Here is an 83282-nt window from a genome sequence, read left to right as displayed (position 1 = left end):
CCCATCGAGAATTGCTGGTCAAAAATCAAAGGGATATTGCGGACGATAGGAGCAAGAACTTATCGAGCCTTGGATGAAGCGATTACACTAGCCTACCAACAAGTGTCCTCTCAGGAACTTCTTAATTGGTTTACTCACTGCTGTTACTGTACTTCATCTATTTGAGAAACGCTATAGTTATTTTTCTTCCTACATTTAAGGAACTAAAAATATGAAGTTAAGTAAAAAACTGTATTGGGGCTTGACATTGCCAGCAATTATGTTAGTGGGAATCGGCTGTGTTTCCCTTTACTCGTTCTGGCGGATTGATCGACAAATGGAAACGATCTATGATGATCGCATCGTTCCTCTGCAACAGCTGAAAAAGATTTCAGACAGTTACGGAGTTTCCATCATTGATGCCGTCAATAAAGCTCACGCAGGTCTCTGGACAATGGAGCAGGCACTAAACTCAGTCAATGAAGCCACGATAAAAATCAAGCAGAACTGGGTTGCTTACAAAGCGACCCAGTTGATGCCAGAAGAGACGCAACTTGCCGGCGAAATCGAAATCTTATTTTATCAAGCCGATAGAGAAATTGAGCAACTTAAACAGGTATTGCAGACCGAAGACAACTCATCTTTAGATCAATTTGACGGCCCTCTGTATAACACGATTGATCCGCTGATTACCAAGATCCAGCAATTAAGTGATTTACAGTTACGCGTGGCCAAACAGGAACGAGACAAAGGCGCCATGATCTATCAAAATATTTGGCAGCTTTTTATTATTCTATTAATCTTAGCTGTAATTATCGCCTCTCCCATTGGCTATTTTCTGAGCCAGTCTGTCATTGGCACTCTCAAAGAAACAATTAATACACTTGCCTCAGCTTCAACCCAAATTGCTTCAGCAGCCGAAGAACACGAACGCATTGCAGCGCATCAGGCAGCTTCGCTCAATCAAACCACCTCCACAATGGCTCAACTAAGCGCTTCCTCCCAGGAATCTGCAGAGCGATCTACAACCGTTGCTGCCGGCGCACAGCAGGCATTAGTTCGGGCGCAGGAAGGTTCTAAAGCGGTGGTGCAAACGTTGGAGGGGATGTCAACTCTGCAAGAAAAAGTCGCAGCACTAACGGTTCAAATTCTACTATTGAATGAGCAAATGAACCAGATCGGGAATATTTCAACTTTGGTGAGTGAGCTAGCCGGCCAAACGAATATGTTAGCGCTGAATGCAGCAGTTGAAGCAGTGCGAGCCGGCGAACAGGGAAAAGGCTTTGCCATTGTTGCCGGTGAAATTCGCAAACTTGCAACTCAGAGCAAAGAATCCGCCCAAAAAATTAATGCACTCATCCAAAATATCCAAATTACTATCAATTCTACGATTAAGGTAACAGACAACAGCACTAAGACTGTTGAAGAAAGTGTCAAAACAGTGAACGAGATGGCAGATGCTTTTAGAGATTTGGCAGATACTGCTAACCACAGCGCCTTTACCACCCAACAAATCTCGCTGATGGCGAAACAACAACTCACCGCGATTCAGCAGGTTGTTGAAGCGATGGACGCTCTCAACATTGCTGCCAAAGAAACTGCCGAAGGCATCTCTCAAACAAGAATTGGTACTCAAAAATTAAATCAAGCTGCGCTGGAACTCAAAACGGTAGTCTAGGGAATAGCAATATTTAAGGCAATGAAGTTTTAGAGGAATCAAACCATGTTTATGAAATTAAAGCTAAAAAACCGTAAAGGCTTTGGGTTGGTGGCAAGTGAGATTAGCAAACTCGCAGATCAAAGCAAACGCTCTGCTGAAAAAATTAATACTTTAGTCTCGCCAATTCGCCACGCTACCAACTTTGCTGTGGTGCTGACTGAACATGGAACTAAAAGTGTTGAAAATATTGTTTCTGCCATTAACAACATTGCAATGACCGCTCAACAAATCTCTTTAAGTGTTCAACAAGTGGTAGAGGCAATGAATAACCTCAATTTTTCGACTCAACAAACAGTTGATGGAATTAATCAAACGAAAGTGGGTTTGCGACAGCTGAATGAGGTAGCAGTCAAGCTTAAACACGAGGTTTAACAGGAACTAAGATTAGGTTTGTTAAAAAACCTTTTGTCAACATAACCAGTATCGATAAACTTAGCTTACTGGTCGAATAATTATATTCAGATTTATTAGCGATTCAATGAATTAATCACTGGCTATTTGTGATAGACGTGGCTTCATAATTTGTAACAAGCCAACACCGATGATTAAACCGATTCCATGCGCCCAGTAACCGATTCCTTGCGCGTTCACACCCCCAGCAACGACCAATGAGCCAATGCTATAAAATAGCTGTTGAAGGAACCACCAGATTGGGTATAAAAGAGCAGGAATTTCCATTGGAATAAATACAACAGCTAGCGGCAAAATACTGTCAATTTTTGCCTTGGGAAACTTCAGAAGGTAAGCACCTAAAACTCCGGCAATCGCTCCATTTGCCCCTACTAAAGGCCCGGAGAGGGCCGGCTCTATCAAAATTTGCACAATGCCGGTTAAAACTCCACACATTAGATAAAATCCCAGAAACCGCCCATGTCCTAAAGTCTCTTCTACTCTTTTACCAAATACCCACAAAAACAGTAAATTTCCTAATATTTGACTAAAGCTACCGTGGAGAAAAATTCCACAGATTAGGGAACGGGAAGACATAAATAGCAAGATGAACCAGGCAGCGGGGTTTCTCTCTGCTATCGCTGCTTTTGCTACGGTGTGCAGCTGTGCCGGCACGATTCCCCAACTGGGCAGAAACTCGCTCAAAGTTCCTGCGGCTTCTAGTTTCAGTTCCCAAAAAAATAAAGCAATCGTGAAACCAATCAGCCAGTAAGTAACAAGTGGAAATCGGCGGTTCGGAAGATTATCAGAAATCGGAATCATAACTTCCTCTCAAGGCGGTGCTGATCAGTCGGAATTTCTATTATAAACTCTGTGCCTCGACCAATTTCTGAAATACATTGTAACGAGCCTTGATGCTTGTCAACCACAATTTGATAACTTATTGCTAAGCCCAAACCTGTGCCTTTGCCAATGGGTTTTGTTGTGAAGAAGGGGTCAAAAAGTTTTTGTCGTGCGGACTCACTAATTCCACAACCGTTGTCAGCAATGGAAATGATGAGTTTGTTTTTATTATCAAGAGAAGTATGAATCCGAATTTGCCGACTTTGCTGCAAAGAAGTGCTTCGGCTGTCCCGTTCTTCCAAGGCATCTATTGCATTCGTGAGTAAATTCATAAATACCTGATTGAGTTGGCCGGCATAACACTCGACTAAAGGCAAATTGCCATATTCTTTAATCACCTCAATAGCAGGAGCAGTGGATTTCGCTCTGAGCCGGCTGTTCAAAATCATCAAGGTGCTGTCGAGTCCTTCATGGATATTAACCTCCTTCATCTGCGCTTCATCAAGACGAGAGAAGTTTCTTAAAGAACGCACAATTTCTTGAATTCGCTCAGCTCCCACTTTCATTGAACCCAGCAATTTCGGCAAATCTTCTGCCAGAAATTCTAAATCAATTTTTGTAATTTCATTTTGAATTTTAGCTGGCGGCTGAGGATAAGATTCCTGATAAAGTTGAAGAAGTTTTAACAGGTCAAGTGCGTAATCTTGAGCCGGCATGATGTTTCCATAGATAAAACTTACCGGGTTGTTAATTTCGTGAGCTACACCGGCAACTAACTGCCCTAGAGAAGACATTTTTTCGCTTTGAATTAGTTGGGATTGAGTTTGCTGCAACTCCCGCAAAGCGTGTTCTAATTCCAGACTTTTAGCTTGGGCAACTGCCGCAGCGACGCTCGTTTGCTCGTAAAGTCCAGCTTGGTCAATTGCAATCGCTAATTGGCCGGTAATTGCTCTTAACAATTCTCGTTCACTATCACACCACGGACGAGGGTGGGACGAACGAATGCAAGTAATCGCGCCCACTTCACCCCCCCGCGTGTGAACCGGAAAACTCAGGAGCGAAGCGATTTCATGAGTGCGTAAGAACTGCTGAAAAACCGACTCGTCAAGCGCGTCAACATCATCAATGCAAATTTCCTCCGCAGTGTCTACAATTTTTTGTCCGAACGCACCGACATCGCCTGCGAGATAAACGCCCAAACGGCTGGGTGTTTCTGGAAGTTTGGATTCCTGAACTGTCTCCCAGCAAGGAGAATTAATCGTTAATGCTTCATTCTTAATTCCCTCTGGACAATACCAACTGAAGTGACATTGCTCAGCTTCTAGCAATTCCCGAATTGCATTGACCGTTGTTTGTAAAATTTCAGAAAGATTGAGAGATTGGCGAATTTGACTGGTGAGCCGGTTAATCAGTTCCTCCCGTTGAGCGAGGGTGCGGAATTGTGCCTCACTTAGACGCAACGCCTCTTCTGTCTGTACGCGTTCAGTAATATTTAAACCCAAGGAAATAATTCCCACAACTTGACCTTGCTCATCAGCAAGGGGGGTATTATGCCACTCACAAATAAGCGCCCTCCCATCTTTTGCTATATGTTCGCTAATCGCGTGATATCCGCCTTTGAGCGCTACCAAACTGGAGCGGATTTGCTCGATGTTTTCCCTGGTCGTTTCTGATAGGATTAGTCCGAATAAGCTGTGCCCAATTGCTTCATCGGCACTGTAACCAAAAATTCTCTCAGCTCCTGGGTTCCACGCCATTACTGTTAGCTCTGTCGTACACTCAAGGACAGCAAGCGGAGTTTGCTCAATCATCAATTCAAGTTTTTGGGCAGTCGCTCGACGTTCCGCTTCGGCGCGTTTGCGCTCTGTAATGTCGATGCCGTAACCTATGCTACCAATCGCAATTCCCTCACTGTCTCTTTCCAGTGACACGCATAGAAGCAGATCGAAGACTTCCCCAGACTTGCGGATCGCCTTGAATTCCTTTTCATGACTGCCTTGCTGCTCAAATAAGATAATGCTTAAGTTGTGCAGGCACTCATGCTGATCGGCAGGGAAAAGAAAGCTAATTGGTTGACCAATGACTTCTGCGGCTGTGTAGCCATAGATTCGCTCAGCGCCCTTGTTCCATCTTGTCACGGTGCCGATGAGGTCGGCTGTCACGACTGAATCATAGAGTTGATCGAGCAGTTGTGCTTGCTGTTGCAATTCAATTTCTGCTCGTTTCCGCTCTGTAATATTCTCAACCATGCCTAGCCAATAGCTGGGGTTGCCGTCCCGATCTCGCAGTAGCGTTTCTTTTAAACTGCCTAAGACGATTTCCTGATTTTTGGTGATGAAACGCTTTTCAAATTGAGAAGTTGCCAAAGCGCCGGCTGTCATATCCTCACCTAGTTCTAACTCTCGCACCATGTCTTCTGGATGGCTAATTTGAGCGACTGACATCTCCAAAAGTTCTGACTCGCTATAACCTAACATCTCAGACAAAGCCTGATTGACTTTAACAAGCTGATTCGTGTTTGCGTCAGATAAAGTGATCGCAATGGGAGCGCAATCAAAAATTTTGCGAAGACTTTCTTCGCTCTGGGCAAGTGCAGCTTCTGCTTGTATGCGCTCAGTAATTTCGAGCACTATCAGCCCAATTGCAATGGGAATATTATTCTCTGAGAGCAGGGGAATATAAGAAACCAGCCACGTCCGCGTTACCCCAGGGTCTTTGGGCGTTTCACCACAGATTTCAAGATTGAGTATGGCTTCGCCTGTTGCCAGAATCTGCCGGTACATTGGTTCTACGATGGGTGCGATTTCGGGTAAGACCTCCCTTACCGTTTTGCCGAAATGTTCTGCCACCGGCACGCCATTAATTTCTGCTAGGGTTTCGTTAATTTGCAAATAGCACAAGTCACTGTTTACTATTGCAATGCCAACAGGTGCGTTGGCGATCAAGCTATTTAAAAGCCCTTGCTGTTGCGCCAGTTCCACCTCTAATGCTTGCTGTTTGCTGATGTCACGTCCTTCTGCAATGAGCAAAACAACCGCTCCCGTCTCGTCAAACACCGGCTTGAGGGAGAAATCAACCGTGATCACTTGATCTCCAGCACCGATGGCATTCACTTCATAGCGGATAACTTTGCCACTTGCCGCCTGAGCGATGGAAACTTTTAAGCGTTCTTGCGTTTGGGTGGAAAGCCTCCACCACGGCGTTTCCCAAAACAATTGACCGATCACATTTGCCGGCTTTATTCCAGCAAAATCGAGCGCTGTCTGGTTCGCTTGTGTGAGCGTGCCATCCGGTTTCAGCAACCCCACAAACTGGAATGACTGGTCAAAAATTGCCCGAAACCGTCTTTCACTATTGCGCAGTGCTTGTTCTGATAGCACGCGGTCGGTAATATCTGTAATGGCTCCAACATAACCCAAAACCTCGCCGGCTTCCCCCGTCTCTGCAACTGCCTGCGACATAACCCAAGCAATTTGGCCATCAGGCTTGGCAAGGCGATAATCTGATTGAAAAGGCACATTCTGTTGTATTGCTTGTTGCCATTGGCTAAAAACAGGCGCTTGATCGTCAGGATGAATTGCGTTTACCCATCCATTGCCTAACGATTCTTCTTTCGTGAGTCCAGAGATTTCGCACCATCGATCATTGGTGTAACCACAGTTCCCTTGACTGTCGGTGTGAAAAATCCCCACGGGCAATAATTCTGTCAAAGTTCTATAGCGTCGCTGACTCTGGCGCAGCTGCGCTTCAGCCTGTTGCCGATAGGCAATTTCGCTCTGCAATTGTTCAATCGTTTTTCTTAATTCTGTAGTCCGTTCTTCAACTCGCTGCTCTAATTCCTCATTGGCTTGTTGTAGGGCTATTTGGGCTGTTTTGCGCTCGGTGATGTCCATAACCGTGCCAAACAACCGCACCACTTGCCCTGCAATTAGCGTCGGGTGATGCTGAGCGTAAAGGTAGCGGGTACTTCCATCTGAATGAAGAATCCGATGTTCAAAGTCATACGCTTTCCCCTCACGAATCGCGCCGATTACCAGGGTTTCCCAATATTCCACATCATCAGGATGAATGGCTTGCCGAAGTTCTAAATAAGTGGGGACTCCTAAGTTGGGATCGCGCCCGTAAATTCGGAAAATTTCATCAGACCAATTGATTGTTTGGTTGATGACATCAAATTCCCAGTTGCCGACATGAGCGATTTGCTGAGCAGCTTTTAAGTCGGCTTCGCTTTTGTGGAGTTTGGCGTCGGCTGCTTTACGATCTTGAATGTCCTCAATAACTTTAATGACATACTTTAACTCTCCCTTAAAATCCCACATTAAAGAAACGGTTAAGTTAACCCAGATGGAGAAACCTTGTTTGTGAATATAGCGTTTTTCAATTGAATAAGTAGTAATTTCACCGGCAATCAGTGCTCGCTCGCGCTCACGGTCAATTTTTACATCGTCGGGATGAGTAATATCACTCCAGCAAAGACTCTGCAATTCTTCTGCTGTGTAACCTACAATCTCACAAAATTTCTGGTTAAGCCGAATAAACCGGCCTTGGGGATCGCTATGAGAAATGCCTACTGCTGCTTGCTCAAAGGTGGCGGTAAATAAGGCTTCTTTTTCGCTTAATGATTCGTTCTCTTTTGCCTGGGAAGAGCTATTGGGAATTAAAGAAAAAATCATTCCTCCAATTTCTCCATTGTCTTCGTACCAGGGATGACTCACTCTTTTTAAGTTTTCTGTAGCGTCGGCTACTAATTCTTCACTCGAAACTGTAGCCGGTGCTGAGAGAATGGCGACACTGTGTTCTTGACTTTCCTGCAACTCAGCACGCGAATGAACCGGCATTCTAAAGTCTACGTGAAATTGCCGGTTCATTAAATCAGAGTCTTCGAGTTTATGCACTTGTACCCACTGTCGAGAGACTGCCAGATAGCGCATTTGGCGGTCTACCATTGCTACGGCATAGGGGAGATGTTCCAGAAAATGCCGAAATAACTCATGATCTGGGGCGTACATAAATCACTCAAGAAAGTTCTTTCTTGAGGATAATCAAATTCTGTCTAAATAAGGTTGAAAATTTAGTTGCTTTATATTAAGAACTAAATTGACGAAACAGGCTGGCCAGAATCGTATTAGAAAATAAGAATCCTTCCGGGTCACTCAGACGCAGTTGGCCCAATGTTGGCAGGTTCTGTCCAAGGGAAGCGCTGATCGCCACTCCATCTGGGTTTACGATTTTTACCCATCCTTGCCGTTGATAGGGTTGCAAACACGTCAAAATCTTTTCTAGGGTGCCGGTGCCAAATTTTTCTGCCAGTCCTGACAAGCTCAACCCTTCTGCCAGCCGTAACCCCAACATCAAAGTTTCCAGCAGAATATCCTGGAACGACTCAGTGCCGGCCTCCTCTATTTGGCTTGCCCCATTCTGCTTTGCGCCTTCCGAGTGCAGCCATTCATAATATTCCCACGTCTTGCGAGGTCTCGTAAATCGCCGGCCTTGAACATAACTGGTTGCCCCCATGCCAAAGCCAAAGTAAGGCCGATTTTGCCAGTACACTCGATTATGCCGGCATTGATAACCGGGCTTCGCGTAATTAGAAATTTCGTAATGGTTGTAACCGGCACTGGTTAAGATTTGCTGTGCTAGCCGGTACATTTGAGCAGCCATTTCATCTCCCGGCAAGGGCTGAACACCGGCTTGATAGTAGCGATGAAAGGCCGTATTTTGCTCAACGATCAAATCGTAACTTGAAATATGAGCCGGAGAAATTGCCACCGCCGCTTCTAGCGAAGCTTTCCACAAATCAAGATTTTGGTGCGGCAACCCAGAAATTAAGTCGATACTGAAATTTTGAAAATCTACCTGGCGAAGCATTTCCACCGCTTCTAAAATGTCTGACACTGTATGAGAACGGCCACACACACCTAACAGCTCATCCTGAAACGCTTGCACGCCTAAACTCACCCGATTGACCCCAGCCGTTCGATAGCCTTCGAGTTGTTCCAGGGTAAAGGTTCCTGGGTCCATCTCCATCGAAATTTCAGCGCCGGTAGCTATGCCAAACTGCCGGTCAAGTGCTTCCAAAATACGCGTGATCTGGTCGGCTGAAAGCAGAGAGGGAGTGCCGCCGCCAAAAAAAATTGTCTCTAGTGGCAGAGATTTTGAGCGGAGAAGCGGTTGACAAGTTTCTGAAGTTGTGTATACTTCCTGCAACAGCATCTCAACATATTGCTGAATTGTTCCAGAATTCTCACCATTTTTGCGATCCCCCACGATCGAAACGGGAAAATCGCAGTAATAACAGCGACGCCGACAGAAGGGAATGTGAAGGTAAGCAGCAGTCGGAACACCTGATGTTAAAGAGTCGGGAGGCGTTGGGGTATGAGCTATTGCACTATTCAAGGGAGGTAAAAAACCAGAATTTGCTAAATGTTACGGGAATCTTTACTACTACTGAGGGGGAAATGGGAAACAGAATGCAAAACCTCTAAAGATATAATAAAGCCAATCCTATCTTTGCGATGAGTTTAACAGCTACTCGCTCCTACATTCCCCCCTGGAAATTAACTCCGAAATTTATCGGTTCAAAACGATGCTTGATGCAATCATTATTCTTTCATTCATCCTAGCAGTAGCAGGAATCGGTTTCTACGGTGTAGAACTGCTTCCTAGCAGTACGATGCAACAGGTAACGAGCATAGAGGGGTTGCGTTTGGTAACAACCGGCTTTGGGGCGCTAATTGGCGTTGCCGTCGGCTTATCGGCGCAAACCACCTATCGGCGGATGGAAACGCAAATCCGCAAAATGCCGGTAGAAATGCTGCTGACGCGTGCGGTTGGTTTAGTCATTGGCTTATTAGTCGCCAACTTAATGCTGGCCCCGCTTTTCTTGCTGCCGATTCCCCGTGAGTTTGCTTTTATTAAACCCTTAGTGGCTGTAGTTGGCAGCATCTTGTTTGCCTTCACCGGCGTTACTTTGGCAGACAGTCATGGTCGCGCTTTCTTACGCTTGATCAATCCAAACAGTGTGGAAGCCATACTGATGGCAGAAGGCACCCTCAAGCCGGTGGCAACTAAAGTTTTAGATACTAGCTGCATTATTGATGGTCGCATTGAACCGCTGCTAGAAACTGGATTTCTTGAGGGGCAAATTCTTGTACCGCAGTTTGTGCTACAGGAATTGCAACTTGTCGCTGATGCTTCTAACGATTTAAAGCGCGTGAGAGGACGGCGCGGTTTGGATATCCTCAAGCGGCTAATGGAAACTTATCCAGACCGGATTGTGATCCATTCAGCAGACTACGAAGATATCAACACAGTGGATGCTAAATTAGTGCGTTTGGCACAAGAAATTAACGGCACCTTGCTGACAAATGACTACAACTTAAGTAAAGTTGCCAGCGTACAAAAAGTGCCGGTGTTGAATATCAATGACTTAACCCAAGCTGTGCGTCCGACTTATCTTCCTGGCGATAATATTGACCTAAAAATCGTTAAAGAAGGTAAAGAACCGGCCCAAGGAGTGGGTTATTTAGAAGACGGCACAATGGTAGTTGTTGAAGAAGGCGGCATCCACATTGGCGGCGAACTGCGCGTCGTTGTGACATCCGCACTGCAAACCTCTGCCGGTCGGATGATTTTTGCCCGTCCCCACGCATCAGCTGTTACTGGCTAATTTGGAGGCAATGGCTCACAAATTTCAAATGAAAATCTGTGCCGACTACAATTAAACTGCCCCAGCTTTATATCGCGTTAAACACGGTAAACTGGGGCAGTAATTTTTTTATGTGAAAAAAATGGTAAGGATAAGTTAATTAAAATAACTTCCGATTCGTCTGTGCCGGCCCTGAGCAAATCTTGAAAGCTTGCAGATATTATTTTTACTAAATATTCCTAAATGAATCAGTAAAGGAACGCAAAGAAAAAATTTCCTTTACGTTCCTTGCCTTAAAAAAACCGACCTGAAATTTTCACCGGCATCCCTATTGCAAAACAGTTTTAGAAACAATCCGAGTTTTCTTGCGATCAGCTTCTGAGAGTTCTTCCCCTGATTGCAATTGCGTTGCACTGCTTTGCAACACCGTCGCTGCACCTTTATCTCCCATTTGCAGCGCCGTTTTTGCAGCCGTTTGCAACATTGTAGCGGCACCGGCTCGATCTCCCTGTTGTAATTTCGCTTCTGCCAGTTGAGTTTGCCGGTATTTTGCTAAAGCAAGAATGTGCTTCTGCACTTCTGGATTAATTGCCGGCTGGTAAACACTCTGGAAGTTAGCATCCACCGGCACCACTTCTGAGAGCACACCTTCAACACCGGCAGCAGGGTCATCATAACGGATTTGCAGATTGGCAATCGTTTGCCGGCCTTGTGCCAGTTGAGCAAGGTAAAGGTTCGCCAAAATTACTCTCGGTGCATCCTTCATCAAGTCTCCCAAACGCACCACAATCCGATCAGCCTCTCTCTGCACCGGCAATTCAATCGCATCGGGGATCACCTGAGCAATCGGCTTGAGTTCCGCGAGGCGCACCTTCGGCATTAATGACAGCAGCAGGTAAGCATTTGTTAGTCCCACCGATTGAATGCGGCTGAACAGCCGGCTAAACACATCTACCGCTTGATCAGGACGCTCAATATAAGCCAAATTGCCGCCGGCAGCATCAGAAATCTTTTCCAAAACATCTTGATTCCAGTGATCACCAAACCCCAGCGTATTCAACGTGAGTTTGTACTCAGTCGCTAGTTGAGCCAGCTTCAAACAGCGATTATTATCGCCATGTTCATTCTCACCATCTGTGAGAAGAAACGCTTGGGAAATCCTATCTTTTTTACCTTTAGCTAGTTCATCAATCCCCAGTTTTAAACCCTCATCTATCGCCGTCCCGCCTTCAGGATGAAGTTTATCAATCTGCTTTTTAATCCGTCCCCGATCTTCAATCGCCTGATTTGGGACAATGATTTTAGCCCTGTGGTCAAACGCCACCACTGAGAGGCGATCACCCGGATTCAGCCTATCTACAAGGCGATGCGCTGCCTGTTTCACCGTTTCCAGGGGTCGCCCACTCATCGAACCACTGTGATCCAAAATTAGACACAAGTTGAGGGGCACATTGCGATCCATCTCAGCAGCAATCGCAGAGATCGAAATCGATAGCTGACGCTGGCTGCTTGCCTGAGTGGCATCAACGTTAGAATCATTTAAGGCCGGTTGCAAACTTACTTTCATAATCAAATCGTTCCTGCGAAACTCAACACCGATAGGAATGACATCATAGCCAAATACTAGCGTTACGCAGAGCGCCAGCGCTTTCGAGCCATCTCATTACTACTCAGCATAGGCTAGGGGGCGAGAAAATGACGATGCCATCTGCCGGTAGTGAAATTACTCCTCGACCGTTCCTCCTGCCTTAACACCATCACGCTACTATGTTAGAGATAGTGTCATCATTTCAGGCAACCATCAGCAATGAACTCACCCATCAAGGCTGTTCAATCCACCCAATACGGAGATGCCTACTATAGGACACCCCCGCCAGATTTACCGTCCCTTTTATTAAAGGAACGCATTGTTTATCTGGGACTGCCGCTAGTTTCACCAGATGAGTATAAAGATCAGCTAGGGGTAGACGTAACAGAGCTAATTATTGCCCAATTGCTCTATTTGCAATACGATGACCCAGAGAAGCCTATTTATATCTACATCAACTCTACCGGCACTTCTTGGTATGGTGGAGATTCCATTGGTTTTGAAACAGAAGCCTTTGCTATCTGTGACACCATTAGTTACATAAAGCCTCCCGTTCATACCATTTGTTTGGGTCAGGCAATGGGCACGGCAGCAATGATTTTATCCGCCGGCACGAAAGGATGTAGAGCGAGTTTGCCCCACGCTACGATCATTCTGCACCAAGCTCGCAGCCGCACACGGGGTCAAGCCACAGACATTCAAATTCGGGCAAAAGAAGTCTTGGCAAATAAAGCGACAATCGTAGAGATTTTCGCAAAAAATACGGAACAGCAGGCTGAAAAAATTGCCAAAGATATGGACAGAATGTTCTATATGACCCCCTACCAAGCCAGAGAATATGGCTTGATCGACCGGGTTTTAGAAAGTTCTAAAGACCTGCCTACACCTGTCCCCGCTATAGCCTGAGTTGTATACCCGCTAAAAGCAAGAGACTCCTATGCCCATTGGTATTCCTCAAGTTCCCTACCGCCTCCCTGGGCAACCTTATACCCAGTGGATTGATATCTACACTCGCCTTTCTCTGGAAAGAATTATTTTCCTAAGTCGAGAAGTGAATGATGGAGTGGCAAATTCTATCATCGCTCGGATGCTTTATTTAGATTCCGAGGATCAAGGCAAAGATATTCTTTTGTACATCAATTCTCCGGGCGGTTCGGTAACAGCCGGCTTGGCGATTTATGACACAATGCAGCACATTAAATCAGATGTGGTGACAATTTGTGTGGGAATGGCAGCCTCAATGGGTGCGTTCCTCCTCACTGCCGGCACCAAAGGGAAGCGACTCGCACTTCCCCACGCACGGATCATGATCCACCAACCCCTTGGCGGTGCTCAAGGACAAGCTTCAGACATCGAAATTGAAGCCAGAGAGATCATCCGGACTCGCCAGCAGCTCAATGACATGATGGTACAGCGAACCGGCCAACCCCTCTCTAAAATTGAGAAGGATACCGACCGCGACTATTTCATGTCTGCTCAAGAGGCGAAAGAATACGGTTTAATTGACCGAGTCATTGAAGAGCGTCCCGCCTAAAACACCGGCTGGCGGGGGGGTCAGAGCGGTTGTATTTTTCCCTCTCTCCCCCTGTTTCTCAAAAGCACAAGTCCTGTAAGGGTTGCCCTTGTTAGATTTGTTCTCAGATATAAATAAGCGTGGCAGAATCTTTATAAAGAGAGATTCTGCCTTTTTCGTGGAAGTGAATGAACATTGCAGACTGCTACCGACTGTTGGGGTTGACTTCAAAAGCGAGTCAAGCGGATGTGAAGGCGTCTTTCCGGCGTCTGGCGCGGCTTTATCACCCGGATGTAAATACCAGCGACCGATTTGCCCATGAGAAATTTATTCGGCTGCATGAGGCGTATAAGGTGCTGTTAGAAGTTGCGAAGCCAGAACCCGAAGTGGTGAGGCAGCCGCAAACAACACCGGCAGCTAAAAAAGAGCCGGTGGTCACTGTACGCCGGCAGCCGGCGGCACCCCCAGTAACTCCCAAAGAACCTCCCAAAGAACCAAAGTTTCAAGAAAACTACCAACTGTCAGACTTTGAGCGGCAGATGAAGGAGAATTCGTACATACAGTTGCAGTATTTACTGAAATCGCAACGCTTTCCCCGTGCGATCGCACTGGTTGAAGGGTTAGCGCAACGTCTTCCCTACGATTCAGAAGTGCGGCAATGGCAGGCGATCGCCTATCAGCGCTGGGGTCGTCACTTGATTGGGGAGAAACAGCTCGATAAGGCAAGAGTTTATCTGAAAAAAGCCCTCCGTACCGACCCTCACAATCGTTCTTTGTGGTCTGAAGTGGAACGAGATTTTCGCCGGCTAGAGAAGATTTTTTGAAGTTCACTGCCATTTCAATGGTCTTCTGTACTTTGAAGATTTTTGACGACTTTAAAACGCTTAACAGCTGCACAGATTCAACTTTGCTTATTTTTATAAGTTTCAAGGTTTTTCTGCCAGTTTCAAAATCTAGGCTGGGCTGAGCAATCCAACATCTGAACGACTTATCTATGTTGAGTTTCGCGTTACTTTACCCGGCAAGCTCATCTGTTAGTTTCTTTTCTTAAATTGAGAGCATTCAGGGCAAAAAATGCTGTGCAGAAGGCATCGGCACTGAATTTAACGCGTGATGCCGGCTTCAATAATTATTGAGTGATGACACTAGGTAAAAACTTCTATTATCGTTATTTATTCTTTAACAATACTCAACATTAGCAAAGTCGGCTCACTCACCCCTCTTCCTGCCGAGTGAAGGCACTTCTATCTAAAGAATGAGCCTGATATTAAGTTTGTATGTGCTTTTTAATCAAAAATGCTTTACAGCAAATCGCGCCGAATGAAGTTAGGCTGGAACATTTTGCCCCCACAGGTTTGAAAGATATTTGCCTTTTAACCCTTATTATTTTGCTTTTTTTAGAAACTCATTCTTTTGAAAGAGCCATTTTCCTGTGAGATTACCTAGACTTAGTTCAGTAAGTAAAAAGTTTTGAAACTCTTAAAACAGCCATGAAACAACAAAGTAAACAGCCAATAAATCAACCAGTCAGCGAAGATTGGCACTCCCGCACAGAGCCGACAGCTAAGGAAAAAAACTTAACTGCAAATCCGGGAGATGTAATTTCTCCAGAGCCTCAAACTGTTGAAGAAAAGGCTAAACAAGTCGCTGTAGATTCACCTGATATTACAGGTGATCAGATTACAGTCCCGACTTACTTTATTGTGGAATACCCCGATGGTGAGAAAAAGGCACTCCATCACGTACACGACGCTGAAGCAATTTCTGATGTAATCCGACAAGCTCGCGTTGATGAAGATGGCAATAGAGTTTGGTGGTAATTTTCTGAAAGCCCTTGCTTAACGCTTAACAAGCAAGGGCTTTCCAATTTTTCCCTCTTCTGTTGGGTTTGCCGTTCAATGTTTTTAATTTGTGACAAAGTAAATCCTCTAATTTTAAATAAAAAAAATAGAGTCATTTTTTTATTGTTTGTTGCCGGCACAACAAATCCTTATCTATAAATTATGCAGCGCCACAATAATTACAGCCAATTTATATAGAAAATTTAAGGAAAACCAAATCTTTTTAAGTTTGAGGCGACAGCGATTGTATTTTAATCGCTTATAGTTTCAAATCGTTTGCGGTTGAAAAAACCGGCACCTGTTCCGATTAACTTTTTCGCCTTTGTTGGTTCACACCCTCAAAGCTAGGCAGTTTTTGCTGAAATCACCAGATCCAGCAGGGTGTCGGCAATCGCACTTAAGGGAAGAATTAAATCTACTTTTTCCGTAGCAATGGCAGCCTTTGGCATACTGAAACACTCGCAACTAGCCTCATCCTGAGCGATCACGAAGCCACCATACTTTTTAATGGCGACTATCCCCAAAGCGCCATCGCATTGATTGCCAGTCAGTACAACTGCAATCGCCCGTGTTTTAAAACTGGCTGCTACCGAGGTAAACATTTTATTGGCAGCGGGGCGCACAAAATTCACCTTTGGTTGATTTGACAAACGTAGTGTCTTGTCTGCCTTAACGATCAGGTGCTTGTTGGGAACAGCAGTGTAAACCGTTCCTGGGCGTAGCCGTTCCCCGTCTTCTGCCGGCTTAACGCGCAAAGCCGTTCGCCTCGTGAGGATTTCAGCCATATAGTTAGGGTAATCGGCACTGAGATGCTGCACTATAGTAATCGCAGCGGGAAAGTCTGCCGGTAAGACAGATAAAATCTCGCTAACTGCTTTTAGCCCCCCCTGAGAAGCGCCGATTGCGATTAGAAAGAAATCGGCAGCGGGGAAATCAGATAAGATTGCCGATTGTGCCTGCTTGATCACGTTTTTTTCCTTGATAGATAGCTCACCAATGCAAGCTATGGGCTAGTGAACTACCTATCATGACAATTTCCATTAAATTACTCATTCTTAGAAATCAGCTTGATTCCTACTAATCATGGGTAATTCTGTGGGATTTATCTAACTCTTTGAATTGGCACATAGACTAGCAAACTATTACTATTATACCTTATGCACGCTAGCGAACATAAGGAAATTGCAAAAGCATAGAGTCTTTACCGGCAGCCGGCGACCAAGGCAAATCCTGGGCGTGCGTTCTGTCAGGTGGTAGCAGGATGAAGATTACAGAAGAAAACTAGGAGACGATTAAACTGTTTAGCTTAGTCCCTGCAACCCTTTCTCTTTTAAATTCTTCTCAATGTGCTGCACTTCCTCCAGCGTTTCTCCAGCAACAATCCCGTAAATATCGGTGTGAATTTTTCCGTATTTAACCTTATCTAAAGCGGACAAAATGATAAAGTCTTTGCGCTCTAGTTCTGGCTTCAGGGTGGCTAGAATCGAGTCTAATGTGCCATCCATTCGGTAGTCACTGGAATATTTTGCCACCTCCTTTCCTAGCCCTAGCAGAGTATGGCGTTGCAAGCAAAGGGGAGTTGAACCATTGACTCGGAAATTGGCATCGATCACATACATCTGTCCGTCTTTATCTTCAAGGACATCGAAGCCAATAACACCAAAATATCCCTGTTTATTTGCAGATTGGCCAATGGCGGCAATCATGTCATAGAATTTGGTCATGTCGGTTTGCCGGTAGTCAATTACTCCCCCTAAATAGCTACCTTCTGGGGTAACAAGTTGGCCGGTTGTGCCGATGAGCGTAATATCTCCCGCCTTACTGACGTAGAACTGCACGCAGTAGTTTTCCACGACATTCTTGACGAATTCCGAGACAATAATCGTATCGAGCAACTTAATATCGAGATATTTCTTCACTTCCCGCAAACAGTAGTCTAGCTCGCTGTCGCTTTTAATAATATAAGTGCCTTCTCCTGATAGTCCGTGAGAGGTTTTAATTAAGAAGGGAAATTCCTCTGGTAATACAATGTCTTCGATACTGATTTCGTGCAGGTTGTAGCTTGAAAATTTCGGGCATTGCACCCCCAATTTGGCTAGGGTTGCTTTGCTGAGCAAGTGGTAATGATTGTCTGGATGGACGGCGTGTTTTTCAGGTTTGAGATGATCGAAGGGAAATAAACTGATGAGTTTGTCAAACTCATCACTCTCACTAAGCTCATCAAGATACGTCGCGCAGTCTATTCTCTTCATAATATTGGAATAGCTAAAGCCAAAATGCTCGCGCCAGTAGTCAAGCAGCGAATTTGGCGGATCGGTGATAATAATCCCTGGAATGGCATCACCTAGCACCGCCAGATTTTTCCAAGGTTCCTTCTGGCAAATCTTGTCGAAGGTGGTTTTAGTGGCTTCACTACTGCCGTCTTGAATAAAATATTTCTGCCGGTTGGGGTAAGCCGCCCAGCTTGCAGTTGCAGGGTAATTTAGTAGGAACGCATAACGCGCATCCGTGATGTCTTGAGCAAACAAATCGGAAAAAGAATTACCCTGAAAATATTTAAAGTCGGATGTTGAGTTCATAAAAAGAAGGCTGCAAACGAAATAATAGGTATTGTCTCAACAAGTGATTTTTCTATCATCTCCCTGTGGGCTATTTAGGTAAAACCAGACAAGGGAATAAGTATTCCTGTAGGGGCGGGTTTCGACAAAAAATCCTCTTTCAGAGTGAAAGAGGATTTGTTAAGCCTGCGCCTACCGGCATAAATAAATAGCCCTGAGCTTTACCCAAATGCTTCTACTTATTCGTGTTTGGTCGCTTTAGGCATCTACACCGTAAGCGAGCAAGCTCGATTATTCCGAGGGTGAGTGAACCGTCATCATCTCTTTTGTACCGGAGGGAACGCCTTGTGCTTTTGAGCTATATTCTTCTTCTTTGCTAATAAACGCAGCCGGTTTGTCCATGTCTTGCGTCATATAAGCAACTGCCATGTGATCTGAGTTGTACGCCCAGCCAATGCGTCCCTGCCGGTCTACGAGGATGCAGCCGGCCTCTCCTTCAACCTTAGAGATCAAAGTGTCAATTGCCTTCCGCGATGCTTCTTCTGGATGGGTATCTCCCGCCATAAAATCAATCGCCGTTTTGGCAAGAACCACTGGGATAATTGACTCGCCATCACCTGTGGTTGAGCAAGCGCCCAGGTGGTTATCAGCGTACAAGCCACAGCCAACCAAGGCAGTGTCACCAACACGACCCTGTGGTTGACCTGTTGTGCCCCCAGTTGAGGTGCCGGCAACGACAGTGCCGGTGGCATCTATCGCCACACAGCCGACGGTGTTGGGGCGATCAAGAACTTTCTGCTCCTCTTCCCACTCCTGCCGCTGCTCCTCACTAATCAAATCTTCTTTTGGACACATCTCCAACCCATGTTCAGCAGCAAAGCGTTCGCCACTGCGCGCGACTAATAACCGGGCTTTTTCATCCATAATCTTGTGTGCAACTGAGATGGGATGGCGCACCCCTTGAACGGCTGCCACTGCCCCCCAACCTAACTTGGCACCTTCCATCATCGCCGCGTCTAGCTCAACTTCTCCCTCACTGTTGAGGGTTGCGCCAAAGCCGGCGTTAAATGTCTGGTCAGTTTCCAGAACACGGATCGCCACCTCAACGGCTTCTCCGGCACTGCCTCCACTGCGAAGCACTGCCCAGCCCGCTTCTACTGCTGCGATGCAGCCGGCGTGGTTGGCATCAATCTTTTCGTCTGTGATGGTTTTTGCTCCACCATGAACAATAATACTGAGAGTCATTTGTAGCTCCTTATTTTGAACCTGAGTAAACTTTTGTAGATCGTCGCAATTGACGTAAACCTTATTCTCTGGTGAACCACCAAGCCCAAGCGGCTAAAAGCGCCTGAAACGGAAGTCGCAACCAAATCAGTGGCGGATCGTGCGGCAGCGCTGGAACTTCAATGTTATTGATCGCCTGATAAAGATTGGCTGGAAAAACAGCAATAAAAAGTACAGCGAGAAGCCAAGCAGCGCTACGACTAACTTGAGGAATTAATAATCCGACTCCACCCAAAATTTCCAGAAATCCGCTGATGTAAACCTGTGCCAGATGATAGGGAAGAAAGGCGGGCACAATTTTCTCAAATGGTTCTGGGCTGGTAAAATGCCACGCACCGATGACTACCATTCCTAGGGCAAGTATGATTTGGAAAACTCTTTTGTACCGCTTCATAGCTGAAGGCTGTTTCAGAGAATATCTTTAAATAGGATCGGGTCAGCTTTTATTTTTGAATTTTCACATCTAAATTTTCACCTCTGAGATACAGTCAACTTGGTTTTGTGCCAAATTTCTAAGCCTCAAGAACTGCTGGCGCATCATGAGTAAATCTCCCCACGGCAGCACCCAGGGCATCCATGATAAAAAGCGATTTCTCGGATAGAAAATATGCCCTTTGAGAACAAGGCGGCAAGTGTCTTGCGTCACCGGAAAAACGACATAACTTGCAACGATGTTGCCAAACATTGCGATGGCTAGTTTGTCATCCATCACTAGGGTTAAATGCCGATTTTCTTCAAACTCAACAAGTTTAAAGATGCCCATCACTCTTTGACCAAGCGCTAGATTTTCTACTCCGGGGAGCAGTTGTTCTGGACTCGGACGATCTGAGAGCGACGCTTGAACGTTGAAAAATATCTTTTCGAGCCGGTCAATCCAGTCGTAACTGTAAGATGCAACTTTTAGTTGGCATAACCACCGGAATAAAATAGGAGCCGGTGCTTTTACATCTATCGCTCGGAAATACGCCTCGTCAGAACTATCAACGTAGCGGTCGCAAGGGAACGACATTAATCTTTCTTCAGGAGTAGAACCCCAAGTTTTTGCAACGCCTTGTTCCATATTGATATTGGCTATCGGTTCATTAAAATGCTTCCTAATCTTTAGGCAATTAGGCGTTTTCAAATGAGCCGATAATTATTAATGTTAGCGATTCTTGATAAATTTTGATATTACTCTGAAGAGAGAGTATTCTCAATCACAGATAGATTTCATACTAGGGACATTTAATCGCCAGACGAGAGCGTAGTGCTGCCAGCTTTGAGAATCAGCACACAGCTATGCGCGTGTGTGATCGCGTTATCCATCACCTTTTGCAGGGCTGCGTTCAAAGGAATCTGGAGTTTCTCTATGGTTTCCGTTCCCTCTTGATGGGCTTGTCTAAACGTTAACTGCTTTGCCAAAAATAGATAAACCGGACAATGCACAATCGAGGTATCTAAATCAAAGAATCCCAACTCGATCCATTCATCTGCTTTAATTCCCAATTCTTCTTCAACTTCTCGCTTTGCTGCATCCAATGCCGGTTCATTTTCCTCAAGTGCACCGCATACCACTTCGATACTCTCTTTTCCAAGTGCGTAGCGAAATTGCCGGGTAAGATATACAGTGCCGTCGCTATCTATTGGTAGAATAGCAACAACGGCTTTCATCTTGACGGTCGCGTACATACCCGGTTTCCCGTCAGGTTGAAGAACTTGATCTTCACGAACATTTATAAACGAATTTTCGTATTTTTGAGAAGTTTCTTCTATCGTCCAAGGGCCGTGTTTTTGACTCATGATAAATTCCCTAATTATTCATGTGCGTTAGGCTGCCGGCAGCCTAACGCTATCATCTGTATTTATCTGCATATATCTGTCGGCACGCTAACGCTATCATCTGCGTTCATCTGCGTGCATCTGTGGTTAAAAAATCCGAAACCCCTATCCAGATGCCCTGTGTAAGACTGTTGAAAAATCACTCCAAAGCCTGCTTAATTCGACCGTAAGAAGATAGAAACACAACAAAGAGAATGGCAAACGTCAGATCAATGACGCCCGGAATTAAATAAAATGGGTGAACATTGCCGGCCAACGTCTGATAAGCCAGCACCCCAAATACAGAAAATTGTGCGTAAATTCCAAGCTTTACGATGTTGTGATTGCGGGAAATGTCGTTGCCAACCCACCAATAGCCGATCCCAATCACAATTACCAACACAAGAAATAGTTGTAAATATTCAGGGTTAGTCAGAGGTTTTTCACCAAGTAACTCACGAATCCAGCGATCTGCAAACAGCAAAGCCAGAGATTCGACCCAATTGATCACAGCCTTGAGGTAAAATATGTACTTCCACGTCGTTGGATTGTTCATAATTTGCACAAATTGGGATAGTTTTACTTAGCTACAAACTTTTGTTTTAATGAGTTGCAGCAGCCATTTCATCTTGCAGCCGGCTTTTAGCATTTTTAAATTCGCTAGCCATTTGCTTCTGCTGTTCATCGCTGAAGTTGTTGCGGAGTCTGGGGAATATATCGCTCTCTTCTTGATCGATATGAGTTCGCACCGCAGTTCTTAACCGTTCAATCGCTGCTTTAAATTCAGATGAAGCCGGATCGAGAGGTGTGATCTCGTCTAACATCTCCATCACTTCATCCGTCTGTTCGTAAATTTCTTGCGTGTGTTCATAATCAGAACGAATTGCCGGATAGACAACTTGTTCTTCGGCTGTACCGTGAGCTTTGATGTCTTTATAAAGTTGCCCAAAATACTCTTGGATTTTTTCAGGATCGTCAGAACCTAAAATTTCTGCAAATAGAGTATCAGCCTTAGTATGATCCATGAGGAGAAGATCACGAATGCTCATCTCATCATCGGTGCGCGTTATTACACTGCCGGCAACTCCAGTAAATGCTGCAACAGCATCTTGAACCCGCGCCCAAATTCCCTGATGTGGCTCAAGTCCGGTTAACTCACGAACACCCAAAATCTCTAGGATTCCTTTGAGTTGCTCTTGATGGGCGCGGTTCTCGAAATTAACAGTATTTAAAGGTGTGATCGCAGTTTCAACATCAGCACCAATAATTTGAGCAGCTTTGTGAATTAACAGTCCCGCCATTGTCTGCCGGTGTTTGAGTAATTCCTGCTGAGATACTTTCTCAAACAAAGTTAGCTCAGAACCTTTCATGAGTTTCTGAACTTCCTCAATCATCTGCTGGGTTGTTTCTTTTTGCTCTGCCTGGACACCGTACTGAACAATCACCGTATCAAGAACGCCTAAATTTTTTTCATCGTCCTCGACCATCTTTTGCAAGCGCTTACGAATCTCATCATCTGTACAATCCTGAATGAATTGCTGCTCATTGCTAATCAGTAGATTTTGCAATGCTTTCATCTCTGACAATTTTGTGGCAATTGCAAGGCGCTTAGTGTCATCAAGAGTTTCTACCATTTTTGGTTATCCTCTAACAATTATGAAGTCATTAAAATGAATGCCGGCACAACCGGCTCCTTCCTACATTTCGGCAAGTACCGGCGCTGAAGCAGCTTCATCAATCAGCTGGATCATTCGCTGCCGCAGAGTCTCTAAACCTAAGCGTTGAGTGGCTGAAATAAACACGGCTTCGGGATAGGTTTGTTGAGCTTGCGCTAAAGTTTCACTATCGACTTGATCGATCTTGTTAAACGCAATCAAAGCTTTGCCGGGAAGCGCCGGCATTTCTCCTAACACTTCGTCTACTGAATGGATATGACTTGTCCAAGCTGGATGGGAAAGATCGACGACATGAAGCAACGCATCAGCCTCCGTCACTTCCTCTAAAGTAGCTCGGAAAGCATCCATAAGTGGTGGCGGAAGTTCGTGAATAAACCCTACGGTATCTGTTAGCAGAACTGACTGCCGTTCCTGGGTTTCTGGATCTGTAATCACCAGCTTTCGCGTAGTCGGATCTAAGGTAGCAAAGAGCTGATCCGCTGTGTAAACCTCAGCATGAGTTAACACATTCAGCAGCGTTGATTTACCGGCATTGGTATAGCCAACGACTGCAATCGTGGGAATTTCTTGCTGCTGTCGCTGCTGCCGCAAACGCGCACGATGCGCTTGTAATTGATTAACTTCCTGCTGAAGTTGGGCAATGCGTCGCTGAATGACTCGCCGTTCCGTCTCTAGTTTCGTTTCACCCGGCCCTCGCGTCCCGATGCCGGCACCTAACCGAGACATCTGCTGACCCCGTCCTCTCAGCCGAGGCAGCATATATTCTAGTTGCGCCAGTTCGACTTGCAATTTGCCGGCCTGGGATTGAGCACGTTGAGCGAAAATATCTAAAATGACTTCTGTGCGATCTACGACTGGGATGTGAATCTGGGCTTCCAGGTTGCGGACTTGAGAGGCAGAGATATCTCGGTCAAAGACAATCAAATTCGCTTTCAACTTATGCGCTTGCAGAGCAATTTCTTCTATTTTTCCCTCCCCCACAACGGTTTGAGGATGGGGGCGCGATCGCTTCTGCTGTATCGTGTCGAGTACGGTTCCCTTCGCACTTTCAACTAAGCGGGTTAGTTCTTCCAACCCATCTTGAAAGCGTTGCACAGAAATATCATCCGTCATTAATCCAACCAGCAGAACTTTATCTTCGTCAGTGCCGGCTTCCTCAAACTGAAATGCGCCGTAGCCTGATTGAGAAAAATCACTTTCCCATTCATCTATTAAGTCGCCAAAGTCTTGTTCGCTGAGGTCATCTAAACTCAGAGGTGGAGAAACGCTCCAGGATGTTTCAGTATCGGGGATTAAATGAGCCAAGAAAGCTTCTTTGACATAGCCGGTTGCTCCTTTTCCCGGTCGTTCAACACCTTCTTTTGTTAAATTTAAGACCACTAAAGCGTCTAAGCGCTGCCGTGCCATTGCTGTTAGTGCGGCTGTGTCTGGTGGATCTGATTTGATTTGAGTGGCAATACAGCGAATTCCACTCAAGCGTTCAGCGCTATGCCGGGGCAATTGTTGGGGGGCAATTTGAGTTTGGCTGGGTGTCCCTACTGCGACTCGAAACACCTGTCCACGCCGGTTAACATAAGCACACACCGGGTGATGAATTTCTGTACTAACTGCTGCGAGGCGCTGGGCAAACTCAGCCGTAATTGCGCGATCACTGGGTTCCCGATGTTCGTATAATCGCTCTAGTTGCTTGATATGGCTGGATTTTAATCCTTGAATATGTCCGTAAATAGTTTCCATAAGCCGAAATAGAAAATTGGCTGTTAAATCCATAAATTCTATATTGCCTGAATTTCTTTTTAAACTTATCTTTCTTTGGGTATAAGTGCAGTGCAAAAACGGTTGTATCCGCTGTAACTCTGCCTTGAAAATCTTGGGGTGAAAGCGGACTGAACCAAACTCATCTATTCCAGGACTGTATGGAATCTCACCCTCGCTCTCCTGCTTTTTTGGTAAAAATTAAACCTTTTAGCTGATTCATTGTTTTTAATAATCAGAATGAATTTTGATTAATCATCCAAATATTTTCCAAGAAGGGTTTTATAGTATCTTTAAATTTTTCTCTCAGTAAATTAATAAGATAAATTAACACTTATTAATATTTATATATTTTAAAAGTGCGGCTTGAGAGGATATATTTTCCCAGTTTTCTTGAAACTGATTGGAGTAATAATAAGAAGCATGAAGGGCACCTCAAGTAATCCGTGAAACAATAAAGGTGACGGATGTATCCCTCTCCTAGGGAGGATGGCCAGAGCCGCGACCTCTAGGCTATTGTCGGTGAGGATTCACCAGAGTGAATTGTTAAAGTCGCCGGTAACAACTAAGTCCTTTAATAGAGCGGATATGGTGTTAGGCAAAGCGTCTTGGCAAAAAATAGGAGAATTGTAGCAGTGCATCAGTGAGCCAATATGGACTTCCCCCTAGCGCGGCAATTTTTTTATAAAGAAATTTATCAGCCAGATCCACAAATTGATTTGGCGAAAGCTTCTCTGTACATAGCTCAAGAAGAATATCCAGAACTCGATCCGGCAGAATATCTTGATGCGCTCGACACGATGGCATCTGAGGTGGGAGATCGCCTGCCGGCTGAACGGTATCCGATGCGGATTATCCAAGCCATCAATCAATATCTCTACGATGATTTGGGATTCACCGGCAATGGTGAGAATTATTACGATCCGCGTAATAGCTTTTTCAATGATGTAATTGATCGGCGCACCGGCATCCCCCTCACCCTATCGCTGGTGTACCTGGAACTGGCGCGGCGTCTTGACTTTCCGATGGTCGGCGTCGGAATGCCCGGACACTTCCTGATCCGTCCAGACTTTGAAGGTGCCGGCATCTATGTGGACCCCTTCAATCGGGGCGAGGTGCTATTTCCAGAAGATTGCCAGCAACGACTCGCCCAAATTTACGGTCAGCCGGTGCAGCTACTGCCGGCATTTCTAGAACCCGTGGGCCGGCGACGCTTCTTAGGGCGAATGCTTTCCAACCTCAAATTAATTTATCTCAACCAAGGAGATGTCTTAAAATCTCTGGCTGCGGTTGAGCGAATTCTGCTGCTGTTTCCAGGTGCGCCCATCGAATTGCGAGATCGGGGCATCCTCTATTATCAACTGGGTCAGTGGCCAAAAGCTGTTCAGGATCTACAGATATATCTGACTCAAGTTCCGGGTGCAGAAGATGGCAGTGTGATTCGCAAGTTACTAGAGCGAATGCAGGATAACAGTTAAGCGAATCATCAAGTTCGCAAGCCTTGGGAGGCTTCCTCCGCCACGCGTTTAAGCCGGCGCAGTTGGGCTTGCATATCCTCACGCGTCCAAGTAGCAGCAAAACGATTGAAACCAAACCGAATCAAAGGATTGGGAATTTCAAACTCAAATCGGTTGAGCAGTTGCGTTCCTTTCGCTGCCGGTAGACATTCCCAGCGATCACAGCCTGAGAAAAATCCTTCAAACCCCCAGACAATCAGCCCCGGCTCCCGCTCCAGCACTACACTCTTTAATGCCGGCTGTATTAAGGGAATTTGAATGACAAATCGGCTCTGGGCACCCACATCGGTACTCCACTCGCCGATCGGCTCACACCGCAAAGCCGGATTTAGCCAACGGTGCATGAAAACGTTATCCGTGATACAGCGCTCAACCACGGTTGCACTAGCGTTAATCTGGATTGATTGCTCGAAAACTTGACGAGATGACATCCTAACCCTCAAGCTAGAGGCGTATATCACGATTTTCGTATTTTTTCTGCTGAAACTAACCTTAACGCGAGAAAACCATGAATGGAACATCGCCAAGTATTACACAAATAATAGGCATGAGGATGCCTATCTCATTGACTGAGTTTTTGGCACAAGCCAGACCGGCCACCAACCGAGCTGGGGAAATTCTCCCCGGCGTAAACACTAACAACCTTGCACCCTACCTCATCAATCTCGGCATCGCAATCGCCATCTTGGTGATTGGCTGGCTCATCGCCACCATTGCTGCTGCCGTGGTAGGGGGACTGCTCAAGCGCACCAACATCGATAATCGGCTAGCCGGCTGGGTAACAGGTCGCCCGGATGACCCAGATGGGCTACAGGTAGAGAAGTGGATTTCCACTGCGGTTTTTTGGGTGATCATGATATTTGTCTTGGTGGCCTTCTTCAACCGGCTCGATCTGCCGGCTGTTTCGCAACCACTAAACACATTTCTCACTCAAGTCACCGGCTTCTTACCCAAGTTAGTCGGAGCTTTGATTTTACTGGCCATCGCATGGGTGATTGCCACTATCTCAAAACTCGTGGTAACGCGAGGATTGCGAGCATTTGGTTTGGATGAGCGCTTGAATCGGCAGGCCGGCACCACACCCGGAACGAACCAACTGATGCTGAGCGACACCCTCGGCAATGCCCTGTATTGGTTCATCTTTTTACTGTTTCTCACCCCAATCCTAGATACCTTGGGATTGCAGCAGGCACTCGCACCCGTGCAAAACCTGCTCAATCAAATCCTCTCAGCACTTCCCAAGATTCTAGAGGCGATCATCATTGCCGCAGCCGGCTGGTTACTGGCTCAGGTGGTACGTCGAATTGTCACAAATCTGTTAGCCGCCACCGGCACAGACCGATTGGGAGCACGCTTTGGCGTCAGTCAGACCACTGGCGGCCAGTCGCTTTCCTGGATTATTGGCACCATCGTCTATGTCTTAATCCTGATCCCAACCGCGATCGCAGCCCTCAATGCTTTGGGGATTGAGGCCATCTCCAGGCCGGCGATCTCGATGCTAACCCAGATTCTCAACGCCATCCCCCAAATTTTCACAGCGGCGCTGGTTCTGATTGGTGCTTACCTCTTGGGCCGTTTCGTGGCAGATATAGTCACCAACATTCTCACAGGTTTAGGCTTCAACAACATCTTCCGCTGGCTGGGTTTGGATACCCGACCCGTTAATACTCCTCGTCGGCCCGTCACGCCGCCACTTGATCCAAATATTCCGCCAGACTACCAACAACAAACCGTCATTCAGGACACCACCCCCGCCTCTACCACGCGGACACCTTCTGAATTTGTCGGCATTGTCGTACTCGTTGGCATCCTACTTTTGGCAACAGTTGCCGCCACCAATATCTTAAATATTGGGGCACTCACAGCCATTGTCACCGGCCTTGTCATCGTTGCTGGCCGCATTCTGGCTGGGTTAGTGGTGTTTGCCATCGGCTTGTACTTTGCCAACCTCGCCTTCTCCCTGATTACCAGTTCAGGTTCTCATCAAGCGCGGATACTTGGTCAAATCGCTCGCATTGCGATCATCGCCTTGGTGTCTGCAATGGCACTGCAACAAATGGGCATCGCCAGCAACATTGTCAATTTGGCATTTGGATTGCTGCTGGGTGCAATTGCCATTGCTCTCGCCCTCGCCTTTGGCTTAGGTGGTCGCGAGATCGCTACTCAGCAAATCCGGGAATGGCTGACCGAGTTTAAGCAGAGGAAGTAAGAAGATAGGGGCATGGGGCATGGCGCATGGGACTAGGAGGAGAAGGAAAGAATGCCCCATTCCCACCAATCCCCATAGCTTTAGGTTAGTGAAGCCTTGCCCATACCTTTAGGTTGGCGAAGCCTTGCCCAATGCCGAATGTCCCCATGCCCTCAATTTTCTTGCTTCCCTGCCTGCCCAGTTGCTGCTTTTCTGACGCCTGAGAGTTTTTCTCGCAGTTCATCCTTGATGCGACTGAGAATGGAGGTTTCATCGAGGGTTGAGAGAATCCGACTGACGACGGCTTTTGGGCCATCAGGACCCCAGGAAGCCCCATTGGCCAGGTACGCTTTGGTGACCTGGCCAATTCCATAGGAGGAAACACCGGCAACCCCGGCTTGGGTGACAGCGACGGAAAGATAGGGTGCTAAAGCTGCCCCACCTGTTGCCGGTGTGGCGATTCCCAGCAATCCTTTGAGGGACGACAGACCCAAGGTTGCCACCAGTTCGCTGGCACTAATACTCCCCATACTGATAGCAATTTTTTGTAACAAACCTACGGCACCGGCTTGGGTCATTGATATTCCATAAATCTTAGACAATGTTAATATCAGCGCCACATCGATTACGGCGGCACTAAGAATATCGACCACAGTAAAAGGGTTGAGGGCGATGGCGAGGGCTTTGGCCATCACAGCATTCCAGATCATTCGGTTGGCGCTGCGTTCGCGAATCTCCATTTTCCGCTGCACCAGCTGCTCGTTCACATCGCCGGCAAAGAGCATAGTGTTGAGCGCAACCAGAGATTTGCCTTCTCGGTCTAAAATTTCTAAGATTTTCAGCTTCAACTCTTCAACTTGAGGCAGTCCCCGGTTGAGCTGGACGCCTCTTGTGCCATCTGAGCGACGCACTGCCTGGGCGATGATGGGCGAGGCAGCAGCCATGACAATTTCATCCGGTGATAGCAACTCGCGTACGCGCTCATCTCGGATTTTTTGATAAATGGCAAGCCGATCTGCATCGGGATATTGATCGATCTTGTTAAATACAAGCAACATGGGTTTACCGGCATCGCGCAGTTGCGAAAGCGCTTCATATTCAACTTTGGTGATGTCGCCGGCAACCACAAACAAAATCAGATCTGCTTGCGATGCCACTTGACGGGCCAAGGCTTCGCGGGTTTGCCCATCGACTTCGTCAATGCCTGGGGTGTCAATTAGCTCAACTTGAGAGAGGCGGTAGGTAATGGTCGGTTGGGCAGTGGGAAGTGAGGATGGGGAGTCTTTTACTTCCCACGTCCCAACTTTTGTGCTGCGGGTGACGCCATGAAGTGGGCCGGTTTCAAACACCGGCTGGCCTAGCAGGGCGTTGAGAACTGAAGATTTACCCCGTCCTACCATGCCAAAGACGGCAATCTGGACACAAGTGCGTTCTAATTTGTCCAGCATCACCTCTAAACCCCCGATTTCGCCCTCTAAGCCGGCTCGTTCTTCCACGGTGAGATCCAGGTTTGCCACCAAGTCTTGCAGGGCGTCTTTTGCTTGTTTGTAGTTCAGTTCCGCCTGAATATCTGAAAAGCTAAAAATGGCCCGATCCAGTTCCTCGGCTAGGTTGGTTGCCGGTGTATCACTTTGCTTTGGATCGGGAGCGAATTCAAAGTCAGGCGAAGAAGATGTCAAAGCTGAACCTCCCATGAGAGCAGGGTTTGAAGATGCTTCCAGGTTGCCGAAAGCCGACACACGACCTAGGGCATCCTTCTTTGATCCTATCGAATTGGGAAAGCAGATTTGGCGATTTACGGAAAATCACGCATTTTGCCGGCACACAGGTTCGTTTTTTCCGGTTTGGTTTTGAACGGTGACTGGGCACAGAAAAGGACAGAACCCATAAACATCAACGGTTGTAGGGTTGCTTCTTTATAAAAAAGTGGGCTTCTCATCACAGACAAGCCCACCTTGCTAACAAATTTAAAAATAGTTGCTGTTGTTCACGAGCTTGCTTCTATCAATCAGTGCAAGCTGTAACCATCTTAAGTGAACCGTTTTTTCCGTCTAGCTGCAACAGCTTTGCGCTTGCGCTTTTCCACCGGCGTTTCAAAATGCCGCCGATTTTTTGCATCTGCCAAAATGCCGGCTCTCGATACTTGGCGTTTAAACCGGCGTAGAGCTGAATCAATTCCTTCGTTTTCGCCGAGAACAACTTGGGTCATTCTTTATTTCTTGATAACTAACTGTGATTGAATGGTCAGCTATTCAGATCCCCACCGTCAGCTTGTTCATTGAGAAGCATATAGCTGTGAGCCATCAATTTCTCAATTGCTGAAGGCCGACTGCTGAGCGCTGAGTGCTGACCCCCAAAGCTATTTTAATACCTTCCTCGAGAAGATTTTCCTCCGTAGCCGCCGCCGCCTCCTCCTCCTCGGTTTCCTCCACCGCTGCGACCGCCACCACCGCCTCCTCGATCTTCACGAGGCTTGGCTTTATTCACTTTGAGGTCGCGACCCATCCACTCAGCGCCATCTAACGCTTCAATGGCTGCGTTTTCTTCGGCCTCGGTTTCCATTTCCACAAAACCAAACCCGCGCGGACGGCCTGTTTCACGGTCTGTAGGCAGATTAACCCGCTTGACGCTGCCGTATTCGGCGAAGACAGCGGTGATGTCTTCTTGCGAAACGTCGTAAGACAAATTACCGACATAAATTGACATGGGATAACTCCAAAGTCAGAGAGATTTGAGATTCAGCTTCGGAGATATGCCTGCCGGTACAGAACGGGGCTACTGGCGATTCTGCAACCAAGAAAAAAATCCTACTACCGAATCTGATTTACAACAGGGACTTTAACACAGAATTGTCTGCTGTGGGATGCAAAAACTGCGCTTGGCACCAAAAATATTTAGCGGATGAAGGAGAGATCCACCGCTCCAAAATTCGTACTTAGGGCGATGTTAACATTTTCCAGTCCTTTGACTAACCAATGCACCGAGTCTCTCGTGGAGGACTCGTAGTGGTTAAACAAAATTGCAAATCGTTTTTCCAAATAGGGTTTGACTTTGCGGCACAGCAGCACGATCTTTAATAGCAAGCCGGTGGTGAGGGTGGGACCGATGTTTGAAATCAGGTCAATTAAGACAAAATGGTTAGGGCGTTGCGGGGTTTCTACCACCAAAAAGTTTAATAATTGGCTGCAAGTTCTCACTAACAGGAAATCACTGAACTTTTGGGAATCGCTTTGGGGCAAAATATTGGTTAGCTGCTTATACAAGCGTTCATTAAATTGACGCTTGCCGTAAGCGGAATCAATTGATGGGATCAGGTAGTCGTATAATTCTTTTTTAAATGTTCCGTAGGTGCGGGTTTGGCTGCTATGGGTAAGAAAGCTTTGAGATAAGTCGCGATAGGTATGACAGCCTTCAACTTTGCCGACAAAGTGTTTGAGGGCAACATACAATTCACGATCACTTAATAAGGTGGGATTGCTAACTGTTTGAATAATCCGTCCCGCCGGCGCAGGGGAAGCTTGACGGGCTTGCTGCGAGCGTCGCACCTGATAAGTTACATATTGCGACAGATTGATCTCAAATTGCTTCTGCCGGCTCGATTGTAGTTGCCGAACCGTTTGCTGATGCTCGTAAGTGCTACCTTCACTGAGCAGGCAGTGTTCATAGAGGTAAGGATATTGGCTGATTAAGCTGCCCAAGGGTTTGGTTTCTGGACTGCTATTGCTTTCTGAGGGTTGGTTCATGACTCGCACCAAGCGGTGCAGCGTCAAAAACTGTTCGCTTTGGGTGAACAAACGCACCAACTCATGCAAGCGTCTCACTCCACGCATGGGTAATGAGTAAAGCCCGTTTCTGGTGCGATTTCCTTCAAACAGGGCGATTAACTCAGAAATTGCTCCATGCTGCTGGGTTTGCATTTGCCAACGATTAATCAGAATGTGGCAGCAGCGATTTAAAATAAATTTAAATTCATGCTCAGCTTGCTTCGAGGCTGTTATCCTCTCAACAGCAGCGGCCACTTCACGATCAGGGTAGCCCACCCCTGCAATAAATAAGCTTCGGAAGCGCTCAATCAGCTCAGAGGGCGTTTCCACTTTTACGCATTCGAGCAGATGGTTGTACAAAATCTGCTCGTCTGAATTACTATGCCGCTGGGAATTGTCTATTGAGTTATACATAGTGATAGTAACTCCGCCCTGGTGTCCGGTTCAAGCGACGCTACTTTTGTTCATCTCACATCTGAGGAATTTAGCTGCAAACGCTCACAAACCGATGTGCTTAATCTCAAACATAAATATAAAGCTTTGTGCTGCTTCACTCGCAGACGCACCCCTGTAATCTTTAGTTCCAAGTAGGCGGCACCGGCTGATCAAAGTAGGCTTTCCGCGCTACGAAACTTTTAATAAAGTAGAGGCTCAATTACTGCCGGTATTTTCTCTGTATTAAGAAATTTTAGGTAGTTCTTGCACAAATTAAAGATGCCTCCCCCACTAGCTATCATACTCTGACCTTAGAAAGAATAAATGTGCCTTTTATCAGTTCATTGCGGTGATCCAGATCACTGAGTAATTGCTGAATAGACTGCTTAGTTTCGGGATTGAGCTGCATCTGCGAACCCGATTTGTCTTCGCTCTAATTCAGTTTTGATGAATCAAGGAACTTGATTTAGAGTTAATTTGGGCATGAACAGAAGGGTTTACCTAAGCTAGATGGGGTTACAATTCCAATGTACCCGACTCGGTCTCAAAAGTTGGTAAAGAAACAGTAAAGATTGGGCTTTAAATTGTAGGGTTATTATGAAAATTTCTTTGAGTGAATTACGCATATTTTCGGCCACAAAAAAGTGGAGTTTAAAAATTGATACAAAGCGAGAGGGTTGTGCGATGTTAGCGCCCCGGCGGGAACCGGATAAAATGGCCCCTTGAAGCGTTTATATTTGTTAACATTAGGGCTGCCGGTGGCATTTTAGTTGTTCATCGATTTTGGATTCAATTTACAATCTAAAATCTGAAAGCTAAAAATCCCAAATGCCTTATGACCTTTCGTGCCACCCTCACTCAACTCATTGATATTCTGCACGCCACGCCGGCAAATATACCGGATAAGCTCCTAAAAACCCCAGTAACCGGCATTACTACAGACACCCGCAGCATCAAAACCGACGAGGTGTTTGTGGCATTGCGAGGCGAAAATTTTGATGGCCATGATTTTGTTTCCCAGGCAATTGAAAAAGGCGCAATTGCTGCAATTGTCGAACGTCCTCTGCCGGTGCCGGTGCCGCAGCTACAGGTAAAAGACACACTACAGGCATATCAAGCGATCGCGCGTTGGTGGCGCGAGCAATTTAAAATTCCAGTGATTGCTGTAACTGGCTCATTTGGCAAAACCACCACGAAAGAACTGATTGCAGCAATTTTAGGCACTCAGGGAAAAGTCCTGAAAACCCAGCTAAACTACAACAACGAAATTGGGGTGCCTAAAACGCTGCTAGAACTTTCTTCCGAACACGATTATGCTGTGATTGAAATGGCAATGCGTGGCAGTGGTCAGATTGCCCTCTTGACGCAAATAGCCCGCCCAACGATCGGCGTGATTACGAATGCCGGCACCGCACATATCGGTTTGTTGGGATCTGAAGAAGCAATCGCCAAAGCCAAGTGCGAGTTACTAGCGGAAATGCCTCTCACTGGCACCGCAATTCTCAATCACGATAACAAGCGGTTAATGACAACGGCTGCCACGGTTTGGAAAGGGAAAACCCTAACTTATGGGTTGGAAGGGGGCGATGTGCGCGGGATGCTAATTAATGCCGAACGCTTGATAGTTGAGGACGTTCAATTGCCAATCCCGCTTCCCGGTCGTCATAATGCGAGTAATTATTTAGCAGCGCTAGCCGTTGCGAAAGTCCTCAATATTAGCTGGGAGCCTCTGAGTGCCGGTGTATCTGTGGAATTGCCAGAGGGACGGGCGCGGCGCTATGAGTTGGCGGATGATGTGATGATTCTGGATGAGAGTTATAATGCCGGTCTGGAATCGATGGAAGCCGCGCTGCAACTACTGGCGCAAACACCGGGAAGGCGGCATATTGCCGTGTTAGGGACGATGCGGGAATTGGGCGATCGCTCTCTAGAATTTCACCGGCAAGTAGGTGTTACCGCCAGCCATCTCAATCTTGACGCTTTGTTTATTTTGGCAGACGCTGCGGAAGCAGAAGCCTTGGCTGCCGGTGCGGTTGGGGTGCCTTTAATCGAGACGCGATTGAGTACCTACATCCATGCCAAAGAGGCATTAGTAGAGTGTTTGAAGGACTTTGTGCAACCCGGTGATCGTGTTTTGTTTAAAGCTTCCCATGCAGTCGCTTTAGATAAAATTGTTGATCAGTTTCGGACTGAGTTTGTGTCTGAAAACTAGGTAGTTTTCATTGTCGAATTTTGGATTGTCTTTTGTCACTAACTTTCTTGACAAAGGACTGAAGACAATCTAAAATTTATTATCTAAAAATCAGATAAAAATTCTGGTATTTAGATAATAAATGGAGCTAGCAAGTTATGCTTTTATCAAGAAAAAATTTTAATAAACGAGCGATCCAACTACTGCTAGCAAGCTCCATCTCTCCGTTAATTTTCAAAGAATTTAAAGCGCAGAAATCTGTGGGAACTCCAGTCAGTGCGAATACGGTCAATGCCGACCCACTTTCAGAGGCAGTTAACCGTCAAGTGAATAATATTCTCACTGACATGAACCCAGAAATAGAACTTTTAATTCCCACCTATTTAGGGAATGAAAAGCGAAGATTTTATGGGAGGGGAACTCCGGAAGGACTGAATCTGCTTGATCGATTTGAACTGGGAAGTGGGATAACAGCTTTTAGAGGGTATGGAACCTGGAGTGGTGCCGGCTGGACAGGACAGCCAACTATTACCAAAGATCGCGGGAAAACCTATTTGGTTATTGGGGCATACGATCACAGCTTAAGAAAAATAGATATTGAAACAAATGAAGTGGTGTGGAGATATAAATATGATGATATTTTAAAAGGGTCTTCAACGATTTATATTGACCCAACAGCGAGCGAAGAAAATCGAATTGTGGTTCTACAGGGAAGCCGACTGGGAGTCAGAAATTCTTTATTTACATCGGCACCTGTACCTAGTTTTCGAGCAATTTCCTTTAGAACCGGCAAGGAACTTTGGAAACTAAATATTAGAAAAACGGCGAGTTATAGTAGAGATAACGATAGCAGCCCAATTGATTTGGGCAGTGGCGTGATATTTAATGCCGGTGAAAATGCGATTGGCTATTTTCTGAACAGCTCAACACGTACCGCTGCTAAAAAAGATGGCATCATTCAGCCACAAATTTTGGATGAAGTTCAACTTTATCAGCCGGCAGACATTGGCAGACATTCGGGAAACTTAGTTGCGGAATCCTCACCGGCAGTTCTCAAAGATAGAATTTATATGGCTGCCGGTTCTGGACACATTTATGGAATTAGTATTAAAGACCGTAAAATAGTTTGGGACTTTTATACAGGTTCTGACATGGATGGAACTGTTGCCATCTCCAAAGATGAAAAACTTTTTTGCGCCATAGAAAAACAATACATTCCCGGTAACGGCGGTGTTTTAAAACTCAATCCAGCCAAGAAAGAAAGTGAATCTGTTGAATGGTTCTTTCCTACCAATAACGCTCGCTTAGACGATTGGAAAGGAGGAATCATTGGTTCCGTTGCATTAAATGATGAATACCGCACAGAAGAAATGCCGGCACTCTTTGCCACCTGTGCCATTGATGGAAACGTCTATATCGGTTCTCAAACCACCACAACCGGCCAAAAAGTTAAAGGGCCATTGCTAGATAAAGAATATAATACGCCATTAATCGTATTTAAACAAAGAATAGGCGGCTCAATTTCAACCCCCATCTTTACTGATGGGAATAAACTGATTGCTGCCTGTTACAGTGGCGTGTATTTATTTAATCTTTATTTTGAGCCGGCAAACCCAAATGATAAAAACGCCCTCAAAAACTCCAAAGGAGAATTTTATCGCGTTATCGTCGAAGAAGCTGCCAGATTTAAGCCAGAAGCCTCTTTTGAATCGACCCCAATTGTTTGGGATGGTCTCATTAGAATTTGCGCCAGAGATGGTTGGATGTATACATTAGGCTAAAAATTTCATCGTAGGATTCTCTTATTTTTTTCCTGGTTCTTTACATTTTATGACTCATAATTAAAGAAGATTTTTCTGACTTTAGCGCTCACTTAAACTTGTGCCGGTGACGTTGGCGTTGGTTAAATTGGCTTTATCTAAATTGGCATCTTTTAAATTAGCACTGGCTAAGTTGGCACGTTCTAAATTTGCACTCGTGAGGTTTGCACGTTCTAAGTTTGCTTGATATAAATAAGTATTGCTAAGGTTCGCACCTGTTAGATCCGCACCTGTCAGGTTGGCTTTAGTGATTACTGCTTTCGTTAAGTTGGCATTGATTAATTTTGCACCGCTTAAGTCGGTATAACTTAAGTTTGCGCGGCTTAAATTTGTTAAACTAAGGTCAGCATTATTGAGTTTTGCCCTAACTAAGCCGGCAGACATTAATTTAGCGCCGGCTAGATTTGCATTACTTAAGTTAGCACCCCTAAGATCGGCATCAGGAAGGTAGGCGGCGCTTAAATCAGCATTCGTTAAATTAGCACTATCTAAATTCGCAGTATCCAAGTCTGCCTGATTGAGTTTAGCACCCGTTAAATCTGCACCCTCTAACTTCGCTAACTTGAGTTTCGCATCTATTAAAACAACATTATTCAAGAAAGTTGCGAACAACTTAGCTTCTGTAAGATCAGCACCTCGGAGTCTGGCATCACGAAGCCTAGCGTAACTGAGGTTAGCACGCCTAAGCTTGGCATCCCTCATTTTGGCATCTCTCATCTTGGCATTTTCCAGGTTTGCTTCCTCCAAAATGGCACCCCGCAGTAAAGCAGACTGAAGTTGAACACCCCGCAAATTCGCACCCCTTAAGTTAGCGGCTTCCAAGTTACTCTCACTTAAATTCGCCTCACTTAAATTAGCGCCGGCTAGTTGAGCACCTTTAAGATCCGCACCCTTTAAGTCACACTTAGGACACTGATTGGTTTTAAGTAACTGTTCAACGTGTTTGGGATTTGCTGCTTGCGCCGGCATCCCTAACCAAAAAGCACTCAAAAGCAGTAGACTCGCAAAAAATCTCAGTTGCATAATGTTTTGTTTCTTCTCTCCTTATCTCTTATAGCATTTTGAATTTTAAATTAAATAATAGGGAAGCAAGTGTTTGACAAATTGCTATAATTTTAGCGCCTAGAAATGAATTTATGAATCAGCGCCTTGCTTGAGGAAGCATCTCATGCAAATAATTGATCTGTCTCCGGATGACGATAAAATCATTCAGCAGCTAGCCGGTTGGCTGGTTGAGCAGTGGCCCAATAGCTGGCCAGATATAAAAAGTGGTCTGCAAGAGGTGCGTGAATCTTTGGGAGAGGACAGAATTAGCCGCGTCGCGGTTGATGAAACCGGCAGCGTTTTAGGATGGATTGGGGGAATTTCGCAATACAACGGTAATGTATGGGAATTACACCCTTTAATTGTAAGCAAAACTTGTCGAGGTCGGGGAATTGGCAGTGCGTTGATTGCTGATTTAGAAACGCTGGTAAGAGAACGTGCCGGCCTGACAATTTGGGTGGGTACTGATGATGAGGAGAATCAAACAACGCTTTCAGGTGTTGATTTATACTCTAATCCTTGGGAAAAAATTACGAATATAAAAAACTTAGTCGGTCATCCCTATGAGTTTTATCAAAAATGCGGGTTTACGATTGTAGGGGTAATGCCAGATGCTAATGGGCTGGGAAAACCAGATATTTACATGGCAAAGCCGGTGAAACAAAAGTAATTGAGCGATGGAAGGATTTTAATGATAATAATACGCCCTGAAACCTCCGATGATTTTGCAGGAATTTACGAAGTCAATAAGCTGGCATTCGGACAAGAAGGCGAAGCTCAACTCGTTGACGCAATTCGACGGTCAGATAACTTTAATCCAGAGCTATCTCTTGTTGCAATTCAAGATGAAAAAATTGTTGGTCACTTGCTATTTAGTGATATAATTATTCAAACAGAAAACAAAGATGTGCCGGCATTAGCGTTAGCGCCTTTAGCGGTTCATCCAGAATTTCAAAATCAAGGGATTGGCTCTCAACTAATTCAGCAGGGATTAAAAGATTGCCAGCGTTTAGGGCATAAAATTGTTGTTGTTGTAGGTCATCCCAATTACTACACGCGCTTTGGGTTTTCTCCGGCTAGAGCAAAAGGATTAGAAGCGCCCTTTCCAGTTCCCGATGAGGCATTTATGGTGCTGGAACTCGCACCGGCAGCCTTGGAAGGAATTACGGGAATGGTTAAATATCCACCGGCATTTGATGATGTTTAAAAAACGACCCTTAAATTCCGTGACTTTTGCCAATCACCCAATGCCGGCGGAAAAAACGGGCGAGATCTGTCTCTTCTAAAGATAAATAAATCGGTCGTCCGTGGGGACAAGTGCGGGGATGACGCGTACTTTGCCAGCGATCTAAAAGGGTTTGCATTTCCGGCAAACTCAGAGGCGTGCCGTTACGAATCGCACTACGGCAGGCAGTAGCAACTTGAGCGGCTTGCAAATCACCAGAACTCAGTTCCCGCAACGCTTCTGTACAATCCTCTCGTTCAGCTAACAGTGCCGGCGCGGTGCGAACTGCCCAAACTTGTTCGCCAAATAAATCAACTTCTATGCCAATGCGTTGCAATTGTTCGACCTGTTTAGGCGTTAGTTGGCTAAGAATTGCCGGCGCTTCCAAGGGGACGAGGTGCCAACGATCACACAACTGTTCATACAAAACCCGCTCGTGCGCGATGTGCTGTTCGACTAACCACAAGCCGCCTGAATGTTCCGCCAAGATATAGGTGTTGTGAACTTGGGCGATCGCACGCAGATAGAGACGTGTTGGCAACATCTCTTGACTTTGTGCCGGCTCAATCGAACGACCGGCACTATAAATCCCCTTCTCTTCTGATGCCTTGAGCAATTTGCTCACCCGTTCTTGACCGGCAGCCGGCAAATTTGCGCGACTGAGTTGTAGCGCCGTCAGGGTGGCACCAGCAATCTGTTCTTGCCAATAACTCAAATGCTGCAAATAAATTTCCGCCTTCGCGGGGTGCCGGTTCCAGTCAATTCCCTCCGGGGAAATCCGCAAATGCAGGAAACAAACCGGATAGCGATCGCGCGGCAGTGTTCGTGCAAAACTGCTAAGCAGGGTTTGCTCAAGTTCCGGTGTTCGCACCATTCGCCCATTTATGGCAACTTTCACCCAGTCAGGACGCCGGCGGTGGCAGCGATCAGGCAAACCGAGGACTAATTCTAAAGATTGAGAGGGTGATAGGGGGAAAGTTTCGGCTTCGGTTTCTGAAGGTGCCGGCACTTCAACTTTCAACTGGTGCAAATCATCCCAGCGCACATCCCGTAACAACTGCGGCAGGATGTATTGTGGGGTTTGACCGGGAGTTAAATTAAACCACCGGCGCTCGTTTTGCTCGACTTGCCAGTTGACATGGGGGTGGCACAGTGCCAGTTGGTGAATCGTGAGTTGTACCAATCGCAACTGTTGTGCCGGCGAGGGTAAACCTTGCCGCCGCGCTTGCCAAGTGCCGAATAGATTGCAGACATCCACCACAGTCCCATAAGCAATGGCTGCCGGCTCAATTTGAATCGGTTCGCCTTGGGAGTTATAGACAACGCGCCAACTGCCTTGCTCTTTCGCCGGATTTGTGGGCCGGCTTAAAATCTCCAAATCGGCCAACTGGGCCAAACTGTGCAACGCTTCCCCGCGAAACCCCAAACTGGTAATTTTCCAGAGATCCTCGCTGCTATGGATTTTGCTGGTACTGTGGGCAGTGGCACAGCATTGCAAGTTAGCCAAATCCATGCCGGTGCCATTGTCTGCCACCCGCACACGCCATTGTTCCGGCCAAACTGAAACCGCAATGCGTGTCGCGCCGGCATCTAGGGCATTTTCCACTAATTCCCGCACGACAGCCGCCAGGGAGTCAATGACTTCACCGGCGGCGATAAGATGAACAACTTCTGCTGGTAGAGGTTGGATACGCTGAGCCATACAATCAAGTGTAGGTCAGAGTTCCACTCGAATGTCAGGAGGCCGGTTGAGGATTTAAATGGGCCACCTTGTGCATCCAGCAAATCGCGTTCATCTAAACCTGTGGGGAATTATAAATGCCCCAATTTTGAATTCCACCATTACTAAAAACGGCTTCCGCACGACCAATCTCTTCTTGTGTGCCATCGACGATGACCAAGTAATTGCCTTGTTCCAGGCTATCTGCATAAGCGCTTGCTGATTCTTGGGAAATGCCTAAATCAGTTAGTGCTTTAACTAAATTACCCGTTGCCAGGGTTCCCAAACCAATGCCGGCTAAGGTTGTTACGAGTGCTACCCCAACGGAACCGGCGGCGATCAAAGGGCCGAGTCCGGGAATTGCCAAACTTCCTAAGCCAACAAGTACGCTACCCCAAGCACTGCTTGTTGCCGCATCGGCAACTACGGCTGTTCCACTTTCGACATTTTGATTGCCAATGCGTTCGCTGACTTGAGTACCGCTCACCTGGTCGCCTTCCTCTGTCTCCTTGGCAATCAAGGAAACTTTGTCCATCGAAAAGTTTGAAGCTTTCAATTCATTGAGTGCTTGCTCTGCCTGTTGCCGTTCAGAAAAGACTCCTACTGCACGCCTTTGCTCGCTTACTACCATATTTTCCTCCTTCTGCCATCTCAGATGAACTCATAGAGAGGCAGAATTATTCTGTTATTTACATTCTTATTTTTGTAGATTTACTGAAGATATTCATCGCTCTATAGATGTAGCCTAGAGAACACATCTCACCTTTCCTTAAGGAATAAATTTGTATTAATTGCCTTAGTAAGTATCAATACACAAATTTACTTAGCTGATGTGGCTGCTAAGCCAGATTTTACGACGAACTCAGCGATCCCCTGCGGTTAAAAGCTCAAGTTCGTCACCTAATGGTTCTTTCAACTGCTACCGCGATAGCCACTCATCAACAGAAATAATATAATTTGACGGCGGACAGAAAGCTCGTCTCTCAGTTAAATAACCATTCTAGATTGATAAGTTTGCATGGCTGCCGGCAACAGGGATAATCCTGCCTCTCATCCCTCAGACATATAGGCCGGCAAGTGATAACTCCCTTTAAGAAATAGGAACGGGTATTTTTAGCTTTTTTTAACTAAATTTTTTGAATTAAGACACCCATCTTGCGATAGAGGTCGGAAAGAATTTTGAGTTTTATCTTTTTAAATAGAAGAGCAAATAAAAAGCAAAAAGTCAAGGAATTTATTCTACAGATTTATACTTCATAGCTAGAAATGAGCGCTTTTACTTAAAGTCTCTTTGTTAGATACACTTCGCCTCGGCAGAAAAACAAAAAAACTCCTTAACTCTGTGAATCGCTAAAATAACAAGTTTTTTTAAATCCATGAATAACGATACATCAGCAAAAGTTTCTCTTTTCATCGCCCATATCAGAAACAGTATTTGGATTTTAGGAATTCCCTCTTGTTTATTTGGAATTACCGATAGAAGTCTGGCTTCCCTGGCTGATGGGTATTTATCTGCAATTGACTTAACGCAGTTATTTACAGCCTCTTTCTTGCTTTTAGCTTGGCTGTCTTTGAAGCCGGAAGAAAGCCTAAACACAGGAGAGCTTAGCAGATGCCGGTTTAACGCCCAACCCAACCAACCAGAATTCGCTTTAAGGGAAGCTCAAGCCAGAATGTTTGAGTTGCAAGCTTATCACGCAATCAGTCAAGAATATATTTTACCCTTTTCCTATGTCTGCCAAATTTATCATCTATTAAACTTAAAGCATCTGGAATCCATTCATGCTTTCAGTCTCAACAACTTAAAAATCCTGAAAGTTACTCATTTCCAGCCGACAGCAACTGGCGGAATTATTAAATTTCAAACAATTCTAGATTCTCCCTTCAATATTTTGAGAATTTGGAGACTACCAGTTGTTGAAGTTATTTTAATTTTGTACGCGCCTTATACCGTTGAACTCTGCATCCCAGTTTACAACGGCAAGAAGATCGTTGTCATGTTTAACGTGCAGCCTATCAGCGAGACTGAACACAAGTTATTGATCGATATTTACACCAACCTGGAATGGCCCAAGCCGTTATTGCAAATGCTCTTGCATTTCGCTTCTTGTTTAACGTTATTTGAGGATCTCCCCTATTTACAAAAAATCTCCCAAAAAAATCTAGCCGGCTTGGTTAACTTAAATAAGGTTTCAACTCACGAAACCATGCGGCTTTTTAGAAGATTCGTTGAGTTACATGGTTCTGTCGGCGAATCTTCTCAACCGGCAAAGTTAATAGAAACAACAGAACTGCCGGCTTTGAACCCTTGTGAAACGGAATAACACTGTTTCTTGTGGATGATTCCTTCTGAGCATTAAGGGGATAGATTAGGCTAAGTTCATGCTTAGCCAATCTGCACTTAAATTGCAAAAAATTATCATAAAATTAAACGATTTATATGTCTTGATTAAAGGCAAAACTAAATTTCAGTTTATATTTTAAATATATATTAAATGTATTAGCTATGAGCATCGCCATAGCCACAACGCTTAATAGAAACAGAGTGAAATTTGAGGCTAAATGCGAGCATCTATACCGCCTACCTTTGCAAGGACAGGCCATAAAGGAATGATAACTTTAACTTATTGGGACTTGGCGTAGACGACTTGCTGCTTAAGTCCTAACAGTAGGATTACTTAATTCTGCCCGAAGATAAGCGAACGCTCTCTCCCTAGAAGGATTCGGGGTACCAAACGACCTTGTTATATTCCAAATTGAAGTAATTGGTTAAAGTTCATCATGAAAAATATTCCCGATCAAATTCAAGATGCCAAAGAAAAAATGCCCAATGTGACCCCGACCCCCCCAGGACTGAAAGCCCAGTCCTCTGCACACGATCTCAAAGCTCGTTTGGAGTGGGGTGAGCCGGCTTTGACGATTCTGGATGTGCGTGAGCGGACTGCTTACAATAAGGGGCACATTATGGGAGCAATGCCGTTTCCAAAGGAGGACTTGGTAGAGCGGGCTAAATCTAGTCTAGAACCCAGCCGCGACATTTATATTTATGGCGGCTCCGACGCAGAAACCGCCGAAGCTGCAAATCTGTTGCGTTCAGCTGGGTTTACCAATGTGGCAGAAATAACAGGTGGCTTGGATGCATGGAGAGCAATTGCCGGCTCCACAGAAGGCACTGATGACGCAAAAGATCCGGCTCCCGATGAAGCCTACAACGTCGCATCAAACCTCAAGCATCATGCAGAGACGCAATCAAATGATGTTTAAGCTTTGCTTAGCAGTTTAATATTACGTCGCTGTCAGCTAATTAAGTGAGAGAAATTCAGGCAGTGGCTTTATTGGGGCAATCCTTCTAGGGTTGCCTCCTAATTTTTTAGGAAATGGCTGAGTGCTGAGTGTTGAGTGCCGGCAGGGTTAGAGAATTAGAGCGTTAGAAACTCGCTAAAAAAAGAGCTTACTGACCCAAGCTAGGTGTAAATGCATAAATAGATACCGTTGTAAAGTTAATTTGATTAAAACTTTGCAAAATTTAAAATATCTTGTTACATTGCAGAGGAGAATGTAATAGGTCTTCGCTCATCATGCCTAACTTCTTCGGCCTCATCCCCATCCCGCCGCCACTGCAAGCCAAATCCCTGGTTTATGACCTCAAAGATCGGCTCGACTGGGGTGATCCAGCATTAACGATTATTGATGTGCGAGAGCGCAACCTATTTAATACCAGTCGCATCACCGGCGCGATTTCCATGCCGGCGAGCGAATTGGTCGAACGTGCCTTCACAGCGCTTGAACGCAGTCGCGATATCTACCTCTATGGTGAAACCGACGAGGAAACCGCCGAAGCTGCCGAGCAACTGCGCTCAGCCGGCTATGACAACGTATCTGAACTCAGAGGTGGCGTTGCCGCATGGAAAGCAGTCGGCTTTCCCATTGAGTCAATTCTTCAGAGACCCAACATTTAAAAAAGCAATAGACAGGGTGCTTAATGCTCAAAAATATCCTTGTATTGCAGCAAATCTAAGGAAACGAACACCGGCAAGGACTGAAAGCACTGCTGCGCTAGTTCCCAGCGTTCTTCCCGTTGCAGCATCCCCATCAATTTTTGCTGAACACTGAGCAAATAGCGCACATCATTCGCCGCATAACTGAGCTGATTCTCAGAAAGGTTGGCAGCATTTCCCCAGTCAGAACTTTGAGCGCTTTTGTCGAGTTCCACCCGTTCGAGTTCTTGCACCACTTCTTTAAGACCATGTTTCGGGGTGTAGGTTCTAGCAAGCTTACTCGCTATCTTCGTGCAGAACACCGGCGCAACCTCAATACCCAAATTGTGGCGCATTGTTGCCATGTCAAAACGAGCAAAATGAAAGACTTTGAGAATGCCGGTGGCTTCCATCAGCTTTTTTAAATTCGGCGCTTCTTTCTGTCCTCGCTCAATGCGAACCACCGTTACCCGACCTTGAGGATCGCACAGTTGCACCAAACACAAGCGATCTCGCCAAGGTAACAATCCCATTGTTTCCGTATCGACTGCCAGCGCTTCAGCTTCTAAATACTGAGATAAATAGGCATCAGAAAGATCACGTTCGCAAACCTGAAAATCTTCCAACAGTTCACTCCTCAATAATGTTCATCTGCTAGGGAATATAATTTTCCCATTCTCTGTTGAAGAGATCGCACCGATCATCCGTTCAAGGCTTCCAACTCCTCTCTCACCACCCGCAACACGCGCTCAAGATAAGCCTGACGCCACTGTTCTCGCTCTTGGGCCACTTGCTCATCTGGCTCGTAAGTCTCGATTTCTTGAAGGTTAACTAAACCTTTCGCTTCAGTTAGACGTTCTAAGGTGTCGAGACGTTCGTGCAGCACAGAAACCTCGCCGGCAAGTGCCAAAATTATGGTTAGCAACTTGTCGGTTTGAGGGTCATCAAAATAAATCGGTCGTTTGCCTTTTGCCTTCTTTGCCATAACCGTTGTGCCGTATTATTTGCTAGCAGCTAAAATCAACCAACTGCCGCGCCGGCCAAAACCGTCATTTTGAGACTTGCCACCGGCCATCTTTTCTTTCCAGACACCATTAGCAGCAGAGGATTGAATCACCTTTTCGCTCTCAAAACCGGCACCAACAGCGACTTCCATCCAGTCGAGATCCCGCATCGCACTCCAGAATGGTTCGTTGTTATTCTTGGTTTCCCAATCGAACATGAAAGCATTAAAGGCTTCCATATTGCCATAGAGGGGAGCCTCAGCATGAACCATCATCCCACCGGGAGCCAGCAGCCGGTAACACTCTTGCAAAACATTACGAATCGCAGACACCGGCATTTCATGTAACAGAATATGGGAAACAATTAAATCAAATGACCCATCGGCAAAGTTAGTACGCTCAGCATTTTGCTGCGAGAAGTGAACGCGCTTACCCATTGCCTCTGCCCGTGCATGAGCATAACGCAACAGCGCCGCGCCGGTATCGATCGCATAGACTTCCGCATCCGGGTAAGCATCCACATAAGGCAAAGTGCTGTGACCCACTGTACAACCCAAATCAAGAATGCGTGCCGGTTGAAAGTCAGGATATTGCTTTTTCAAATAATTTTGAACCACAGACTGACCCATATCATCATTCAATGGGCCTAACTGTCCTAAGACATACAAATAAACCCCGCGATCATATAACGCGCCGGCAGCCACATCATCTTCTGTAAATTCGCCTTGATACCCTCCCGGCATACAGTGAATATCTACGGCAGTTTGGTAAGCGGGAATCGTCAGTTCGGGATTTAATGTTAATGAACCAAGCTTATTTCCTTGCCGGCGAGCACACTCTACCAATTCAGGCAGTTGGCGCTCAATACTGCTGTTTACAGAATCCCACAGCATCTCCTGAGTCGTGCGCCGCAAAGCACTCCACCAGCGATAGTAAGATTCATTTTCCATCAGCCGCCGAATTTCATGACGGTTTTGTGGCGCACGTTGGTGTTCTTTCTCAAACTTAGGTTTTGCTACTTTTTCATAAACAATCTTATTTCCCGCTGTAATATTTCTAGATACATAAACTTTCAAACTTGCCACAAAATTTTGTCGTGCCAGCTCATCGTGGTTCGCTTTTGGAAGTAAAGAATGCTCAATTTGTGTGTTCATAAGTTCACCTTCGCAGCAATTAAAATTCGAGTCTTGAATTGTTTAAATTATCTAAAATCATTTTTAATTGTTTAAAAAATCTGCTGATACAAAAACCTAAAAAAGCCGAACCCGGCAGCCCTCACTCAAAGTAATCCTATGCCCCATGCCCCATGCCCCATTCTTACTGCCGGCGCACAAAAATCTGAGTAAAGTAATATTCTCCTTTCGCATTTTTAACAATGCCGATGCCGGTTAAATCAAAATCACCTACCATATTTTTCTGATGCCCCGGACTCTTAATCCATCCTTCAACGGCTTGTTTACCGGGATTGCTATAGCCAAAATTATAGGCAACATTTTCTGCAACTGAGCGATAAGCAATGCTTTTCTCAATTGCGTTGGCTCTTTGCTCAAATCCTTCATGGCCAAAGGGAACGCCCTCGCTAGCCATTCCTTTGCTGTGTTGCCGGCACACTTCGCTGATTCGAGGATCGAGCTTCAGCGGCGGCAATTTCTGGGAGGCGCGATACTGATTCACTTGGTCATGAATTGACTGTTCCAAGGCAGCAAATTCGGTGGCTGTTAAGGGTTTAGACGCTGATTCGGGTGCGGTTGTTGTCACCGGCTGTGTAGGTTCTTCTTTTGGGGTTTTAGAGCTGTCGAGGACGACAACACAGCCACCGGCAAACAACGTTAAAAGGAAACAGTAAAAAGGTAAAAGAAAGAGATAACTCTTTGGTTGTCTTTTACCTTGTATCTGTTGACTTTTTTGCTTTTTTAAAGTGTAAGAAACGAAATTAGGTATGAGCATTCAAGCGATTAAGCTGGATTGAGGAATTTGGCAACCGTGTGCACATCTTTATCGCCGCGACCGGAACAGTTAATCACGATGCGGGGATTACCGGCAAGTTGAGGGCAAAGGGTTTCTAAGTAAGCGATCGCGTGGGCGGTTTCTAAGGCTGGGATAATTCCTTCGAGTAGAGACAAGCGCTTAAAGGCGTCTAAAGCTTGTTCATCCGTAACGCTGTAATATTCAGCGCGACCGAGATCCTTTAAATAGCTGTGTTCTGGCCCGACACCGGGATAATCTAAGCCGGCGCTAATTGAATGGGCTTCCACAACCTGACCATCGTCATCTTGCAGTAAATAGCTCATTGCGCCGTGCAAAACACCGACTTGTCCGCGTGTTAAGGTGGCGGCGTGTTTGTCTGTCTCAACGCCCTCACCGGCAGCTTCAACGCCAATTAACCGCACTTCGGATTCACTAACAAATTCGTGAAATAGTCCCATTGCATTGGAACCGCCGCCTACACAGGCGAGGAGAATATCCGGCAGTCCTCCCCATTTCTCCAGACATTGGGCGCGGGTTTCCAAGCCAATGACATCATGGAAGTCACGCACCATCATCGGGTAGGGATGAGGGCCGGCCACTGAACCGAGGATATAGTGGGTGCTTTCTACGTTCGTCACCCAGTCGCGAATGGCTTCTGATGTAGCATCTTTGAGGGTGCCGGTGCCGGCTGCTACGGGGCGCACTTCTGCCCCCATTAAGCGCATCCGAAATACGTTAAGGGCTTGTCGTTCCATATCGTGAACGCCCATATAAATCACGCAATCCAGACCAAACCGGGCGCACACGGTGGCTGTGGCGACGCCATGCTGACCGGCACCTGTTTCGGCAATGATGCGCTGTTTGCCCATGCGCTTTGCCAACAATGCTTGAGCGATAGCATTGTTAATTTTATGAGCGCCGGTGTGGTTTAAGTCTTCCCGTTTGAGGTAAATTTGAGGGCCACTGCCATCGGGACGGGCGTAATGACTGGTGAGACGTTCAGCGAAATACAGAGGGCTGGGGCGTCCCACATAGTCGCGCAACAGTTGCTGAAGTTCTGCTTGAAAATCGGCATCATGGCAATATTGCTTAAATGCGGCTTCTAACTCAGTCAAAGCCGGCATTAAGGTTTCAGGCACATACTTGCCGCCAAAGCGACCAAAGCGACCTAATGAGTCAGGTCTTTGGGCGTCGCTGGAGGCATCGATTTGGGCGTTGGAGGAAAGGGGGGTAGCGGTCACGGCAACAGGGAAATGACTGGACAGATTTCATTATAAGTCCCTGTTTTGCCGGCTCAGATAAAGGTTGATGCAGATGTCCCTGGGCTTAGTCTTAAACGACTCGGTTAAAGACTGTCCAAACATCCCCGTCGGAACGGACGTAGGGAACTGAGATGCTGCTAAAGCCGGTGATGAAAGGTTTGTAATAGACTTGCCAGTAACTGGGGCTGATTTCATCTGCAATGTCTTTGAGGGCTTTTAGTTCCTGGGCAAGTTCTTCTGCAAGTTCATTAATTCGTTCTGCATGAACGTGAGCACGCTGTCTGCCTTCCTCTACTTGCTGTTCTATGGGATGTCGTTTCGATTCCATCTGCCGGTGCTCCAACAAAGCTTGCTTCTGACTCAGTTTAGCTGACTCGTGTGCCGGTGCATCGATGCCGGCTATGTGGGTTAGGCCGGTTATGTGGGTTATGCCGGCCATATTCATTATCTGCGTGATGCTGGTACAAGATTTCGGTTACTGATTTATGCTTTGAGTAGGTATCCACAAAAACTGCAAACAGTTTTCTTTTTGCTCCTAGCCCCCGCTCACTGTTATGGCAACTTCCAAGCGCAAATCCAACGATAGCAATGCTTCCACCGGCGATCGCTTTATTTATAAAGAATTTGGCACTGATGTCAATCCATCTGCCCTAGAACGCCCTGTAACAGAACTGCCGGCATCTCAGCAAAATGTCAGGGTGCAGGCATCCCGAAAGGGGCGTAAGGGAAAAACGGTCACTGTTATCAACGGTTTTCAAGTTAAACCTGAAACTTTGGAATCCCTACTTAAGCAGATGAAAACTCAATGTGGTGCCGGCGGTACGATTAAAGATGGAGAAATTGAAATTCAGGGCGATCACACCCAAAAACTTCTGCAATTTCTGACTCAATTAGGCTATAAAGCCAAAATTAGTGGGGGCTGATCTTCAAAACTTACAGTTCCTGCCGGCCCTGTAGTTTTACTCTCTTTGGGACATAAGATTACTGACCCCGGTTCTTTTCTCTCCCACTCTTTCTTTTTCCACCTTTTTCCCGTTTCCCGATAGGTAATCTGGGACGGCAAAGGATGTAAGATTTTTTTGGCGCAATGGTATTTCAATTCTCAGTTCGGTTCCTTTTCCGGGGGCGGAAATACATTGCAGCCGGCCTCCATGTTTTTCTACCACAACCTGGTAACTAATCGATAATCCCAAGCCGGTGCCTTTTCCTACCGGCTTAGTTGTATAGAAGGGTTCAAAGATGTGCCGGCTCACTTCTTCGCTCATGCCCGCTCCATTGTCGGCAATGCTGATAAATACGCGCTCATCTTGGATGCCGGTGCGAATGATAATTTGCCCTTTTTCCACTCCCTTCAGTGCTGATTCTTCTACAGCATCAATTGCATTATTGAGGATATTGATAAAAACTTGGTTGAGTTGCCCTGGATAGCATTCAACTATGGGTAATTTGCTGTATTCTTTAATAATCTCAATCTCAGAATCTAGCGGTTGTTTGAGCCGGTGTTGCAAAATCAGCAATGTACTGTCAATGCCTTCGTGAATATTCACTGTTTTCATTTCAGCTTCATCCAAACGGGCAAAGTTACGCAAGCTAATCACAATTTGACGGATGCGTTCGGCTCCCTGTTTCATGGAAGACATTAACTTTGGCAGATCTTCTAGCAAAAAGTTTAAGCCAACTTCTTCGATTTCCTCTTCAATTTCTTCCCCCGGATTTGGGTACTGCTGCTGGTAGAGATTTAGCAATTTTAGCAGATCTTGAATGTATTCATTGGCATAAGCAAGATTGCCATAAATAAAACTAACAGGATTGTTAACTTCATGAGCAATGCCGGCAACCAATTGCCCCAAACTTGACATTTTTTCAGATTGAATCAGTTGCGCTTGGGTTTGTTGTAAGTCGTGTAAAGCTTGTTTGAGCTGATTGGTGTGTTCTCTTAATTGCGCTTCCGATTGCTGCAAAGCTACCTCAGAACGCTTTCGTTCAGTAATATCGCGAAAGACTGCAACACCACCTTTTAAACTGCCGGTTTCATCTTTTAATGGCCTCGCATTCACACAAATAAACACCCCTTCGGAATTTGGTGATGGCTGGATAAAAATTTCTGCCGAATCAACAGATTTTCCCTGAATTGCTTGTGCTAGGGGCAATTCTTGAGGAGGATAGGGGGTCAATTTATCGGGCAAATAGCATCCGTATTGATCTGTCCATGCTTCAGATGAGACATTAATTAAACCTTTGCCTAGCACCTCTTGTGCTGCGGGATTAAATAGCACAAACTGACCGCCTTCATCGGCAACAACGACACCTTCAGCCAGGTTGTCGAGGAGGGATTGCAAAATGTTGGTTTGCTTGCGTAACGCGGCTTCAGAATCGGCTAACTCTTGGGTTGTTCGCTTAAGCGCGGCTTCTGCTTCTACGCGTTCGGTTATGTCGTTTTGCACTCCAATAAAGTGAGTTAATTGTCCGTTACTGTCGAACACCGGCGAAATGGTTAATTCATTCCAAAATAAAGTGCCATCTTTGCGATAATTTTTTAAGATGACCCGGCATTCAGTTTGATCACGTAAGGCTTGGCGAATTTGCTCAATAGCCGGTTGATCATTATCAGATCCCTGCAAAAACTTGCAATTGCGCCCGATCACTTCATCGCGGGAGTAACCTGTCATCCGCTCGAAGCCTGAATTGCAGTAAATAAGGGGTCTACCCGGTTTGGTGGCATCGGCAATAACTATGCCGGTGCTGGTTGCTGCCATCGCGCGATCGCACAGCCATAGCATTTCCAGGGCTTGCCGGTGTTCGGAAATTTCTGATATCTTTTTGAGCATAGCTTGGCCGGTTGTGAAGGTTAAATCCGAGAGATCGTGCGTATTGATGCGTGCCCCTTCTCTTAAATGGTAAACAAATGTAAAGAAAATAAAAAGCTATTAAAGAATAACAGCCAAAAAAAAGAAAGCCCGTACAGACAGGCTTTCTTTTTGTTCGTATTATCTTAACTAATCTGAGGCAGTTCAGAACTCAGGACTCAGTCTTACGCACCTTTGCCCAAATCCGCCACAACTAATCCTTGAGTGGGTTCCCCTAATTTGGGTGCGATATAGCCAGAGTAGAGACGTTCTCGCTGTTGCGCCACCACCGGCAGCGCATCACGGACGTTCGCCGCTACTTCTACTACCTTCACATCGTAGGTTTGAGTGGCAATCTTGGGATACAAGCCAATTCCGATAATCGGAAGGATCAGGCACAGCGTAATCAAAATTTCACGTGGTTTGGCATCGACAAGCAACCACGGATCAATCGTGAGCTGGGCATTTTCTGGCCCATAAAAGACTCGGCGCAACATGGAGAGTAAGTAAACCGGCGTGGCAATTAATCCAACTGCCGCCAACACAATCACCACAGCCTTGAAGGTGGGGTTAAACGCATCACTGGTTGCAAAGCCGAGGAATACCGTCAGTTCACCGATAAAGCCGCTCATTCCCGGTAATGCCAGAGATGCCATTGAGCCGGCGGTGAATAAGGCAAACACTTTCGGCATCGATTTAGCCATGCCGCCCATTTTTTCCATCGCCAGGGTGTGAGTCCGTTCGTAAGTCACGCCGGAGAGGAAGAACAGCGCGGCTGCAATCAAGCCGTGGGAAAGCATTTGCAGGATCGCGCCGGTGAGTCCGACATCGGTTAAGGAGGCGATTCCGATGAGAACAAAGCCCATGTGGGAAATGGAGGAACAAGCCAGCCGGCGCTTAAGATTATCTTGGGCAAAGGCGGTTAAAGCCCCGTAAACAATATTGACGACACCGAGAATGGCTAAAACCGGCGCGAAGTAAATGTGGGCATGAGGCAGCATCTCAACATTCATGCGGATTAACGCATAGCCACCCATTTTTAATAAAACGCCGGCCAAAATCATTGACACGGGGGCTGAAGCTTCGCCATGTGCATCGGGTAGCCAAGTGTGCAGAGGGAAGATCGGCAGTTTAACCCCGAAGGCAATCAGTAAAGCGGCGTAGAGTAACACTTCCAACGACATGGGGAAATATTTCTGTCCAATTTCCACCATATTAAAGGTGACATTACTGCCATAGAAGGCCATTGTCAGGCCGGCTAGCAGTATGAAAATTGACCCTAATGCTGTGTAAAGAATGAATTTGGTTGCCGCATACTGCCGCTTTGGGCCGCCCCAAATGGAAATCAGCAAGTACACCGGCACTAACTCTAGTTCCCACATCAGGAAGAACAAAAGCATATCCTGGGCGGCAAACACGCCTATCTGGGCGCTATACATTGCAAGCATCAGGAAGTAAAACAAGCGCGGCTTGGTGGTAACGTTCCAACCGGCCAGCATTGCCAAGGTGGTGACTAAGCCGGTTAAGACAATCAGCGGCATCGAGAGTCCATCCACCGCTACCGACCAATTTAGCCCCAGTTGCGGCACCCAGGCATAGGTTTCAGCAAGTTGAAAGTCTGGATTTTGTAAATCGTAGTGTTGCCAAAAGGCATAGACAGTCAGCGCCAAGTCTGCTATGCCAACCCCCAAGGCATACCAGCGAACGGTTTTGCCGTTTTTATCCGGTATGAAGGGGATAGCGAGGGCAGCGATTAGGGGCAACAAAATAATAGTGCTTAGCCAGGGCATTTCCATGAGCAGCATGATTGAGAATAAATACCTATTCCATACGTCTTATATTTTATTAAGTTAGATGAACTTTTGCAAAGGTAAGTTCACGCAAAAAAGCAATCTTTATATTTCGCTGGGCTGATAAAAGAGCCGCTTCTAGTTAAATTAAGGAATTTCCCGCTTGATTAATGTTAAATTTTAGTTTCGTAAGTAGATTGCTTTAGGCTTTTATAAATCAATTATCAATGAACTTATGTAAAATAAATTCAATAACAAATTAAACGGAAATTAATAAATTAAGTTTTGTAAAGGAGCGATGAAGTAAAAAAAGACGGTAGCTTTTGCTACCGTTGTGGGGAAAACTAGGCCCATTTGTCAACGACAGTTAGGAGAATCTTGCTCCTTGGGTGTCAAGCTTTACTGACATAACTTCAGCGCTAACCCCCTGGTGTGCCCACGCTGCCTTCATTGCGGCTGCAACTGATTCGCCCAATTGCGTCTCAACAAGTGCTAAAAGCGTTGGCCCAGCGCCGCTAATCACCATGCCATAAGCACCGACATCCAAAGCAGCCGCAAATACGGCTTCGTAACCAGCAATCAAAGCTTGTCGATAAGGTTGGTGAATGCGATCTTGCATTGCCGCGCGTAGCCAACTGCCGGTGCCGGTTTCTAAGCCGCGCAGCAATAAACCAAGATGAGCAGTATTGAAAATCGCATCAGTACGAGAATAATTGGCCGGCAACACCCGCCGCGCTTCTGCGGTAGAAAGTTCAAAATTGGGAATCGCCACCACCGGCACAATATTAGAGTGCCAGGGAATCTCGCATATTTCCCAACCACCGTCTGATGCTGTTGCGGCGAGACGGCAACCGCCCAAAAGCGCCGGCACCACATTATCTGGGTGTCCCTCCATTGCGATTGCCAGTTGCATCACTTCAATTTCACTTAAAGGCGCACCGGCTAGCTGATTCGCACCCACTAACCCACCAACAATCGCGGTTGCAGAACTGCCTAAACCTCTGGCTAGGGGAACGCCTAACACAATCTCGATGTGGACTGCCGGCGGCGTTTGAGCGAGTTTTTGGTAAAGATGCACAAATGCTTGATAAGCCAGATTGCTGTCATCTGTCTTAACTCGCTCAGCCTCAATGCCGGTGACAGTAATTTTAAGCGCCGGTTCAGTTGTATCGAGACGGGTGAACTGAAATTGATTGTAAAGCGTTAAAGCGGCCCCAATGCAATCAAAACCCGGCCCTAAGTTAGCAGTAGTAGCCGGCACGCTAACAGTAACGGTGGAAACAGCAGACATCCTTTCAACACTCAATAATCAATCTACCAGCATCCCATGTCGCTGCTCATCCGTCATCTCTGCCGGCGCTGAACTCACCTGCATCCGCATCTCACAACTTTGCTTGATAGGAATTTCTATCACAAACTCAGCCCCTTGTCCGATTTCTGAGAAGCACTGCAACTGCCCGTAGTGCTTGTCTACAACGATTTGATAACTAATAGATAATCCCAAGCCGGTGCCCTCACCGCTTGGTTTAGTCGTGAAGAAGGGGTCAAACAATCGTTCTTTGACCCTTGCCGGCATTCCTGGCCCATTATCCTTAATACTGACTCTTACGCTATCAGAGTTGATAACTTGGGTGGAAATTGTAATTGTACTCGGACAATTTTTAATTTCTGTAGGAGCGCGACTTTTGTTAGACTGGTTCAAGGCATCAATGGCATTGCCGATGATATTCATAAATACCTGATTCAATTGGCCGGCATAGCATTCTACCTTTGGTAAATCCCCATATTCCTTAACAACTTCAATAGCAGCCTGCTCGGCGTTAGCCTTAAGGCGATTCTGCAAAATCATGAGTGTGCTATCAATCCCCTCATGAATATTGACCGGCTTCTTCTCCGCTTCATCAACCCGTGAGAAGTTCCGCAGCGTCAGCACAATTTGACGAATACGCTCAGCCCCAACTTGCATTGAAGACAGCATTTTTGGCAAATCTTCGCTTAAAAAATCAAGGTCGATCTCTTCAGTCTCATTTTGAATTTCAGGAGTGGGAGAGGGATAGCACTGCTGGTACAACTCAATTAAACCAAGCAAATTTTGAGCAGTTTCGCTAACGTGAGCCAGATTGCCATAAATAAAGTTAACTGGGTTATTAATTTCATGAGCCACGCCTGCAACCAATTGGCCGAGAAGAGACATTTTCTCAGTTTGAATTAATTGCCCTTGGGTTCGTCGTAAATCTTGCAGGGCTTTTTCTAGGTTGGTTGCTTGTTCTCTGGCGCAAGCTTCTGATTGTTGTAATTTTTCCTGTTGTTCTTGTTGCACCCGCAAGTTTTGTTTAATCTCCTGTACGCATTGCCAGGTTTTGTTAATCGTAAGTTCTAAATCCTGAAAATCGATGGGTTTAGTTAAAAAATCAAAAGCTCCACAGTTCATCGCCTTTCTAATATTTTTCATGTCGCCATAGGCGGACATAACCACTGTTTTAATCGTGGGATTTATATCATTAAGTTTAGCCAGCAAAGCTAGGCCATCCATCACCGGCATATTAATGTCGGTCAATACCATATCTGTATCTGGATGCTCTTGCAACTTTTCCAGTGCTTCCGCACCATTTCGGGCAAAAACTAGCTGCAATTCTCCTAAATGAACCTTTTTCTTAAATTTCTGAGAGATTAGCAGCTCTAGATCTGGTTCATCATCTACAAATAAGATTTTTATTGGCATAAATCGCTCCCTAAACAGGCGGTTTGTAATAAATAATTTATAAACTAAATATTTTTTCTTTCAATATTTCAAAATTAACAGGTTTTTTGATATAATCATTTGCTCCATTCGCTTTCGCTATTTGATAATTTTCCTCATCGCTATAAGCCGTAATCATAAATACTTTTATCTCCGAAAAGTTTTGTTTGATAATTTTCAGGAGTTCTAGCCCGTTCATCCCTGGCATATTAATATCTGAGAGAATCAGGACTACGCAGGCTTTTCCCTGGTTTTGCAAGTAATCTATCGCCGTCTCTGCGGAGAGGACAAAAATAAATTCAACTTCGCCGGCTTTGATTTCTTTTCTAAATTTTTGCTTGAATAGCAATTGGATATCTTCTTCATCGTCCACAACCATGATTTTCATATTTAAAATTTCCTTTCTTAGGCCGGCTTTTTCGGCAAAACAATAATAAACTCCGCATATTCCTCTGCTTCTGATTCAACAGAGAGTTCTCCTCGATGCTGCCCGACAATAATATCGTGACTGAGCGATAAACCCAAGCCGGTTCCTTCTCCTGCCGGCTTAGTTGTAAAGAAGGGATTAAAAATTTTATCTTGCACTTCTGACGTCATCCCTTTGCCATTATCGCGGATACGAATTTCCACCCGATCTTCCAGATTTTTAGTTTTTACACACAGCACAGGTGAAAAATCATTTTCCAGCGTTTGTTTCTTTTTATGGGTTGAATAACAAGCGTTGTTGATAATGTTCAGGAAAACCCGGCTGATATCTTGTGGCACCACCTCTATTTTGCCTATTTCAGCGTCATAATCGGTTTCTATACTTAAATTAAAAGTGCCTTCCTTAGCTCGCATTCCATGATAAGCAAGATTGACATAGTCTGCAAGCAACTTATTGATATCTGTCGGTTCCCAGTGACCACTCTGACCGCGAGAATGCAAAAGCATATTGCTGACAATGCTATCAGCTCGCTGGCCGTGATGATTGATTTTTTGAAGATTTTGTTTGAGGTCATTTAACAGCTCTGCAAAATATTCAATTGTCGTTGCATCCAATCGCTCTGCTTGATTTTCAATTTCTTCAAACAGTTCTTGTGCTAATTCCGCAGAAAGTTCAGAAAAATTGGTGACAAAGTTTAAAGGATTTCTAATTTCATGAGCAATGCCGGCAGTTAAACTTCCCAAAGAAGCCAGCTTTTCTTGCACGACAATTTGATTTTGCATTGCCCTGAGATTTTCTTCCACCCGCTGACGCTCTTGGATTTCCGTCTGCAATTGCTCAACAGTTTTCCTCAGTTCATTTGTGCGCTTTTCAACCCGGGTTTCTAGCTTCTCATTCGCTTTTTGCAACGCCTCTTCTGCCTGCTTGCGCTCGGTAATATCGCGCAAAATTACCACATATTCTTGTAAATCCCGGTTTGAAAGTGAAGCGTCTTGGGAGAATCGGTCTGAAATTGCAACTTCAAGAATGCTTAAAGACGTTGAGTTCGACGGATCTGTATTGGGTTGATTCAAAGTTTGTTCGCTGCGGCTCAGCCACTGTTCTGGATCATTTGCCAATCCGGGCAGCCATTGATTTAGGTGACATCCGACCAAGTGGTTAGAACTAATTTCAAATAAACGTTCGGCGGCTGGATTGGCTTGCCGGATCATGCCATTTTCATCCAACACCACAATTGCATCCAAGGCAATTGTAAACAGATGTTCCGCAGCCTCTCGCGCCTGGTTCATCGCGAAAACCTGGGGTAAGCTTGTCCAGCACGCAATCGCGACTCCAACAAAGGCGGCTGTCAATAGCAGTACCACCAAGAAATTAGAAAAAATACTTGAGTGAGAATATAATCTGAGGCCAAAAGCCCAACCCACAGCAACGGCACTACAGATCAAAAAGATGAGAATGACAACCTGAAACGCGACAAAATCTGGAAATAGGTTGTGGTGTCGTCCCCGGTAACGCTGAATCCACCAGTTCGGGCGAAATAGCCCAAACCGGCTACGACGGATCGCCGCATCCACTGCCAAAGTCACCACAGGTAGCATTAAGCCGATCAGCACGTCTTCCCGACTCCAGGCTAAGCCTCCCACCACTAAGAAAACGGCATCGACTGCGAAGAAACCAAGAGACAACCAAGGCAAAAACGCGAAGCGCTTGCCACCGGCAGCACTCCCGGATGCAGGAGGCAAGCGCACTTCTGGGAACTTTCGCCGCAGCCAAAATCCCAGATGGAATGCCATTAAAGTCACCATGTAGCCGGCGCAACCGACAACCACGATGCGGGCGACATCTCCCCACAACAGGCTGATTAAACTGAATAAAAGTGAAAATATCAGACCCGGACCCAAAACGCCTTGGGGAGAGACAACCGTGAATACGGGTGCGAGGTGTCCGTCTAAAGCAAGTTGGTACAAAATGCGGGGACAGGTGGAAACGGCTGTGGCGGGAAGCAGAAGACAGCTAGAAGCCAATAGCAGCGTGACTAGGAATGTCGCCGAGGAACCCCAGAATGGTGAAGCTGCTGTTAATAAGTTGGCAAACGAGTCCTCCCCAAGTCCGGGAGAGGTGGCTAAGCGTGCTAAAACCCAGGAGTTGCCTAGAAACACCGGCACTAGCAACCAGCCGGCAAAGGTTAGACATTGCAACGTTTTATTGGGCTGCCGGCTATCGGCGACAAAGGCGGACGCGTTTTCACAGGAACAAGCCCCGTAGACCCCGAAAAATGACCACTTGGCCCAGTCAACAAAGGTTAGGGTTGGCCAAGCGCTCGGAAAAAGTCCAGGACTGTCTGGGGAGAAGGCTAACCATCCCATCCCTTGAATGCCAAATAGCAGTAGAAACCCGACGGCTGGGAAAATGAAAACTGCGTGCAAAATTGCTAAGGCGCGGGTGCCGCTAAACGCCATGATATAAGCGATAACGGTAAATCCAATTCTGAGCAGCGTTTTGGGGCAAGCAATCCCCAAAGGTTCCAAGTTGGCTTGGATTAAGTCTGTGAGGATGATCGCGTTCACCGGCAGATAGGTTGCCCAGCTGATGAAGTAAGCAAGCGCCGCATAACGACCTAGCCCTGGATAGTCTTTCAGCAGCCTGGTGATATAGTTGGGCGTTCCGCCTGACATCTCTGGCCACTGTTCACCTAACCGTTTCACTTGCCGGTTTAGTAGTATCCCGATAAATACAGTCGGCAACCACACAACAATCGCGCCTGGGCCAAGTGCGGCGTGCATTGCCGTTGCCGTGCCAATCCAGGCAATGTGACCACTTAGACCAAAGCCCCAAGTTTCAAGGAAACTGAGGCTGCGCTGGAGTCTTAAGGGCGTTGGCGAATTTTGCTTGACACCCAGAACAGGTTTGTCTGGTGGGTAGGCATGAATCTGTTCGTTGCCAGCGTCTAGGTGCATTAATTGTCCCCTTAGTTAATTTAATGCGTCGTAGTTGCTACCCTGTTTGGCAATACAGCCGATGTCAGTTTTTATCGGATGAGCGCGCCATGCCTCATATTCGTCCCTAGAGTTCCCCGTTGCTACTACTTAAGTAACAATTTCAGAGCTAGTTATAAATTCTTAAGTATTTTTTAATAAATTGCTGAGTACGGTTATTCCGCCGTATTTTGGCACAAAGATGACAATCAAGCCGATTTTGCTTTGCTGCCGGCATTATTTGGCTTTTGTGTCGTCTAGTTGAAAGCCGGCAATCGTTAAAAATCTACTAGATATTTCCAGCCTTAACTAAATTTAAAATAGGTGCAATAAAACCTAGAAAATGAGGCTGTTCGATTAATTTAATTTTTATAAAACTATGACAGATTAAATAGAAATAAATTAATGAAATCTGCAATTTTAACAGCCTTTGCAATCGTTAGGATGCGCTGATTTCCCATTAGGAATTGGGTGGGCAATTGTTTTGCCCACCGCAAAGCGTATTCCTAAAAGTTGCTGTAATCCGTGATCGCGCTTTTCATTCGCTCAATCACATCAGGCACCGGCATCGAACCTAATTCCCCAGAAGCGCGGGTGCGGATGCTAAGGCTATTTGAAGAAACCTCCTTCTCTCCCACCACTGCCATCACGGGAATTTTATCTTTCTCTGCATTGCGAATGAGTTTACCTAGACGCTCATAGCTGGCATCTGCTTCAGCACGAATCCCCAGCGCTTTCATCTGAGCAGCTACGTTTTCAGCAAAAGGCAGAAACTCATCACTCACCGGCAGCAAGCGAACCTGCACTGGCGCTAACCAAAGCGGAAAATCGCCGGCATATTCTTCAATCAAAATCCCGATCAGCCGTTCCAAAGATCCAAACGGAGCACGGTGAATCATTACTGGACGCTGACGGGAACCATCTGCCGCTACATACTCTAAATCAAAGCGTTCCGGCAGGTTGTAATCAACTTGAACGGTTCCCAACTGCCACTCGCGATCCAGAGCATCTTGGAAGATAAAATCGAGTTTTGGCCCGTAAAATGCCGCTTCTCCAATTCCCTCAAAGTAGTTCATGCCGAGGGTTTCCACGGCGCGACGGATCGCACCTTGGGCTTTCTCCCACGCTTCATCTGAGCCGATGTACTTATCTAAGGCAGGATCGCGGAAACTCAGCCTTGCCTTAAAGTTCTTCAGTTGCAGACTTTTGAACACCGACAGAATCAAATCCACCACTTTCAGGAATTCATCATCCAGTTGTTCTGGCGTGACAAATAGGTGAGAGTCATCAACGGTAAAGCCGCGTACCCGCGTTAAGCCGCCGAGTTCGCCTGATTGTTCGTAGCGGTAGACGGTGCCAAATTCAGCTAAACGTATTGGCAATTCCCGATAGGAATGCAACTCGCTCTTGTAAATTTGGATATGGAAAGGGCAATTCATCGGCTTGAGGGCGAAACCCTGTTCGGCGGCGGCGGCTTCTGCGTCCTCCGCCATCATGGGGAACATATCCTCTTTATATTTCTGCCAGTGACCGGAAATTTTAAACAAGTCCACTCTGCCGATGTGAGGGGTGACGACTTGCTGGTAACCGCGTTTGATTTGTTCTTGTTTGAGGAAATCTTCAAGAATTGACCGCAAAATGGTGCCTTTCGGTGTCCACAGGGGTAATCCTGGGCCTACGGGATCGGCGAAGATAAATAAGCCGAGTTCTTTACCCAGTTTGCGGTGGTCGCGCTTGAGTGCTTCTTCCTTGCGGCGTTTGTATTCTGCGAGTTGTTCTGGTGTTTCCCAAGCGGTGCCGTAAATGCGTTGTAGCTGTTGTTTGGTGGCATCTCCGCGCCAATAGGCACCGGCAACACTTTCGAGTTCAAATGCCTTGGGGTTGAGTTCGCTGGTGTTTTCGACATGAGGGCCGGCACACAAATCCCACCACTCTTCACCCAAATGGTAGATGGTGATCGGTTCTTGAATGCCTTCTAATATTTCTAGTTTGTAAGGCTCATTAATTGCCTCGATCCGCTTTCTGGCTTCCTCACGGCTCACTTCTTCCCGAACCACCGGCAGTTTACGGTTGACGATCTTAATCATCTCTTTTTTGATCGCCTTGAGATCCTTTTCCGTAAACGATTCTGGATGGTCAAAGTCGTAGTAAAAGCCGTAGTCTATCCAAGGGCCAATCGTGACTTGCGCTTTGGGAAACAGCTTTTGCACTGCCATTGCCATCACATGGGAAGCGGTGTGGCGAATTTTTTGCAATGCTACTGATTCGCCGGTGCGCGGCAGATGGATTTTTTCGGGTTGTTCTTCTGGGGAAGCGGGAGATGAGGTAACCATCGGCTGTTGATTTCGTTCCAATCCCAGAGCAGGATTTACTGTTTTGCTGTTTTATTTTATTGCATTTCAAGGCTTGATGGGTTTTAAGGAAAATTGCCGGTTTTCAGCAAAATACTGTTTTTGGATTGTTTGCTTGCGTCAATTTCAATCAAGCTTAACCGCTTAACTTAGCTGCGGTTGCTCAGCCGCTGATTTTATTTGTTTCCAATTCATATTTTGCTTTAAATGTCAATCCTCTCTAGCTGGAATTAAGGTGCCGATGTTGCGATCCTGACTGACAGCTCTGTGATTGAAAAAAAAGTGCGGTAAATGTTACAAATTGTAAATTGCGTTAAGATTAGGTTAGCTGAGTCACTCATTTTTAATTTATGCTGAATCCAAATCTGCCTGAACCCGACTTACTCAAGACGGTTTTACAGCCGCTCTTAGAAGACTTTCAGTATTGGTTTGGGCGCTCGCGCTCGCTTTTGGAAGCCGAAGAAATTTCTTTTCTCGGCAGCGACGGGCAAGCTGACTTACTGGCAAGAGTGATGCAGGCTCAGCAGGAAGTGAGTACGGCTAAAATGCTTCTAAACGCCACCGATGGCAAAGTGGGGGTGGAAATGGAAGTCTTAATGCCCTGGCACAAACTGCTCACCGAATGCTGGCAGGTGTCGATGCGTAACCGCATGGAAAAGTCTAACAACGCGCAGCCACCACAAGTGGGCTGAGCAAAAGGCGTCTAAGACTATAAATTAAAGGTCTAGCAAAACCCGCCTATTTAAACAAACGTCCATTTAACAGCGGTTTTGTTCTTAAACTTCTGTTCAAACTTGTAAATAAACTGTGTTGCTGGAGGAAAATGCGATGTTACACTTGCTATACATTCTTGCTTTTACGACCTTGGCTTTCTTGGCGGTCGGTAATTTAATTCGTAGCTTGATCAGCTTGAGTGCCGAGTCTCAACGCCCTTACTCACCCATATCAGGATCGCCGGCATCACGGGGATATGGGGGAACACCTCATCCAGAATTACTCGATTCTAATGGGAAAATGGTGAATGAGCCGCTGATGGTGATGAAGTCAATGACGGTAGAAGATGCCCGCGAACATTTAGACGCTCTCTATAATTCTTCTCCAGGTTCTCCTAACCAAGCTCGCGACGACGCTTAAAAATTTAAGATAATCAGATTTTATGCGATAGGGGCAGTTTATTAATTGCCCCTATTTTTAATGGATTTTTGATTAAAATTGCTAGTTTTGTTCTGTGTGTTTCTAGTAAATTTGTAGTGCCGGCATCTGGAATTTCTATGCAATAATCTTGCAATGTCGGTTAGTCTCATGAAGCAAAATAATTTTATGAAAATATCCCAAATTTCTAAACTGTTTGCTTGGTCGTTGGGACTGGTTCTATTGTACACCGGCACTGCTTGCGCTCAACGAATTTCTAGCCCTCTCCAGGAGTCCCACAGCCGACAAGAAGTCTTGCAGGAACTCAGCAAGGCAAATGTTGTGTATCTGGGAGAAACCCATGATAGCGCTGAGGATCATAAAGCTCAGTTAGAAATTTTGAAAGAATTGCACCGGCAAAATCCCAAAATTGCGATTGCAATGGAAATGTTTCAGCGTCCCTATCAAAATATTATTGACAAATATCTTGCCGGCAAGCTCACAGAAACGGAACTGGTAGAAAAAAGTGAGTACGAAAAGCGCTGGGGGTTTCCTTGGGAATATTATGCGCCGATGTTGCAGTTTGCGAAGGAAAATAAGCTGCCGGTATTAGCTTTAAATACGCCGTCAGAATTGACTCGAAAAGTTGTCCGTGAAGGTTTAGAAGGTTTAACTGAAACGGATCGGCAGTATATTCCCACGGCTTCGGAAATTGACCTTAGCAATAAGGAATACCGGCAAATGGTGTTAGATTCTTTTAAGCAGCATCAACAAGCCGGTCATGGTTCTAGTGCTGATTTTGAGCGATTTTTTCTGGCGCAAGTGCTGTGGGATGAAACAATGGCAGATGTGATTGCTCAATTTTTAAAGCAGAACCTAGGCTATCAAGTGGTTGTGTTGGCCGGCCAAGGTCATGTTATTTATGGATATGGGATTCCTAGTCGGGTTGAAAGGCGGATGACTGGGGTTGCCGGTAAGTCTTTTCAGCAACGGTTAATTTTGCTTAACTCTAACTCGGATTTTCCAGTGGTTTCAGATAAGCCGGTTGCTGATTTTTTTTGGAAGAGTGAGTAGTTTTTTTGCAAAAGCAAATATTTATTTTTATTAACCACAGATGCACACAGATAGACACAGATGGTTTATTTGTTGGATCTAAGGTTTGGCAGATTGACTGAGTGATTGTACTAAGGGTTGAAACACCGGCACTAAATCGGGCCGGCTTAAGACTAAGGTTGGGTAAGATCGATTGCTATAATCTTTGCCGGCTTCTAAGGGAAAGATGGATTCTTGTTCTAGGGGAACCCAAGCGCCACCGGCGGCGTTAATAATTGTCCAAACTGCGGCAATATCCCAAATTTTGGGGGTTGCTTCTACGCCGCCTAAAGTGATGCCGGCGGCTACCATTAAAAAGTTATACGTTGCTACGCCTAGCATTCGGATTTTGCAGGGGAAGGGATGTTCAATTGCGGAAATGCTGCGAGTGCAAAAACTAAAAAAGTGATTTTTAGATAAATCATCTTGGCTTGTATGAATGGGCTGAGAATTCAGAAAAGCGCCTTGAGGATTTTCGGTTAAAGAATTTTCTGATTTCTCGTTCCAAAATGCAGAGAAAGTTTGCTTTAACGGCGGTAAATAAACATACCCGAACACAGGAAAACCTTGATGAAATAATCCGATTGAAATTCCCCAAATCGGAATTCCTCTAGCAAAATTTGTTGTGCCATCTAAAGGATCGATAATCCAGCACCATTCAGTATCTGGAAAAATGTGTTCTCCTTCTTCACTTAAAACTCCGTGAGTGGGAAAAGCAGCAGCGATGGCTTCTCGAATTTCCTGATCTGCCCATTTATCCGATTGGGTAACTAAACTTCCATCTAATTTTTCTGCTGCTTGAACTTGACCGAAATCAGCCATTAACTGACTGCCAACCCGCACAGCAGTCTTCTCAGCAAAGTCTAAAACTTGCGCCCAAAAATCCCCTAATTCCTCAAGTCTCGCCTCCATCAAATTCTCCTAAATTAATCTAATTCCCCTGCCATTACCGCAGCAATTGCGCTCTTTGCATTCTCGCGGAATTCTTTAATATTAACGCGCCGCAATAGAAAAATTGCAACAATCATTCCCACCGCTTGCAGTGCAAAAACTAAGCTATAAGCCAACACCGGCACAGGAAACAAATTCTTACCTAAATTTAAAACTGCACCACCAAATACAGTTGCTAAACCCCTCGCCATTGCTTGAGATAAACCCCAAGCACCAATAAAGGTTCCTGCTGTTTCTGCCGCTGTTAAATCTAGCATTAAACTGGTTGCGCCGGCAGTCAAAACTCCTGATGCTAACCCAAACATTAATAAGCTACCTTTCAGCATTCCTGGATTAGCTGTAAATCCTGCAATAATAATTAATCCTGAACTAATTGCTGCGGCTGTACATCCATATTTTGTTGTTCTATGTTTACCTAAACGGGGCAAAAGTAAAAAGCCGGTGGAAGCAATGCCGATCAGGGTTCCCATGCCAAAAAAGGCATTCAGTTGAGTTGTTTGTGAAACACTCATGCCAAACACTTCCCCACCATAGGGTTCCAACACGGGATCTTGCATAAACAGGCTTGTTGTCAGCACCAACAAGAAACTAAAAAATAACCCGGTTTGGCGGTTAGCTGTTAAAATCCGCAGCGCATGGCTCAAGGTAATTTTATCTTCTCGATCCACTAAAGTTGAGCGAGAGTTGTAGCGAGAATATTTTTTCTCGACTCCAACAGTTGCTAAGACACTCAATCCAAATACCACAGCCGGCACTATCATAAAAACTGGATTAATGGTGGCTTGTAATTGAGGAATATCTGCAAGTTTTACCGATGCGGAATTTACAATCGCTTCTTCGCCTGCTTCTGGCATCTGTAATAACTTAGAAATTGTAATCGCCCCAATCACAATTCCCACCATCAACATCGACCAAACGATGCCAATTAATTTAGAGCGATTATCGTCATCTGAAACATCTACCAGTAAAGCTGCAAACGGAGTGGAACTTGCACTCAAGGCTAATCCGTAAATCGCAAAAACTAAAGCCAGAACTGCAACCCAAGCATAGGTTGAAAAACTCCAGCCGGTTGCTTGCAAACTGCCGCCGAGTTGCCACACCACTTGTACTGCAATAAAAGAGGTAATTGCAAATACCGCTGCCCCAATCCAAACAAAGCCGGTGCGGTGGTAGCCCAAAAGCGGTTTAGAATCGGATAATTGACCAAACCAAATGCGTGCCGGCGCAACAAATTGGTGCATGGCAATCGTACAAGCAGCAATTAATGGCAGCACGTTTAACTCATCAATCATCACCCGGTTGATCACCCCTAAAGTTAGGAGTGACATAATGCCTAATCCCATCTGGAATAAGCTCAGTCGGAACATTGTCAGTAGATTAAGTTTAGGCAGTAACTTCTCTGATTCAACCGGCTCAGAATCTGACAAATAATCGCGATTCATCCCTATACCCCACCTAATTGATCAAGCATTAACAGTCTTTTGTATTTTATATGCGCGGATTGCCGGTTAGAAAGCGTTCACCTGTAAATTTCCCCACAACTGGGACGTTTCCAAATCCTCTAATCCCGGCAATCTTCTCACTCAACTGTACAAAAGACGACAAACTGCCGACAGCGCTACACTTTTAAACGTTAAGTATTAGCACTCATCAAATCAAAGATGCAAACAACAACTTTAGGACAAAACGGGCCGGCTGTCACCGCCTTGGGCATTGGCGCTTGGTCGTGGGGTGATAAGCTGTTTTGGAACTACGGCAGCGACTACGGCGAAGCGCAGGTACGAGAAGCTTTTAAGGCCGCACTCGCCGCCGGCATTACCTTCTTTGACACCGCCGAAGTTTACGGCCCTGGTGAGTCAGAAAAACTCTTGGGGCAGTTTATCAAAGAAAGCGGACAGCCGGTGTGTATTGCAACCAAATTTGCCCCGCTTCCTTGGCGCTTTAACGGCGACTCGGTTTCTGATGCCCTGACAGACAGTTTAAAGCGCCTACAGATGGATCGCGTCACCCTTTATCAGGTACACTGGCCGTTCACTTTTTTTATGAGTCAGGAAACCCTGATGAATGCCTTAGCCGAGGAGGTACGGCGGGGTAGAATTGAAGCCGTCGGTGTGAGTAATTACTCAGCGGATCAGATGCGGGAAGCTCACCAGTTATTAGCGAAGCGAGGCGTACCTTTAGCCGTGAATCAGGTGCGCTATTCTTTGCTGACTCGGCAAATTGAAAGCCAAGGTATCCTGAGTGCGGCGCATCAGTTAGGCATTACCCTCCTCGCCTACAGCCCTTTGGCGCAAGGATTGCTCACCGGCAAGTATACTGCTGAAAAACCGCCTGCCGGCCCTCGTCAATGGGACCCCAAATTTAGCCGCAGCGGCTTGCAGAAAATTGAGCCGGTGCTTTCTCTGTTGCGTCAACTTGGTGAAAAACACCAACGCACACCGGCACAAGTTGCCCTCAACTGGTTAATTGCCCAAGGCGGCGTGATTCCAATTCCAGGGGCAAAAACAGCCCAGCAAGCGCAGCAGAATGCCGGCGCATTGGGTTGGCAACTCTCTCCAGTGGAAATCCTCCGTCTGGAAGAGGTTAGCCGGCCTTGGCTGAGCTAAACTCAACAGCTGTGTTACGTGTGTAGCGGACGGGTGCGTGTCTGTTAATTTGGGTTCCCACCTCAGTTTGCTTGCCCTCGTCCGTAAAACTGTTCAGTTAATCCGCAAAATCACAAATTTGTCAAGATTGAGTCTTCAAAAGCTCACATCTCGCCTGAACGAATCACACAGGATAAATGACAGATAATATCGGACAAAATTAGGGGAGGTAACCACAAATTCTCATGAAACTTTTGAGAGATTGGGGTTTTACCCGCCAAGGGTGGCGAAGTGGTGAGCGCGGTGAATATTTGGTATTAATTCAGGGCTTGCTGCTGATCGCGCTTGTGATGCTGCCGGTCTACCGGCCTGCTGGGTTAAACATCAACTCGCCGGCACTATTGTATGGGATTTGGGGCATCGCAGCGATCCTAGGCGTGGGGGCATTCGTTCTAATCATTAAAGGACTGTTGGATTTAGGAAGCAACCTCACACCCTTACCCTATCCTAAAGAGAATGGCCAACTTGTCCAAACCGGCATCTACAGCTTAGTGCGTCATCCGCTTTACAGTGGCTTAATTTTAGCAGCACTGAGCTGGGCAATTTGGCAACAGAGCTTGTTTCACCTAGCCGGCGCAGCAGTTCTGCTTGTCTTTCTGAATGCCAAAGCCAGCCGAGAAGAAGCTTGGCTAAGCCAGAAATATCCAGACTACCCAAATTATCAAAACCGTGTCAAAAAGCTGATTCCTTGGTTGTACTAAAACAGCCATTGTTTTCCGAGAATTTGTTTTTGACTCGAAGTGAATGTAGAAACCTGTAACCTCAAAGAAGAATTTCCAGCATGACCCCGGATACCATTGAACTAGACGGTAAATCTTTTGTCGCAGCCGAACATCTTCCAATTCCAGAATGGCCTTGCGTCTTGAGTGAGCGTCCCCAGCCAACGCTCACTATCAAAGACAATGATATGTTTTTAGTCACCGATACTTTGGGTAATATCGCCGGCTGTTTGGGCGATGACACGAATGCCAGTATGGGGCTGTTCTGCTGCGATACGCGGTTTTTAAATCGTTTAGAGTTGCAGATTGAAGGGCGATCGCCGGTTTTACTCAGCAGCACTGCCGATAAAGGATTTGGGCTGTCGGTTTTGTGTACGAATCCTAAAATTGAGAATCATCTCCCGCCGGAAACGATCGGAATTAAGCGGGATTTAATGCTGAATGGAGCGCTCTTTTCAGAAATTGAAATCTCTAATTACAGCACCGAGACTGTGAGTTTTCAAATCAGCATTAGTTTTGATGCCGATTTTGTTGATTTATTTGAAGTGCGCGGGTTTTACCGGGAAAAACGCGGGCAAATATTAAGACGAATTCCCCTAACAGGAGAACGCACGATCACAGGTTCCCAGGATCTCTCCAATCGGGGATCGGAGGAAGCAGAATTCGCAACTCACACCTCAGTTCTCAGTCCTCCTCCCTCCCTCCTCGAACAGGAAGAATTAGTTCTAGCATACCAAGGTTTAGATGGTTGCCTGATGGAATCTCGCATTCGTTTCGATCACCGGCATCCCGATCATTTTCAAGGTTACACAGCCATTTGGCAAATAGAACTGGCGACCCACGAAACCCAAAAATTGGGCTACCGGCTGCAAATGTTCACCAATGGTCGGCCTACTTCTAAAGTGAATCCCCCGGCTACTTTTGTGCAAGCCAAAGCCGCTGAATATTTAGAAGAGGAACAGTGGAAGCACGAAATTACTAGCATTCGCTCAGATAAAAACACTTTCAATCAAGTTATCGAGCGAGCAGAGCAAGACCTTTATGTGATGCGGCAGTCGATTGGCAAAAACACCGTACTCTCTGCCGGCGTCCCTTGGTTTTCCACCCTTTTTGGTCGGGACTCGATTATCGCCGCCTCGCAAATTTTAATGCTCAACCCGACAATTGCTCGTGAAACGTTGAGCATCTTAGCGGAATACCAAGGTCAAAAAGACGATGACTGGCGCGATGAACAACCCGGCAAAATCTTGCACGAACTGCGCTTGGGGGAAATGGCGAGATGTCAGGAAGTTCCGCACACACCTTACTATGGCACGGTAGACGCTACGCCGTTGTGGGTGATGCTCTACGCCGAATACTACGCCTGGACAGCAGATAAAGACACCCTAGAGCATCTGTGGCCCAATGCTTTGGCGGCAATGGATTGGATTGATCGCAATTGTAAACATACCGGCTACCTCAGCTATGACCGGCAATCAAGTCGCGGTTTAGCAAATCAGGGTTGGAAAGACTCGGAAAACTGTATCGTTAACCGCCAAGGCGTGCAGCCGGCAGGCCCGATCACCCTATCTGAAGTGCAAGCCTATGTCTATGCAGCGAAAATGCGCCTCAGCGAAATTGCCCGGATGAAGAAGCGCCTCGACTTGGCTGATCGGTGGCTAGAGGAAGCACGCGAGCTAAAAACCCGCTTCAACCGGGATTTTTGGATGGAAGAAGAAGGCTACTGCGCTGCCGCCTTGGATGGCGATGGCAACCAAATAGACGGCATTACCTCCAATCCAGGCCATTGTCTGAGTCTGGGCATTCTTACTCAGGATAAAGCCCTGAGCGTGGCGGAGCGGCTACTTGCGCCAGATATGTTTAATGGCTGGGGCATTCGCACCCTCAGCAGTCTGTCGCCGGCTTACAATCCAATGGGCTATCACATCGGTTCGGTTTGGCCCCACGATAATGCTTTAATTGCAATGGGTTTGCGCTCCCTGGGTCAAGTTGACCAAGCCTTAGAAATTGCCAAGGGATTGCTCGATATGACTCGCAAGCAACCCTACAAGCGTCCTCCTGAATTGTTCTGCGGTTATGAACGCACAGGGGATGACGAGCCGGTGCAGTATCCAGTTGCCTGCTCTCCCCAAGCTTGGGCCACCGGCAGTGTGTTTCAACTGCTGCAAATGATGGTTCATTTGGTGCCCGATGCCCACAATAATTGCTTGCGAATTGTTGACCCCGCTTTGCCAGAGTCGATCAATAAGCTGTCATTGCATAACCTGAAAATTGGCAATACTTTACTCGATCTGGAATTTGAGCGAGCCGGCACAACCACTGCCTGCCGCGTTGCTAAGAAACGGGGCAACTTGCGGGTTGTGATTGAAGCTTAGGTTTCACTTGTTTTGTGCAATAGGAGGGGCGATTTTTACGGTCGCCCTTCTTATTGGGTGCTGTAAGAAATTTTCAACCTCTGCAAATTAAATCATCTTCCTTTCTGGGAGGTGTTTTCTTATTAAGAATTCATTTTGCCTGAGTGACTGAATTCGCTTAAATAAAGTCTGCCGGTGCAAACTTAAGAAAGAGAGGTATGTAAATCAAATTAAGTAAGTATAATACATGAGCCTCTAATTTTCTAATTACTAATAAAAAAATATCTATCTTTTCCCCCCTGTCTCGTCCTCCCCTAATTTCCTAATGCCGACTTCAATCTTCCGACCCATAATCATCAAATCTCGCTCAATACCATCGAGTTCTGCAACTTCCGGCAAATAGCCCCAGCGTTGAAACCCAAATTTTTCAAATAATAATAAACTCGGATGATTGTGGGCAAAAATAAAGCCCAGCAAAGTCTTAAGATTCAAAGTTGGACTTTGCTCAATTGCCCGTGACAAAAGTTGCCGGCCAACTCCACTACACTGATAAGTTGGGTCAACATAAATACCAAGTTCCGCAGTTGCCTGGTAAGCCGGTCTTCCATAAAACGATCGAAAACTTAGCCACCCAGCCACCCACCCGTCTATTTCCATCACCCAAAGCGGGCGACGGGTGGGGCTGTGTTCGGCGAACCAAGCAAGGCGACTATCCACTGAAACCGGCTCTAAATCAGCGGTTGCCATCCGGCTAGGAATGGAAGCATTGTAGATGGCAATAATGGCCGGCAAGTCACTTTCAACAGCATCACGGATCGTCATATCTTTTCAATTACTCTTTGATCAATCTTTCTTAAATTTGCAGAATCTAAGAGTTTATTATTGTACCTCAGTTGTAGTTTTTTTATTAAATAATGACATTTCAGATATTAGCGACTATTGCACTTGGAAAGTTGGGTTATGGCGAGAGAAAATTGGTAGAATTCTCAATCTTTGGTGGATATTGGCTCATGTGATGAGGCCAGTATATGCGGTCACCACATTGAGAAAGGGAGACTGGAATGAGGATTAATAGTGAGTGAGTCTAGACATCTTTTGGTATGGCAAAAAATCCAAAATTATGCCATAATATAAATATTGCTGCCAAGGTGAAGTGATGAGCTGCCGCAAAAAGAAAAATCCAGCAAATCAATCTGTAAATCAGTGTAAAAAGTCTTGTAATTCTGATGATGCGACACTTTTAGGCGAGGCAAAAACGCTTTCATATTGGGTGAAAGATTATCTAAAAAATTACAACGATTTCTACCAAACGCAAAAAGAATGGTGGGGTGACAAAACTCTCAATTGGGATGGTGCATTAGAGAGAGCTTGGATTTCTCGGTTTGCAGATCGCAAAATGCACCCACATCAACGTCGAGTCTCATCTAACTTGGCGCAAGGATTGAAAGTTTCGCAAGAAGATGCTGCGCTGCCTGAGCACTTCGAGACGTTCGAGGAACTTTACAAATGGTTAGAATACGTTGCCTATCGGGTCAAGGGTCTTGGAGACATGACGGCTTACGATGTCGCTCAACGTCTAGGGATGTGGCTGGACTTATCACCCAACGTTGTCTACCTTCACGCAGGAACGGCTGACGCTGCAAAAAAATTTGGTATTGAAGGAAAGATTGCTCTTCTAAGCGCTTTTCCTCCAGAAATTCAAGAGTTAGGGGCGGCTCATGCTGAGAATTTTTTGTGCATATACAAAAACCGTTTAGGCTAATTCTAGTAACCCATTGAGGTAGGTTGGGCGGAGTGAAACGGAGGGTACGCGAAGCGTAATCCAACAAATTATGCCGGCTCTAAATTAAGAATTTTCGGCTTCAATCTTCCGACCCATAATGATTAAATCCCGCCCAATTCCATCGAGTTCTGCAACTGCGGCTAAATAACCCCAACATTGAAAATTAAACTTTTCAACCAATATCTGAATTTTGATGCAAAAGGATAATAATTCGAGAAACCTTGCAGGAGATGATTCCAGCTTACTACTATGACTTACTTACTGTTTTTTCTCTCTATTGGATTAGCGACTGCCCTGGCTGTAGTCATTAAGCGACTACAAAAACACCAAAATGAATATTTAGTCGTGCAGCAACGCCTAAAAGAAGCTGACACGCAGATACAAGAAACCGAAAAAAAATATGGTGGCATCATCTCTAGAGAGGGTGTCGTCAGTAATCTAGATGCTCAAATCTCTGTTTTGACAGATCGGCTTAAACAACTGAATAAACAATCAGAAATCGAAGAACAAGAGCTATCTAGTAAGATTTTAGTCTTAAAAAGCAAACTTCAAGAACTTGAAGAAAAAGATATTATTCAAGCATCTGGGTTTTATGACTCTAAGTATAATTTTCAGGATAGTGAAGAATATAAGCAACGATTGGATATAATTCGTGCCGAACAGAAGCAGATGATCAAGGATAAAAATGCTGCTGTCTGCAATACTGAATGGTCAGTCGGCGGCAGCTATAAAGAAGGCAAAAAGATGACAGATAATTTCCTTAAATTAGTCCTACGTGCCTTCAACGGTGAATGCGATGCCTCTGTTACTAAGGTAAAGTACAACAATGTGCAAACAATGGAAAATCGTATTAGAAAAACCTATGAAGAGTTAAACAAAATATCTCAGAGTACCAATTGTGAAATTACAGAGCGCTATCTAGACTTAAAGTTACAAGAACTTTGGCTAACTCACGAATATCAGGAAAAGAAATATCAGGAACAGGAAGAGCAACGCATTATCCGTGAACAAATGCGTGAAGAAGAAAAAGTATTGCGTGAAATTGAGAAAGCAAAGCAAGAGGTTGAGCGAGAAGAACGTCGTTATCAAGAAGCCCTAGAAAAAGCTCGCCAAGACGTAGAAAATGCTACAGGTAAAGCCCAAGAGAAACTCTTTGGCAAAATCGAGGAATTACAGCAACGGCTGGCGGAGGCTGAAGCTAATAAAAAAAGAACGATGTCTCAGGCTCAAATGACTAAATCTGGACATATTTATATTGTTTCAAACATTGGCTCATTTGGTGAAGATATCTATAAAATTGGAATGACACGACGCCTAGAACCAATGGATCGAGTTAAAGAATTGAGTGATGCTTCTGTGCCTTTTCCGTTTGATGTTCATGCCATGATATTTTGTGAAGATGCTCCAGAACTTGAATCTCGCCTTCATAGACGTTTTGACTCTAGGAGAATGAATAAGATAAATGATAGAAAAGAATTTTTCCGGGTTTCATTAGAAGAAATAGTTAAGGTTGTAGCAGAGATTGATCAGGAACTCAAAATTTGTAAGTCGGAAGTTAAATTTACCAAAGTCGCTGAAGCTGCCGACTATCGTAAGACTTTAGCTAAAGAGGGTAAAGTTGTTTCTGCCGGCTAAAATATCGTTTCAGCGGACATTTGTAAAAATATTGTTGCTTTAAATCATGTAATAATTGTGTTGAAATTGAGCAAGGTTGTTGGATATTTCTAGCATTAGCAGAATTCGCATAAATCATTTGCGAAACCTTGGGAGGCCGATCACCGGCATGAAAAGCGCAAACTCGATTTCTAGGTCATGATAACAGTTTCACCGGCTAAAGTGTTGATGGCGTTTGACTAATCACTTTCACATTTGGCTCAAGGCAATCACCTGTGTTGTAGACATAATCAAACGCTCCTTGATCATTGAGTAAATGCGCTCGCAAGAACAGCCCACTCCAACGTCCGATCACGCCTATTGTTGTTGCCTGATCTAGGGTGGGTCGAATGGGATCACGGGTAACATTATCTTCATTCGTGATGCCATAGTGATTAGCACCTTTAAGCGCGATCAACGCCTTCGGTGCATCTTGAATTTGCATATAGGTTGATGCCGCTTTCCCCAAATTAGCGACACCATCCAAAGTTCCTGCAATCAAGGCAACTGGAATATCTTGATTGTCAATGGGTGCAAACATTCCGCTATTAGGCGGATTCTGAAAGTTGGTGCCGTAAAAGATAGCCGCCATCAGTTCTGGAGGTCGGGTATAGTCACCCGAACACACCAACGGGTCACAAATGTCTTGAATTACGGCTAAGCCGGCATAACCACCAAATGAGTGCCCCAAGAGTCCTAACTTTTCAGTATCTATAATTTCAAAAATGGGTGAGTCAGAATCAGCATCTTCCACTTTCATCTGATCAAGCACATCATTCACATTTTGTTGTTCTGCTAGAAGTCCGGTAATTATCTGTCCATTTGGGCCTGTTGTCGTTCGTTCATTATTCGGCACAACGACTACAAATCCGTAGCTAGCAACTTCTTTTGCATAGCTAGAATAGTCTGCTTTATCTACCAAAGCACCCTGTAGCATAAGCGCTATCGGCAGTTGATCGGCACTTGAGTTTGGCAAAACTGGGTAATACACATCTGCCGGCTCGCCATCGCCGGCAATCGTTGTCGTGTAGTACCTCACCTGGTCATACACCGGATCGGGACTGAAAGCAGTATTATTCTGTGGACTAATCTGAAGCACCTCTCCTTGTCCTGCGATCAAGCCCTTGTTTGAAATATAAGGGCCAAAGGTCAGCTTTTGGGGATTATCCAGACCACTTGCCAGAAGCTCAATTCGTGGTTTTTGTGGCGTTTCTATGATTTCCTGATTGACAGGTGCTTGCTCTAAAATAGCGATCAATAATTCTGGCAACATCACAAAACTCTCAGTGTATATAGATTATTTTCAGCGTTATGGCATCACTCTTGCTTAATGCCGATTCTGCCAATCTCGGAAACCATTAAACTGGGAGAACCCTAAGGCAAAGGCATGATTTCTGTTCATCCCTCTCAGGGATTGAGTTTAGATGAAAGAGTTAGCAAATACTACTCAAGCGCTCGCAATTTGGTCAAGCAGCCTGCAATTATCTAGGCAAGGCTGACGATGCCACCTTTGAGTTGACCGATACCGTCCTGCTGAGCTGTAGCGCCTCTTCCTTAGTTGACCTGTCCTGATCTGCATTATTTCGATTAAGTTGCGATTGATACCGGCTCATAGACAAGTTCCAAAGAAAGACGTTCAAACTTTTAGATAATACCGCCAAAAACGATTAAAATTAGCTAAATCTCAACACATTAATCTTGCAATGTTTAACCTATTCTCAAAACACTCATTTGCATTCGCCAGTGCCACTCTCTGCACTGCTGTAATAACAACCAGTCAAGCCCAAGCTTCGACCATTACCTATGATTTCACAGTCAACGTGACTAAAGGGGCCTTAGCAGGTAAGACATTCAATGGCACATTCAGCTATGATGATGCAACCTTGAAAGGCAATGGAATCGAGGAATTGGGAGTTGCTGAGGGATTAACTGCTTGCATGAATTATTTTGGACGTAACTACAGCGAAACTGACGATACCAGCTATCCCGAATTTCCAAAGCTTGTGTTTGAGAATGGCAAGATTAAACAATTGGATTTCTGGATACAGCCGAACAAGCGTGTTAATTGGTGGAATCTAGCCGGCTGGGAAGTCACCTTGTCCATGCGTGAAGCTGATGCTTCTGCCGGTTCCAATTGCCAGAAACCCTGAAGCATTACGAAGCCGTTACCCCTTCCGGGTAATCGCCTCATTAGTCAAAAAACTTTTTGCACCGAAGACATTAAGCTTTCTAGCAAGTATTATTTGAGTTAATAACTGAATAGATTATTGAATGATATTTTAATAACAATTTTAATATATTATGTTTGTAGCTCATTAAAAATAATTAGACAAAGGAACCTTCAATGATAACAAGAATCAATCGACAGTTTCGCTTAGCCGCTCGTCCTGTTGGTGATATCAAGGAAAGCGATTTTGAGTACCGAGAAGAGCCAATTCCTAACCCGACTGAGGGTGAGGTGCTGGTACGCAATATATATCTTTCGCTAGATCCTACTAATCGCCTCTGGATGAGCGATATACCGCAATATATGCCGCCGGTTGAAATTGGACAAATTATGCGCGGTATTGTTCTTGGTGTGGTAGAAGAATCTAAAAATCCTAATTTACAACGAGGGGATCTGGTTTCTGGTGCGCTTGGTTGGCAAGATTACACCCTTGTTGAAGAAAACAACATTCTTTCTGTCACACGACTCCCTAGCCCTCTACCTTATCCCCTCACCGCATTTCTTGGACCACTCGGACTGACGGGTTGGACAGCTTATTTTGGACTTTTAGATATAGGACAGCCGAAAGAAGGTGAAACGGTGGTTATTTCCGCAGCATCAGGAGCAGTGGGTTCGGTTGCTGGACAAATTGCCAAGATAAAAGGTTGCCGTGTTGTTGGTATAACCGGCAGTGATGAAAAATGCCATTGGTTGACACAAGAACTTGGCTTTGATGCAGCGATTAACTATAAAACAGTTGATTTAGAAAGTGCGCTTGCTGAATCGTGTCCCAATGGAATTGATGTGTATTTTGATAATGTTGGGGGTTCTATTCTGGATGCCGTGTTAATGAAGGTTAATCTGAATGCACGCATTCCTCTATGTGGATTAATTTCAGCTTATAATGCAACCGAGCCTGTTCCCGGCCCGTATAATTACAGTCAGATTTTGATGAAGCGTGTTCGCGTACAAGGGTTTATTATTCTTGATTATTTGCCTAGGTTGTCTGAAGCCATAACCGATATGGGACTATGGCTCAACCAAGGTAAAATTAAATATGCTGTTGAGATTGTCGAGGGCTTAGAAAATGCACCCTTAGCTCTTCTAAAACTGTTCGACGGGAATAAGAAGGGAAAACTACTTGTTAAAGTTTCAGAAGAACCTACCTAATCCGGTTTAAAAGTAGCGCCAGGTTTTAGTGATAAAAAATTGATATTTAATTAGTCAAGGGTTTCAGCTATACGAAAATTCTTTAAATTTTTTTGATTTGTTGCTTAAATGCTTCTGATGATTTCCTGCTTTAATAAGTAAAAGTTTAGAGTTTTATGAATTGAAACTGAGGCATTTTAACCCACAACTAATATCTTAAGAATCACAAATGGTATCGCTGACAACAATCGAGTTATTTTGATCTACCGGCAGATAGATTTACTACAATGAAATATAGCGATATTTCCAATCGCAACAATGTCGTGCTAACCGGCAGCCTTAACGAAGTAGCCGGCTTGAACTGGCCAAAGTTGCATGAATTCGGGGCAATTAAAGAAATTCGGTGCTAGCTTGCGGTGAAAAGACGGTTGTTGCGTGAAACTAACGAAGAGAGATCTCGGTATTTTTACAGACTTATCCGGGAAATCGCGTAAAGGAAGTCCGACAACCTAGACAATCGCTCTGTGATACGTCTAGATTTGTATGTGACCAGGAGAGAGTTCTACTGGATGAAACCCCCCTTTCGGTTCAGTTACATCCATCAGCGTCATCTGATGCAGACAGAATCGGCTCAGTGTGAGTGGGTGAGTGTTTAAAGGACTCTGCTCTTCTCTACCGCCAGTTTGGCTAGCGCTATGACACTAACAGCACCTGTAGATAATTTGACGGCATGAGTTACTTTAAAAGCGAGCGCGTATCCAGTGCTGCCGTGGAAAAACAAATATTTAATCAATGGGAGATGTTTCGATTAATAAGTTAAATCCCAGACAGCAACCAGACATTAAAGATTGATCATTTACAGGAAATTGGTATAAAAGGAGAACAAAATATGCTCAATACCGTTGAACTGCTGATAGATGCATTCGTGGAAAAACTGAAAGCCGGCTACCACCGAACTTATGGGGGCTACAAACCTCAGTATGAAGATATCATCGGTTGGGCCGGCAACATGGCGTTAGAGAACCTCGCCAACAGCGATGCTCTCTATCACAACATGGAACACACCATTTTAGTTAGCTTAGTTGGGCAAGAAATTCTGCGGGGCAAACACATCCGTGAAGGAGGAGTTACCTGTGAGGATTGGTTGCATTTTATTATCTCCTTAGTGTGCCATAACATTGGCTATGTTAAAGGCGTTTGCCGGCAGGATCAAGCCGGTTCTTACGCAACCGGAAAAGACGGGAAAACCGTCGTCCTGCCCGATGGTTCCACTGATGCTAGCCTTACCCCCTACCGTGTGGATCGGGGAAAACTATTTGTTGATGAACGCTTTGGCGGTCACAAACTGATCGATGTTGAGCAAATTAAACGTAACATTGAACTCACTCGTTTCCCGATGCCAAGCGGAGCAGACGAACTGGATAGCGTTAACTTTCCCGGCTTGGTACGCGCCTCTGCATTAATCGGTCAACTCTGCGATCCCCGATACTTTAAAAAGATTGGGGCGCTGTATTATGAATTTGAAGAAATTGGTTTAACCAAAGAATTAGGCTATAACAACCCTGGAGATTTACGCCATCACTATCCCAAGTATTTCTGGCGGAGTGTTTACCCCTATATTCAAGATGCACTGCGTTACTTATCTCTGACACAACAGGGCAAACAAATCATTGCCAACCTGCAAGCAAATGTGTTTGTTTTAGAACACGAACAGATTGGCAATGAAGAGTCTCCAGAAGCTCAGCTAGTACGCGCGAGTAACGGTGCCGCTTGAAGTAAGGTTTGCGTGTAAGGGTGCTGGGGATTGGTAAAAATTTTCCGTGTTGGGCCAATTTCCACAATCTGACCGGCATTCATTACAGCAATTCGATCACAGAAAAATCTGGCCACCCAGAGATCGTGAGTGATAAACAAATACGTCAGCTCGAATTCCTCCTTCAACTCCAGCATCAACTCCAGCACTTGCGTCTGAACACTCGCATCCAGCATACTCACCGGCTCATCACAAATCAGCAATTGGGGACGGGTAATCAACGCCCGTGCGATGGCAACCCGTTGCTGCTGCCCTCCAGACAGCTCAGAGGGATAGCGGTGATAAAATTCCTTTGGGCTTAATCCGACGCGTTCCAGCATCTGCATCACTTGCTCTTTCGCTTCTGCCGGCTTTGCTAGCTGGTGAATGAATAGGGGATCAGCAATGCTTTGCCCCACCGTCATCATGGGATTAAGACAAGCGTGGGGATCTTGAAACACCATCTGCATTTGCCGCCGGCGCTGCCGCAACGATTCAGCCGGCAATTCCATTAAATTTTGACCGAGAAATTCCACCTTGCCGCCGGTGGGCCGAATTAGCTGCAAAATGGTGCGAGATAGTGTACTTTTGCCGCAACCCGATTCTCCCACTAATCCCAGAATCTCCCCCGGATACAGCTCAAAGCTGACCCCATCAACGGCACGGATTGTCTGGTTTTGCCCAGAAAATAGCCGCTCAATAAAATTGGCTTCCAAGGTGTAATGCTGCTGCAATTCGTGAACCCGTAGTAAAGGGGATTCAGCAGTGGGGATCACAGCTTGAAGCTTATCTCCCCCTCTATCCCTCTCCCCTTCACCCTGATCACCCACTGCCTGAATGTGCAGCGCTGCCTTGAGTAGTGATTGGGTATAAGGATGCTGGGGATTTTGGAGAACGTCTTGCACTTTGCCGGTTTCCACCACCTTGCCGGCATACATCACCGCAATGCGATCACAATATTCCCCCACCATTGCCAAATCGTGGGAAATCAACAGCAGCGCCAGATCCCGTTCGTTGCACAACCGCGTCAGTTCCCGACAGATTTCAGCCGACACCGTCACATCTAAACTTGTCGTCGGTTCATCCGCCACAATCATCTTGGGTTCTAGCATCAACGCCAGGGCAATGGCCACCCGCTGCCGCATTCCGCCACTAAATTCATGGGGATATTGTGTCCATCGTGAAGCCGGGATTTTGACGGCTGCTAAGGTTTCAATCGCTTTATCTTTTGCTTGCCGCCGGCTTAACTCGGGTTGGTGACTTAAAAGTGTTTCTACACAGTGATCCCCAATCGTCATCAGGGGATCGAGGCGCGTCATCGGATCTTGGAAAATCAGCGCCACCGCTTCACCGCGAAAGCGTCTCAACTGTGCCGGTGTCAGTTCAAAAACTGATTGGCCGGCAAATCTCACTCGTCCCTCGATGCGCGTTGTTGCCGGTAACAACCGCATTGCCGCCCGTCCCAGCGTTGACTTCCCGCAACCGGACTCTCCCACCAATCCCAATCTTTCGCCCGGTTGCAGCGTCAAAGACACGTCATCCACCGCCCAGCTCGCTTCGCCGGCACCCCGCCCATAAGGATAGGAAACCCGCAAATTTTCGACACAAAATAACGCTTCGCTCATTCTGTTTGTCACTTGTCAGTTGTCTAGTTGTGTGGCGGGTTTTATCCTTTTATAATCGGTTCCCACCGTTAATCGATCTACCAAGCGCTTCAGTCTCCGCCTCCCCTCATCTCCCTATGCCGCTAGGGTGTTGCGCGAAACCTCCTTATCCCCTTTCCTCCTCGACTCCTCACTCTTCACTCCCCAATACCGCCTCACAGTATCCCATCAAAGTTTTAATGCGATCCCCTAGCTGAGCCTGCCGTTGTTGAATGGTTGCCGGCTGCCGTGACGCTTGCAATAACATTACATCTGTGTCCAAAAGCTTCAGTTGCTTGTGCATTTCTGTTTGGTAAGACTGTACCTTTGATGCGGTTTGCCGGTCTAACTCATCTGCCGGCAAACTCAAAATTTGCTCCTGAAAAAATTGCCACACTTGTGGGAGTGCTTTTGAGAAGGTCGCCTTATCTGGAACTCCCTCTGGCAGGGCGATCTGTTGCAGCCTCTCTAGCAGTTCGTACAATCGCTGATAGTGTTGGCGATGAATTTCTGGCAGCATGATGTAAAGAATTTTGTCTATATTGTATGAAAGGGGTACTCTTTAAGCTTTATAAACCTTAAAGGAAGATCAAAATTTGGGTTGCAGCGACCTTATGTCTGAGAGCATTATTGATAGCTGCCGCTCCTGATTCATCCCCCTGTCAGCAAAGTCTTAATTCTACCGTCTAGGTTTGCAGACGAAATCCTTAACGCCGCCGGCGTGTCTGTATCCTTGAATACAATAAATGCCGTAGAATTGGCAGATCCTCCTATCACCCGTCCACCTATTCATAAGCTTTAAGTGTGACACTATGAACACCACTGCCCCTACTTGCCCCATTGTTCAACTTCCTGACTGGCTGCAAGCGTGTTTGCTTACCCAGCAACAATCCTCTGACTCTACAGCACCCGATACCTCAGCGGCAGATAACTCCTTAATCTGTCGGGCGTTTGAATTTGGTTACCGGCTGCACGAAGGTCAGTGTCGTAAATCAGGCGAACCGTACATTTGCCATCCCATCGCAGTTGCCGGCTTGTTGCGGGATCTGGGAGGCAGCAGCGCTATGATCGCCGCCGGCTTTTTACATGATGTAGTAGAAGATACAGAAGTAAGTTTAGAAGAAATTGAGCAGCGGTTTGGTACGGAAGTGCGCCTGCTGGTTGAAGGCGTCACCAAGCTGTCTAAATTTAAATTTTCTAGTAAAACCGAACGCCAAGCCGAGAACTTCCGCCGAATGTTCTTGGCAATGGCAAAGGATATCCGGGTAATTGTCGTGAAGCTAGCAGACCGGCTCCACAATATGAGGACGCTGGAACACCTGTCCGATGAAAAACGGCGGCGAATTGCCCAGGAAACGCGAGAAATCTTTGCGCCTTTGGCAAATCGCTTGGGGATCGGTCGTTTTAAGTGGGAATTAGAAGATTTAGCCTTTAAATATCTTGAACCCGAAGCCTATCGGGCAACCCAAGAGTTGGTTGCAGAAAAACGAGCGGATCGGGAAGCCAGATTAACGAAAGTGACAGAAATTCTGCGGCAGCGCCTCGATCAAGTGGGGATCGAGTGTGTCGAAGTCAGTGGGCGGCCTAAGCACCTTTATGGAATTTACCAAAAGATGCAACGCCAGCAGAAAGAATTCCATGAAATTTATGATATTGCAGCGGTGCGGATCATCGTACAAAACAACGATGAGTGCTACCGAACTTTGGCCATCGTTCACGATGCTTTCCGCCCCATTCCAGGCCGGTTTAAAGACTATATCGGTTTACCCAAACCCAACCGCTATCAATCCCTGCATACGGTTGTCGTTGGCTTCACCGGGCGTCCTTTAGAAATCCAAATCCGCACCCTGGCAATGCACCATGTCGCGGAATATGGGATCGCCGCGCACTGGAAATACAAAGAAAGCGGCTCATCCAACCACACCCACATGAAAGCCGAAGAGGAGAAATTCACCTGGCTGCGGCAATTGCTGGACTGGCAGAGTGACCTCAAAGACGCTCAAGAATACCTGGAAAGTGTCAAGGATAACCTGTTTGAGGATGATGTCTATGTGTTCACGCCTAAAGGGGATGTGGTTGCACTCAGTCGGGGTGCCACACCTGTAGATTTTGCCTATCGCATTCACACAGAGGTGGGAAATCACTGTACCGGCGCACGAGTTGACGGGCGCATGGTGACACTAGACTCCCAGCTGAAAAACGGTGACATTGTTGAGATTATCACGCAGAAAAATAGCCGTCCGAGTCTAGGATGGCTGAATTTTGCTGTCACCACCGGCGCGCGCAACCGCATCCGCCAGTGGTACAAGCGCTCACACCGAGATGAAA

At 45.8% G+C, this 83282-nt stretch carries 70 protein-coding genes (1 of these 70 only partly in view); 30 read left to right on the top strand and 40 right to left on the bottom strand.

Annotation, left to right across the window (positions count from 1 at the left end):
• Positions 1 to 211 precede the first annotated feature (211 nt).
• Positions 212 to 1657: a HAMP domain-containing methyl-accepting chemotaxis protein gene (locus tag H6F56_RS10005; RefSeq protein ID WP_190667389.1), complete on the top strand. Its 1446-nt coding sequence runs from the start codon at positions 212 to 214 to the stop codon at positions 1655 to 1657.
• Positions 1658 to 1702: 45 nt separating this feature from the next.
• Entirely contained in the window at positions 1703 to 2071 is a 369-nt protein-coding gene (locus H6F56_RS10000) for a methyl-accepting chemotaxis protein (RefSeq protein WP_190667388.1), read from the top strand.
• Positions 2072 to 2182: 111 nt separating this feature from the next.
• Here the strand turns inward: H6F56_RS10000 and H6F56_RS09995 are convergent, their stop codons facing one another.
• The 3 genes from H6F56_RS09995 to hemW all read right to left on the bottom strand — a co-directional run bounded on the left by H6F56_RS09995 (position 2183) and on the right by hemW (position 9328).
• The gene (locus H6F56_RS09995) at positions 2183 to 2911 is read right to left on the bottom strand and encodes a rhomboid family intramembrane serine protease (protein WP_190667386.1); all 729 of its coding nucleotides are present in this window, start codon (positions 2909 to 2911) and stop codon (positions 2183 to 2185) included.
• A complete protein-coding gene (locus tag H6F56_RS09990) occupies positions 2908 to 7941 on the bottom strand; it encodes a PAS domain S-box protein (protein WP_190667384.1) in 5034 nt (1677 codons plus the stop codon). Before H6F56_RS09990 ends, H6F56_RS09995 begins: the two co-directional genes overlap by 4 nt.
• Positions 7942 to 8017: 76 nt before the next feature.
• Positions 8018 to 9328 (bottom strand): radical SAM family heme chaperone HemW, encoded by a 1311-nt coding sequence (hemW, locus tag H6F56_RS09985; protein WP_190667382.1) that lies wholly within the window; start codon positions 9326 to 9328, stop codon positions 8018 to 8020.
• Positions 9329 to 9518: 190 nt separating this feature from the next.
• On the opposite strand from hemW, the gene H6F56_RS09980 reads away from it, so the two are divergent.
• A complete protein-coding gene (locus H6F56_RS09980; protein WP_190667381.1) occupies positions 9519 to 10601 on the top strand; it encodes a PIN/TRAM domain-containing protein in 1083 nt (360 codons plus the stop codon).
• A 307-nt stretch (positions 10602 to 10908) separates the two neighbouring features.
• Here H6F56_RS09980 and H6F56_RS09975 read toward each other — a convergent pair whose 3' ends face one another.
• Positions 10909 to 12147: a vWA domain-containing protein gene (locus H6F56_RS09975; protein WP_190667379.1), complete on the bottom strand. Its 1239-nt coding sequence runs from the start codon at positions 12145 to 12147 to the stop codon at positions 10909 to 10911.
• 240 nt (positions 12148 to 12387) lie between these two features.
• On the opposite strand from H6F56_RS09975, the gene H6F56_RS09970 reads away from it, so the two are divergent.
• From H6F56_RS09970 to H6F56_RS09955, 4 genes are all read left to right on the top strand, one after another.
• Positions 12388 to 13074 carry an ATP-dependent Clp protease proteolytic subunit gene (locus tag H6F56_RS09970; protein ID WP_190667376.1) on the top strand — a complete coding sequence of 229 codons (687 nt, stop codon included), beginning with the start codon at positions 12388 to 12390 and terminating at the stop codon, positions 13072 to 13074.
• Between the two features lie 31 nt (positions 13075 to 13105).
• A complete protein-coding gene (locus H6F56_RS09965; RefSeq protein WP_190667375.1) occupies positions 13106 to 13702 on the top strand; it encodes an ATP-dependent Clp protease proteolytic subunit in 597 nt (198 codons plus the stop codon).
• Between the two features lie 167 nt (positions 13703 to 13869).
• Positions 13870 to 14505 carry a J domain-containing protein gene (locus H6F56_RS09960; protein ID WP_190667373.1) on the top strand — a complete coding sequence of 212 codons (636 nt, stop codon included), beginning with the start codon at positions 13870 to 13872 and terminating at the stop codon, positions 14503 to 14505.
• A 666-nt stretch (positions 14506 to 15171) separates the two neighbouring features.
• Complete coding sequence (locus tag H6F56_RS09955; protein WP_190667371.1) at positions 15172 to 15501, top strand: hypothetical protein; 330 nt, start codon at positions 15172 to 15174, stop codon at positions 15499 to 15501.
• A 365-nt stretch (positions 15502 to 15866) separates the two neighbouring features.
• Here the strand turns inward: H6F56_RS09955 and H6F56_RS09950 are convergent, their stop codons facing one another.
• The 9 genes from H6F56_RS09950 to hflX all read right to left on the bottom strand — a co-directional run bounded on the left by H6F56_RS09950 (position 15867) and on the right by hflX (position 24574).
• A complete protein-coding gene (locus H6F56_RS09950) occupies positions 15867 to 16490 on the bottom strand; it encodes a chemotaxis protein CheB (RefSeq protein WP_309236490.1) in 624 nt (207 codons plus the stop codon).
• Positions 16491 to 16823: 333 nt separating this feature from the next.
• A complete protein-coding gene (locus tag H6F56_RS09945; RefSeq protein ID WP_190667369.1) occupies positions 16824 to 18101 on the bottom strand; it encodes an ATP-grasp domain-containing protein in 1278 nt (425 codons plus the stop codon).
• Positions 18102 to 18371: 270 nt separating this feature from the next.
• Entirely contained in the window at positions 18372 to 19325 is a 954-nt protein-coding gene (locus H6F56_RS09940) for an isoaspartyl peptidase/L-asparaginase family protein (RefSeq protein ID WP_190667368.1), read from the bottom strand.
• 61 nt (positions 19326 to 19386) lie between these two features.
• Entirely contained in the window at positions 19387 to 19758 is a 372-nt protein-coding gene (locus tag H6F56_RS09935) for a DoxX family protein (protein WP_190667366.1), read from the bottom strand.
• A gap of 69 nt (positions 19759 to 19827) precedes the next feature.
• Positions 19828 to 20424 carry a hypothetical protein gene (locus H6F56_RS09930; RefSeq protein WP_199312711.1) on the bottom strand — a complete coding sequence of 199 codons (597 nt, stop codon included), beginning with the start codon at positions 20422 to 20424 and terminating at the stop codon, positions 19828 to 19830.
• Between the two features lie 164 nt (positions 20425 to 20588).
• Positions 20589 to 21143: an NUDIX hydrolase gene (locus H6F56_RS09925; protein ID WP_190667364.1), complete on the bottom strand. Its 555-nt coding sequence runs from the start codon at positions 21141 to 21143 to the stop codon at positions 20589 to 20591.
• Between the two features lie 178 nt (positions 21144 to 21321).
• The gene (locus tag H6F56_RS09920) at positions 21322 to 21717 is read right to left on the bottom strand and encodes a hypothetical protein (RefSeq protein ID WP_190667362.1); all 396 of its coding nucleotides are present in this window, start codon (positions 21715 to 21717) and stop codon (positions 21322 to 21324) included.
• Between the two features lie 46 nt (positions 21718 to 21763).
• Positions 21764 to 22795 (bottom strand): hemerythrin domain-containing protein, encoded by a 1032-nt coding sequence (locus H6F56_RS09915; protein WP_190667359.1) that lies wholly within the window; start codon positions 22793 to 22795, stop codon positions 21764 to 21766.
• Between the two features lie 63 nt (positions 22796 to 22858).
• On the bottom strand, positions 22859 to 24574 hold the full coding sequence (gene hflX, locus H6F56_RS09910) for a GTPase HflX (RefSeq protein WP_190667357.1): 1716 nt from the start codon (positions 24572 to 24574) through the stop codon (positions 22859 to 22861).
• A gap of 671 nt (positions 24575 to 25245) precedes the next feature.
• Here hflX and H6F56_RS09905 point away from each other — a divergent pair.
• Positions 25246 to 26070, top strand: coding sequence for a SirB1 family protein (locus tag H6F56_RS09905; protein ID WP_190667355.1), 825 nt, complete (start codon positions 25246 to 25248; stop codon positions 26068 to 26070).
• 8 nt (positions 26071 to 26078) lie between these two features.
• Here H6F56_RS09905 and H6F56_RS09900 read toward each other — a convergent pair whose 3' ends face one another.
• On the bottom strand, positions 26079 to 26540 hold the full coding sequence (locus H6F56_RS09900) for an SRPBCC family protein (RefSeq protein WP_190667353.1): 462 nt from the start codon (positions 26538 to 26540) through the stop codon (positions 26079 to 26081).
• Positions 26541 to 26617: 77 nt separating this feature from the next.
• On the opposite strand from H6F56_RS09900, the gene H6F56_RS09895 reads away from it, so the two are divergent.
• Positions 26618 to 28318: a mechanosensitive ion channel gene (locus H6F56_RS09895; RefSeq protein WP_190667352.1), complete on the top strand. Its 1701-nt coding sequence runs from the start codon at positions 26618 to 26620 to the stop codon at positions 28316 to 28318.
• A 152-nt stretch (positions 28319 to 28470) separates the two neighbouring features.
• On the opposite strand, the gene H6F56_RS09890 is transcribed toward H6F56_RS09895, so the two are convergent.
• The 4 genes from H6F56_RS09890 to H6F56_RS09875 form a co-directional block, all read right to left on the bottom strand.
• Entirely contained in the window at positions 28471 to 29895 is a 1425-nt protein-coding gene (locus tag H6F56_RS09890; protein WP_242031941.1) for a GTP-binding protein, read from the bottom strand.
• Positions 29896 to 30326: 431 nt separating this feature from the next.
• Entirely contained in the window at positions 30327 to 30506 is a 180-nt protein-coding gene (gene rpsU / locus H6F56_RS09885) for a 30S ribosomal protein S21 (RefSeq protein WP_190667348.1), read from the bottom strand.
• Positions 30507 to 30661: 155 nt separating this feature from the next.
• Entirely contained in the window at positions 30662 to 31003 is a 342-nt protein-coding gene (locus tag H6F56_RS09880) for an RNA recognition motif domain-containing protein (RefSeq protein ID WP_190667346.1), read from the bottom strand.
• A 188-nt stretch (positions 31004 to 31191) separates the two neighbouring features.
• Complete coding sequence (locus H6F56_RS09875; protein ID WP_190667345.1) at positions 31192 to 32475, bottom strand: hypothetical protein; 1284 nt, start codon at positions 32473 to 32475, stop codon at positions 31192 to 31194.
• An 856-nt stretch (positions 32476 to 33331) separates the two neighbouring features.
• Between H6F56_RS09875 and H6F56_RS09870 the strand changes: the two genes are divergently transcribed.
• Complete coding sequence (locus H6F56_RS09870; RefSeq protein ID WP_190667343.1) at positions 33332 to 34708, top strand: UDP-N-acetylmuramoyl-tripeptide--D-alanyl-D-alanine ligase; 1377 nt, start codon at positions 33332 to 33334, stop codon at positions 34706 to 34708.
• Positions 34709 to 34845: 137 nt separating this feature from the next.
• A complete protein-coding gene (locus tag H6F56_RS09865; RefSeq protein WP_190667341.1) occupies positions 34846 to 36468 on the top strand; it encodes a PQQ-binding-like beta-propeller repeat protein in 1623 nt (540 codons plus the stop codon).
• Between the two features lie 81 nt (positions 36469 to 36549).
• Here H6F56_RS09865 and H6F56_RS09860 read toward each other — a convergent pair whose 3' ends face one another.
• On the bottom strand, positions 36550 to 37530 hold the full coding sequence (locus H6F56_RS09860; protein WP_190667339.1) for a pentapeptide repeat-containing protein: 981 nt from the start codon (positions 37528 to 37530) through the stop codon (positions 36550 to 36552).
• A 145-nt stretch (positions 37531 to 37675) separates the two neighbouring features.
• On the opposite strand from H6F56_RS09860, the gene H6F56_RS09855 reads away from it, so the two are divergent.
• The gene (locus tag H6F56_RS09855) at positions 37676 to 38221 is read left to right on the top strand and encodes a GNAT family N-acetyltransferase (RefSeq protein ID WP_190667337.1); all 546 of its coding nucleotides are present in this window, start codon (positions 37676 to 37678) and stop codon (positions 38219 to 38221) included.
• A gap of 21 nt (positions 38222 to 38242) precedes the next feature.
• Complete coding sequence (locus H6F56_RS09850; RefSeq protein WP_190667335.1) at positions 38243 to 38758, top strand: GNAT family N-acetyltransferase; 516 nt, start codon at positions 38243 to 38245, stop codon at positions 38756 to 38758.
• A gap of 10 nt (positions 38759 to 38768) precedes the next feature.
• On the opposite strand, the gene mutL is transcribed toward H6F56_RS09850, so the two are convergent.
• Both mutL and H6F56_RS09840 read right to left on the bottom strand, forming a co-directional pair.
• Entirely contained in the window at positions 38769 to 40478 is a 1710-nt protein-coding gene (gene mutL, locus H6F56_RS09845) for a DNA mismatch repair endonuclease MutL (RefSeq protein WP_190667333.1), read from the bottom strand.
• Between the two features lie 94 nt (positions 40479 to 40572).
• Positions 40573 to 41127, bottom strand: coding sequence for a general stress protein (locus tag H6F56_RS09840; RefSeq protein WP_190667331.1), 555 nt, complete (start codon positions 41125 to 41127; stop codon positions 40573 to 40575).
• Between the two features lie 745 nt (positions 41128 to 41872).
• Here H6F56_RS09840 and H6F56_RS09835 point away from each other — a divergent pair.
• From H6F56_RS09835 to H6F56_RS09825, 3 genes are all read left to right on the top strand, one after another.
• On the top strand, positions 41873 to 42820 hold the full coding sequence (locus H6F56_RS09835; RefSeq protein WP_190667329.1) for a hypothetical protein: 948 nt from the start codon (positions 41873 to 41875) through the stop codon (positions 42818 to 42820).
• Between the two features lie 457 nt (positions 42821 to 43277).
• Positions 43278 to 43760 (top strand): rhodanese-like domain-containing protein, encoded by a 483-nt coding sequence (locus H6F56_RS09830; RefSeq protein ID WP_190667327.1) that lies wholly within the window; start codon positions 43278 to 43280, stop codon positions 43758 to 43760.
• A gap of 314 nt (positions 43761 to 44074) precedes the next feature.
• Positions 44075 to 44455: a rhodanese-like domain-containing protein gene (locus H6F56_RS09825; RefSeq protein ID WP_190667324.1), complete on the top strand. Its 381-nt coding sequence runs from the start codon at positions 44075 to 44077 to the stop codon at positions 44453 to 44455.
• A gap of 20 nt (positions 44456 to 44475) precedes the next feature.
• On the opposite strand, the gene H6F56_RS09820 is transcribed toward H6F56_RS09825, so the two are convergent.
• From H6F56_RS09820 to H6F56_RS09795, 6 genes are all read right to left on the bottom strand, one after another.
• A complete protein-coding gene (locus H6F56_RS09820; RefSeq protein ID WP_190667322.1) occupies positions 44476 to 45099 on the bottom strand; it encodes a ribonuclease D in 624 nt (207 codons plus the stop codon).
• A 74-nt stretch (positions 45100 to 45173) separates the two neighbouring features.
• Complete coding sequence (locus H6F56_RS09815) at positions 45174 to 45458, bottom strand: hypothetical protein (RefSeq protein ID WP_190667321.1); 285 nt, start codon at positions 45456 to 45458, stop codon at positions 45174 to 45176.
• 15 nt (positions 45459 to 45473) lie between these two features.
• Positions 45474 to 46631 (bottom strand): methyltransferase domain-containing protein, encoded by a 1158-nt coding sequence (locus tag H6F56_RS09810; RefSeq protein WP_190667319.1) that lies wholly within the window; start codon positions 46629 to 46631, stop codon positions 45474 to 45476.
• Positions 46632 to 46794: 163 nt separating this feature from the next.
• Positions 46795 to 47304, bottom strand: coding sequence for a CAP domain-containing protein (locus H6F56_RS09805; protein ID WP_242031938.1), 510 nt, complete (start codon positions 47302 to 47304; stop codon positions 46795 to 46797).
• Positions 47305 to 47432: 128 nt separating this feature from the next.
• Positions 47433 to 48686 (bottom strand): tryptophan synthase subunit beta, encoded by a 1254-nt coding sequence (gene trpB / locus H6F56_RS09800; RefSeq protein WP_190667315.1) that lies wholly within the window; start codon positions 48684 to 48686, stop codon positions 47433 to 47435.
• Positions 48687 to 48777: 91 nt separating this feature from the next.
• A complete protein-coding gene (locus H6F56_RS09795) occupies positions 48778 to 49146 on the bottom strand; it encodes a hypothetical protein (RefSeq protein WP_242031937.1) in 369 nt (122 codons plus the stop codon).
• Between the two features lie 115 nt (positions 49147 to 49261).
• Between H6F56_RS09795 and H6F56_RS09790 the strand changes: the two genes are divergently transcribed.
• Positions 49262 to 49630 carry a translation initiation factor gene (locus H6F56_RS09790; RefSeq protein WP_190667313.1) on the top strand — a complete coding sequence of 123 codons (369 nt, stop codon included), beginning with the start codon at positions 49262 to 49264 and terminating at the stop codon, positions 49628 to 49630.
• A 36-nt stretch (positions 49631 to 49666) separates the two neighbouring features.
• Here the strand turns inward: H6F56_RS09790 and H6F56_RS09785 are convergent, their stop codons facing one another.
• The 7 genes from H6F56_RS09785 to thrS form a co-directional block, all read right to left on the bottom strand.
• Positions 49667 to 51535 carry a PAS domain-containing protein gene (locus tag H6F56_RS09785; protein ID WP_190667311.1) on the bottom strand — a complete coding sequence of 623 codons (1869 nt, stop codon included), beginning with the start codon at positions 51533 to 51535 and terminating at the stop codon, positions 49667 to 49669.
• Positions 51536 to 51738: 203 nt separating this feature from the next.
• Positions 51739 to 53358 carry an NAD(P)H-quinone oxidoreductase subunit 4 gene (locus H6F56_RS09780; RefSeq protein ID WP_190667309.1) on the bottom strand — a complete coding sequence of 540 codons (1620 nt, stop codon included), beginning with the start codon at positions 53356 to 53358 and terminating at the stop codon, positions 51739 to 51741.
• A gap of 352 nt (positions 53359 to 53710) precedes the next feature.
• Complete coding sequence (thrB, locus tag H6F56_RS09775) at positions 53711 to 54634, bottom strand: homoserine kinase (protein ID WP_190667307.1); 924 nt, start codon at positions 54632 to 54634, stop codon at positions 53711 to 53713.
• 18 nt (positions 54635 to 54652) lie between these two features.
• Positions 54653 to 56065, bottom strand: coding sequence for a response regulator (locus H6F56_RS09770; protein ID WP_190667305.1), 1413 nt, complete (start codon positions 56063 to 56065; stop codon positions 54653 to 54655).
• 37 nt (positions 56066 to 56102) lie between these two features.
• The gene (locus H6F56_RS09765; RefSeq protein WP_190667303.1) at positions 56103 to 56471 is read right to left on the bottom strand and encodes a response regulator; all 369 of its coding nucleotides are present in this window, start codon (positions 56469 to 56471) and stop codon (positions 56103 to 56105) included.
• Between the two features lie 17 nt (positions 56472 to 56488).
• Positions 56489 to 59467, bottom strand: coding sequence for an ATP-binding protein (locus H6F56_RS09760; protein ID WP_190667301.1), 2979 nt, complete (start codon positions 59465 to 59467; stop codon positions 56489 to 56491).
• Positions 59468 to 59991: 524 nt separating this feature from the next.
• On the bottom strand, positions 59992 to 61818 hold the full coding sequence (gene thrS / locus H6F56_RS09755) for a threonine--tRNA ligase (RefSeq protein ID WP_190667299.1): 1827 nt from the start codon (positions 61816 to 61818) through the stop codon (positions 59992 to 59994).
• A 368-nt stretch (positions 61819 to 62186) separates the two neighbouring features.
• Between thrS and H6F56_RS09750 the strand changes: the two genes are divergently transcribed.
• From H6F56_RS09750 to H6F56_RS09740, 3 genes are all read left to right on the top strand, one after another.
• On the top strand, positions 62187 to 62528 hold the full coding sequence (locus H6F56_RS09750; RefSeq protein WP_190667297.1) for a DUF2605 domain-containing protein: 342 nt from the start codon (positions 62187 to 62189) through the stop codon (positions 62526 to 62528).
• A gap of 136 nt (positions 62529 to 62664) precedes the next feature.
• Complete coding sequence (locus tag H6F56_RS09745) at positions 62665 to 62970, top strand: DUF2973 domain-containing protein (RefSeq protein ID WP_190667296.1); 306 nt, start codon at positions 62665 to 62667, stop codon at positions 62968 to 62970.
• Between the two features lie 186 nt (positions 62971 to 63156).
• Complete coding sequence (locus tag H6F56_RS09740; protein WP_190667295.1) at positions 63157 to 64041, top strand: ChaN family lipoprotein; 885 nt, start codon at positions 63157 to 63159, stop codon at positions 64039 to 64041.
• 78 nt (positions 64042 to 64119) lie between these two features.
• Here the strand turns inward: H6F56_RS09740 and H6F56_RS09735 are convergent, their stop codons facing one another.
• The gene (locus tag H6F56_RS09735; protein WP_190667293.1) at positions 64120 to 64971 is read right to left on the bottom strand and encodes an inositol monophosphatase family protein; all 852 of its coding nucleotides are present in this window, start codon (positions 64969 to 64971) and stop codon (positions 64120 to 64122) included.
• Between the two features lie 14 nt (positions 64972 to 64985).
• A complete protein-coding gene (locus H6F56_RS09730; protein WP_199312709.1) occupies positions 64986 to 66452 on the bottom strand; it encodes a BCD family MFS transporter in 1467 nt (488 codons plus the stop codon).
• A gap of 219 nt (positions 66453 to 66671) precedes the next feature.
• Between H6F56_RS09730 and H6F56_RS09725 the strand changes: the two genes are divergently transcribed.
• From H6F56_RS09725 to H6F56_RS09715, 3 genes are all read left to right on the top strand, one after another.
• Positions 66672 to 67616, top strand: coding sequence for an aldo/keto reductase (locus H6F56_RS09725; RefSeq protein WP_190667291.1), 945 nt, complete (start codon positions 66672 to 66674; stop codon positions 67614 to 67616).
• Positions 67617 to 67840: 224 nt separating this feature from the next.
• Positions 67841 to 68356 (top strand): methyltransferase family protein, encoded by a 516-nt coding sequence (locus H6F56_RS09720; protein ID WP_190667289.1) that lies wholly within the window; start codon positions 67841 to 67843, stop codon positions 68354 to 68356.
• Positions 68357 to 68436: 80 nt separating this feature from the next.
• Positions 68437 to 70749 carry an amylo-alpha-1,6-glucosidase gene (locus H6F56_RS09715; RefSeq protein ID WP_190667287.1) on the top strand — a complete coding sequence of 771 codons (2313 nt, stop codon included), beginning with the start codon at positions 68437 to 68439 and terminating at the stop codon, positions 70747 to 70749.
• 264 nt (positions 70750 to 71013) lie between these two features.
• Here the strand turns inward: H6F56_RS09715 and H6F56_RS09710 are convergent, their stop codons facing one another.
• Positions 71014 to 71550, bottom strand: coding sequence for a GNAT family N-acetyltransferase (locus tag H6F56_RS09710; RefSeq protein ID WP_190667285.1), 537 nt, complete (start codon positions 71548 to 71550; stop codon positions 71014 to 71016).
• A gap of 334 nt (positions 71551 to 71884) precedes the next feature.
• On the opposite strand from H6F56_RS09710, the gene H6F56_RS09705 reads away from it, so the two are divergent.
• Both H6F56_RS09705 and H6F56_RS09700 read left to right on the top strand, forming a co-directional pair.
• The gene (locus tag H6F56_RS09705) at positions 71885 to 72490 is read left to right on the top strand and encodes a hypothetical protein (RefSeq protein ID WP_199312707.1); all 606 of its coding nucleotides are present in this window, start codon (positions 71885 to 71887) and stop codon (positions 72488 to 72490) included.
• A 270-nt stretch (positions 72491 to 72760) separates the two neighbouring features.
• On the top strand, positions 72761 to 74146 hold the full coding sequence (locus H6F56_RS09700; RefSeq protein WP_190667283.1) for a DUF4041 domain-containing protein: 1386 nt from the start codon (positions 72761 to 72763) through the stop codon (positions 74144 to 74146).
• 196 nt (positions 74147 to 74342) lie between these two features.
• On the opposite strand, the gene H6F56_RS09695 is transcribed toward H6F56_RS09700, so the two are convergent.
• Entirely contained in the window at positions 74343 to 75437 is a 1095-nt protein-coding gene (locus H6F56_RS09695) for an alpha/beta hydrolase family protein (protein ID WP_190667280.1), read from the bottom strand.
• A 430-nt stretch (positions 75438 to 75867) separates the two neighbouring features.
• Here H6F56_RS09695 and H6F56_RS09690 point away from each other — a divergent pair, with 430 nt between their 5' ends.
• The 4 genes from H6F56_RS09690 (at position 75868) to H6F56_RS09680 (ending at position 79293) form a co-directional block, all read left to right on the top strand.
• A complete protein-coding gene (locus H6F56_RS09690) occupies positions 75868 to 76314 on the top strand; it encodes a hypothetical protein (RefSeq protein WP_190667278.1) in 447 nt (148 codons plus the stop codon).
• A gap of 194 nt (positions 76315 to 76508) precedes the next feature.
• Positions 76509 to 77540, top strand: a complete 1032-nt coding sequence (locus H6F56_RS09685; protein WP_190667276.1) for an NADP-dependent oxidoreductase — start codon at positions 76509 to 76511, stop codon at positions 77538 to 77540.
• Positions 77541 to 77806: 266 nt separating this feature from the next.
• Positions 77807 to 77929 carry a hypothetical protein gene (locus tag H6F56_RS26815; protein WP_255513702.1) on the top strand — a complete coding sequence of 41 codons (123 nt, stop codon included), beginning with the start codon at positions 77807 to 77809 and terminating at the stop codon, positions 77927 to 77929.
• Positions 77930 to 78408: 479 nt separating this feature from the next.
• Complete coding sequence (locus H6F56_RS09680) at positions 78409 to 79293, top strand: Npun_R2479 family HD domain-containing metalloprotein (protein ID WP_190667274.1); 885 nt, start codon at positions 78409 to 78411, stop codon at positions 79291 to 79293.
• Here H6F56_RS09680 and H6F56_RS09675 read toward each other — a convergent pair.
• Positions 79260 to 80936, bottom strand: a complete 1677-nt coding sequence (locus tag H6F56_RS09675; RefSeq protein WP_190667272.1) for a dipeptide ABC transporter ATP-binding protein — start codon at positions 80934 to 80936, stop codon at positions 79260 to 79262. The two genes, H6F56_RS09680 and H6F56_RS09675, sit on opposite strands and share 34 nt — an antisense overlap.
• A 169-nt stretch (positions 80937 to 81105) precedes the next feature.
• Positions 81106 to 81474: a heterocyst frequency control protein PatD gene (gene patD, locus H6F56_RS09670; RefSeq protein WP_190667270.1), complete on the bottom strand. Its 369-nt coding sequence runs from the start codon at positions 81472 to 81474 to the stop codon at positions 81106 to 81108.
• A gap of 292 nt (positions 81475 to 81766) precedes the next feature.
• Here patD and H6F56_RS09665 point away from each other — a divergent pair, with 292 nt between their 5' ends.
• Positions 81767 to 83282: the 5' portion of a RelA/SpoT family protein gene (locus H6F56_RS09665; RefSeq protein WP_190667268.1), read on the top strand. The gene runs 752 nt beyond the window's last position; 1516 of the gene's 2268 nt are visible here — the first part of the coding sequence; its start codon is at positions 81767 to 81769; its stop codon lies beyond the right edge, outside the window.

Origin of the sequence: Microcoleus sp. FACHB-672 (genome assembly GCF_014695725.1) — a bacterium.
GTDB lineage: Bacteria > Cyanobacteriota > Cyanobacteriia > Cyanobacteriales > Oscillatoriaceae > FACHB-68.
The sequence above is the reverse complement of the archived record's forward strand: the minus strand, read 5'-3'. Positions and strand labels throughout refer to the sequence as shown.

Excerpts from the sequence above, each read along its gene's own strand:
- H6F56_RS09850 (WP_190667335.1), top strand. The coding sequence starts at position 38,243 with ATGATAATAATACGCCCTGAAACCTCCGATGATTTTGCAGGAATTTAC.
- H6F56_RS09995 (WP_190667386.1), bottom strand. The coding sequence starts at position 2,911 with ATGATTCCGATTTCTGATAATCTTCCGAACCGCCGATTTCCACTTGTT.
- thrS (WP_190667299.1), bottom strand. The coding sequence starts at position 61,818 with ATGGTTACCTCATCTCCCGCTTCCCCAGAAGAACAACCCGAAAAAATC.
- H6F56_RS10000 (WP_190667388.1), top strand. The coding sequence starts at position 1,703 with ATGTTTATGAAATTAAAGCTAAAAAACCGTAAAGGCTTTGGGTTGGTG.
- H6F56_RS09865 (WP_190667341.1), top strand. The coding sequence starts at position 34,846 with ATGCTTTTATCAAGAAAAAATTTTAATAAACGAGCGATCCAACTACTG.
- H6F56_RS09905 (WP_190667355.1), top strand. The coding sequence starts at position 25,246 with ATGGACTTCCCCCTAGCGCGGCAATTTTTTTATAAAGAAATTTATCAG.
- H6F56_RS10005 (WP_190667389.1), top strand. The coding sequence starts at position 212 with ATGAAGTTAAGTAAAAAACTGTATTGGGGCTTGACATTGCCAGCAATT.
- H6F56_RS09780 (WP_190667309.1), bottom strand. The coding sequence starts at position 53,358 with ATGCTGCTCATGGAAATGCCCTGGCTAAGCACTATTATTTTGTTGCCC.
- H6F56_RS09795 (WP_242031937.1), bottom strand. The coding sequence starts at position 49,146 with ATGGCCGGCATAACCCACATAACCGGCCTAACCCACATAGCCGGCATC.
- H6F56_RS09945 (WP_190667369.1), bottom strand. The coding sequence starts at position 18,101 with ATGAACTCAACATCCGACTTTAAATATTTTCAGGGTAATTCTTTTTCC.
- rpsU (WP_190667348.1), bottom strand. The coding sequence starts at position 30,506 with ATGACCCAAGTTGTTCTCGGCGAAAACGAAGGAATTGATTCAGCTCTA.
- H6F56_RS09840 (WP_190667331.1), bottom strand. The coding sequence starts at position 41,127 with ATGGTAGTAAGCGAGCAAAGGCGTGCAGTAGGAGTCTTTTCTGAACGG.
- H6F56_RS09730 (WP_199312709.1), bottom strand. The coding sequence starts at position 66,452 with ATGAATCGCGATTATTTGTCAGATTCTGAGCCGGTTGAATCAGAGAAG.
- H6F56_RS09710 (WP_190667285.1), bottom strand. The coding sequence starts at position 71,550 with ATGACGATCCGTGATGCTGTTGAAAGTGACTTGCCGGCCATTATTGCC.
- thrB (WP_190667307.1), bottom strand. The coding sequence starts at position 54,634 with ATGTCTGCTGTTTCCACCGTTACTGTTAGCGTGCCGGCTACTACTGCT.
- H6F56_RS09745 (WP_190667296.1), top strand. The coding sequence starts at position 62,665 with ATGTTACACTTGCTATACATTCTTGCTTTTACGACCTTGGCTTTCTTG.
- H6F56_RS09770 (WP_190667305.1), bottom strand. The coding sequence starts at position 56,065 with ATGCCAATAAAAATCTTATTTGTAGATGATGAACCAGATCTAGAGCTG.
- H6F56_RS09970 (WP_190667376.1), top strand. The coding sequence starts at position 12,388 with ATGAACTCACCCATCAAGGCTGTTCAATCCACCCAATACGGAGATGCC.
- H6F56_RS09700 (WP_190667283.1), top strand. The coding sequence starts at position 72,761 with ATGACTTACTTACTGTTTTTTCTCTCTATTGGATTAGCGACTGCCCTG.
- H6F56_RS09725 (WP_190667291.1), top strand. The coding sequence starts at position 66,672 with ATGCAAACAACAACTTTAGGACAAAACGGGCCGGCTGTCACCGCCTTG.
- H6F56_RS09685 (WP_190667276.1), top strand. The coding sequence starts at position 76,509 with ATGATAACAAGAATCAATCGACAGTTTCGCTTAGCCGCTCGTCCTGTT.
- H6F56_RS09715 (WP_190667287.1), top strand. The coding sequence starts at position 68,437 with ATGACCCCGGATACCATTGAACTAGACGGTAAATCTTTTGTCGCAGCC.
- H6F56_RS09975 (WP_190667379.1), bottom strand. The coding sequence starts at position 12,147 with ATGAAAGTAAGTTTGCAACCGGCCTTAAATGATTCTAACGTTGATGCC.
- H6F56_RS09765 (WP_190667303.1), bottom strand. The coding sequence starts at position 56,471 with ATGAAAATCATGGTTGTGGACGATGAAGAAGATATCCAATTGCTATTC.
- H6F56_RS09965 (WP_190667375.1), top strand. The coding sequence starts at position 13,106 with ATGCCCATTGGTATTCCTCAAGTTCCCTACCGCCTCCCTGGGCAACCT.
- H6F56_RS09750 (WP_190667297.1), top strand. The coding sequence starts at position 62,187 with ATGCTGAATCCAAATCTGCCTGAACCCGACTTACTCAAGACGGTTTTA.
- H6F56_RS09860 (WP_190667339.1), bottom strand. The coding sequence starts at position 37,530 with ATGCAACTGAGATTTTTTGCGAGTCTACTGCTTTTGAGTGCTTTTTGG.
- H6F56_RS09980 (WP_190667381.1), top strand. The coding sequence starts at position 9,519 with ATGCTTGATGCAATCATTATTCTTTCATTCATCCTAGCAGTAGCAGGA.
- H6F56_RS09790 (WP_190667313.1), top strand. The coding sequence starts at position 49,262 with ATGGCAACTTCCAAGCGCAAATCCAACGATAGCAATGCTTCCACCGGC.
- H6F56_RS09930 (WP_199312711.1), bottom strand. The coding sequence starts at position 20,424 with ATGGAACAAGGCGTTGCAAAAACTTGGGGTTCTACTCCTGAAGAAAGA.
- H6F56_RS09705 (WP_199312707.1), top strand. The coding sequence starts at position 71,885 with ATGAGCTGCCGCAAAAAGAAAAATCCAGCAAATCAATCTGTAAATCAG.
- hflX (WP_190667357.1), bottom strand. The coding sequence starts at position 24,574 with ATGGAAACTATTTACGGACATATTCAAGGATTAAAATCCAGCCATATC.
- H6F56_RS09915 (WP_190667359.1), bottom strand. The coding sequence starts at position 22,795 with ATGGTAGAAACTCTTGATGACACTAAGCGCCTTGCAATTGCCACAAAA.
- H6F56_RS09835 (WP_190667329.1), top strand. The coding sequence starts at position 41,873 with ATGAATAACGATACATCAGCAAAAGTTTCTCTTTTCATCGCCCATATC.
- H6F56_RS09925 (WP_190667364.1), bottom strand. The coding sequence starts at position 21,143 with ATGAGTCAAAAACACGGCCCTTGGACGATAGAAGAAACTTCTCAAAAA.
- H6F56_RS26815 (WP_255513702.1), top strand. The coding sequence starts at position 77,807 with ATGAAATATAGCGATATTTCCAATCGCAACAATGTCGTGCTAACCGGC.
- H6F56_RS09785 (WP_190667311.1), bottom strand. The coding sequence starts at position 51,535 with ATGCTCAAAAAGATATCAGAAATTTCCGAACACCGGCAAGCCCTGGAA.
- H6F56_RS09855 (WP_190667337.1), top strand. The coding sequence starts at position 37,676 with ATGCAAATAATTGATCTGTCTCCGGATGACGATAAAATCATTCAGCAG.
- H6F56_RS09675 (WP_190667272.1), bottom strand. The coding sequence starts at position 80,936 with ATGAGCGAAGCGTTATTTTGTGTCGAAAATTTGCGGGTTTCCTATCCT.
- H6F56_RS09690 (WP_190667278.1), top strand. The coding sequence starts at position 75,868 with ATGTTTAACCTATTCTCAAAACACTCATTTGCATTCGCCAGTGCCACT.
- mutL (WP_190667333.1), bottom strand. The coding sequence starts at position 40,478 with ATGGCTCAGCGTATCCAACCTCTACCAGCAGAAGTTGTTCATCTTATC.
- H6F56_RS09810 (WP_190667319.1), bottom strand. The coding sequence starts at position 46,631 with ATGAACACACAAATTGAGCATTCTTTACTTCCAAAAGCGAACCACGAT.
- H6F56_RS09680 (WP_190667274.1), top strand. The coding sequence starts at position 78,409 with ATGCTCAATACCGTTGAACTGCTGATAGATGCATTCGTGGAAAAACTG.
- H6F56_RS09740 (WP_190667295.1), top strand. The coding sequence starts at position 63,157 with ATGAAAATATCCCAAATTTCTAAACTGTTTGCTTGGTCGTTGGGACTG.
- H6F56_RS09830 (WP_190667327.1), top strand. The coding sequence starts at position 43,278 with ATGAAAAATATTCCCGATCAAATTCAAGATGCCAAAGAAAAAATGCCC.
- patD (WP_190667270.1), bottom strand. The coding sequence starts at position 81,474 with ATGCTGCCAGAAATTCATCGCCAACACTATCAGCGATTGTACGAACTG.
- H6F56_RS09955 (WP_190667371.1), top strand. The coding sequence starts at position 15,172 with ATGAAACAACAAAGTAAACAGCCAATAAATCAACCAGTCAGCGAAGAT.
- H6F56_RS09880 (WP_190667346.1), bottom strand. The coding sequence starts at position 31,003 with ATGTCAATTTATGTCGGTAATTTGTCTTACGACGTTTCGCAAGAAGAC.
- H6F56_RS09695 (WP_190667280.1), bottom strand. The coding sequence starts at position 75,437 with ATGTTGCCAGAATTATTGATCGCTATTTTAGAGCAAGCACCTGTCAAT.
- H6F56_RS09895 (WP_190667352.1), top strand. The coding sequence starts at position 26,618 with ATGAATGGAACATCGCCAAGTATTACACAAATAATAGGCATGAGGATG.
- H6F56_RS09960 (WP_190667373.1), top strand. The coding sequence starts at position 13,870 with ATGAACATTGCAGACTGCTACCGACTGTTGGGGTTGACTTCAAAAGCG.
- H6F56_RS09990 (WP_190667384.1), bottom strand. The coding sequence starts at position 7,941 with ATGTACGCCCCAGATCATGAGTTATTTCGGCATTTTCTGGAACATCTC.
- H6F56_RS09940 (WP_190667368.1), bottom strand. The coding sequence starts at position 19,325 with ATGACTCTCAGTATTATTGTTCATGGTGGAGCAAAAACCATCACAGAC.
- H6F56_RS09815 (WP_190667321.1), bottom strand. The coding sequence starts at position 45,458 with ATGGCAAAGAAGGCAAAAGGCAAACGACCGATTTATTTTGATGACCCT.
- H6F56_RS09825 (WP_190667324.1), top strand. The coding sequence starts at position 44,075 with ATGCCTAACTTCTTCGGCCTCATCCCCATCCCGCCGCCACTGCAAGCC.
- H6F56_RS09870 (WP_190667343.1), top strand. The coding sequence starts at position 33,332 with ATGACCTTTCGTGCCACCCTCACTCAACTCATTGATATTCTGCACGCC.
- H6F56_RS09920 (WP_190667362.1), bottom strand. The coding sequence starts at position 21,717 with ATGAACAATCCAACGACGTGGAAGTACATATTTTACCTCAAGGCTGTG.
- H6F56_RS09935 (WP_190667366.1), bottom strand. The coding sequence starts at position 19,758 with ATGAAGCGGTACAAAAGAGTTTTCCAAATCATACTTGCCCTAGGAATG.
- H6F56_RS09875 (WP_190667345.1), bottom strand. The coding sequence starts at position 32,475 with ATGTATAACTCAATAGACAATTCCCAGCGGCATAGTAATTCAGACGAG.
- H6F56_RS09900 (WP_190667353.1), bottom strand. The coding sequence starts at position 26,540 with ATGTCATCTCGTCAAGTTTTCGAGCAATCAATCCAGATTAACGCTAGT.
- H6F56_RS09760 (WP_190667301.1), bottom strand. The coding sequence starts at position 59,467 with ATGCACCTAGACGCTGGCAACGAACAGATTCATGCCTACCCACCAGAC.
- H6F56_RS09735 (WP_190667293.1), bottom strand. The coding sequence starts at position 64,971 with ATGGAGGCGAGACTTGAGGAATTAGGGGATTTTTGGGCGCAAGTTTTA.
- H6F56_RS09720 (WP_190667289.1), top strand. The coding sequence starts at position 67,841 with ATGAAACTTTTGAGAGATTGGGGTTTTACCCGCCAAGGGTGGCGAAGT.